This window comes from Micromonospora sp. NPDC050795 (assembly GCF_044456785.1).
GTDB lineage: Bacteria > Actinomycetota > Actinomycetes > Mycobacteriales > Micromonosporaceae > Micromonospora.
Genome location: NZ_JBITGE010000028.1, coordinates 1 through 101,146 on the forward strand (window position 1 = coordinate 1; position 101,146 = coordinate 101,146).

The window sequence follows — 101,146 nt, forward strand, 5'->3', positions numbered from 1 at the left end:
CGCCACCCATTTCCAGGCCACCCTCGACCTGGTCGAAACCCTTGACTGGCTACGCGCCGTCCCCGACCACCAAGATCTACGAGACAGAACCTAGGTCGCCGAGGATTACACCAGTTGCAGCGTCCGGCGGGCGATTCGGCGGAAGTCCACGACGGAATGACGAGGATTTGGGGTGCGGCAGCAGAGGACCCATTCTACTGTTGCAGCGGCTGGTTGTTTCGAGTGAGGCGCGGTCCCCTACGGCACTGGTTCTTGCAGCCGACCAGCGAGCTACCAACTTAATCTCGACTCTCGCCATCGTCCGAGGGCCGCCGCGCGGCGGTTGGGGGCTGCCGTCACGGCGGCGGCGAAAGTGCCCAGACGAATTCCTCTGGGCACTTTCGCCGACTACTACCTAATTCGGCAGCAAGGCTTCGGCAGCTAGCGTCGCCTGCAGGATCCCGTCGGTCAGGTTCTCGACCTGGCGACCGCCTGCACTCGCGAGGTTCCCGTTGCCGCCTGCGCCGCCGCCAATCACCTGAGCGGCCGTCGTTAGTACCTCGCGTGCCTGGATGCCTGTGCGGGCTAGCGCGGGGGTAATGGCTGAGGTGAGTTGGGCTTTATCATCAGTGGCGGCGGCGAGGATCACGACTCCCGGCTGGTCGTTGGGGCAGCGGTTGAGGACGTTGTTGGTTAGCGGTCGCAGTTCGACGGCGGTGACGTCGTCCAGGATGGTGGCGATGAGCCAGCCGCTTCCGACGTGGCGGCGTTGCCCGGCGAGGCGTTCGGCGATGAGGTCGAGTTCGCGTTGCCGGTGTTGTTGGAGCGATTGTTCGGCCTTTGTCAGTGCGGCGAGTCGTTTGGTCAGGGTGGCGATCAGGTCGTCCGGGCGGGCGTTGACTAGCCGGCCGACTTCGGTCAGGAGGTTCCGCTCGTGGTCGGCGTGGTCGAGGGCGTCGCGGCCGGTGAGTGCTTCGACGCGTCGTAGGCCGGCTCCGATGGAAGATTCGCCGAGGATGCGGACGGGTCCGGCTTGGGTGCCGTGGCCGACGTGAGTGCCGCCGCAGAGTTCTCGGGAGGCGTCGCCGATGTCGACAATGCGGACGTGCTCGCCGTACTTCTCGCCGAAGAAAGCGGTGGCGCCGGCGGCTTCTGCTTCGGCGCGGGTGGCGTGCCAGACGCGCACGTCGGGGTCATCGAGGAGGTAGTCGTTGACCAGGGCGCTGATGGTGGTCAGTTGGGTGTCGTCTAGGGGTGCGAAGTGGGTGAAGTCAAAGCGGAGCCGTCCCGGTGCGACGAGTGAGCCCTGTTGGCGGGCGTGGTCTCCGAGTGTGCGGCGCAGCATGGCGTGAACGATGTGGGTGGCGGAGTGGGAGCGGGCCGTGGCTGCTCTGCGTCGCGTATCGACATTGGCCTGGGCAGTCTGCCCTGGCCGGGCTTCGCCGTGGGCGATGCGTCCGCTGTGAATCTGGAAGCCGTCGAGGCCGTACTGGGTGTCGGTGATGTCGATGCGGGTGCCGTCGCTGGTGTGGATGGTGCCTGTGTCGCCGACCTGTCCGCCGGATTCGGCGTAGAACGGGCTGCGGTCGAGGACGAGTTCGACCTGTTGGCCCTCAGACGCTTCTTGCACCGGTTCACCGTCGCGCAGGATCGCGAGGAGTTGGGTGTCGGCGGTGGTGTCGGTGTAGCCGATGAAGTCGGTGCGGCCGTATCGGGCAAGGATTTCGCGGTAGGTGTCTTGCCGGCGCATTGCGGCGGCCGTCTTGCCCTTCCCGGTGTTCTTGGCGCGGCGGCGTTGTTCATCGAGCAGAGCCGCGTACCGGTCGGAGTCCACGACGAGGCCCGCGGCGTGGGCGGCTTCGATGGTGAGGTCGATCGGGAAGCCGTAGGTGTCGTGCAGCTCGAACGCGGTGTCCCCCGGTAGGAGGTTGGCTCCGTCGGCGTGGGCGCGACTGATCGCGGCGTCCAGCAGGCGGCTGCCCTGGCGCAGGGTAGCGCCGAAGGTCTCCTCTTCCCGGGTGGTGACGGCCTCGATCAGGGAGCGTTGCGCGGCCAACTCGGGCCAGTCGGCGGCGAGGTTGTCGATGACGCTGCCGGTGATGGTGGTGAGGACGGGGGCATCGATGCCCAGGGCGCGGGCATGGCGGATCGCCCGGCGCATCAACCGTCGCAGCACGTATCCGCGTCCCTCGTTCGAGGGCAGCACGCCGTCGGCGATGAGGAACGCCGTGGAGCGGGCGTGTTCGGTCACGACCTGGAACGACACGGCTGCGTCGCTGCCGTCGCGACCTGGGAAGCGTCGGCCGGCAAGTGCTTCGACGGTGGCGAGGGTGGGGGCGAGGAGATCCGTTTCGCAGACGGTGTCGACGCCTTGCAGGATCGCGGCCAGCCGGTCCAGGCCAAGGCCGGTGTCGATGCTCTTGTTGGGCAGCTCCCCGACGATCGGGAAGTCGCCTTTGCCGTCGCCTGGCCCGCGCAGGTTCTGCATGAACACGAGGTTCCAGATTTCGAGGTAGCGCTCGCCGTTGGCTTCCGGGCCTCCGTCCGGGCCGAAGGCGGGTCCGCGGTCGTAGCAGATTTCGGAGCTGGGGCCGCACGGTCCGGGTACGCCCATGGACCAGAAGTTGTCGTCCATGCCGAGGCGTTGGATGCGCTCGGCGGGGACTCCGACGCGGCGCCACAGATCGAATGCCTCGTCGTCGTCGCGGTAGACCGTGATCCACAGCCGCTCGGGGTCGAGGTGGTAGTGCTCGGTGAGCAGCTCCCACGCGTAGGTGATGGCGTCGGCTTTGAAGTAGTCGCCGAAGGAGAAGTTGCCGAGCATCTCGAAGAACGTGGCGTGGCGGGTGGTGCGCCCGACATTCTCGATGTCGGAGGTCCGGGCGCACTTCTGCACCGTGGTCGCCCTCGGGTACGCCGGCTGCACCTCGCCGAGGAAGTAGGGCTTGAACTGGTTCATGCCGGCGTTGGCGAGTAGCAGGGTCGGGTCGTCCGGGATGAGTGGACTCGATGGCACCCGGTTATGGCCGCGGCTAGTGAAGAAGTCGAAGAAGGTCGTGCGGATTTCGTCTGAACGCATGGAAGAGCCTCACTGGGCGGTGACGCGAACGCACCCGGCACCCCACCTGCGCGGAGCAGCGCGGGCGGGGTCCTCGCCGGTGTCCGTCCAGGCGGGTTCGCGAGGGAACAGCGGTGGGATGTCAGGTCACGCCGAGCTGGGCCGAGGGGGTCAGGCGAGGACGCTGTCCTCGTTCCCCAGCTCGGCGCGGCTAGCTCGCCGCCCCACCATGCCCATCACGCGTTGTCCTATCCCTGTTGCCTCTCGCGCCGCTGCTCACCGATGTTGTCCCTGGTGGCACGGCGTTGCCGCTGGCGCTGCCAGCGTAGCCTACCGTGACGATCGCCTGCTCCAGGGCGACTGCCTCGATCTGCGCCGGGTCGGTGAGCACCACATCGGCCCCGGCTTGTTCAAGCACCTCGGCGCTGGAGTAGCCCCACGCCGCGCCGGCAACCCGGACTCCCGCCGCGTGCCCGGCGACGATGTCGGTCACGGTGTCTCCGACGAACCACGCCTCGTGCGGGGGCACATTCAGTCGGAAGAGTGCGGCCAGTACCGGGTCCGGTGCGGGTTTGGGCTTGGCGTCCTCGAAAGTCACGAATGTGTCCATCAGCGTGGTTACGGCACCGAGACCCAGTAGCGCGATGCGGTGCCGTCGTTGGAGCGTGACGACCGCTTGGCGCATCCCGTTCATGCGGAGTCGTCGCATCGCACGCACGATGCCGGGTACGAGGGCGGCGTTCGCGGCGTGGGCGGCGTAGGCGAGGTCGAAGCCGTCATCGAATGCCCCGACCGGGTCGGTCAGGCCGAGGATGCCGAGCGCCTGCACCGGGGGTAGGTGGATCAATTCGGCCACCGCACGACGGTCCGGTCTACGTCCGAGCACGTTCGTTGCCACGTCGGACAGCGCGGCGGCCACCAAAGCGCGGCTGTCCACGATCACGCCGTCGAGGTCGAAGAGCACTGCCCCGATCATCGGCGCATCACCGTCGCCAGCGAATCATGCTGGGGCACCTCGGGAAGCATGCAGTCCAGCGAGATCCCGCGTTCGGCCAGCACGGCGCGGGCGGGGCCGGGGCGTGTCAGTACCGCGACCGCCGCCGTCGGCAGGCCACCGGCCGCTTTCAGCGCGTCGGCGGCGGTCAGGATCTGCCGCCCTGACCGCACCACGTCATCGATCATGGCGACCCGCTGGCCGACAAGCGGGTGGCCTTCGACCTGGCGTCGGGTGCCGTAGGGCTTGATGACCTTCCGGATCAAGACGAGGGGCAGCCGCGTGACGGCGGAGACCGCGAGCGCGAATGGCACCCCACCCAGCTCCAGCCCGGCCACCACCTCGACGCGAGGGGGCAGCAGGTCGGCCAGTGCCCGCCCGACGTCGCCCAGCATCTTCGGGTCGCCGGCGACCCGATACTCATCGAAGTACGAGCTGATCACCGTGCCGTCCGGCAGAGCGTAGGACTCAGCGACGGTGCCGAGGGCAAGGACCTGACCGGCGATATCGCCGGTGGGCCTCACCATGCCGGGCTCCGCGACTCGTCGCGATCGAGTACGGGGATCAGGTCGGCCGCGGAATCGACCTCGTGCAGGAAGTCCAGCGGACGCGTCGGTGAGCTGTAGACCCATCGCTCGTCGCGCAGGAAGGCCAGCAGGCGGCGGGCGGTCGGCCCGGCGACGACGACCGGGACCGGACGAATGTTCCCGGCGTACCAGAGGGCGGCGGTCAGCTCGTGCAGGGTGCCGACGCCGCCGGCCATGGACACGATCACGCTGGCGTGGTCGAGATAGGCATGCATTCGAGCGCCCATGGTGGGCTGGTGGGTCGCGGTGGTGACGTAGGGGTTGAAGGCCCCCCAAGCCGCGCCCGTCAGGGTGACCGCGACGACGGATCCGCCGCCTTCGACGGCTCCTTGGGCGGCGTGCTCCATCAGGCCGTTGTAGCCGCCGTGTAGCAGCGTGAGGCCGTGCCCTGCCAGGGCTGCGCCGATGGCGTAGGCGAGGCGTTCCTCGTATGGGGAGGCTGGCACACACCCGCCGAAGAACACGGCGTGGCCGGGCCTAGTCGGTTCGCCGAGACTGGGGGCGCTCATGCGAATTCCAAGTAGTGCCAGTAGGCGTCGACGGCCGGGCGCAGCGGCTCCAGGATGGCCGGAGCCGCACGTTCGGCGACGGCCAACGCGGTGCTCAGGGCTGCGGCGAGGTCTTGGCCGCTAGGAACCGCGTTGCCGCTGATGAGGCGCTCCAGATCGGCCAGGCACTGCCGGCCGATCGGGGTGGAGCCGATCTCCTCGGAGAGTTGGTACCAGCCGTAGAACAACGACTCCGGCGCGAGTGCCGCCTTGATCAGGTTCTTTACCGCCGTGTGCAGGGCGAACATCTCCGCATAAGCGATAAACCGCTGCCCTCGACTGATGCGCTTGCGGATCATGTGGCCCAGCACGAGGATCTCCACCAATAGCTCACCGGAGGTGTAGGGGCGCTCAAGCGTGCTGTTGATGACCCAGTCGACGTGGCTGTGCGGGCGGCTGGTAGCCCCATCGGCGAGGTAGACCGGCATGGCCGCAGTCCGCGCCAGCACGGTGTCGAGGCGGCTGACGGGCACGATGTAGAGGTCGACCTGGTACAGCTTCCCGCCGTATGCGACGAGGTAGACATAGCCAAGGCCGCCCATTCGGGCGACGATGGTGTCCCGCCAACCCGGCAGTACCGCACCGAGTTCAGCGGTCATCAGGGCATCGATCACCTGGACGAACGACGCAAAGCTCGGATCGTGCACGGCGACGATGAGGTCCACGTCTGACAGACGGTCGGCGGTCCCCGTTGCCAGGGATCCTCGGATGTGTAGGGACTGTACAGCCGGGCTGTGTGACAGCGCCTCGACCGACGTTTCCAGCAGCTCGAACTGGTGTGGCAGGTTGGCGGCGGCGACGGTCTCCAGGAGGGTATTCACGGCGACTGGTCCTTTCCTCGGTCGGCTTGGTGGTCAGGCGTGGCCGAGCATGATGGCCTTCTTTGACCGCCACCGTTCGGCATCGTCGTCCCGGTGCAGCGCGGAATACATCGTCACGATGAGGTCGTAGACCTGCCCTTCCGGCAGCGCGTAGCGGTAGAACAGCTCCAGCAGCGTGGTCTCGGCAGCCCGGTCGTAGCCGAGCTGCGCCAGGCCGGATGCCGTTGCCACGTGCTCCTCTAGCGCGTCGTCGGTAGGCGTGGGCAACACCGCTACAGAGTTCGCGACGGAACTCGCGTTGGTGTTCAAGGCGGCGAACACGTCGTCGGCGTAGCAGTCGATCACCAAGTGGATCCGCGCCGGGCCGAACCGGTTGCACACACCGTGAGGGCTGGTAGGCGTCAACCGCCACACCCGGCCATCGCTCATGTGCACTTTCGTCCCGCCGAGGATCAGGTACGCCGACGAGTTCGTCACCAGGGGCACGTGCACCCGATGACGTTCCACGTCGGTCAGCTCGCCGTAGTCGCGGTGCTCCCACAGGAAGGCTCCGGCCTCCAGCCGGGCAAGCCGCGCCCACATGCATCGCAACCCAAGCTCGGCGAGTAGCTGCTGAACAGCGGGCATGCGGGTGAGCAGGGTGGTAGCAACCGGCTCGGGGCAATCGCGGATCGTGACGTCACGCGGATTGCCGGTGTCGTTGAGCAGCGACAGGGTGCGCCAGCCGCCATTCTGATAGTCGCCATACTCGACGACCCAGTTGCCCGGCACGATGAGGGCTTCGTGCTGCAGCCGTTCCATCAGGTCGGCGCCGATCGGGCGCAGAGCAGCGACTTCGGTGGGCAGGGTGGCCGGGGTGGCAAGCCCGGTGATGGTCATGGCGGTAACTCCTAAGATCGAGGAGGGCGAGCAGGACTTCTCGGCGAGGTGGCAGTCGACACGGCTGGCTGGGACCGACTGCCGCGCCTACCCGTGAGCAGCGAGCGGTCAGATAGTCCTCAAGCGGCGACTTCCGGTAGGTGCTGGAAAGTGACAGCTCCACAGCGGCACCGGCTTGGGGAGCTGCCGAGGGGTCGAGGTCTGCGTCGGTCAGCTGGCTTTGCGGGCGTGGATTGCTCGGCGTTCGTAGGAGCCGAGGACCACGCCGGGGTCAGACATGAGGGCGATGAACCGGTCGAGGTCGTTGTTGTTGATCTCGGTTGTGGTCAGGACAGGGCGGAGCTTGTTGACCGCGTCGGCGAGCAGTCGGCATCCGGGACCGTTACCGGTCCATGTCTCGGTGGACGTGTGGGTGCACACCTGCACCATGTTTTTGGCGACGAGCAGGGCGGGGGCGTCGACCGTCCAGCTTCCAACAGCGTCGGGTCCGGCGATGGTGCGGTAGACGCGCCGGAGGACCGCGTGAATCAGGGCGGCGTCGTCGCCGGGTGCTCGAAAGACTCGTGCTGGGGTGCCGGTGACGTCGGCCAGGACGAGCCAGCCGCCGGGACGTAGCCGGGAGATCATCTGCTCCAGCACCCCCGCCGGGTGCGGCAGTGCACCGTGCAGCCACCGGGCGATAACGAGATTGAAGCGGTTGGGGTCGCCGGGCAGGGTGTCGCGGCCGAGGTCGCGGTGGTAGACGTTGATCACGGCGGTCGGGTTGAGGTAGCTGGTGTCATTGTCGACCGCGCTGACCGTGCCGTATTGACCAACGAGGCTGGCGAGGTGGGCGGTGATCTCACCGGTGCCGGCACCGACTTCAAGCGCGAAGTGGCCGGGTCGGATGTCGAGCCTGTCCAGCTCCTGCCGGATGGTCGGGTCGAGAAGTTCGCGCAGCTGGGCTGGTACCTGGCCGTTGTGAGTAGTTGTCTTCACGGTGCTGCCTTTCCTAATCAGGGTTCGGGCGTGCAGGGGTGGTCGGCCGTGGCATCGCCGGCATGTCTCTGGCCGCCGCGTTCGGGGCTCATGGCGTTCTGCTCGGGTTTGGTAGACCGTCCGGTCGGGGCCGAGGTCGCGGAATCATCAGTGGTGGTTGGGTGGCGGTGAGGTCGGCGACGAACGCGTCGATCTGGCCGTGGGTGATCCCGGGCATGCAGATGAGGTGGCTGATGGCTTTGTCGGTGGCGAGTAGCCACTTTTTGCGCACCTGCTCGGGTGGGGTGGGCATGACGACGGTGAAGGCGTGCGGGTGTCGCCAGGCGGGCCAGCCGACGGCGGTGAGCTGGTCGACGGTGTAGGCGGCGAGGCGGCGGGCTTGAGTTGCCCGCCAGCGGTGCCCTTCGCGGCCGTGGGTGGCGATGGCGTGCCAGAGCAGGGCGGCGGCCAGGCCGCAGCGGGAGCCGCTGACGGTGGTGTCGAGGGTGGCCGTATAGGGAATCTGATTGCCGTACTTGCCGACGCTGTCACGGATGAGGACGACTCCGCAGGGCGTCGGCACGCCCAGGAATTTGTGGCCGCTGATGGCGATGCTGCCGATGCCGCTGCCGTCATCGAGGCGTAGCCGTCCGTCGAGTGCGAGCGGAATACCGGACAGGGCCGCGTCGACGTGCAGGTGTCCGTTCACCCCGTGCTCGTCGAGGACAGCTCGAATGGAGGTGGTGTCGTCCACGGCTTCGGTCAGGGTGGTGCCGGCGGTAGCTACCACGATGGCGGGCCAACGTCGGCGGCGGCTGACCTGCGCGGCGAGATCGGCGTAGTCCATCTCCCCGCTCGGGTGAGCGTTGACGACGACTCCCCTCGCACCGAGCATTCGGACGATCTTGGGTATCGAGTAGTGGGCGGTGGTCGAGTAGTAGATGCGGGCGGTGGGGTGCCGGTGCTGGGCGGTGTGCAGGGCGGATAGGTTGCCTTCGGTGCCGCCGGTGGTGACGTAGCCCCACCGGTCATCTCGCGGCATGGCGAGCGTGTCGGCGACCCAGGCGATGACGGCCCGCTCCAGCACTCGGGTGTGGGCGATCCCGCCGAGGTCCGCGGGGTCGCCGATGTTGTTCCATAACCGATTGCCGAGGCGGGTCATGACCTCGCTGTAGTCGAGGTCCACGGCGCCGGGAAACCCGATGCTCGTCGCGGCGGCGGCGTCGGCCTCGTGGATCAGGTGGTCAAGGACGGCTGTGACGTCGATCGGCGCGCGGTTGAGGTCCGCGGCGTCGGCGAGGCTGAGGTTCTGGTGACCGGTCACGCCCACCGCCCGGCGAGCAGGTGTGCGGTGAGGGTGTGGTGCAGTGCGGTGAGCTGCCGCCAGATGTCGCGGGTTTCGTCGTCGCCCTGCTCGGTGAGGTGCTCGTACGGGTTGTGATAGGTGATCCGGTTCGAGTCGAGGGTCTTGTTGCAGCGCACGCCGTCCTCGCCGAGGCGGGCCTGCGGGTCGCGGTCGACGTGCAGGGCGGTGCCGTCGGTCAACAGGGCGTAGCACTGGCCCTTGAGGTTGAACGCCGACATGTAACGGCCGGCTGCCGCCGCGTCCCGGAGCGTACGGGCGACCTGATACCAGCGGCCTTGATCGGAGTCGAGGGTGCTGACACCCACGCCGACGTACCTCCCGCCAGGCAGGGTCATGTCACCGCCGTTGACCATGGAACCCTCTGGTCCGAGGGGACTCCACTTCCGCCCGATGGAGGCGATGTTGTCCGCGGCGACGTCCGTCATCTCCGCGAGCAGGCGTGGCAGGACATCGGAGTCCGGCGCCTGCGGCCACAGCCGGTAGGCGGTGTGCAGCTTGTAGCCGTATGGCTCGGTGGGGGCGTCGGAGACGAAGAACAGCATCAGTGCGTGGGGGCCGAGCGCGTTGCGCTGCCCGAACGCCTGGTCAGCTTCGATCAAGTGACCGGTGTTCAGCCGCTTGGACCGGTACACGACCTGTGTGCGCAGGTCAGCCATGCGCAGGTCCGCCCGGCGGGCTTCAAGTGTTACTCCCCTGTCAACCATGCGCTGCTCAGCAACGGTCGATGGCGGGGCGGGGAGAACTTCGGTGTCTGGCGGTCGGTGGTAGTCGGCGGGGATGCGGGCCGCACCGTAGCCGGGCGGCGGCATGCTGGCCACAGGTTCGGGTGGGCTAACAGGCGGTGCTGCGGGCGGGTGGCCGGTTCGCCAGCGCGGGTCCAGGGGATCGACGCCGTAGTGCCCGCCAGGTGGCGGCATGGCCGCGTGGGTCTTCATCGTTGGCCCCTGTCAGATCGAGACGTTGATGGCGTCGGGAACGGCGTGGGTCTTCGGCGTGCCACGGCCGATGCCGGCAAAGACCTCCGGGCGGGCCTGCCGCAGGTGCCCGGCCCACACTCCGCCCGCGACCGCGGTGGCAAGGAGGATCAGAGGCAGCAGGAACGGTTTCAGCGACCCGGGCGCGACACCGAGTAAGGACCCGGCGTTGCCGACCATCAGCGCCAGCAACACCGACCCGCCGAGCACGCCCAGGGCGGGCGCGAGCCGCCACTCCCACGCGCCGGCCTGGGGACCTCGCACGCTGGCCGGTGCCGTCATGGCGGCCACCGACGCGGCCAGCAGCAAGCACAGCAGGCCCATCGCCCCCAACGTCGACAGCCAGGTGAACAACACCGCCATGGGGTCAGCGCCGCTGAGCGCGAAAAAGCCCACCACGACTACCGCGAGGACCGTCTGCGTCAGCGACCCGCCGCGCGGGGAACGGACCCGGGTCGCGCTACCGGTCCGGGCAAGACCCGCTGGCAGCACCCTCTCCCGGGCCATGGCGAACACGTACCGGGCGAACACCGAGTGAAACGCCAGCATCGAGGTAACAATCGCGAAGATCAGCACCACGCTCGCGAGAGCCGACCACCAGCCGCCAAGACGCGCCAGGACCGAGAACGGCAACCCGGACGCCGGATCAGCGGCCACCTCCCCAACCACGCCTGGGCCGACTGCCACCCCCATCGTGAAGGCGGCAACGGCATACACCCCGCCCAGGACAAGTACGCCGCCGATGGTGGCGCGGCCGACCGACCTCCGGTCGACGGCCTCCTCGACCAACGACCCCGGCGCGTCGAAGCCGGTCAGCCCGGCTACGCCGAAGGCGACCGCGCCGCCGATGCCGCTAACCGCCAGACCCGAGGCGTGGAAGCCTGCCCACGACACCTCACCGTCCGCAGGCCGCCCCAACCCAGCGATGACGAACACCGCAACGATCAGCAATGACATGGCCAGCACGACGGCCAGGACACGGGTCGACAACATGATCGCTCGCACACCCAGCACCCCGACGACGACCAGGGCGAAACCCGCCCATGCCCACCAGGTGCCGCCGAGCTGGGTTGCCAAAGTCGCCCCGAGCAGCCCGTACAGGCTGATCTGGATGGCGTTGTAGGCCACCAGTGCGACCATGCCGGCAGCGACACCCCAACTCCGGCCAAGTCCGTTAGCGAGGATCGCGTAGTAGGCCGCCGGGTGCCCGAGTTGGCGGGCCATCGCCGCGTACCCCACCGCCAGCATCGCGACCGTGCCCGCCACGAGCACGAAGGTCAGAGGAAGAGCCGTTACCTTCGTCGTCGCATAGGTGGCGACGATGCCTCCGGTGAGCACCACCATGGGCGCCGACGCCGCCGCTCCAAAAACCCACAACCCGAACGGCGTCAGCGTCCGCCGCGCGAGCCCCACCTGCACCTGCGCCGACTTCACCGCTGCCCCCGCTGCGACGAGTCCGGGCACCCCGACCTGCGGCAGCCATCTACTGGATGCGCACCCACATCGGCGGCGTTGGCGGGCACAAGGTAGACCGCCGCCGGCCGTACCGGGCCGCCACGCCAGAAACTCCGATCACGGTTGAGCCGCCGAATCGCGGTCTCGGTATCGGCCGCGAACCCGAACAGGTCATGCGTCCCGTCTGGCCACTCCCGCCGGATCGCATACCCCCACGCGTACTCCGTCGACGTCACGTCGTCCGCGAGCGTGGTGCCGGTGCCGGTGCAGGCAGTGGCAATTCCTGCTGTTACCCACCGCCACAAGGCGGGACTTCGTGGTCGAAGTGCGGTGGTGGGCTGAGTAGCTCGGGTCAGCATGAGGGGTGCCTTCCTTCGGAATCTGGGCGTGATGGAGTGGCCCACCGGCAGAAACGTGGCCGCCAGCAGGTAATGAATCGGTGCCTCAATGGGTGGTCAGGGAAGACGCGGCTTAGCTGCCGGGAGGACGCGGCCGAGGAAAGGAATCGAGGTGCGGTCAAGGCGGTCTCGTCGCGGCAGCCCGCCGCTAGCCGCTCCGCAGGGCTGCTCGTCGTCGGGTTGAGGGCGCCACATCCGCCACAGAGCGGGGCCTCCTGACGGGAGCAGGACCGGCGAGCGTGGTCGATAACCGACTCGCGCGAGCAGTCCGTCTCGGGGCCGGTCGCTGCTGTACTCCGCACACGACGGCAGCCCCGCGAGGTCCAAGGTCCGATGGTGGGTGGCCAGCAACGCCCGTGCGTCGTCCTCGTGCCCCGGACGGACCGCGACGTGAGCGAGCTGGTGGTGCGGGCGGTGTGGACGCAGCCCATCGACGTATGCGTGCAGCAGGGCGAACCGGGCCGCGTGCGGGCCGAGGAGCCGGTGTAGGTCGTACATCCAAGGCGCAGCCGGCGGTGATGGCTCCAACCGCGAGTACCAAACCGCAACCGCCGCACGATCGTCGGTCATATCGACTCGACCATGCTCCAGCCCCTGCATCAACACGAGCCGCGCGTAGCGACGCACAACCGCCGGACGCTTGGCCACATCTGGTACCAGCCATACACCCAGGGGCTGAGCCATCAGCGCGTCAGCTACGACCGAGGACAAGGCGTCAACGTCCTCGTCGGTCGCGCAACGGACCGCCGCCTCCATCAGCCTCATCGCGCATCCCCCATGGAGAGGCCGAGCCCGCTACCGTCACCGGCCGTCCGCAGCGCGGACGCCAGGGAGGCAGTGTCTGGCGAGCGGCGGCGAGACCCCCATAGCGCCGAATCGAGTGCGCGTTGAAAGGTCGCGGCGAGGTGCAGGCTGCCAAAGGGAACCCCCGCGAGAGGCAGTCGCTTCCGCGCCGCCTCGATCAATTGCGGCGGGCCGCAGACATAGAACGCCTGCCCCGGCTTATGGAGATACAGGGCCATGCTGAGCAGGTCGCCCTGCGCGGCTGGCTCGACCTCACGGTCATCGGAGAGAGCCGGCACGACCGTGAGCCAGTCACCATGTGCCTGCTCAAGCTTGTGTAACGCGACCGCATCGTAAAGGTCGAGCAGAGTCCGCGCCCCCACCACCAACGTCACCCGACGGCCGCTTGGCGACGCGGCGACTTGTTCGACCAGAGCCCGCAGCGGCGCAAGCCCCGTGCCCCCAGCCGCCAACAGCAAGTCGGCGACACCGGCGGCCTCAAGTGACAGCCCTACATCGCGAGCCGGCCCCAGCCACAACATGTCCCCAGGTGCTACCCGATCGACCAGCGCGGGTGAGACCACACCTCCGACGACGGCACGGACGTGAAACTCCACCCGCCCATCCGGGCGCGGAGCGTTGGCGGGCGAATACCACCTCCACATCCCGGGCAGTCGAGGCGTGCACACCGGCATCGCCTGACCAGGCATGTACCTGAGCCGCCGCATCGGCCGGACAGTCAACACCGCTACACCGTCAGAGACGGTCTCGCACGTCTCCACCTCGCCGAGCATCACGTGCGGACCATCGCCCAGCGCCCCTGCCGCTCGCTCCGCGAGCCGAAGCGCCCGGCGGCAACCCCGCTCCCAATCACTCGCCAGCTCGGGCTCCCAGCCACCGCCTGCGAACCGCCGCACGGTATCGATCAACGCCGCCGCAATGGCCGTAGCGTGATACGGCTGTAGCTCGAAACGCCGGTACATTCGACCCAACACGGCCACGGCAGCACGCCGGCCGGCAGGATCACCCCGATTCGCGATCAGCTGCCCAAGCGTTGAGAAGAACATCGGCGCAGCCGGGGGCGGGAGTAACCGAACGCCCCGGTCCTCCATGAACGACCAGAAGTGATCTGCGGCGCGATCGTGCGCGGCGAGGGTGACCGCCAGCGACAGTCCCAAGTCAGCCACGAGGCGACACCTTGCCTGTCACGTGCGAAATGCAGTCTCCCGCTAGGACCTTCATCCCCAGCTCCCTCCTGACCAGGCAACTGGCCATCGCTGGCATCATGCGGAGAATATATTCTCCACATGCAGCGTGGCATTCTGCACTAGGGATGTCAATCTTCTGATGTAACTTTGCGTCTCCGGATCGCTGCCCAGGGGATGTACGCTCCACGAGCCGAGCTGTGGTGTCGCGCTGGGCTGGGAGCACCCGACGTCTGTGATGCTGTCGGCCCCAAGGAGGAGCCCAATGCCCAGGCCAATCGGCCCGACCATCCCGAGGTGGCAGCTCGGCGAGCAACTCAGCGCTCTACGCGAGGGGGCGCGCGTATCCCAGGGTCAGATCGCAGACCGCCTTGGTTGCTCTGTGAGCAAGATTCAGAAGATCGAGGCGGGCGAGGTCGGCGTCGTACGAGCCGAGCTGGAGTTGATGCTCACCACCTACGATGTGGCCGACGATCAGCTGCGCACCGAGCTATACGCGCTGCAGAAGCTCGGGAAACAACGTGGTTGGTGGTCAAAATTTGGGGCGGTGCCTGCCCCCTTCGCGACCTTCCTCGGCATCGAGAGTGCAGCGACCAGAATCAGGGCCTATGAGCCGATGGTCATCCATGGTCTCCTGCAGACCGAGGAGTACGCCCGCGCCATCGCCGGCACTGTCGCCCTCATCGCGGACGACGGCCAGCGCGAGCGACAGGTGCGGATCCGAATGGAGCGGCAGGAGAAGCTGCTCGGCGATGACCCTCCAGAGATATGGGCGATCCTGGACGAGAGTGTCCTGCGCCGCGAGGTCGGCGGCTCTCACGTGATGACGGCCCAGCTCAGACACCTGCTGACCATGCCTCAGTGGATCACGGTGCAGGTGGTGCCCTTCAAGAACGGGGGGTACCCCGGCACTCGCGGCGCGATGACTATCTTTGATTTCGACGATCGCCTGCACAGCCCTGTGGTCTACGTAGAGTGCCAGGCGGGCAACCTCTACCTGGAGAAGGCCGACGACCTGGATCGCTGCAACCTTGCGTACAACCACATGACCGCTTCCGCTCTCAGCAAGCAAGAGTCCGCCCGGCTAATCGAGGCCGCGGCCCACCAGTACGAGGATTTCGCGAGGAGTGAACGTTGAAACCCGATCTGTCCGGCGCTCGGTGGCGCAAGAGCAGGCGTTCCCAAGACAACGGAGGCTGTGTCGAGGTTGCGACCAACCTTGGCCCTTGCGTCGCCGTCCGGGACTCGAAGGATCCCGCAGGCCCTGCGTTGGTCTTCGACAGCAAGACGTGGCTTGAGTTCGTGGCTAGCGTCGCCGGGCATCGGTGAGCACTCATCAGGCTGGCCCGACGTCAGCCGCCTAGGTCAAGGAACTATTCCCGAGTAGTGCCAGCGAGCCGAGCCCTGGCTGCACCGGCACACACCAGCCTGCCGACCCCTCGAATATTGCGAATAATTTCGAGGCATGCGAGCATCCTCCTGCGCACGCGCTACGACGGGAGCGGCGCGGTGAGGGAGAGGTGCGACGACATGCAACTCGAGTTCATTCGCAAGTGGAGTGAAAGCGGTACAGGCAACTGTCCCGCGCTGTACCGCGCCGAGAACGGGAACTATGTAGTCCAGGGCTGGCAGCTGGACGAGGCGACGCGCGCCAACCTCCGCGATCTCGGCGAGAACGAAACCGCCATCGAGGTCCCTGCCGATGTCATCGCAGGCATCGTGGCGCGGGAATCCTGACGATGCCCGAGCAGCTCACCGGCGACGACTTCAATCATTTGTTCCGCTACTTCACCTCAACGGCATTCAGGCTTGAGGTACAACCTGTCTATCAGGTAGCAGAGGAACAGCAGTCGATAGACGAGTTCCTCGCCGGTGAGCCGCGCCCCGTGACCGAATTTGGGTTTTACGCTGCATGGCTAGATCAAATTCGGTCTGTGACCTCCCAGGGGCGGAGGGTCGAACGAGTCCGCGTCCTTAACGAGCCTCCGACTGACTATCAACGGTGGGAGATCTGGAGTGGCCAGTTCAACTCGGCCGCTGGCGAGGTTATCCGCTACATACCCAGAAGCAAGGCGGAGAGCATCGACCTGCCAATTAAGGACGACTGGTGGCTCTTTGACTCTAAACGCCTTGCCGTAATGCGGTTTAGCGATCGAGGCGAACCGCTTGGGGGTGAAATATTCACAGATCCAGCGGTCGTTGATCAGCATAATCACTGGTGGCGTCTCGCCCTGCAGAACAGTAGTTCCGGGCCCCACATCGACTAATCCGGGCGAGGCATCCCCGGCATCGAAGAAAAGTTTCTGACAGTGGACTCGATTGAGGATTGGCTCCGACGGCCCGGTGGATTGGCCGGACATCTACGTGGGCTTCGTCGCAACGTCGGCCTCACGGGTGCCCAAATGGCACGACAGTTGGGCTGGACACAATCCAAGGTCTCAAAAATCGAGACCGGCAAACAGATGCCCACCGACGATGATCTCGATGGCTGGATAACCATCTGCCATGCGTCTGACGTCACGAGCGCCACGCTCAGGACGCTTCTCGCCGAGGCTCAGGGCCTGCACCAGGAGTGGAAGCAGCAAGTCCGGCTCGGCCAGACCGCGATCCAGCAGAACTACGACCAACTGGTCAGCAGGGCAACACTCGTTCGCAACGCGGAGATCATCTACATTCCCGGCCTACTACAGACACCTGGATACGCTCGAAGTCGAATCGAGGAAGGCGTGCGACTTCACGGTGCCGACCCCGGCGACGTGGATTCCGCAACAGCTCGCCGCATGTCTCGACAGCAGGCCCTCTATGACACGTCGAAAACTTTCGAATTTGTGATTTCAGAAGCCGCGCTGCGACTTCTATTGTGCCCTCCGCTAGACATGCTTGCGCAGCTAGACAGGCTCATCCACCTAGCTGACATGCAACATGTCACGCTGGGCATCCTGCCGTTCGGACGGCAACTCTCGATCGCACCTCAAAACTCGTTCCTTCTGCTTGGCCCTCAACTCGCCATAGTCGAGACCTTCATCGGTGAGTACATGTTCCATGACGAAGAAGCAGCAGCGTACTCGGTGGTGATGGATCGCCTGCTCAGTGAATCCGTGATTGGGGTCGAAGCTCAAGAAGTCATTCGGCGCGCAATGGCTGATCTCCGCAGCGTGATGTAGGGACATTCGCGGATCAGCTGATTAAATTAGACGGTCAGCACGAAGGCGTGCCATCCGAGCGCGACCGTTGAGAGCCATCCAACCATCAGGGCTGGTCCCATTGGAGTGAGTGCATAACCGGCTCTCCAATGCTTAAGTGTGGCAGCAAGAACGCCGTGAAGGATCAGTCCGGTGAGGAGGCCGAGCCCTGCGGCTGACCAGCTCAACCAGCCAAGGTTGAAGGTGATTGCTCCCGCGAACGCAACATCTCCCAGCCCTAGCTGACCTGGCAGGGACAAGGCGATCACGAGCATGCCCGTGACTGTGGCGATGCCTGCGGCGGTCGCTCGCCCGAGGGGTCCGATTTCGCCGTTGGAGAGGGCTACGGCGGCGAAATACAGGCCAGACGAGGTCCACAGCGCCCCAGTGAGGCAATGGGGCAATCTTCGGCAACGAACGTCGATGATTGCCAGCCCGACGCCGACGACAGCGAAGATCGCATAGAAGACAAGGCCGACGGTCGGCGGCATTACGGCACCAACGATCGCGGCGGCAACCCCCGTGCAGACGGCGGTGGCGATGACCACGCTGGGACGTGCCGCGCCGCCAAGCCACCAACGTTCGGGTATCCGGACCGGTCCGGAGGCTTGCACGCCGTAGGCGACGGCCGCCAGCGGCACTCCGACAATGGCGCCTGAGATGCCGAGCCCAACGGTCGCGAAACTGTTCACCCGACCCGGCTACCGGTCGCCGCTGACGCGGTGCTGCCGTTCCCACCGTCTGATCTCGGCAAGGAGATCGACAAGTTCTTGACCTCCGGCGGTGAGCCTGTAGTCCGCGCCTTGGTACTGGTGCTCGACGAGTTGTTGGGCACAGAGGTAGTTCAGGGTGTCGGTCAGCGTGCGTGAGTGCACGGGCTCGTCCTTGACCCGCGACACCACGTGTTGAAGCGTGGTGTAGCGAAGTGGTCCGTCGTGGAGAGCTGTCAGAATCGCCACGGAGAGCTTCCGCTTGGCCAGAAGGTTCAGAAGCTCCTGCACTTCCTCCATCAGCGCTACCCACCTCCCCCGAATCCGAGAGCGCTGCAAGAAGGGCACAGTCTATGCAGGTAGGGCCACCCTCAGCGAGAGATCTAGCCAGGGTTGGCAGCATCTACGATGGAGCGCATATTCCCGAACGGGGGCTCTCGGTAGCAATCTTCGCGATTCAGGCGTCCTCTGTATACGCGCTTTTGAGGGAGATGCCCGCATCCTGCGCCGATGTGGTGCGCGAGGCCATCCAGAGATGCAAGCGCAGCAGGTGGCCCATGATCGCTTGTCCCTTCGCGGTGAGGCTGAAGGGGGTTTCGGCGCGGGGGTCGCTGTCCAACGTGCCGCCGTTAAGGCTGACCACGAAGCCGTAAGCGGCCATCGCTCGCAGGATCGCGGCTGGGTGGGGGGTCGCGTTAGCGATCTGCGCGAAGGTTGCGGTGCCGCCCGTGGCCTCCATCGTGGACAGCACCTCGTACGTGCTGTTACGCCCCAAGAGGGCAAGTACCTGCTGCGTGCGTTCGTGGCCGCCCATCTCGGTCCGCCCTTCTCGCGACCACAATTTCTCGGAGCGTAGCCGCTATCGGCACTAGCGGATCTGTCGGGTGGACGACACTGAACGAGGCATTTGCACTCATATGCGAGCCGCAGTTGTGCCGAGGTACGTGCTCCGCCGCGCGTGAGTTCGGGCCGGCTTCACGCGCGTGCCCAGAGGTACGCACGTAGACATCACCATGGGGTGAAGGTGTAAACACGAGTGGTGACCTTGACGCAGCCGGTGAGCCATCGTCCGCGTCTAGCCACGCAAAGCCTGTGACCCAACATGGGCTGTCCGCCAAGTTCGGGGAGGTAGTGGCAGGTGTTAACCCGTCAGCTCATGGCTTGTCTCGTCAGCGGGTCGGTGCTGCTCAGCACCGCTTGCAGCCCTGGTGAGCCTGCCGAGTCAGCGCCGACGACGCAGCCGATTACCCCGGCGACCACCACGAGCCTCGGACCGAACGCTGTCGCCGAAAAGGAAGCGGTCACCGCGTATCAGGGCATGTGGGACGCGTTCGTTGAGGCGGCCAAGGTGTCGGACCCCGATGCTCCCGACGTACGCCGCTACGCCTCTGGTCAAGCGCTGAGGCTCATCGTCAACGCGCTGTATACCAACCGTGAGCAGAGGGAGGTCATCCTCGGTGAGCTGGTGCTCGACCCGAAGGTGACGAACCTGGCGCCGGCTGGGAACCCCGTGAAGGTGACAGTTCTGGACTGCGTCAATGACGAGAAGTGGTTGGAGCATAAGGCGTCCGGCGGTTTGGCTAACGATGAACCTGGAGGCAAGCACCGGACCACCGCGACTGTGGAACAAACGGCCGAGGGCTGGAGGGTTAGCTCGTTCATCCTCGACAAGGCGGGAACATGCTGACGGGCCTGCGCCAGTGCGTCGTGCTGGCTGCTCTTGCGGTTGCGGGCCTGTTGGCAGTGCCGGCAACCGCCTACGCGGACGGCGGCACCGGAGGTGTGCAGTGCAGCCAGGACGACCCTCGTCCGGCGTGCGATGTGAACGCGGGGATTCCGGGTCAGCCGAGTCAGCCGGGCGGCGGTGATGGTGGCGGCCAGGGCGGTGATGGTAAGTGCCGCAACCCGGGTGGTGAGGAAATTCCTTGCGTGCGAGATGGGGCCTACGCGGGGGCTGACGGTTGCTACTACACGCCGGCTGATCCGTCGCCTTCGACGATCGCTGCTCTCGGGGGTCAGCCGGCGGGTGAGGGTGGCTGGTACATGCGGACCTGCTACGGACCCCCTGCATCGTTCGGCGGTGTGGTGTGGATCGCGGGTGCTGCACCGGTGGTCTCTCCGGCGGTGCTAGCTCGGCAGGCGCGGGCGCGCCTGAACCTGCCGACGATCGTCATCCGCATGAACCCGCCAGGTAACCAGCTCGTGAACCTGCCGGTGTGGCTGGCGCTCGATCGCGGTTCGTGGCGGTCGGTGTCGGCGACGGCCTCGGTTCCGGGGGTCAGTGTGACGGCGACAGCACGGCCGGTGCAGGCGAGCTGGTCGATGGGCGACGGGGTGGTGGTGGCCTGCACCGGTCCGGGAACGACCTGGACCTCGGGTACCGACCCGGCGAAGGCGTCCCCTGACTGCGGGCACGTCTATCGGCGGTCTTCGGCCGGCGCGCTTCGGGGCAGCTACGAGGTGACGGTCACGGTCACGTGGGAGGTGAGCTGGGCCGGGGCTGGGCAGTCCGGCACGGTGCCGGGGTTGACCACGACCGGGCAGCTACAGACCCGGGTCCAGGAATCGCAGGCGGTCGTGCGCTAAGCGAGCAAACCAGATCGTTCGAGCGTCGCATCCCGAGGAGGACAGGTCATGGCGCTGGATTCCGTGCGCCCAAAAACAGGTCTAGACGATCGCGCGACGGCTACTGCCGCCCGTGCGGGCCGTGGGCCATGGCGGGCCACCCGGCGGCGTCGCCGGTTGCCGTTCGTCGCGCTTGGCGGCCTGCTGGTCATCGTGTGCGTGCTGGCCTATGCCTACGGCGCGGCGCAGCTCGGCGATCGTGTTCAGGTGCTCGCGGTTGCGCGGCCGGTGGCGGCCGGGCAGGCAATCACCGCTGCGGACCTCAAGCAGGTCTCCGCCGCCCGCGACCCGGGGGTTCGGCTGGTCCCGGCCGCGCAAGCGGTAGAGGTGGTCGGTCGCACGGCGGTGGTGCCGTTGGTGGCCGGCACGTTGCTGACGCCGGAGTTGCTCGGGGATGCCGCGTTTCCGCCGGGCGGGCAGGTGACCGCCTCGGTGGCGGTGAAGCCGGGCCAGTATCCGCAAGGGCTCGCAGCGGGGGCGCGAGTGTCCGTCTACGTCTCGGCCGCGCCGGACGGTGGCCAGCCGGCTCCGACGGCCAGCTCGGCGGCGAGCGGGTCGGCGCCGGCCCGGCTGTCGGCCGTGGTGCTGGGAATTGACCTCGCTGGCGATGGCGAGGGCTCGACCGTCATCACGCTCCTGCTGGCAGCCACCGACGCGCCGCAGTTGGCGGCGGCTCCGTCCGGCGGTGTGGTGCTGATGCAGACCTCGCCTGAGGGGAACTGACATGCCTCTGGTGGCGGTGACGTACGTCAAGGGTCGTCCGGGAGCGACGACGACGGCACTCGGGTTGGCCGCGGTCGCGCCGGAGTGGGCGCGGCCGGTGGTGGTGGAGTGCGACCCGGCGGGTGGAGACCTGATGCGCCGGCACCGGTTGGCGGCGGTGCCGAGCGTGGTGGACCTGGCCGCCGCCGCGCGGGGCGCAACGAGCCCGGGAGATGTGTTCGCCGCCGCGTCCCAGCCGGTGGCGGTGCGGGAGGCGACGGTGCCGGTGGTGGTCGCCCCGGCGGGTGGAGCGCAGACCCGCGCCGCGTTGCCGGAGCTGACCGGTAGTGGCCGGGCCGTGCTGGGCGCGACCGATCGGATGGTGGTGGCGGACTGCGGCCGGTTGGGGCCGGGCTCGCCGGTGTGGCCGTTGTTGCGGCTTGCCGATGTGGTGCTGGTGCTGGCTCGGGCGAACACCGACGAGGTGGCCCATCTGCGTGAGCACCTGGGCGAGCTGGTCGATGCGGGCGCGGGTCGGCTGGTCGTCCTGCTCGGCGCGGGCGGCGTCTACTCGGCGGCGGATGTGGCGGATGTCCTGTCGACCCATGTCGGGCAGGAGTTGGCCCGCGACCCGGAGGCGGTGACCGTGCTCGGTCCGTTGCCGAACGACCGGCGGGCGGCGGCGGTGCTCGGCGGGGAACTGGTGGCCGGCCGGCGCTGGCGTCGTTTGCCTCTGATGGCCGCCTACGCGCGGCTGTGGACCGACCTCGCCCCCTACCTGCCCGTCGCGGCTGCCCCGCACGCCGATGTATCCACGGAGGCGACGTCATGACCAGCCCCTTCCTGTCGACCGCAGGGTCCGGCGAGTCCGGCGAGGTCACGGTGGTGCGGCGCATCCGCCGGGATGTCGCCGAGCGGCTCACCCGGGCCACGCGGGCGCACGAGACGGCCAGCGGCTCGCTGATGCCCGCCGAGGAACGCGCGGCGACGACCCGGCGGTTGATCAACGAGGTTCTGGACGCGTACGCCACGGATGAGATGAACGCCGGGCGTCCGCCGCTGCGCCCGGATGTCGAGTCGCGGGTGGGCCGGGCGGTGGCGGACATGCTGCTCGGCGCGGGCGGCCTGCAACCGTTGCTCAACGATGAACGGATCGAGGAGGTCAACGCCAACGGCTGTGACCAGGTGTTCGTCCGCTACAGCGACGGCAGCCGCGCCCAGGTCGGGTCGATCGCCGACTCGGATGCGGAGATGGTGGAGCTGATCCGCCGCCTGGCGGCGGACGCCGGTCGCGCCGAGACCGGTGGCGAGGGTGCCGAGGAACGCCGCTGGGACCGGGCGGCCCCGGTGTTGAACCTGCAGCTTGGGGACGGTTCCCGTCTGCACGCGATCATGTCGGTGACCAGGCGTCCGGCGCTCTCTATCCGTCGGCACGGCTACGTGAAGGTCACCCTGGCCGATCTCGAGCAACTCCGCACCGTCAACCCCGTGCTGCGGGAGCTGCTGGCCGCTGCGGTGCGGGCGCGGCTGAACGTCCTCATCGCCGGGCGGACCGGCGCGGGCAAGACGACGCTTTTGCGAGCGCTTGCGTCGGCGATCCCACCGGGCGAGCGGATTGTCACGATCGAGGACACCTATGAGCTGGCGCTCGACGCGGACAAGGCCGTGCATCCGGACGTGGTGCCGTTGCAGTCGCGGGAGGCCAACGTCGAGGGCGAGGGCGCGATCGACATGAGCATGTTGTTCCGCTCGGGGCTTCGGATGTCGCCGGACCGAGTCATCGTCGGGGAGATCCGCGGGCACGAAGTCATCCCCATGCTCAACGCTATGTCGCAGGGCAACGACGGTTCGCTCGGCACCATCCACGCCTCGTCGTCGGCCGGGGCGTTCAACAAACTCATGCTCTACGCCGCGCAGGCACCGGAACGCCTCGACCCGGCCACCACCAACCTTCTTGTCGCCGAGGCGGTTCACCTGGTCGTGCACCTGGGGTTCGCCGGGGATGGCGGGATCCGGGCGCTGACCTCGGTGCGGGAGGTGGTCGGCGCTGACGGGCTGGCCGTGTCCAGCAACGAGATCTTCCGACCTGACCGTGATGGTCGGGCGGTCCCGGGTGCGCCGCCGTCGACCGGGTTGCTGTCGGCACTGGCCGGGTGGGGCTTCGACCCCGGGTTGCTCGATGAGGCTCGCACCGCCCCGGGTGGGGGGTGGGCGTGATGGTGTTGACAGTGCCCCTCGCCGCCCTGCTGGGGGTCGGAACCGCGTTCGGGTTGGTCCTGATGGCTATCGGCCTGTCGCCCCGGGACAACGGGCCCGTCGACTCCAACACCGATTCGTGGCTGTCGAGGCTCGCCTCGACCCGTGGGCCGGTCGACCGGCGTCGGGTAGCCCTGTGCCTAGCTGTGGGTGTGGTCGTCGGTGTGGTGACCCGCTGGCCGGTCGCGGCGGCCCTGTCAGCGGCCGGGGCGTGGATGCTGCCGCAGGTCATCGGACCGGACCGCGACCACACCCGCCGGGTGTCACGGATCGAGGCCATCGCCACCTGGACCGAGGCATTGCGGGACAACCTGTCCGGCGCGGCGGGCCTGGAACAGGCGATCACGGCGAGCGCGATCGAATCCCCGGAGCCGATCCGCGACGAGGTGACCCGCCTGGCGGTGCGCCTGCAGCGCAGTTGGCGGCTGCATGACGCGCTGCGCGCGTTCGCCGCCGAACTGGAAGACCCGACCGCCGATCTCGTGGTCGCCGGGCTCGTGATGGCCGCGCGGGGCAGCGCCGGGCAGCTCGGCGACGTGCTGGGAGAGCTAGCCACGTCCGCGCGGGCGAAGGTCGCCTCCCGGCACCGCATCGCCGCCGCCCGCAAACGCAATCGCACCTCGGCGCGAGTCATCGTCGGTGCCACCCTGGCCATGGCCGGGCTGCTGGCGCTGCTCAACCGGGGCTACCTGGCCCCCTTCGACACGGCGACCGGCCAGCTCGTGCTCCTGGCTGCTGGTGGCTGCTTCGCATCAGCGTTTGCCTGGCTCGGCCGGCTCATGCGTGACCGCGACACCGCCCGCGTCCTGGTAAGAGTCGCCGCACCGGCCGAACCAGAGGCGGTGTCGACATGACCGGGCTGATATTGCTGGCCGGGCTCGGCACCGGTGCGGGCCTGTGGCTCGTGCTGGTGGGCTGGTTTCCCCGCCCGCCCCGGTTGGACAAGGCCCTCGACGCCCCGTACGGGCTCGACCGCACCGTTGACGCCGCCGAGGCCCCCTCCTTGGGGTGGACCGGACGGTGGGGCCGCCCGGCAGTGCGGTGGCTACGCCGGGCGGGCCTTCCCCTGGCCAGTACCCGCCGCGACCTCGCCACCCTTGAGAAGCCGGTTGACGTGCACCTCGCCGAGCAGGCGACCGCGACGGTGTTCGGTTTCCTCCTGCCTCCGGTAGCCGCGACGCTGCTCGCCTTGGCCGGGGTCACCGTTGGCGTGACAATGCCCGCCGCCGCGTCGCTGCTGCTCGGCGCGGCTGGTTTCCTCGCCCCGGAACTGTCGGTGCGCTCGGAAGCCGCCAAGCACCGGGCCGCGTTCCGTGACGCCCTGTCGTCCTTCCTGGATCTGGTCGTCATCAGCCTCGCGTCCGGCGCCGGCGTAGACCAGGCGCTCGACGACGCGGCGCAGGTTGGCTCCGGTCCCGCCTACACCGAACTGCGGTACGCGCTGACCGAGGCGCGGTTGGCCCGGGTACCGCCGTGGGACATCCTCGCCGCGCTCGGCCGCCGGGTCGCGGTCGCCGAGTTGCAGCAGCTCGCCGCCACCGTCGGGCTGGCCGGCACCGAGGGAGCGAAGGTACGCGCGTCGCTGCGCTCTCGGGCCATCGCTCTACGCGCCCGGCAACTGACCGATGCCGAGGGCGAGGCCAACGCCGCCACCGAACGCATGGCTCTTCCCATCGTCGCCCTGTTCGCCGGCTTCCTGATCTTCCTCGGATACCCCGCGATGGCTGCCGTACTCGGCGGGCTGTAGGAGGCGCGCCAGTTCACCAATCCCGAAGACCCACGAGATTTCGTACCGCATTGGAGGAACACGTAATGTCCGCTCTCGTCACATACCTCGCCGCCGAGTTGCGGCACCGCTGGCAGGCGGTGCGCGACACCAAGGACGGTGGCTACTCCACCGAGGCCGTCCTCGTTACTGCCGTGTTGGTGACCCTGGCGATCGTGGTCCTGGGCATCATCGCGGTCAAGGTCACCAGCAAAGCCAACAGCATTAACCTCGGCTGACACCGATGCCGCCGACCATCCGGGAACACCGCGCCGAGCGCCCGCCCACCCCAGCGCTCGGCGCGGTGCGGCGGCTGCGCGCCCGGTGGAGGCGCATGACCGCCCGCTCCGACGCGGGCGCCGCTACCGCCGAGCTGGCCATCGCTATGCCGCTGCTGCTGCTCATCGTTATGTTCGTCATCCAGGCCGGGGTGTTCATGCACGCCACCCACGTTGCCCAGAGCGCCGCGACCCGGACGGCGAACGCCGCCGCCGGCTACCAATCCAGCGCTGCCGACGGTCGCGACGCGGGTGAGCAGACCCTCGCCGCCATCGGCGACGGCGTGCTCAAGGACTCGTCGGTGTCGGTGACGCGCACTGCCACCGAGGTACGCACGGAGATCACGGGTACTGCGGCGACCGTGGTTCCTGGCGTGCGGTGGACCGTCCGCGCCACCGTCGTACGACCCGTCGAACGCTTCGTGCCCGACGACGGAGCCGCGCCATGACGCGGGCCGGAGCGCGAGCCGGACGCCTCCGGCTGCGGCAGGTCGTCGCCCTGGGCGACCGGGGGGCGAGCACCACCGAGGCGGCTCTTCTTACCCCGCTGCTGGTGGCCGTGCTGCTGTTCGTGGTGCTGTGCGGGAGGTTGGTCTCGGCACAGATGGACCTCGACGCCGCCGCCAGCGCCGCGGCCCGGTCCGCCTCGCTCGCCCGCACTGACGCTGCCGCACGCGCCGAGGCCGATCGCACCGCGCGGGAGACCCTCGCCGCCCGAGCGGTCACCTGCCAGCAGGTCAGCGTCACTGTGTCCACCGGTGGGCTGCGTCCCGGCGGCGCGGTCACCGTAAGCGTGGCCTGCACCGTTCCCCTGTCCGACCTCGCCCTACTGTCCGTGCCCGGCTCCCGCACTACGCGGGCGACGGCAACCTCCCCCATCGACATGTGGAGAGGAGGCGCGTCGTGAGGCAGGCCGATGCCGGCCGCTGGCGGCGGCTTCGCGAGCGCACCGGAGACGACTCCGGCCAGGTGACCGCGTTTGCGGTCCTGATGATTGTCGCCCTGCTCGCCGTGGCCGGGTTGGTCCTCGACGCCGGCCTGGCCCTCACGCAGAAGGTCCGTGCCCTGGACATCGCCCAGGCGGCGGCCAGGGCCGGGGCGCAGGAACTCGACCTGTACCAGTACCGCACCCGCAACGTCGCTGTACTCGACCCGGCCCGAGCCGCGTCGGCCGCACGGGCGTGGCTGGTCTCGGCGGGCGCCACTGGCGAGGCCACCGCGACCACGACCACGGTCACCGTGACCGTGCGCCGCGCCAGTCGCACCCAGCTCCTGCAGATCGTTGGCGTGCGGCAGCTCACCGTGTCCGCCTCCGCGACGGCCGCCGCTGTGCAGGGCGTCACCGGCCCCAACACCTGACCCCGCACAATGGGAGAGGACAACCCCGCATGTCCCGCACCTTCGCCGCCATCGCCCGGACCGTGCGCGCCCTGCTCGCACTCGCCGTGCTGGCCGGCTTCACCGCCGGGGTGCCGTGGCTGCTGACCGTCGCGGCCGGCTGGCCCCTCGATTGGATCGGCTGGTCGCAGCCCGACACTGTGCCCACTCTGACCGACCTGCACGCCGCGATCACGAGCCCGTGGTCCGACAACATGGTCTTCGCGTTGCTGGCCACGATCGGCTGGGTGCTGTGGGCGCAGTTCCTGCGCGACACCGCCATCGAGATCATCGAGATGTCCGCCGCCGCGTCGGCTACCCGGCGCGGACAGCCCCGCCCATCCGCGAGGCGACGCGGCCCGATCCGCTGGGTCGCCGCTGTCCTCGTCGGCGCGATCGTTGGAGCCGTGCTGTTCGACGCTGCCCGCGTCGTCACCACCCCTACGGCGAGTGCGGCTGCCGCCGATGCCGCCGCACGCCGCCCGGCCGTTGCCGTCGCCCCGGCACACCCCGCCGCCCCGCAGACCGTGCAGCATGGCCCACGCCCGGCGCTCACCATCGGTGTGTCCGCCACCAGCGACACTCTCCCGCTCGCCACCCACCGAGACAGCCCCGTTGTCCCGTCCTGGGCACGAGACGCCCCGGGCGGGACACACCGTGTCGTCGCCGGAGACAACCTGTGGGACCTCGCCGAGAAACACCTCGGCGACCCGCACCGCTGGCGGGAGGTCTACAAACTCAACCGGGGACACGAACAGGCCAACGGCTACGCCCTCACCGACCCCGACGAGATCCACGTCGGCTGGGTTCTCGCACTTCCCGCCCGAGAGGCCCCACCAGCAGCCACCCCACCTCACATCGAGGATCCGCCGCCTGGCAGCCCCGACACCACCGCGCCCGAGGTCAACGAGACCGCCCCAGCAGTCCCACCGCCACCGGCCACCCCCACCACCCCGGAGCCGAGCCCTTCACCGCCTACCGCCGAATCCAGCACCCCAGCCGAGTCGGCCGATGTCGCCACCCCCGCGCCGGACACCGACCCATCCGACGACCAGCAGACCGACGAGGCAGGAATCACGCTGCCGGCGCAGGGCTGGATCAGCCTCGGCCTGGCCGCCGCCATCGCGGCCGTGGCCACTCTGCTACGCCTTCAACGACGCCGCCGCGCCCGGCTGACCTTCCCGGCATCGGCGAGCGCCGCCCCGCAACGCTCCCCGATGCCGCCCTCTCTGGCCCCCGTCGACATCATCGGCAGCCGCCACCTCGGCCCCAGCAGCGACCACCGCCCCGCCAGCCCTGCCGTTGCGGCACCCATCGGCGTCGACTCGGACGGCACCGAGATAAGCCTGTTCCACCTGCCCGGTCCCGGCGTCGCCCTGCACGGCGACGGAGCCGTACCAGCGGCCCGCGCCGTCCTCGCGTCCGTCCTGACCAGCGGCGCGGTCGAGGCAGCCATCGCCCGCACAGTGGTGGTCACGACCGCCGACCTACTCGCCCGGCTACTACCCGAGGACGCCCCGGCGGTCGGGCTGGACCCCGACGGCACCGCCTACGACGGAGAACGCCTCGTCGTGCTCGCCGACATCGCCGCGGCGGTCACCCACGCCGAGGAGGAAATGATCGGCCGTCGCCGGCTGCTGGACACCTTCCACGCCGAGACGATCACCGACCTCAACGCCCGCACCGACCACGCCGAGACGCAACCGCCGTACGTGCTGCTCATCGACTCCAACCCCCGGCACGCCGCCCGCCTGGAGGCCGTCGCCACCCACCGCGCCGCCCTGAACCTGCACCCCGTCATCCTCGGTTCGCACGACGGCATCCCCACCATCGAGATCAGCGCCGAGGGCACCGCCACCGGCGACGAACCGCATCCGGTGACCCGGCTGTCCACCCTCGGCGCGGATGACCTCGCCGCCATCCTCTCCATGCTCACCGACGCGATAGCCCGCCCCGAGGCCGGCGCTGACGTCGACGACCCGCCCGCCGAGATCTCACCGGCCGCGGCGACCGTCGAGACGAACGAGGCGGTACCGGTCCAACCCAACGACGCGGCGGCCTTGGTCCGCCTCCGGGTGCTCGGCCCGGTCACCGTCGCCACCGACGCCGGGCCGATCGCCACCGGAATGCGCAGCGGCTCCTACACCGCGCTCGCCGTCCTCGCCGCCCACCCCGCCGGCCGCACCCTCGACCAGCTCGCCGCCGACCTGCACCCCGACATCGACCCGACCGCCGCCGTCAAACGCGTCCGAACCGACATCACCTCCGCCCGGCGGGTGCTGCGCGCCGCCACCGGCCACGAGGAGCCCATGTTCATCGTCTACGACCCCGCCACCAGCCGATACCACCTCGACCCCGAGACCGTCACCGTGGACCTCTGGCAGATGCTCACCGCCATCGACCAGGCCACCACCACCGACGACGAAGCGACGATGCTGGCCGCGCTACGCCGGGCGGCCCAGCTGTACGGGGGCGACTTCGCCGAAGGCCACGACCACACCTGGGCCACCGACTACGCCACCAGCTACCGCCACCAAATCCTCACCGCCTACGCCCGCATCGCCGAAATCCTCGAACCCGACCACCCCGACCAGGCCATCGCCGCCCTCGAACGCGCCGCCGACCTGGACCCGGTCAACGAGGAGCTATGCCAGCGGATCATGCGCATCCACGGCCGGCAGCAGCGACCCGACGCCGTGCGGCGCACCCTGCGCCGATTGGAGGAACGTCTCGCCGACCTCGGCGACGCCGAACCGTCCCAGGCCACACGGCGCGTCGCCGAACGCCAACTCCGACCCGTCGCCCCGGCCAGTGGAGGACGGCCATGAACGACAGCCAGCTCCAGCGGATGCAATGGGCCGTGCGGGCGACGCTGGCCCTCGGCGTGGCCGCCTCGGTCACCGCGAACATCCTGCACGCACAAGCGAACCCGATCTCCCAGGCCATCGCGGCGTGGCCACCTCTGGCATTGCTGATCACCGTCGAGCTGGTCACCCGGGTACCCGTCTACCGGCGTTCACTCGGCGTCATCCGAGTCGTCGCCGCCTCGGCTATCGCCGCCATCGCCGCGTGGATCAGCTATCACCACATGGTCGGAGTCGTCGCCCGATACGGCGAGACCGGCACCGTGCCCTACCTCCTACCGCTCTCGGTGGACGGGCTGATCATCGTCGCATCGGTCTCACTCGTGGAACTCGCCGCCCGCCGCCGCGAAGCCGAAAACCAACCGCACGCCGTGCTAGCCGAGGCACCAGCGGCACCGGCACCGGCCGAGCGCGCCGCAGCGGCACCTGTCGAGCCCCCGCCCGACAGCAACGAATTCTCGCCACCCGATCGGAGACCGCTGCCCGAGCGCCCTCCCGTCGACGTCGATGTCGACAGGTCGCGTCCCGGTGAGGCTCCTGACACCGCCGAACACCCGGAAGGCGACCACGAATCAGATGTCAACGAGACTGGCCATGACCTCGACACGGAATCTCACGACGACGACTCGTCCGACGACGCACACGATGCCGATGTGGACCTTGCCCCGGATCTCGTACCGCTGCTGCCCGCCGCCCGCGCAGCCCGTGACGAGCTGATCCGCGAAGGCCAGACCGTCAACCGAGATGCCCTCGCACGTCGCATACGCCAAAACGGCCACTCGATCCGCAACAGCGCCGTGTCGGAACTTCTCGCCACGCTGCGCCAGGAGGCGCATTCGGTCAACGGCTCCCGCTTCACCGCATCGGTATAGCGTGCCGTCGCCAGTGCACCGCGCAGGATCAGACGCGCGAGGAAGCCGCAGGTGAACGAGCCTGGCCGAACGGCCAACCCCGCCCGGCCACCGCACCCCCAGCGCTACCGCCCTGGTGCACGGAGTGCCGCCACGACGACGCCGACCCTTTCTCACCTGGGGCACTCCTGCACCGAGGCGTGGCGGACAGGGTGCACGTTTACGACCGGGCTTGCCTCGTTGCAGCAAAGGTGCGAGTGGCGTTTGGGACATGGGCCCGAGCTGGATCGGCACCGATCCAGCCGGCCTGGAACTCCCCTACGTCGAGTTCAGCGTTCCGGCCGAGGACGGACCTACAACTAAGCCTTAACCCGGAGCACGCTCGCGGCCTCACCGCCGCCCTGCTCCGCGCCGCCGACGCCGCCATTCGAGGCGACGCCCCGCAGTGACACACACCAAACGAGCGACGACGCTCCACCCTCGAACGGAGCCCTGAGTCGTAACCCTGGCCTGGGGCCAGCGGCGGTCTTGATCGCACCGTCGAGGTCAGCGTGGATAGGCACGGCTGCCCGAACGGGCACCACGCCGAACGCTGCCAGAAGGGATTACACATGACCGCCACAACGCCCGGCCTCCGCACGATCGAGGTCGCTGACGACGTCTACGACGTGCTGAAGCGCACCGCCGACAGCCGAGAGACCGACATCAACGGCGCTCTGCGCTACCTGATCGAGGTTCCGACGCCTCGGACTGACGCAGACGACGACGAGGACTGAGCCAGCTCGCTGGATGGACATGTCGCCGGGTCCGAGCGCTGACCCGGCGACATGTCGTGCCGATTGAGTGCGGGGTCCGGCCAAAGTTGTCGCTTAGGTGGCGTTGACCATGATTACGATGACTAGGACAGCGAGCACTATTGCAGCGACGAACCCCGCGATAGCTCCGTACCCGAACCACTTGGCCGAATACTTATCTCGGAGATTTGCCTCGACCTGCCTTGCCATTGCCAATTCGCCTGCTGCCCGCTGCATCGCTGCCGCAGTTTGACTCCACTGACTTGCGTGGGTCTTTGACGCGCGAAGGGCACCGGAGGTGGAGCTTATTTGCCGGAGTACGTCCTCAAACCTATCGGCGGCCTCCTTCAGTTCACCAGCGGTGTGGGTGAGGCTGCTCGCTACTTCTGGGTTGATGTTTCGTGCCGCCTGTGCGATCCAGGAGGCGGTGTCCTCATTGATGCCTTGGCCACCTTGCCAGATCCAGGAGGCGGTGTCCTCATTGATACCTCGGCCACCCTCGTGGATCCAGTGGGCGGTATCCGCGTTGAGATTCTGCGCTACGCCCGCCAAGGTACGCACCGTCTCTGGCGGTATCAAGCCTTCATCAAGGGCCTTACTAAGCAGTGCACCAACCGGCGGCAAATCGTTGGAGATCTTAGCGAGGGCTGCCCTAGTTCTGTCGTCCACCATCTCGATGTTGCCGAAGTTGTGGCCAGCAACAAACGGCCCGGGGCCAAAGTTGTTTTGTTGTACCGGAGGATTGTGTTCAGGGAAGGATACCGTCACTCGACTTTCCGCCCTGGAGCCGAACTAATACTTCCGAAGTTGTGTCCGGCGATAAACGGCCCCGAGCCGTAGTTGTTCTGTGAACCAAGGTTGACCACACTCGCCGGGACTGAGGTAGTCGCGAGAGCGTTGACTTCGGCGCGCAACTCGGGATGAGCGGCAAGGAGAGATGTGAGCAGTACGCTCCACCGCGCCCTGATGTCCGATTCAGTTGCGGCCCCCAACGCCAAGGCGGCACTGTCCTCCTCCAATGCTCGAAGGGGCAGCGAGTGCCGGGCTTCCCCTCCAGTGCGGAAGATCCTCGACACCCAAGCACGCAAGGCATCCGCGTGGCCGTTGAGCATGTAAGCAACGATGTTGCCGGTCGCTCCGGTGATGATCGCGGTTGTTGCTTCGTCGAACACCTGTAGCGCACCCCTCGGACGTGGCGTGTTGGCGCCACGCCGATGCTGACTCGTTGTGGCGCGCCGACTACGAACGCACCTGACTCTAGGTGTGGGGTGCGACGCGAACTTGTCACGACACCCCTCGGTCTCGCGCCACAAGTACACCTTCCTCTGATATGGGCTAGTTGTCGTCTTGGTCAGATGCTGGGGCAGCAGGATTGGCAGCGGTCGCTCGTAGGCACTGGCGAGCAACCGGTGCGCGGTGCGTTAAGTGATGCCGAGCTGTTCACTCAACACGACACCGAGGCCCCCCTGGTTACGCCCGGCAGGGCTTGATCCACCCGTCGAGGTCAGCGTGGGCACAGACACAGCCACCCGAACGGACACCGCGCCGAACGCGGCTAGGTGGTACGACGCATGATCAAGAGAGCGCCCAGCCTCCGTACGATCGAGGTCGATGCCGACGTACGGCCGGCTGCATCGCACCGTCGCCAGCCGAGGCACGGACCGGCCGCGCGCTGAGCTACCTCATCGAGGTACCGAAGGTGCCGGTGTACCGCGGCGGGCCGATGACGAAGAGTGACAGCGAGCTGAGCGCCGCCGGTCGAAAAGGACCGGCGGCGCGCCATCTCAGATCGCAGAGCTGGGCCCTAGCCGTGTTAGAGCGACGATCACTCCTCGACCTCGTGGTCGTCGTCAAGATTCTCCAAGTCAAGGGTGCTGGGATCGACCGTGATGGTGAACTCACCGGCGAGCCGTCCACGGACTTCGGCGGCAGTTGCGGACCATGTTGCGGTCAGTGTGGCGCCCGGTTCTTCCAGGACAAACAGTGGCACCGGTTCCAGGTTCACGGATTCTTCGGCACGCAACTCGAAGTCGTCGTACTCGATCGTGACCGAGCCGCTGTCTCGCACCGTGTACGAGGGACCTGGGCCGGGATACACGGGTGCGGGGATGTGCGCCGCAAAGTTGTATGCCGAGAGGTTTGGGACGAGACTGCGAACAAAGGGCGTGCCGAGTGGCTTCGGGGGACGCGGGGCGCCAGGACGGTCGCCATCCAGGGCCTCGACCAGTTCCTCGGGGTAGCCATTCACCTGCCCAGGGACATGGACGACAAGCCGAATGGCGGTGTAGCCAACGTCGGTCGGGTTGGTCACCGTCAAGGTCAATGAGGCTGGCTTGTGGCGGAACAGGTCCCAAAATCCACGACCTTGAAGAACTTCCTGTGCCCCGTCAAGGAATTCTTCGACTTCTTCGGCGTACTGCTCCTCGGTACGGGTGTCTCGGACCGGTCCTAGAAAGCCGGTGTGCACGCCCACCATGCCTACGCTGGGCTGCCGAGCGGACTGGTGGCGCGCGGCAAGGAGAACTGGGCGGCGCTGTTCCACCCACCGGTTAACCGCGTCGTGAATGTCGGGCGACTCCTCAATGGTCGGCGGGGTCGCCGCGACGGTCATCTGCAGCCTCGGAGTACGTTCGAGCAACCGGGCCTGAAGCAGGTCGAGATCGCCGGGGTTGGCCGGGTCGGTGCGGCCGGCGTGCCGGACGAAGACGGTGGCGGGTAGGAATTTATCGATCTGCTTACGGAGGCAGTGGATGGGGTCGCCGGCCTTCGGCGGGTCGACGATCACGACGAGTACCTGTTTCCCGTCGACCGTGACGTGCTCCGGCGTCCACTGCACCACGTCGCCGACGTGGGGGCGCACCCGACCGATCAGGGTCTCCAGGTCGATCGTCGCTACACCCTTGATCGCGCCGGGCTCCACGCCAACAAGGAGGTAGCCGAATCCGCCAGCCCGCTGAGCGGCGGCGGCCGGCTGACGGTTGGCCAGTCCGATGATGTGCTTGACGATATGAGCCAGCCCGGCCGTCGTAGTCAGGTCGAGGGTCGACTTCCACTCGATCCACCGATCCTCGTCGTGAGGATCGGCGCCCTCAACGGCCCGGACGAGGGCGGTGAGCTGGCTCGGACGCAGCAGCGGTGCGGAGGTGTCAATCTGGAGGACCACACGGCAACGATAGGAGAGACCGCCGACGAAAGCTCAGCCGTTATCGGCGGCTAGTCGATGAGTGGCACGTGATCAGCGGCGTTCGGCCGCGCCGCGCGCCTCCGACAGCAACCGCTGCGCAGTCCGCTGCCGAATGCTGAGCCTCCGCGCCAACTCCACCCCGAGTCCACGCCGGGCCCGCCCGGCGGCGTCCGCCTCGTTGAGCAACTCCAGGGCGGCCCGAAGCCGGAGGTCGTCCGCGTACGGGTGCGGCTTGCGGGCACCGGTGGTGCCGGGGGTGCGGCCGGTGGACTGCCGGCCCGTACGGGCGTCGGCCACGGCCCACACGGTGCGCCGGAACCAAAGACGGCGCACCCGCCCGTCCGGCAGCACCTCAACTCGGTCAGGGTGGTCATACAGGGTGTCGGGCAGGTTGCGATACGAGCCGTATCCGAGGACCCTCGCCGCCGCGCCCGAGCCGATGAGGTCTTCGGAGTCGCCGCGGCGGTCGACCTTCGTCAGCTCGGCGCGTTTCGCGGCCTGGTGCGCGGTGTGGAATGCCTCGATGTCGTCGAGCCAGAACCACTCGCGGCCGTCGTGCTGGAAGCCTTCGGGGAAACCGAACCGGGCGCGGTGGCGGTGCCAGTGGTTGACCGTGGAGTAGGCCGCGTCGGTGAACGCGGCGACTTCGGCCCGGTCGAGGGCGATCCGTCCGCCGATCATGCGTCGTGCCACGTCCCCATCCTCCCTCCGGCGGGGGCTCTCTGCCGGCGCCGTGCCGTCGAGGCGGCTACGGCTCGCCGTAGGATCGGCGGCACGCCCTGGCTCGGGTAGAAGCGGCCGTGTGTCCGCAGGCGGCCCGGAGTGGGCGAGGTGGCCGGTCGGGAATTGCACGCACCCTCGGGTGTGCCCGCCGGCCACCGACCCACCCGGTTACCTCGATGGGCGCAGCACCTTCCATGCCACTTGCGCCATGCGGTCGATGCGCAGCGCGGCCAGTTTCGCGCGGGTGGCGGGTTTGATGGCGTCGTACACGGTCAGGATCGCGGCGGCGGTGGTCGCGTCCACCAGCACCCCGTCGATCTTGCGGCACGCGCCGCCCTTCGCCTCCCGCAGCAGCTCGATGACGCGGGGGTCACCTGCGGTGGCATCGTCGGGGAGCGTGTCGATGTCGGCCAGTCCTTCGCAGTCGGGGCAGGTGACAAGGTGGGGGTCCTCGGTGATGCGGCTCAATGGCACGTCATCGGTCCCGCAAACCGGCCTCATCTGGCGGCGGGCCTTCGCGTGAGTGAGGGCGGGCCACCCGTGCCGCCCCGTGTTGTCGGTCATGGTGCCTCCCCCGCCGGGTGGGTACCGGTGCCGATTGGGTGGCCGGGCGCGATGCGGCCTCGGCCGGGGGCGAGGGTGTCGAATACGGCGGAGTACCTGTCGTGGAGCTGGCCCCGGGTCCGCATCAGGTGTTTGCCTCGGGTGAGCTTCGCGGGCATGGCGTCGGCCACACGGCCGATCAGGCCGTAAAGGTCGCGGGCCTCGATGAGGTCGGCGCACCCGTTGCAGGCCGACCAGCGTTCGCCCCATGCCTGGGTGAAGGCGTGCTCGGTGTCGGTGCGGCGAACCCGTGCCGCGTGGTGCCGAGACTGGTAGTCGCCCACCGCGATGATCTGTGCGGTGACTCGGCGCGCGTCGGTGACCTGGTTGGCGCATCGGTAGATCCACGCGGCGTCGGGTGCGGAGCAGAAGTCGCACTGGATGATCGGGTCGGGGATCTCGGTGATGGGTACCGGCTCGGGGCGGTGGTCGCTGCGCTGGCCGCGCTGCTCGGCCGCGTGCAGGTACTCAACGATCATGCCCAGGTCGTTGAGACGGATGTTGAGGGCTCGACGGCAGCGGCGGCAGTAGAGCGACTCCGGGACCGGCGCCGTGCTCAGGTGAAGTGCTGCCGCCTCGGGATGACGGGCGGACTCCTCGGGGTGCGGGATGTGCGGTGGCATTACTGGTCGCCTCCGTCCTGGTCGCGGGTCAGCGGCCAAGCGGGGTTGGTGGGGTCGAGGGTCAGCCCGAGGCGCAGGCTGGCGAGGTCGACCAGCCGCCGTAGCAGGCTCGCGGTTCCGGTGCTGAGGTCGGCGTCGTAGTCGTGAGCGATGCGGCAGGCGTCGCGCACCGCCTCGGCCGCCTTGGTGAGCGCGGTTTCCAGGTCGGCGCGGTCGTCGGCCCGGGTGGCTCGCCTGACGATCGCGGCGGGGTAGGTGCGCTCGTCGCCGTTGGGGAAGCGGAGGGTGTAGCGGAGGGCGTAGGTGGTGTGCGGGGTGGAATAGCGGACGTCGGTGACGGTGCCGAGGCGGTACTCGACGGCGTCGGACGGGCTGATCACCCGGGCGGTGTCGCCGTACTCCAGTGATCGGTACATCACAACTCCGTTCAGGGTGAGAGCTAGCTGGTGGGGTGATCGATCTCGCCGCCACCGTTGACCTCGAACGCGATGAGGCGGTCATCGGTTTCGGTGGTGTCGGCGTGCAGGTAGAGGTCGGCGGCGCGGCGTTTGACGCCGATGGAGACGCCGTGCACGTCGAGCACCACGTAGGCGGTGCGGTCGCCGGGCTCGCCCGGGTAGACGCGCAGGTTGAGGCGGGTGAGCACGTCGGCGCAGACGGGGTCGATCGAGCCGAGTAGAGCGAGCGCTTCCGCGAGCTGCTCGGTGCTGACCGTGCGTTGCCCGTCGCCTGTGCATCCGGTGTTCTCCGAGGGGTCGATCCCGTTCGTCATGCCGGTGACCCGCCCTCGTGAACAGGCTCGCTACCGGCGCTCGTGTCGGGTGGGAAGGTGGCGATGATGTCGCCGAGGGTGCCGCCGCCTCGTTGGTCGGTCAGGGTCGCGAAGGCGATGAGGGCGGTGCCGAGGGCGACCGCCTGCGCGGGGCTGTAGCGCACGCGCACCGGGGCGGCGTCGAGGGTGATGGCGCGGACCTCGACGTAACGTCGCTGCCAGAGGGCAACGGGCAGCTCCTCGTCCGGCGTGGCGGTGACGGTCCCGGGCAGTGCCTCGCTCAATCCGGTGCGCAGCGCCTCGCGTCGTTGGGCGGCGATGCCCTTCCAGCTCGACGCCTTCACCGTGAGAGCGATGCGGTCGTCGCCGGTGGCGCAGGCCGCGCGGACGTGGAAACGTTCGGCGTTGCCGGTCGCCTCGGCGAACTCGGCGGCAAGGTTGAACAATCGTTCTGCGGTCATGCGGAAACTCCGTGGTGAGTGCGACGGGTGATGTGGCCGGGTGTGCCGCGCGGCCCGGGGTGCGACCGTGGCCGCGCGGCACGTCCACGGGCGGTCAGGGATGGGCGGGCGGTGGCCCGTCGGCACCATCCGGGGCGGCCGGTGCACCGGCGGTCCCGTCCGCGTCGAACGGCGGTGCGGCCTTGACGTGGGGTAGGCCGGGGTCGAGTTTCTGGCCGCTGCGGTCGAGGCTGAGCGCCCCGTACGCGGTCAGGTGCGCGCCGACGGCGAGGGCCTGCGCGCCGGTGAGCAGAACGACGAGGCGGCGGCCTTCCGTGCTGTAGGTGTGCAGCTCGACGTGGCCGTTGGTCAGCGGCCGGACCGGCAGGAACCGCTCGACCGTCGCCCCGCCGGGCGCGGTCGCCCAGATCGCTGAGCAGAGGGCGTTCCACTGCTCGTTGACGAGGGCTTCCCACTGCTCGGCGCGGGCGATCAGGTGGGCGTGTTCGGCTTCGCTGGTCGAGTGTTCTGCCATCGCGCGGGCGACCTCAGCTGCCGCGAAGTGGGCGGACACCCGGTTGGCCAGCCCGATCATCGAGGTGGCCGTCGGCTCCGGGGCATGCAGGGGCGTAGCGGCGGGCTCCGGGGCTGGCGGGGCCGTAGTAGCGGGTGCGGTAGGGACAGCTGCGGTACCGGTGGCGGGGTGCTCGCCGGTACCGGGGTCGGGCGTGGTGGCCCGGCCCCCGTGCCGGGCCACGTCAGACCGCCAGCAGTTCGAACGCGCGGGCCTTGAGGTCCGCACCGGCACCGGTCAGCGCCCGCGTGGCGCGGGCGAGGTCGGTCTTGGCGGGGGCGAAGTGGTCCACGTACTCGGTGATGGCCTGGAAGCCGGCCCACCGGGTGCCCTTGATCGCCTTCTGCGTGTCCGCGTCCCGGATCAGGTACCGCAACGCGGCCGTGCGCTGCTTCGCGTTGTTCTTCGCGGTGTCCGAGGTGTCGTCGGCGAGGGGCCACACCTGCGCGACGATTTTCTCGAACTCACCCATGGTCAACGACTCGTTGATCATCTTCTCGGCTTCAGTCTCGAAGTCGTGGAACGCGCGCCACATCAGGCCGAGGGCCTGCCGCGCCTCGGCAATCTTGCTGCTGACGTTCGAGGTGTGCCGGAACGTGTACGAGCTGACCGACCGGGCGAAGGCCAGGTTCTGCGTGTTCTTGCAAACGATCCGCACGGGGGTCGCATCAAGGCGCAGGGAGGCGGTGCCGTCGTGCGAGGTGGTGGCCGCGAGGTAGAGATCCATGTCGTCCACCCCGGCGATCTGCATCGCGGTGGGCAGCTTGAGGGTCACGAACACCGAGCGGCCCTTGCGCATCGAGCCGGCGGTCTCGAAGTGCGCGCCGGAGGCGTCGACCAGGAGGTTGAGGGTCTCGGCGACCTGCTCGTTCTGGACCACGCTGTAGTCCTCGCCGACCACGCCGAGGTACTCCGTCTCGCCGGTGACCGGGTTGGTCCGCACGGTCATGTACTTGTCGGTGCAGTCGACCTTCGTCACCCCGCGCTCGGTGACCTCGATGCCCTGAAGGGCGATCTTGCGGACCTCCCAGCCGCCGAGCCACGCCTTGCTCATGACCTGCTCGGCGGTCATGCACTCGTCGGCCACAGTGCCGAGCTGATGCCAGGCGGTCAACCGCGCGGAGGCGAAGGCCGTCTGGCCGTTCGCGAAGGTTTCCAGTTCGTGTGCCACGGTGGCACCCCTTCCAGCTTGTGTGTTGGCGGACGGTCGGGCCGGGGGTTGCAACCCCCGGCCGCGCCGTCACTAACAATGTTTCCTACCTCTACCGGTGGATCAAGCGATCGGGTGGAGTCGATGAAGGTTTCTGCGGCGAATCTGACGCCTGCCGCGCGGCGTGGCCTACCGGGTGTCGGTGGCCGGGCGTAGCCGCCCGTCCGGGCCGTACAGGTACGTGTGGACGGTTTTGAACGGGGCCGGTAGGTACACGGTGAACCCGTGTTCGGGGATGACCCGGCTCCGGTAGGTGCGGGTGATGCCCAACAGGTACCGGTCGGGTTTGTCGCCGTGCGACCCCGGCGGGATGATGCCCGCCCCCGGCCTGTCGGCACGGGCGCGGCGGTGCCGACCGAGCGCGATGTGCGGGCACAGCGACAGCGCGGCGGCCATGCACTCGGGGTGCCCCGGCGGGTCCGCGTAGCGCATCAACTCGGCGGCCCGGGGTCCGCCGAGGAACGCCACCCAATAGCCCATCGGCTTACCGCACAGCGAGCACCTCCGATCGACCGCGAGGCGCGTCGAGACGGTGGTGTTGATCGTGGTGAAGTCCACGTGCGACCCGTCGCCGGTCGGGTTGGGGTGGATGTTGACCGGTGGGATGGGTAGGCCGCGCCGGGCGTCGTGGGGACGCGCGCCCAGCGAGGGCGGAATGTCAGGCCGGTCGGCGGCGGAGCCAGCGTCCGATGGGCCGGTCACGAGGCACCGGCCGCACGGCCGGGCCGGGCATCGGTCACGGTGATATGCGGTAGCTGTGACCGCAACACGGCGTGCGCCTTTTCCCATTGCGCCTCGGTCAGGGGCAGGGTGACCGGTTCGAGGTTCGCGGCGCTCATCGTGACGGCCATGATGTCGGCTGCTTCCGCCGAGTCGAACACGGCCACCATGTCGCCCCCGGCAACCATGTAGACGCGGAGGGCATTGGCGGGCCGGGGCACCGGGGCGGTACGGCGGTGTTCGGTCAGCCACCGGCCGACCACCTCGGCCGGGTCGCCGGTCATGTCGTCGGTGTCGTAGCCCTCGCCAACGAGCCATGCGAGGTGATCGGCAACGGTCCAATCAGGATGGATGAGCCACGATTGCCGTACGCCCTGCCACATGATCAGGCGTGCCGGAGAGCCGATCGGTTCGGCCGGTTGTGAGCCGTTCGGACCGGGCACCGGGCATAACGAGGTGCCGTCGGGGTGGGACGCGACCGGACGCGAGGCGAATCCGTGGAGGGACCAGTCACGCGGCGGTACTGGCCGGGCCGGTTCCCCGCATTCGGGGCAGCGCAGCGACCCCGGCGCGTGCGTCGGGCCGTCGGTGGCGTGGTCGTGGTCGGGGTGGCCGTCGGGGGTGGTCATATCTGTTCCTTCCGTGGGCGTGCGGGTGCCGGGGCCGGGCGTGGTGCCCGGCCCCGGCGGGGCAGTCGGTCAGGCCGCGACCGGGGCGGCGGCGGCCTCGTCGGTGCGGGCCTCGTCACCGGCGGTGGTGTCCTTGGGCGGGGTCATGAACGCGCGGACCTCGGCGGTCGGGGCGGGGGCGTCGTCGGCGAGGGCGTAGGTTTCCGGGGCCTCACGGGTCAGGATCAGCACCCCGGACCCGGTCAGCTTGTCCATGCCGTTGCGGACCGCCCCGGGGCTGCGTCCGCCGATCTCACGGGCGACGGTGCCGGGGGTCACGTCGTGGCCGGGGCCGAGGTCGCGCATGAACGCCTCGACCCGGTTGCGCAACTCGTTCTTGCCCAACTTCGCCGACCCGTCGCTGTTGATCTCACCGGTGGTGCGGCCGGTTCCGGCGGCACGTCGGACCGAGGGGCGGCGGATCTTGCGGGTGTGACCGCACGTCGGGCACGTGGTGTGTGTCGGCGCGTTGGCCGGGTCCACGGTGGCGAGGTCACCGTCGCCGATCACCCACAGTTCGTCACCGTCCTCGGTGACCGGCAGGCGACGGGCGGCACCGGCAACCTCCATCGCGGCGAGGATCGTGTCCCCCATCGCCACCGACAGGCCGCTCTCCCCGATCGCCGCGTCGGCCGTGACGCCGGCCGGGTGCCCACCCAACACACCCGCCATGATCAACACTTTGAGGTCGGGCTGACGCGGGCCGACCGGTGCCCCGGACACGGGCGCGCCCGACACTGGGGCCTCGGGCAGCGTCGCCTCGTCGGCCGTGTCCGCCGTCGTGTCCGTGCCGGCCTCGTCGCTGGCCGCGTCGGTCGCCGGGCCGTCGTTGTCGGCGGTGGGCTCGTCGGCCGCGTCCGGCGTCGCGTCGGTCGCCGGGGCGTCCTCGGCCGTCGGCTCGTCGGCGGTGGCCGGGCCGTCGTTGTCGGCGGTGGGCTCGTCGGCCGCGTCCGGCGTCGCGTCGGTCGCCGGGGCATCCTCGGCCGTCGGGTCGGTGGTGGCGGTCGGGTCGGTGGTGGTCTGCCAGGTGTCGGCGCTCTTGCGGTTGCCCTTGGCCGGGTCGGGGGTGCGGGTGGCGGTCCCGGCGGCCTCCATGGCGGTGAGCGCCTCGGTGACGACCGGTAGCGGCAGGTTCGCCTGTCCGGCCAACTTGCGGGCGGTGACGCCGGGGTAATCGCGCAGCGCCTCGGCGACGGCGGACCGGGCCTCGTCGGTGCCGGGGGTGAGAACGATGTTTGCGGTCATGGCAATACACCTCCACATAAGGGGTCGACAAATAGCGATTCCGCGTACGCGTGATGCGCATTGTTTGCGGTTCCGCCGGGGCGGTTTTTGTTGCCCACGTCCATGGACCCTCTGCACCGGATGATTGTCAACCCCGTTGCGCAAGACTCTTTACGGGGACCACGCCGCGCCGCTTCCGTTCTCGATTCAGGAACCGCTACCGCCACCCGGAACGCCATTTAACGGCCCCGTGTCCGACGCTGCGACGCGTTCGGCGCGGCTCCCTAGTGCCGCATAGGGTGAGCGGTGCGGGGGCCGCTCACACCGTCTTGCGGGGATGTGGTTTCCGGGTTGAAACGACTACGCCGCGCGCCCGGCGGACCGGACGCGCGGCGCTCACCGCGACCGATGCGAGCCTTCTCGGATTGTGCGGAAAATCACTTCATGAATTTACAGGGCCACGCCTTTTTGGCGCATGAAAGGAACCGGGTCAACAGCGTTGTACTCGGTGGCGGTATTGCCTTCGTGGATCTCGTAGTGCAAATGCGGGCCGGACGAGTTTCCGGAACTTCCGACGTGGCCGATTGGCTGCCCGGCGATCACCGTCTGTCCTACTCGGATAATCGGTTGTCGCACCATGTGGCAGTATCGCGAAACGATGTCGCTGGAGTGTCGGATGTCGGCGTACCAGCCGCACCCGCCGAGCCCGGGGTAGCCGTCACGGTCGCACGGCATGGGACCGCCGGTGGGTTCCCACGAGTCGCCCCCGATGTTGCACCGCACGCGTACCACCACGCCGCCGGACGCGGCACGAATGATGGTGCCTTTCTCGGCCATGATGTCGACCCCGTCGTGGCCGGGCCGGTCGCCGGTACGGAAGCCGGAACCGGCCGTGCCCGCCACGGGGCGGGTCCACCCGGAGGCACTGATCGGCGCACCGTCGCACACGGGCAGCATTCCGCCGGTGTACGCCGTCACGATCTCGGTTGCCCGTTTCTCGTGTTTGGCGTAGGCGTCCGGGTACGCGGACCGTTGCACCTTCTGTGCGGCTTCGGTGAGCGGTAGCCGTTCCCAGCCGGGGACGGTGAGGAGACGCTCGTAGAACGTCGCGGCGGCGTATTCGGGGTTCGTGATCTGTTCCGGGGTGCCCCATCCTTGCGACGGTCGCTGTTGGAACAGCCCCAACGAGTCATGGTCGTTGTTCGGGCCGAGGTCGCCGTGGTTGATCAACGAGGATTCTTGGAGGGCGGTGGCTACCGCGACCACCCACCCGCGCACCGGTACCCGCAACCGCTCACCCACGGTCACGATCACCGAGGCGTTACGGGCTTGCTCAGCCGATAACCCCGCTGGGGTGGCACCCGGCGCGGTGACCGCGCCGACGCAGCTACCCCCGCCACCGCCGCCGCCGAACACCGAGGAGACGACTCCGGCGGTAGCGGCCGTGAGCAGTAGAAGCAACCCGGCGACCCCGGCCGCGATCCAGACCGCTACTCGTCCCACGGCGCGCCACCGTCCCCGCCCGGTGCGGGCAGCTCGGCCAGGCTCACCCGGTCGGGGTGCCCGACGATGCGCCAGACCGGCCCCGCCGGACCGGGCGCGGCGGCGTGGTCGGCGGTGGCGGTGGCGACGGTCAGCCCGTCCGGCACCCCGGTCCGCCGGAGGTGGGTGTGCAGGTTGGCCTCACGGGCGGCGGTGGGTAGCCAGAACAGCACCGGGTACGCGCGGCGGGGCGGTAGTGCGGCGTAGCCGGTCAGCTTGCCCACCACCCGGCCCAGCGTTTCGGTGCCGAGGTCAGCCTCGACCCAGAACGGCACCGCCCGCCCGTTGTCGGCCCACACGCCGTGTCCGTCCGGGCGGACCAGGTTGCCGCACGCCTCCCGGCAGCGTGCCTCGTTCCACCACCGCACCAACCGCGCGCCGGGGTGCGCACGTGTGTGACCGGTGAGCGCGACGAAGAACCCGTTCACCGTGAGCAGGTGCGCCAGCGTCGGGGACATGGCGAGTCGGGCGGTGGCGTCGCGCACAACGGCCGGACGGGGCAGCGTCTCGCCTCGTCCGGCGGCGATCAGGGCCGCGCCGACCGGGCCGAGGGTCCACCGCCAGGATTGCGACCCGGGCCGCTGGTAGTGGCGGAACCGGTCGAGGATGTCTCGATCATGCAGGGTGTTGAGGCGGTTGCGGGCACGGCCGACCGAGCCGAAGGCTAGGTCGACGAGTTGGTCGGTGGTGAAGGTTCGGTGCTGGTCGAGCAGGTCCAGGAGGTGCCGGTCTCGGGGGGTGAGTCGGCCGAGTTCGGCGGCGACGACGGACGCCGTGAGGCGAGGACTGCCGGTGGCAGATGTACGGGTAGGAGGGATATCTCTTATCAGTCGGTTCCGGTCCACGGGTCCTCCTCACCGCCGTCCACGTGCGCGTACGACGTGTTCAAGGGGGTGTGTTCACCCGGCTGTTCGTGGTCGTTGCGTTCCTCGTTGGATCGCTCGTTAGACCTCTCGTTAGACCCCTCGCCCTGAACAGCGAAGGTGTTGCGACCCACCAGGTCAGTAACCGCAGCGTCAACCGGCTCGGAAGACTCAGTGGTGCCCGAGGCGGTGGCGGCTTCGCTGAGCAGTCGCCGCCGCTGCTGCACCGGCAGGCCGGTGTGGTCTCGGGCCGCATGACGCAGCTCGCCGGCACGGCCCTGGATGGCCGGTGGTGGCGGCTCGGTGTCGGCAGTGACCGGTGGGACGACTCGGCCACCGGCTACCGGACGAAGGACAACTTCGTAGCCGCCGAGTCGGATCAGGTCCCCGTCATCGAGGTAGGGGCGCAGGTGCCGGGCCTGGTCGATGGCATCGCGGGGGGCGAGGGCGAAGTACACCTTGTTGCGGGCGTTGGCGTCGATCGCCTCTGCCATTTCCCCGGACAGTTGGCCGAGGTACTGATGGGCGAGGACGAACGAGGTGTGCAAGCCGCGGGCCTCGGCGAGCGCGTCATCGATCCCGATGGGCAGGTGCAGGAAGTTGTGGCACTCGTCCAGCACGATCATCGCGTCCGGGCGATCGTCCTCGGGGATGCGGGCGCGGGCGGTGGTGGCCTGCCACAGCCCGGCCAGGAGCAGGGAGCCGACCAGGCGGGTGCCGTCCTCGCCGATGACGCCCTTGGGTAGCCGGGCGAGCATGATGCCGCCGTCGAGAATCTCGGCGAAGGAGAACGTGGTGGCCGGCACCCCGAACAGGCTGTTCGCCATCGGATGCGCCAGCACGAGGCGTAGCCGGGACAGCAGCGGGGCGATCAGGCCGGACCGCTGGGCGGCGGGCAGCTCGTTGAACCCTTCCCAGAACTCGCCGAGGGTGTTGCCCTCCCAGGCATTCAGCTTGCCGGTAGCGGTAGTGATCCGTTCGGCTCGCCATTTGGAGTCGGATAGCAGCCGCGGTAGTTGGGCGAGGGTGGCGCCTTCGACGTGGGCGAGGGTGAGCAGGCCGTGGTAGCAGATGTCGGCGGTGCGGTGACCCCACCAGCGTGACCACACCTTCGCCATCACCGCCGTGAGGTTCGCGGCCACGTCGTGCGGACTGCCGCCGTGCACGGCCGGGTCGAGCAGGTTGATCGCCGGTGGCGCGGCCCGCTCGTCCGGGTCAATCAGGACCAGGCGGTCACCGCAGGACTTGGGCAGCCGAGCGAGGAGGTCTCGGATGAGGTCGCCCTTGGCCGGGTCGAACGCGGCCACGCCGCGCCCGGCCTCAACGTCGGCGAGGATCATCCGCATCAGCAGGGTCGTCTTGCCCGTGCCGGTCGGTCCGAGCGCGTGGACGTGGAACCGACAATCGGTCAGGGAGATCCCGACCCGCATCGCGGGGCCAGCGTTGGCAACACCGATGACCTTGCCGCCCAGGCCGTGCCGCTGGTCGAGTGGCACCAGGTTGAGCCTGCGCCGACTGGTAGCGCTCCTGGCCGGTACGGGTTTGATGCGGGTGCGGGTCATGCCGGGCTCCAGATGGTCGGCGGGTCGTCGTGTTCGTCGTGCCGCTGCGTCGGGGCTGGTGGGTCGGCGAGCGGCCGGCGGCGCGGGGCCGGGTCGGCGCGGAAGATCTCGCGGGTGGCGGGCCGACGCCGTGACGCCGCGCCGGGCAGGCCGTAGGCGGCCGGTTCGGTGGGCAGCCCGGCGAGCGCGGCGGCTTCCGCGACGGAGACCAGGCTCATCCGTGCCTCGGGCACCCACCGGTCGGATGCCGCGAGCGCGCCGGAACGGAGCCGGCGGCGGGTGAAGTGGGCCGACAGCAGCCCGAACCCGGAGCTGACATCAGCCACAGCGGCGACGGCGGCGGCCTTCGTGGGGCCGGCGGCGACGGTATGCACGGCGACGAGCAAGTGCGGTGCGTCGGCGTACTTCGCCCGCGCCTGCCGGGCCAACTCGGCGGTGTACGGGTCAGTCGCACGGACGTGCCGCCTCGGGCTCGACGGGCCGGGGGTGACGAGGTTCAAGACGCCGAGAATCAAGGCTCGTAGCCCGTCGGCGAGCAGCCCGGCGGCGCGGGCGGTCCCTCGGGGTCGGCGGGCACGGTGGGGGTTAGTCATCGCGCGGCGCAGCGTTCGCATCCGGTGGGCGGGTGCTCGGCCGAGGTGGACTTGCAGGATCGCGCCGCCGGTGCGCCCGGCCGAGGCCAGCCCGCCGTAGACCCCCCGGAGCCGGTCCTCTTCGGGAGCGCTCGCGTCCATGCCTCGGCGGTAGGTAGGCGTGGTGTCTTCGACCAGGGGCAGCCATTCCGGCTGGGTGGGCCAGACCGCGAGGGCGGCGACGGCTCCGGTGGTGGGCACGGTCGGCGGTGGGGTTTGTTCGGCGCGGACGCCGGGCCAGCCGCGTTGCAGCAGCCGCACCACGGCGGTCGGGTTGACCCCTGGTGGCAGCCACAGCCCGCAGCGCATCCCGTCCGGGTCGGCGGCGACCTCCCAGACCAGCCGGGCCGGGCGTAGCGCCCACCGGCGCGGCGCGGGCAACGCGGTAGCGAGCAGTCGCCACAGGCCGATCGTCGCGGCCGGAGTGGCGGTCACGGGCGGGGTGATCTGCAGCCACCGCGCTGCGGCTGCGTGCCGCCGCCAGACCCGCCGCCGCCACCGGATGCACCCGACCCGCACGGCGGCGAGCGCCGCCAGGGCGGCGAGGAGCAACGGCCACCGGTCGCGGACGAGCGGCCACACCGCGTTGGTGGCGTCGTCGCCCCACGAACCGCACAGCAGCTCACCCACCACCGAGTCGGGCACGCCGCCCTGGCCGGGCACGCACCCGGCGGGGATCGCAGGAGATGGCGGAGGGGATGGGGACAGCGTGACAACCATCAGGAACTCCGATCGGTGGTGGAAGGGACGCCAGGGCGGGTCAGCGGCGGCCGGCGACCGGCGACCGGGCCGGTAACGATCAACTCGTGCTCGGCGGGCGAGGCGTGGCTGTGGAAAGCAACCCGCGCCGACCCGGCCGCGAGGAGCGCGTCTCCGCGCTGGCAGGACAGCAGGAACGCCCGTTCGCCGTCGGTGAGCCCGAACGCCTCGGCCACGGCGTCGATTGCCTGCGGCGCCTGCCTGAGCAGCACCTGGGTTGCGGCGTTGGAGACGACGGCACGGCCGGTTTTGGTGGCGAGCACGTCAGCGGCGTCCTGGGTCACGACGGTCAGGCCCACGCCGTATTTGCGGGCGGACTTGGCCAGGGTTTCCAGGAACACGCCGCCGCGACCGCCGGACAGCAGTTTCCACGCCTCGTCCACCAGCACCATCCGTAGCGCATCGGGCCGCTGGCCGGAGGCGGTCGCGCCGCGCACGGTGCGCCAGATCGTGTCCAGGGTGAGCAGCGTCCCGACCGGGTGAAGTTGCTCAGGCAGGTCCCTGATGGCGAAGACCACGAGGTGCCCCTGCGCGGCGGTGGTGGTCGGCCCGTCGAACAGGCCCTTCATGCTGCCGGCCACGTAGGGGTGCAGGCGGGCGGCGACTCGGCGGCCGGCGTCGTCGGTGTCTTCCAGGGCGGCCATCACGTCGGCCAGCAGCGGCGCCGGTCGCCTCCAGGTGCGCGGGTCGGTGGTGATGCCCTTGGCCCGGTATGCCGCGAGGACCGCCACATCGAGGGAGCGGGCTTCGTCGCCGGGCAGGGGCGCGCTGATGGCTGTGTCGCCGCTGCGCATCACGGTCACGAGCGTGTGCAGGAACCGTGCCCGGTCGTTGAGGGCGTCGTCAACGGGCGGCAGGTCAAGGGGGTTGATCTTCACGCCGGCCGCGCCGAGGCGGATGACCGTGCCGCCGACCGCGTCGGCCAGCCGGAGGTACTCGTCTTCGGGGTCGATGACGAACGCCTGCACCCCGAGGCACAGGTTGCGCAGCAGGTCGAGTTTGGCCAGGTACGACTTGCCTTCCCCGGATCGGGCGAGGATGACGGCGTTGTAGTTGGACTGCGCCCACCGGTCCCAGACGACGACTCCGGACGAGTGCAGGTTGAGTCCGAACAGCACGCCCGTGCCGTTGTCTCCGGCGGTGTCGGGCAGGTCGGGGCTGGTGAACGGGAAGGCTGCGGCGAGGGCGTCGGTGTCGAAGACCCGTTTCATCCCGAGCGCGTCGAACGCGAGGGGTAGGCCGCTGATCCAGCCTTGCAACTGACGCCAGGTGACCGGCGCGGTGTTGAGCAGCAGCGAGGAGGCCAGGGACCGCACCTCGGTTACCCGGTCGGCGAGGTCGTCTGGGCTGGTGCCGTGGACGGTGAGGTACAGGCCGAGGCGGAACAGTCGGGCCTCACCTCGGGCGACACGAGTGGCCAGCTCGGCGGCGTCGGCCGCGGCGGCGTCGAGGTCGGGATCGTCGAGACGGCCCTTCGCCGCGTCCTGCCGGCGGGAGGACTCGAACCGGCCGCGCTGCTTGCGCAGCCGCTCCGAGGCCACCGCCGGCGCGACCGGCTCGATGTGGAAGGCGGCGTCGACCAGGCCCGGGTAGGACAGGATCGGCTCGGCCCACCCCGGGCCGACCTCGGCCGGGTAGCCGACGACGGCCAGGGTGGCGCTGTAGCCGTCCCCGACGCGCACGTGTCGGCCGTCGACCTCGACGGCGTCCGGGGAACCGGGCAGGATCGTGGCCGACTCGGGCGCGGGACGCCGCCGCGTCGGCAGCAGTGCGGACAGCAGGCTCACCGCTGTTCACCTCCGTCAGATGGGGCGTGGGGCGTGAGGGCCGGGGCGGTGGGGTCGAGGCTGGCCGCGAGCCGCACCGTGGCGTCCGGCCCGTCGAGGACCCGGGCGGGAACCTCGCAGCCGGCGAGGGCACGAACCGCCTCGGCCGCGTGATGTGCGGCGTGGTGCGCGCCGCGTCGGCTGCGCACGGCGACGGTGACCTGCCGGTGCAGCAGCTCGCGCTGCCCGGCCAGGTCATCGAGGAACGCCACGTGCGCGTGGGCTGCCTCTTCCAGCGCGGGATGCGGCAACCCCGGGGCGGCGGCGAGGAACCGGTCGGCGAGGTAGGTCAGGTCGACCCGCTGCGCCCGCACCACGATCTGCGCCGGGCCGTCGAGGCTGTGCAGCCACCGCGCGAACCCGGCCACCAGGCCGTTCTGCTCCCCCGGGGTCCGCAGCCCGAATGCCACCGTCGAGGCGGCGACCAGGCCCGTCGTGCCGTCCGAACCGAGATCGACCAGCCCGTCTCCAGTAATGCCCCTCGCGGGCAGCCGCAGCGGCGCGGGCAGCGGTAGCCGGTCCCCCGGCCCGGCGGTGGTCTGCACCCACGCCGGAGCCGGGATGACCGGTCCATCGGCCGGCACGAGCCGGCGCGGACTGCGGCGGTGCCGCAGCGCCGCAAGGACCCAAGCGTCGAGACTCATGCCGTCACGGCGGCCGACCGCGAGCAGGAACGCCCCAGCGGCGACAGGTATCGCACCCGCGAGGAACACCAGCGGATGCACAAGCGTCGCCACCGCCGTCCACACCGCGTACAACAGGAGGCCCGTGACGGCCAGGATCACCAGCTGCCGTCCCGACATGCCGAACGCGATCCGGTCCGGCCGCTCGATGTCCGCGGGAACCCGAGCCCGCATCGGAGCCTCATCGTCGCGGCGGCTCACTGCTCATCACCTCGCTTCCGCGACGGGCGCCGCGCCGGGGCGGACAATCGAGCCGGCGGTGGGGACGGCGGGGACGGGGACGGCCCGGTGCGGACGGCGGTCGGACCCACCGGGGTCGCACCAGCCGCCGGGGACGGCCTCGCCGTCGGAGACGGGGACGGGCGCGGCGGCGGGGTCGGGGCCGCTGACCGTCGACCGTCCGTGGACGGCGGGACGGACGAGGCCGGTGGACGAGGCCGGGGTGCGGTGGCGGCCGTTGCTCGCCGGGCGGCGGACGGGGTGCTCGGGTTGGCGCTGGGTTGCCCACTCGGGGTGGCGCGCCGCGCCGCCGTAGGCCGTGTCCCGGGGGTCGAGGCTCGTCGTGACCCGCCGGCTCCCGGTGCGGCCGGAGCGGTGGAGAACACCGGCGTGACCGGGGCAGGTGGCCGGCGCGGCGCGCTCTGTGGCGCTGGTGCGGCGGAGAACGCCACCGCCGGTGCCGCGCCGCTGGGTGTCGCTGTCGGTGTCGTGGCCGTGGCATCGCTGAAGGCGACTCGGGCGGGCGGCGCGGCTGGGGCCGGTGGACTCGGCTGGGCCGGGGACGGGTGGGAGAACTGCGCGGCCGGGACACCGCCGGACGGCGCTGGCGGTGGAGTGGACGGGGCCGCCGGGTGGCTGAAGGTAGGGGTGGCGTTCGTCCCGGACGGCGCGGGCAGCGGCGTGTGGGTGACCGGGGCGTGGCTGAAGGCCGCCGGTCCCGGCGGGGACGGCGGGACGGGAGTCGGCCCGGGACGGGGCGGACGGGGTGGACGGGGCGGACGGGGGCCGCCCGACGATGGACGGGGACCGGGCGGACGAGGTGCCGTCCGCCCGGCGGTCCGGGCCGCACTCGCGCCGCCCAGGATGCCGGCCGCCGCGCCGAGCGTCTTGATCGTCAGGTAGGCGTGCATGAGCTGGCCGAGCAGTCCCCTGCCGTTGCGCTGTCCGAGCGGGCCGAGGACGAACTGCCGCATCCAGCCCGGCAGTTTGATCAGCAGCCAGAGCATCGTCAGGCAGACCAGGACGCCGAGGAGCCCGTCTGCGGTCGAGGGCACGCCCAGCACGGTCGGCCCGGCGGGGGTCAGGAAGACCTTCACCGTGGCCATGACGATGATCGCCTGACCGATCTGCAAGCCGAGGCAGGCGGCGAAGGCACGCCACCAGGTGTGGGCGATGCCTTCGGTGAGCGGGCTGGCATGGCAGATCAAAGCCGCTGGGGCCACGCCGACGAGGATGACCAGCGCGGCCAGCCGCAGGATGAAGGTGAACTCCACAAGCAGGCACATCACGACCACGGCGACGGCCAGGAGCACCATCAGGAAGCCCTTGCCCTGCAGGGCGTTGTCCGCGATCTGCCCGACTGCGGCGGCTGCGGCCGGGCCGTCAACCGTGTTCCCGGCGATGGCCACGGTGAGCGCGTTGGTAAGCACGATGGCCTGCTGACCGATGAGCAGGCTGCAATTGGCCAGCACCGCACCCAGCGCGATGCGGGGCAACACCTGCTTGAGCCCATGCTGGCTCTGCAGGGTCTCCCTGGTCGTGATGAGGAATCCGTTGGCGACGATGAACAGCACGAAGACGCCATTGGCCGTGATCAGGCTGGTCGTCCAGATCGCCTTGACGTGCTCGTTGTCGGTGAGGTCGGGGGTGGACAGCCACGATGCGCCGAGGGCTTCCATCACCGGCTGGAGAGCCTGCTCGGCGGTCCAGACGACCAGGTCGACCACGGCCTTGCGGATCTGGCCCCCGATGTCGTACCAGGCCGGATCATCGCTGACAGAAGGCTCGCCGGGAGTCGGGGCCGGGCCGGGCGTGGGTGCCGGCATGGTCGGCGCGGAGGGAGACGGGTCCACTCCCGGCGGGCGGACGCCAGGGTCAGGCACGCCGGGCGTTGGCGGCGTGCCGGGTGCGGTAGCGGGCGGGCCGGGTGCCGGGCTCGGCTCGGCGTGCGCCGGCCCGGCCCAGCTCAGGGCAAGGCCGGCGAGGATCACCACGCCGAGCAGCAGCAACGACACCGCTCGGACCGTGCGGCGGGGTCGGATCGCGAGGGCGTTCATCAGGCCACCCACGCGCCGACGATCGTCACGAACAACGGCGCGAGCAGCGCGAGGGCGTAGCCGATCGCGGCGGACCGCAGCGCGAGCTTGGCCTTCTCCACCTCGCCGGGGTCGCCATTGGCGGCCAGGTAGCGCAGCCCGCCGACGGTCAAGAAAAGCGTGGCGACGGCGACGAGGATGCCGATCAGCCAGGTACGGATGTTGTTGGCGACCTGCTGGATCGACTCGGCGGCCAGCACCACCGCAGCGGGCTCGGCCGCCCACGCCACGGTCGGCACGGCAACGAGCGCTGCCGTCACCGCGGCGGCGTTGAGGAGCATCAGCGCGGCGCGGACAGTCCGAGACCGGTATCGACGCGGGCGGCGGACGCAAGGCTGTCCGCGCCTGCCCGCCCCGGGGCGGCGGTCCGCCGCCCCGGGGCGTGGGAACGGGTGGTGATTCATGGGTTGGGCACCTCCGGTGCGCACGCCGACGCAGCCCGCAGCGGGGCGTGGGTGCGCGAGTGGGTGGCGAAGGCGGGACCGGGCGGTGCGCTCGTGGGTGACCTGTCGTGCCGACCGGCGCGGCCGTCCTCCTCACCAGAAGCGGCGGGTGGGCCGGGGACCGTGCGGGGTGTCAGCGCCGTCAGCGGTCCGGTCGGAACAAGGTCACCTGCGCGGAAGAGTCCCGCACTAGGGGATTACAAATCCGAGCCTCGGATTGGAAAGCCGCAGCTCAGACAGGTGCTTACGGGCGCTTCCGCACGGTAGGCACGTCCAGGGCCAGGGTCGTGGTGGCCTCGTTGATCACGTCGGCGTACGGGTCGGACAGCTCGCCGGACTCGATCGCGGCCTTCAGCCGGGCGACGGCGGCGGTGCGCCGCTTGTAGAGGTTCCAGCGGGGCTGGCCGGTGCGTTCGGCGTAGGCGGTGAGGCTGACCTCTTCCAGGTACGTCGCGCCGATCAGCTCGGCCTCCTGTGCGGTGATGACCTCGGCGTTGACCGCGCGGGCGAGGACGAGGTCCGGGTGGCCGTACGGGGCCGGCGGCACCACCGCGCCTGGGGCGTGGTTCGGAGCCCCGGACGAGGCGGGCTCCAGGTCGCGCAGCTCGGCGCGGGCCTTGGAGAACGCGGCGGTCAGCAGGTTGCCGACCACGCCCGGCTTGGCCACGTCGACCGTGCCGAGCGCGCGGAGGAAGTGCTCGACGATGGCGGCCTGCACGTCGCCGGTGAACAGCTTGGCCAGCAGGTACGCCTTGAACCGCAGGCCCGGTAGCGCGACCCCGACGGCACCGGCACGCCACGCCGGGTCTCCCGTACGGGCACGCTGCGCCAACAGCCGCCATGCCGCGTCCCGGGCGGCGTAGCCGCAGGACGGGTGCATCAGGATCGCCGACAGCTCGGGCAGGGCGATGGCCCGGCGGGGCAGGCCGTGGCCGAGGCTGCGGCCGTCCATCGAAAGCGGGCTCGGCCCCTGCCCCATCAGCCGGAACCGGTACTCGATGTCGTTGAGCAGCGTCTCGCCGCGCCGGGAGACGGCTGGCTCGGTAGCGGGGATACGACGGTCCATGGTGGTACTCCCTCGTGGTGACCGTTGCCGTCCGGCGGGAGTGCCGGTCGGCGCTGTGCCACCACGCCACCAGGGCCTTTGAACAGATCATGAACACTCATGATCTTGTTCAAGGTGTCTCGACACGTGTTCAACCCAGCCGTCGCCGATCCCCGTCAATGCATCTCGACCTCAGCCGGCGGACATCCCGAGTCGGGGTGCGCAACCCGTAGCCAGGCTGTTCAAGGCCCCTTCACGCCGGGCGCAGCCACGTCGAGACGGCACCCTTGAACATGCGCCGCCCACGAGGCAGCCACGGGATGAAGCCGGACAGCTGCGAGCGGCGCTCGCCGGGCGCACTCACGCCCCATCACGATCTTGTTCAAGGTCCCGAGGCGGTCGGCCGCCTCGTGTTCAAGCAGATAACGATCTTGTTCAAGCCAGCGAGGATCTTGTTCAACCGTCCACCGATCGTGTCGGCAATCCGCGCGGCTCGGATGTCGTCGACAGCCGGTGTCTCGACGGCTCTGACCTGCGTGTTCAACCAGTAGAGGATCTTGTTCAACCGGGCGGCGTCGAGCGCAGCGCCCGGCTCGGCAGCGGGCGCGGTTTCCAATCCGAGGCCCGGATTTGTAATCCCCTAGTGTCAGCGCTTGTCGGCGGACGTGGCCCACACGCCCATGCCAAAGCCCAGCTCCACCGCCCCCGGTGACCGGCCTCAGCCGGCACCGGTCGGGCTGCTCCTTCCCCGAGCCCGCGTCCCGCGCACGCCCCGTCCGGGAGCGCCGGACTGGCACGGACTATCCCCAAACCACCTCGCCTACCTCATCCGCCGCTACACCCACGTCGGCGACGTGGTGCTCGACCTCGACGCGCACCCCGCCGCCATCGCCGCAACCGCCCACCTGGACCGGGTACCGGCCCGACTGGTCAACGGTCGCCATGGCCCGCACGTGCGGCTCCTGCCGCCCGCCCCCGAACACCGGACGCGGCGCGCCATGCGACGTCCCGGCCCACGTGTCGACCTGATCCTGGCGACCCTGCCGAAGGGCGCACCGGGCCTCGCCCGAGACGGCATCGCCGCAGCAATGAGCACCTGGCGTCCTTTGCTACGCCCCGGCGGTTTCCTGCTGCTCGGACTCACCGCCTCGCCGGCCCAGCCGGGCGAGGTCAGCCACCGAGCCACGGTCATCGCCGCCGCCCGCGCCGCCGGGCTCTTCTACCACCAGCACATCCCCGCCGTCCTCGTCCCGCTGCCCGAGCACGAGCCACGCACCGCCCCGGAACACCCCGACGAGGCCGACGACGGTCGCCGGCTACTCGCTGGCCGCCACCTTCCGACGTTCCGGGATCTGGTCGTGCTCGGGACCACCGCCACCGGTGAGGAGAACGCCCATGCCTGAGTCCCGTCCGCCGTTCCACATCGGCAACCTCCACGACTCCCAATCGCCGCACCCCAGCGCGTCCCACCTGGCAGCCCTGCTCACCGAGGGCTACCTCGGTTCGGTCTGGCTCACCGGTCAAACCGCGTCGCGGGACCTGCGTCGCGGCCGATACACCCCGGAGTCGTTGACGCACCCCGGCAAGATGCTGCCGACCATCCCCCGCTACGCCATCCGCACCTACACCAACCCCGGCGACGTAGTCCTTGACCCCATGGCCGGCATCGGCACCACCGTCATCGAGGCCATGCACCTCGGCCGTCACGGCGTCGGCGTCGAGTACGAAGCCGAATGGGTCGCCAAGGCAGCCGACAACATCCGCCACACCCTCCAGGCCGGGGCACCGGGCCGGGGCGAGATCTACCACGGAGACTCCACCGCGCTGCCGGCACTGCTACCGGCAAGCCTGCACGGACAGGTCTCCCTGGTGATCACCTCACCGCCCTACGGACCGTCCACCCACGGCCACGTCCGTACCCCCGGCCCGAGGCGCGGCAAGGTCCGCAAGATCAACCACAAGTACGGCGGCACGGACAACCTCGCCTACCGCAGCCCTGGCGAACTCGCCGACGGGTTCACCGCGATCCTCGCCGGATGCCGGACGCTGCTGCGTCCCGGCGGACACGTCGTCGTCACCGCCCGGCCCTACCGCCGCCACGGCGAACTCATCGACATCCCCGGCATGGTCGTCGCCGCCGGCATCAACGCCGGCCTCGAACTCGTCGAGGAATGCATCGCCCTCATCTGCGGCGTCCGCGACGGCGTAATCATCCCCCGGGCCTCGTTCTTCCAGCAGAAGAACACCCGCGACGCCATCGCCAGCGGTGACCCGCAATGGCTCCTCCAGCACGAGGACGTGCTGGTCCTGAGAGCCCCGACGATCTCCGTCCCACACGATGCCGAGAGCCGGTCAGCGCGCACAACGGCGCACGCTGACCGGCTTGATGCCTTCGCCCCGCACCGCGTGGATCGACGTGCACAGGCGGTGCCCCCCGGAAACGCCAATCCCGGCGGCAGCGCCATCGATCCCCGGTCCCACCCGGACCGGGACGGTGAAAGGACGTCCGATCCGTGCCCGCCCTATCCGCACCCCACGCCAGGGGACGTACAGCCCGACCCCACCGTCCACCGGCGGTCCGGCGACCCCGACGGGCCACGCCCACAACTCGACTCACCTACTACTCGGGGCCGGCAATGACCACCCCGACGGCAGCCGAGTGGCGACCCAACCCCCTCCTGACCATCGATGACGTCGCGACCTGGTTGGGCAAGCCGAAGAACACCCTCTACGCCTGGCACAGCCGAGGCAAGGGACCTCGCGCCATCCGGGTCGGCAACACCCTGCGCTACCGGCGCAGCGAGGTCGAACGCTGGCTCGACGCCCACACCGACCCGGAGCGCTGAGCCATGGCCCGACCTCCACTACCCATCGGAACCTGGGGCAACATCCGCACCGAGAAGCTCGGCCCCAACCGGCACTGCGCCCGAGCCCGATTCCGCGACTACGACGGCAGCACCCGGGACGTCGAGGCCACCGACACCACCGGCCCCGCCGCCATCCGGGCGCTCAAGGTCAAACTTCGTGACCGTGCCGCTCCCAACGACGACGAGATCACCCGGGAGACCCACATCAGCAGACTCGCCAGCCTTTGGCTCGAAGAGATCACCGCAGAGGAGCGTCTCGCGCCGCAGACCATCAGCCAGTACGAAGTGAGCGTGCGCGTCTCGGTCGTGCCTGCCCTGGGCAACCTTCGTATCCGGGAGGCCAGCGTCGGCCGCATCGACAAGTTCCTGCGCAAGGTCGCCGAGGACCGCCCGACAGCTGCCAGGCTCGCAAAGGTCGTCCTGACGCAGATGCTCGCCCTGGCCGTACGCCGTGGGGCACTAACGACCAACCCCGTCCGCGAAACCGGCCGACTACGCAACCCGCGCCGCAAGGTCGTCGCCTTAGAGTCAGAGCAGTTGGAGGGCGTCCGTGCGGCAATCCGGCGGTGGCAGCAGGCCAGCCCCGGTAAACCCGGGCCTCGGCACACCGGCGATCTGGGCGACATCGTCGACCTCATGCTCGCTACCGGCGCCCGCATCGGCGAGATCCTGGCAACGCGCTGGGAAGACCTCGACCTTGCCGCCGAACGCCCGACACTGACCATTTGCGGCACGATCGTTTACCTCAAGGGCAAGGGCTTCTTCCGGCAGGACTGGACGAAATCCGACGCCGGCTTCCGAACCGTTGTCCTTCCCCGCTTTGCAGTAGGAATGCTGATGGCCCGCAAGCTCAACGCCGCCGACAACCCCCACGATGCGATCTTCGCCTCCCGGCGCGGCACCTGGCTGTCTCCGCAGAACGTGCGTCGCCAGTGGCGTCAGGCCCGCGTCGACGCTGGCCTCGAATGGGTCACGCCACACACCTTCCGCAAGACCGTCGCCACGCTGATCGACAAGGAGGCTGACGCCAAACACGCCGCCGCCCAGCTCGGGCACGCCACCGAGCAGGTCACCAACAGGCACTACATCGTCAAGCCCGCTCTCGCCCCGGACAGCTCCGACATCCTCGAACAACTTGGCGCTGGCCGGGCCACGACCAGGCACGAGCATCGTCCCCATGGCCCACGCCGGACCGGATAGGCACACAGGGGCCGTCCCCGACATGCCCCACCACGGAACCGCTAGCTAGAACCCGATCACCCACCAGCGTTACTGAGGGGTTTTCGGGGGGCGATTCAAAACTGCATAGATAAACATCAAGGCCCTGGTCAGCTTCTTGCTGGTCAGGGCCTTGTTTCGGTGCCCCCGGCAGGATTCGAACCTGCGACACACGGTTTAGGAAACCGATGCTCTATCCCCTGAGCTACGGGGGCGCGAGGGCACAGTCTAGCGACCTTGGGTTCACCTGGGGTGGCAGGGAGTGGCCCGCGTTCACCCACCTTCCCCGGACCGCCGTTCGCCCAGCCCAGCACCAAAGCTTGAGCACACGAACGCCGGGAAGCGACCGGCGGTCGGCCGTGGGTGACCAGCGGCCGACACCCTTCGGCCATCATCGCGGGGCCCGCATCATCGTGAACCAGCTACGGACCGGCGGGCCGGGCGGCGCGGCGACGTTCGGTGAGCCGCCGCGCCTTCACCACGTTGCCGCAGTCGGCCATGCGACACCAGCGGCGGGAACCGTTGCGGGTCCGATCGAGGAACAGCCAGCCGCAGCCGCCTTCGAGCACCGGGCAGCGGCGCACCCGGGTCAGGTCGGCCGCCACCATGAGGTCCAGGGCGGCCTCGGCGATCCGGTCGGGCACCAACATGGCCGGCACCGTGCCGTAGACCAGCCGTACCTGCGACGAGTCGAGCACGAATCTCGCTCGGGCGGCCGCGCCGGACCACCGCTGGTGGAGCGCGACCAGCGCGGCACCGGCCGCGACGGGGTCGCCCGCCGCGCCGTCGTCCGCGTCGGTGATCGCCGCGAGCAGCACGAGATACAGCCCTTCGCGGATGTCCCGCACGGCGGCCAGGCCCGCGTGTGCCGCCGCCGGCTCGTCGCCCCAGGCGCGGCCAACCTGGTCGGCCTCCGCGTCGCTGATCAGGCCCACCTGGACCGACCAACGCAGCAGGGCGGAGCTGTCGGACAGGAAGTCGTGCGGCGACGTGCCCCCGCGCTCCAGTGTGTTGACCAGATCCAGCACGGGGTGCCCCCCGACCATCGGTAGCTGGCACACGTCGAGTGGCATACCAGCGAGGCTACCACCTAAGGAATCGACGGCGGTTGACACCGACCCAAGTTCGGGAGTTGGCGTGCCACGCTTGCGACCCTCATCGGCGCAATTGCCACACCTCAAGGCCGAACAACGAGGGATGCCCACTCGTCTATGCTACCGTCAAAATCCAGTTAGCCGGGATCATCTATCGGCGTTCGGGATCTGGGAGGTAGCCAATGGCGCCCCAACGACGCGCGGTCTACGCCCTCGCCGCGTTGTCCGCCGCCACTTTCTGTTACGTCACCACCGAGGTGCTTCCGATCGGGTTGCTCACGCTGATCGCCCCGGACCTGGGACGCTCCAGGTCCGAGGCCGGCCTGCTGGTGACCGGGTACGCAGTGGTGGTCATGATCGTGGCGCTCCCGCTGACCCGGGTCACTCGGCGTGTGCCCCGGCGCCCACTGCTCGCCGGTGCCCTCGGTGTCTTCGCCGCGGCGACGACGGTGTCGGCCTTCGCAACCTCCTACGAGGTGCTGCTCGCCGCGCGACTGGTGTCCGCCACCACGAACGGTGTCTTCTGGGCTGTGGTGTTTCCGGTGGCGATCTCGATGTTCCCCGCGAACATCCGCGGGCGCATCGTGGCTCGGCTGTCGATCGGTAACGCCCTCGGCCCGGTCCTCGGCGTGCCGCTGAGCACCTGGCTCGGCGGGCAGGCCGGTTGGCGGGCCGCCTTCGTCGCGATGGCCATCTTCGGCTTCGTCACCTGCGTCGCGGTCGCCCTGCTCCTGCCGAGCGTCGCACCGCAACAGAGTGCCGGCGACATCGGGCCGATGCCGGACCGGGCACGCTTCGTCGTGCTCCTCCTCGCCACCGTTCTCGCGGTCACCGGCGCCATGGGCGCGTTCACCTACATGACGGCCTTCCTCCTCGACGTCAGCGGGTTCGCCGCAGCATCTCTCGGCCTGCTGCTCTTCGTCCAGGGCTCGTTCGGCGTCGCCGGAACCTGGGCGGTCGGCCGGGTCCTCGACCGGTTTCCGCTCGGTGTCGTGCTGGTTCTCCTCGGGCTCCTCACCGCCGCGATGCTCGGCCTTCATGGAGCTGGCGCGAGCAAGGTGTTGACGATCCCGTTGCTCGCCGTGGCGGGGATGTCCTTCAGTTCGCTGATCGCGGGAATCCAGCACCGCGTCATGCAGGTGGCCCCGTCGACCACGGACATGGCGTCGGCCAGCCTCAGCGTCGCGTTCAACTTCGGCCTCGCGGCCGGCTCGTTGATCGGCGCGGGTCTGCTGGCGACGGCCGGGGTGCGCGTCATCCCGTTGTTCGGTGGCCTGCTGACAGCCGTGGCGATCGCGTTGCTCGCCGGCCAGGAGATGTCCCGCAGGAGAGGGAGGAACCACAGCAGTTGGTCGGTGCGACCGACCCGCGGTCGGGATGCCGAGAAGCCACCGGCCACCAGCGTGCGGACATAGCTGGCGGGGCGTCCTCGACGGCTACGGGCGGCGCGAGCACGACCTGGGTGGCGAGGAACGGCCCGGCGCGGAGAGTGGTCCTCCGCGCCGGGCCATTGCATCGACTGATGTCACCTGGTCACGCAGTCGGCCGACACCCCCGGGCCGGTGCCGGTGCCCTGGAAGCCGAAGTTGGTCGACTGCCGGCCGAGGACACGTCCGTTGTAGCTAACGTTGGTGAACCCCACGGATCCGCTGGTGCCGCTGACCTGCGCGTTCCAGGCGCTGGTGACAGAGCCGTTGGGCAGCGCGACGGTCACGGTCCAGCCGTTGATGTCCGACTTGCCGGCGGTGACCGTCACGCTCGCGGTGAAGCCGCCAGCCCACTGGTTGACCGCGATCGACGCGTAGCAGCCGTCACCGGCTGGCGGCGTGGTCGGCGGCGTGGTCGGCGGCGTCGTGGGCGGGGTGGTCGGAGGGGTCGTCGGCGGCGTCGTGGGCGGGGTCGTGGGCGGGGTCGTGGGCGGGGTCGTGGGCGGGGTCGTGGGCGGGGTCGTGGGCGGGGTCGTGGGCGGGGTCGTGGGCGGGGTGGTGGTGGGCGGGTTGGGCGCGCCGTTGGCCAGGCTGAAGGCCAGTTCGGGCTGGAACGAGCCGGCCGTGAAGCGGCAGCCGTCCGCCTCACCCGGCGGCTTCACCCACAGGTACGCGTCGATGTTGCCGTCGCCGGTGTTGGTCGTCGGGTACTGCCCGATGCGCCGGTCGGTGTTGTCGTCGCCGCACCAGTCCCCGCTGGCACCCCCGTTACGGCTGGTGTCGATGACCTGGCGCTTGCCCGAGATCCCCATGCCGTTGAGAGCGGAGATGACCCCACGACCGAAGTTCGCCTCGTTGGAGGTGGAGTTGTAGTTCGAGACGTTGGTGAAGAAGCCGTCGGCGTACTGCACGCCGGCTGCCCGGAGCCGGTTGGCCGTCTCACCAGCGCTGTTCCAGGTGGAGTGGCCGCCGTCGAGGTACACCTTGGCGTTGGGGTTGCCGGACTTGATGGTCCGGGTGGCCGTCGAGATCGCCGCGTTGCGCGCGTTGATCTCGGCGCTGCTCAGGCACGTCAGCAGAGCGAGCGAGTCGGTTTCCAGGATGATGATGACGGTCTGGTTGCCCAGTCCCCTGGCGAAGTTCGACACCCACGTCTGGTACTGGTTGAGGTCCGGCGCCCCACCGGCGCTGGCACCGCCGCAGTCCCGGTTGGTGATTTCGTAGACGGCCAGGACCGGGATCTGCTGCGCCGCGTTGGCGGCGCCGATGAACCCGGAGACCTCGGACTGCACGGTCGAGGGGTTGAAGTTGGCGAACCAGCGCGCCTGCGGCTGACTCGCGATCTTGTCCCGGATGACGGCCGTACGCGAGTCGCCCGGGTTGGCGGCGACCCAGCGGACGACGGCCGAACTCGGGTCACGGTAGAGCGACCCGGACAGCGTGCCGGCGGAGGCGCTGCTGACGGCGAGGCAGACGCCGACGGCGGTGGCGCCCGCGACGGCCGCCACGCTGAAAGCCGCCGATCTGCGGCGGAGCGAGGAGAGGATAGCCACGACGTGTTGCCTCCAGATCACATCGACGTTTCTAAGTTTGTGGGAGCGTTCCCACGGTAGCGGAGGCGCGTGCCGCTGCCAAGATGCGCGGGCATGCTCGCGCAGGGTCTGCACGACGGAAGCGGCGGCTTCTCCGACTGGTGAGGTCGTTCATCGACCGGGGGACAGCGGGCCAACCCCTCGACCGGCGGCGGACGAGGCGTACTAGCCTGTCGCGGTGGCGAGCAATTCTCAGGTGAGCGGCGGGTTCTCCGGCACGCTACGGGCGATCCTCAGTTGCGTGATCGCACTGGCGGTCGGGGTCGGGGCGATCTATGTCCTCGGACCCTGGTCCGTTGAATCTCCCGCGCCGGCCGACCCGCCCCGCCCCTTGGGGGCCCCGGTGAAGGCGGCCGGCCGGACGGTATCCGTGCTCGGCGCGGGGGACATCCTGCTGCACCCCGAGCTGTGGGACCAGGCCCGGCGCGACGGTGGCGGCGAGTTCGACTTCGCCCCCATGCTGGCGCCGGTGCGGGAGACCGTTTCCAGCGCGGATCTGGCCCTGTGCCACCTGGAGACCCCGCTGGCACCGCCGGGAGGCCCCTACATCGGCTTCCCGAAGTTCAACGTGCCGCAGGAGGTCGTCAAGGGCATCAAGAGCACCGGGTACGACGGTTGCTCCACCGCCTCGAACCACACGATCGACCAGGGGTACGACGGCGTCAAGCGAACCCTCGACGCGTTGGACAAGTCGGATCTGGGGCACACCGGCAGCTACCGGACCGAGCGTGAGTCCCGCACCGTCAAGATCTATCGGGCCAAGGGCGTGAAGGTCGGGCACATCAGCTTCACCAAGAGCTTCAACGGTCTGCGCCCGCCCGCCGACAAGGAGTGGGTGGCGAACCTCATCGACGTGAAGGCCATTCGGCGGGACGCGGCGGCGGCCCGGGAGGCGGGCGCGGAGATCGTGGTGGTCAGCCTGCACTGGGGCACCGAGTACGAGCACGAACCGGACGTCGACCAGCAGACCTGGGCCCGTCAGATCGCCGCCATCGACGACGTGAACGTCGTCTTCGGGCATCACGCACACGTCGTCCAGCCGGTGGAGCGGATCGGCGACACCTGGATCGTCTACGGGATGGGCAACCAGATCGCCCGGCACGCCGAGCCGGTGAACGCCAACCGTGACGGCGCGATGACCCGGGTGACGTTCGGTCCGGCCGGCGAGACGAAGAGGTGGAAGGTGGTGGCCATCGAGGCGATCCCCACCTTCGTTGATCTGAATCCGGACATCCGTCTGGTCGATCTTGAGCGGGCGCTGGCGGATCCGGCCCTCTCCCCCGGGCGCCGCCGGATCTACGAGGCTGCGGTCGAGCGGATCGAAGGCAACCTCTTAACCAGGGCCGCCGACACCGCAGGCCTGGTGGTACGCGGAGTGACGCGCAAGTAACAGCCGCAACTGAGCCGACACAAAGACGAAATCGTCACAGATCTTGTGGTGGTACACCTTGCTAGCATTCGCGGCGGCCTGCGGCCGTCGCCTGGGGTGACGAGCTGGACAGGCAGCGGTCCAGGGAGTAGCTCCACGGGGAAGGTTGTCGTTTCGTGTCAGGCAGGTCGGCGCAGTACGCGCCATGGCAGTCGACGGCTGGGCCCGCAGACGATCATGAACAGTTGCTGGCCTGGAGGCGACGGGCGCTCGACCAGCAGTTGCCGGCCGCGTCCTTTCCCGCCGGCACGAGCGCACCCTCACTCGTCTATCTCTGGACCACGATGTTCGTGGTCGCCATGGCGATCCTCGGGTTCGCGGTCAGCGCCGAGCGCGGGGTGCTCCCAGCCGTCGTCGACTCCCAGCGTGACGTCGTGTCCAAACTGGCGTCGAGCATGCAGACCGAGGCCCGCAGCCGGGCGACCAACCTCAGCCGGACCGTGCAGGACCGGGGAAGCACGAGCGACGCCGATCTGCTGACCCGCCTGGTCGGGGAGGGTGCCGGCTTCACCGGCGCGGTGATCGTGGAAACCGCCTCCCGGCGACCTCTCGCCGCCAAGGGCGCGGCGCTACCGCTCGACCTCCTGCCGCCGGTGCTGGAAGTCGACAGGACGATCGCCGCCACCACGGCTGATGGCCCGGTGCTGGTCTATGCCGTCGCCCTGGACGACACCCGGGCAGTACTCGCACTCCAGCAGGTCACCATGCGGAACCTGCGACTCAACCCCGACGCGGGACATGGCGTCCACATGATCGGCCCCGACGGCAAGAGCAGCCTGATGCAGGGGGCCAGTGCGGTCGACGCCGTGCACCTGCCGACGGTCTTCGCCGGCCTGGCCGGGTCCGACTCGCCCCAGAGCCGCGAGGTGGTGGTCAAGGAGTGGACGGACCGCAGGCTCGTGGTGTCGTCCGCGCCGGTGGGTGAGACCGGGCTCGTGGTCGTCTCCCTGCTCGCGGCGGACGTGAGCGCGGGGACCTCGGGCACCAAGGGGGTGCTGCTCGGGCTCAGCCTGCTGCTCGTGACACTGCTCAGCTTCGTACTCATGCGCATGTCGCTGGTCCGGCCGGTCCGGGCGCTGCTGAACCAGGCCAAGGCCGACGCCTGCGGCGTGATGACCCGGCGCCGTCCGCCGATGCGCATCCGCGAGGCGCACCGGATCACGCGGGCGTTGGCCCTGACCTCCGGTGACCAGTACCCGCCGGACCAGCGGTGGCGGCCGACCGTCCTCCAGGGTCTGACCGTCGCCGTGGTGGTCGCCATGCTCTGGCCGGTGGCGGCCACGGTGGTCGCGTTGCGGGCTCCCGATCCGGCGATTCCCGCGCAGTTGGTGCGGGATGCGGAGAGCCGGGCCGAGGAGGCCAGCAACGCCCTCGGGCACCTGCTGGATGACGGTCTGGCCACCGTCTCCCGGGTCTCGCAGGGGATCAGTTCGAAGGACCTCGGGCAGGCGGACCGGACCCTCGACCGGGAACTCGCCGCCGAGCAGCGGCTGCGGGCCATGTACCTGGTCGACCACGACGGAAAGATGGTGGCCGGCGCGGGCCGGAAACCGCTGCGGACCGTCGCGCCACTGCCAGGCGAGGTCGGCATCCATCTCGACGACACAGCCGAGCGGTTGCCGCTCGTCTACGCCTTCAACCAGCGCGCCGACGGCTTCGCTGTGGTCGGTGAGTTCGACCCGGACCGCCTGCTCGGGCTGGTCCGTCGGGTGGATGGCCGAGTCCGGGTCGTCGACGCCGACCTGCGGACGATCCTGGATTCGGAGGGCTTCCAGGCGTTCCAGCCGCTACAGGGTGAGTTGGCCCGAAGCCTCGCCGTCGAGGTGCTGCCAGGCAGCACTGTTGGCCGGTCGACCACCGAGGACGGTACCCCGGCGATGGTCGCCGCCTCCGGTCTGACCGTGCCGACGACAGTCGCCCACCTTGAGTGGGCGGTCGTGCTGGAGCAGGACGTCGCCGGGTTGCGTCTGCCGACGATGGTGGAGCGGCGGTGGACCCTGCTTGTGGCCGGGGCGGTGGTGGGCATCGCCCTTCTCACCCACCTGTGGCAGCTCTACATCTTCGTCCGGCCGTTGCGGAGGTTGAGCTCCTTCGCCGAGCGGATGGCCGACGGGACCGTGGATCTGCCCGTCCCGCCGCAGCGCCACGACGACATCGGTGCGATAGCGATGTGCCTGGAGATCTGTCGCCAGGTCCGACACACCGGGTCCGCCCGGTTCGGTGGTGCGCTGCGGCTACGCGGCGCGGGAGCCGACCGGACCAGCGTCCTCGCCCGCGTCCGGCACGCGGCGGGGACTCGCAACCGGGCGACGAAAGGCTGAGCATGTTCTACCTCTACACCGTCTACAGCCTCTGCTGCCTCGCCCTCCTGGTGGCCGGCGTGATCGAGCAGCGGAACCACAACCGCAACCTCGACACCATCCCGCACCGGGTGCTGGTCAACGGGATCCGTGGCAAGAGTTCGATCACACGACTCTGCGCGGGTGCGCTGCGCGGCGGCGGCAAGGTGGTGGTGGCCAAGACCACCGGAACCGCCGCGAGGTTCATCTTCCCGGATGCCAGCGAGGAGCCGGTGCACCGCAAGTTCGGGATCGCCAACGTGGTCGAGCAGATCGGCATCGTCCGGCGGGCCGCCGTCTACCACCCGGATTCGCTCGTCATCGAGTGCATGGCGGTCATGCCGGCGTTGCAGGAGATCAACCAGAGCAAGCTCATCAGGTCCACCATCGGGGTGCTCTGCAACGTCCGCGAGGACCACCTCGCCGAGATGGGGCCGACCCTCGACGACGTGGCCCGGTCGCTGAGCCGGTCGATGCCCGAGGACGGCATCTGCATCACCGCGGAGAAGGACCGACTGGCGATCCTGGAGCAGGAGGCAGCCAAACGGAACTGCCGACTGATCGCGGTCGACCCCGAGTCGGTGACCGACCAGGAGATGTCCGGCTTCGGCTGGATCACCTTCAAGGAGAACGTGGCCATCGCACTCGCCGTTGCCGAACAGCTCGGCGTCGACAGGCACAGCGCGCTCACCGGCATGTGGTCGGCCCCACCCGACCCGGGAGTGCTCTCCGTGGCCCGGGTTCTGTACGGCGACAAGCGCGTCCGCTTCGCCAACATCTTCGCCGCCAACGACCCGGAGTCGACGTACATGAACATCGAGCAACTGGAGAAGCAACGGCTCATCAGCAAGCCGTTGACCATGGTCATCAACTGTCGACCGGACCGGGTGGAACGGAACGGGCAGATGGGTACGCTCGCCGGCCGGATACAGCCGCAGTGCATCGTGCTGATCGGTGAGATGACCCGCAGCGCCAGGGTCAACGTTCCCGCCGAGTTGCAGAGCCGGGTGGTCGACCTGGGCGGCAAGCTCCCGTCGGAACGGCTGATCAGCGAGGTCATGGCGGTGACGGCGGAGGACGCCTCCATCGTCGCCGTCGGGAACATCCACGGGCAGGGCGAGGTGCTGCTGCACGAGCTGGCCGCCCTGCCGAGCTGGGAACCGCAGGACCACAGTCGTGCCGAATCGATGCTCCGTCCGCCGACCGCGCGCGCTTCCGCCGTGGACGGCGAGACCGTGTTCCTGGGAAGGACCTACCGGTGACATTCGGAGGAGAACTGAGCGCCCAGCTGGCCACCGCGTGCCTCGGCATCGGCCTGGTCTTCGCGCTGCTCTGCTATCTGACCACGAACCTCTCGCCCGGCGGGATGATCACGCCGGGCTGGATCGCGCTCGCGCTGATCGAGGACCCGCTCCAGGCTGCGGTGATCGTGGTCATGACCGTCGTCACCTACGCCCTCACCCGGCTGATGCAGCGCATGGTGATCCTCTACGGCAAGCGCCTCTTCGCCGCGATCGTCCTGCTCAGCGTCCTCCTGCAGATGACTCTGTTCGTGATCGTCCAACGGGACCTGCCGCTGCTCTTCGCACACCAGACCCTGGGCTTCGTGGCACCGGGGCTGATCGCCTACCAGCTCGTGCGCCAGCCGCCGAAGGCGACAGTGCTGGCCACCGTCATGGTCACCGTCATCACCTACGGGGTGGCGTTCAGCGGCGTCGTGGCCGGCTTCGTGCCGGTCACCTGAGGCCCCACACCGACGAGGGATAGGCATGAACTACCGGACTTACTCCCGCAGCCGCGCCATGCTGATGACCGTCGCCGCCTTCGCTCTGCTGAGTGGCGGCAGCACCTTCGCGTACGTCATCGCCCGGCACAGCGCGGCGGATCCGATCGAGCTGAGCCTCGGCGCGCAGGCCGCGCAGGCCGCCGTGACCAGCGGCTCCGGCTACAGCTACCGACGATTGACCGCGCCGAACCGGACGCAGATGGTCGACGCCAAGGGCAATACCGTCGCGATCATGACCGACGGTGCCCGCACGGTGCACATCAGCGGCCCGAAGCGGACGTTCGCCGAGTCGCGGTTCACCAAGGCCAAGGTCCCCGCCGAGCTCTGGGTACGACTGGCACCACGGGAGTGGCGGGCGGGTGCCGAGAAGGAGAAGTGGTTCACCGACTGGTTCCGGAAGGCCCGTACCGACCGCTCGCCCGACGTGCTGGCGGTGGCCCGGGAGTACACCTACGTCGCCGTGCCGAAGAAGGACGCGAAAGGCCGGCAGTACTCCGGCGACGCCGCCTTCGGACCTCTGTCGGACATCGACCCGGACGGTCGCGCCGAGAACTCCGACTTCTACGACTACCTCGGTGTGTCGTGGGAGTTCCCCGACAAGAAGGAGAAGCCGACGGCGTCGCACATCCGCAGCCTGGACTGCTCGGGCTTCCTGCGCATGGTCTACGGCTACCGGATGGGCTACCCGCTCCTCGGCACGAACAACGCCGGCCCCGGCCTGCCCCGGCGGGCGACCGCGATGGCCTCGGTGGGACCAGGGGCGCTGCTGATGCCGAACACCGGCAAGCGGGCCCGGGAGCTGGATCGGCTGCTCCCCGGCGATCTTCTGTTCTTCAACGCCGGGCCGGTGCAGGGCGCGAACATCGAGCACTCCGGCATGTACCTCGGCGTCGACGACCGGGGACACCACAGGTTCATCTCGAGCCGTACCACCGCGAACGGCCCGACCATGGGTGACCTGGGTGGCGAGTCCATCCTGGACGGCACCGGCTACTGGGCCCTGCGCTGGCGGACGGCCCGCCGGATCTGACCTCGACGGCAACCCTGCAACGGGTCAGGCCACGACAAGCTGCGCCGCGAGCACGTCCGCGACACGGCCACGGGCCTCGGCGTCCCGCCGGACCGACCAGCTCAGCTCCAGGTGGACGAAGACCGTTTCCAGCTCCGCCGCGGCCCGGCCCTGCTGGTTGGTCCTACCCTCAAGCTGGCCGCACTTCTGCACCCACGCCCGACAGGCGTTCAGCCCGGCCCCGGAGAGGCCGTCCGCGATCCGGCGGGCCACCGGGGTCACCGGAGCCGACCCCGTCGACACCACCGCGTCGGACGTGGGCAGGTTCCGGTCGGCGAAGCCGTGCAGTTGGATCTGGTCGAGGTCGTTCCTGGCGAACTCGGCCGCCAGGGTGTGGAACAGCGAGCGGTCGTTGTGGGCGACGTCCGCGTTGCTGTTGGCGGCCTGCCGGTGTGCCCCGGCGACGAGCAGCACGCTTGCCGGCGTCTTCCGGTAGACGGCCAGGCCCAGCTTCTCCGTGTTGATGTCGAAGCCGGGGTGCGGCACCTCGATCACCGTGCGCGGGGCGGTGCCCCGGTCCACCAGCACGGCGCCCCAGGAACGATCGTCCGACCCATCGGCGAGGTAGAGCGCGAACGGCCGGTCGGTGACCGGGTCCGTCCCATGATGGGCCCGGAAGCCGAGGTCGCCGAAGACCTGATCCAGGTCGCTGGCGGCATTCGGCTCGGTGACCAGCGACCGAGCTGCCCGCCGGGCCGCCGCCCGCTCCTCCGTGTCCGGGTCACGGTAGGGGTTGTCCCGGGAGAGGCCGGCGGTCAGCTCATCGATCAGCACCTCGGGATCGGGCCCTCGCTGCTGAACGGATGTCGGCTTGGCGTCGGCGCACGCCCCCGAAACGAGCAGTGCCAGCGTCGCCGCGGCGATCAGTCCGCGGCGAGTTGAACCCGCGGCCGGAAGCGGTGTACGCACCCGTGCAGGCTATCCGATCGACCCCGGGCGCCTTCCGACTTGGCCCGCTGGCCCGATCAGACCCGGGCCAGCCCGAGCGCGCGCACATCCACCGCCACGTCGAGGCCGTAGGACTCGACGAGGCGGCGCTCGAAAGCGTCGGCGTCGATCAGGTATTCCTGTGGACCCTCGACTTCCAACACGTGCGCCGCCAGAACACAGCCGACCTGCGCGGCCCGCTCGATGGGCAGGTCTGCGGCGAGCGCGGCGAAAAAGCCGGCCCGGAAGCCGTCGCCGACACCTGTCGGGTCGACGATGTCGCCCACCCGGGCCGCCGGCACCAGGACGACGCCGTCCGGCCCGGTGATCCGTACCCCGTTGGCGCCCAGGGTCACGATCCGCACGCCCACGCGGCGCAGGATGTCGTCTTCGCTGAGCCCGGTCTTCGACTCCAGCAGCGCCGCCTCGTACTCGTTCGTCAACAGGTAGCGAGCGCCGTCGATCATCGCCTCGATGTCGGCCGACGGCATCCGGGCCAACTGCTGTGACGGGTCGGCGGCGAAGGGCAGGCCCAGCCGACGGCAGGCGGCGGCGCGGGCGAGCATCGTGTCCGGGTTCTCCGCGGCGACGATGACGAGCCCGAGCCCTCCGGCACGCTGGGCGACACCGTCGAGGCTGATCCGGTCGGGCTCGCCCATCGCGCCGGGATAGAACGAGGCGATCTGGCAGAGGTCGGTGTCGGTGGTGCAGATGAACCGGGCGGTGTGGGCGATGGAGCTGACCTGCACCTCCGAGCAGTCGACCCCGTGCCGCTCCAGCCAGTTGCGGTAGTCGCCGAAGTCACCGCCGACCGCGCCGAGCAGCAGCGGCCGGTGCCCGAGTTGGGCGAGCCCGAAGGCGATGTTGGCGGCGACCCCGCCGCGCCGGACGACCAGGTCGTCGACGAGGAACGAGAGTGACACGGTGTCGAGGCTGCCGGCGACGAGTTGCTCGGCGAACCGCCCCGGAAAGCGCATCAGGTGGTCGGTCGCGATCGAGCCGGACACGGCGATCATGCGGACGGGCCCTCTCAGTAGCGGTAGTGGTCGGGCTTGTAGGGCCCTTCGACCGGGACGCCGAGGTAGCTGGCTTGTTCCTTCGTCAGTTCGGTGAGGCGGACACCCAGCGCGGAGAGGTGGAGTCGGGCCACCTTCTCGTCCAGGTGCTTGGGAAGGGTGTGGACACCGATCGGGTACTGGTCGGTCCTGGTGAACAGCTCGATCTGCGCGATGGTCTGGTTGGCGAAGCTGTTCGACATCACGAAGCTCGGATGCCCGGTGGCGTTGCCCAGGTTCAACAGCCGACCCTCGGACAGCACGATGATCGAGTGGCCGTCCGCGAACCGCCACTCATCCACCTGCGGCTTCACGGTGATCCGCTCGACATCGTCGCGTCTCGCGAGACCTGCCATGTCGATCTCGTTGTCGAAGTGGCCGATGTTTCCCACGATGGCCTGGTGCTTCATCCGCGCCATGTGCTCGTTGGTGATCACGCTGAAGCAGCCCGTCGCGGTCACGAAGATGTCCGCGGTCTCGACCACGTCGTCGATGGTTGCGACCTGGTAGCCGTCCATCGCCGCCTGGAGGGCGCAGATCGGATCCACCTCGGTCACGATGACCCGCGCGCCCTGACCACGCAGACTCTCGGCGCAGCCCTTGCCGACGTCGCCGTAACCGAACACCACGGCGACCTTCCCGCCGATCAGCACATCGGTGGCCCGGTTGATCCCGTCGATCAGCGAGTGCCGGCAGCCGTACTTGTTGTCGAACTTGCTCTTGGTCACCGAGTCGTTCACGTTGATCGCCGGGAAGAGCAGGTTCCCTGCCTGCTGCATCTCGTACAGCCGGTGCACGCCCGTGGTGGTCTCCTCGGTCACCCCCCTGATCCCGGCCGCGAGCCGCGTCCAGCGGCGGTTGTCCTCGCGCAACGACCGCGTCAACACACCGAGGATGACCTCGTACTCCTCGGAGTCCGCGCTCTCCGGCGACGGGACCGCGCCGATCGCCTCGAACTCGGCGCCCTTGTGCACCAGCAGCGTGGCGTCACCACCATCGTCGAGGATCATGTTCGGGCCCTGGCCGTCCGGCCAGAGCAGCGCCTGCTGGGTGCACCACCAGTACTCGTCGAGGGATTCGCCCTTCCAGGCGTAGACCGGGGCACCCGCCGGGGCGTCCGGGGTGCCGGTCGGGCCGACCACGATCGCCGCCGCCGCGTGGTCCTGGGTGGAGAAGATGTTGCAGGACGCCCACCTGACCTGCGCGCCGAGCGCCACCAACGTCTCGATCAACACGGCCGTCTGGATTGTCATGTGCAGCGAGCCGGTAATCCGTGCGCCCTTCAACGGCTGCCGCGAGGCGAACTCCCTCCGGATCGACATCAGACCCGGCATCTCGTGCTCGGCCAGCTCGATCTCCTTACGCCCGAAGGCTGCCAGCGACAGATCCGCCACCTTGAAATCGCTGAAGTCACCAGTCATGTCCGCACCTCCCCCACCAGTGTCGAGAAGCGATGGAGTTCGCTTCAACCGCGCACTTGCTCGGTGGGGAAGACTCGACGGGTCCGTCTACTCCGGCTGGTTGGGAGTGCCACGACCCAGCTCGTAGGGGGACGTCACGCCCTCGTAGGCGAGGTGCATCACCATGCCGTTGGCCGCGTGGTCGAGGTTGTGGCAGTGGTCCATCCAGAGACCCGGGTTGTCCGCCGTGAAGCCGATCTCGTAGATCTCGCCGGGAATCACGTCGAGGCTGTCGATCCACCACGGTGACCCGGTCGCGTCGACACCGTTGCGGGACAGGACCAACGCGTGATGGCCGTGCAGATGCATCGGGTGGTTCTGGTGACTGCGGTTGACGATCCGCACCTTGACCACGTCGTCCGTCCGGACCATGAGCGTCGGTGTGTCGGGAAAGCTGTGCCCGTTGATGATCGGCACCAGGTGCAGGCCCCCGTCGTAGAAGGACAGCCGGTCGTCGAGGAGCTGGGTGAACGAGCGGTCGTACGACGAGCCGGCGTCGAAGGGACGCGAGCCGCCGGAGCCGTACGACAGCGGGTCGAACCGGTCCCCGTCGTCGACGATCCTCGGCGTCGACGTGTCGCCCGGTGGCGCCAGGACCAGCCCGGCGTCGCGGTTGGCGAGGTCCGTCAGCCGCACCGGAACCGCCGGCATCGTGAACGTCACGTCGTAGCGTCCACCGGTCGCCAGCCCGAACAGCGGGTCGGTCAGCGGGGTCGGACCGTTGACGTCGACCCCGTCGATCGCCTCCACCCGTACCGGTGTGCCGTTGACCGTCAGGGACCGCGGACGGCTGTCGGTGGACGGGTTGTTGTCGGTGTTGACCAGACGCAGCCGCACCGGCGTGCCCGGGGCGACCTCCCGCCGTTGCAGCGTGTCACTCGTGCCGAACGAGACGATCGTGTCGGTCGGCGTACGCCACTCGTGGGCCTGCACGACGAAGTCCCGCTCACCGGCTGGTGGGCCGTCGCGCGGCTCGACGATCAGCGCGCCGAACAGGCCCCGCCTGATCGCCTCCAGTGGCTTCTGGTGGGTGTGGTACCAGAAGGTGCCGACCTGCTCGGCGAGGAACCGGTAGGTGAAGCTGCCGCCCGGCCCCACCGCGTTCTGCGTCGCGCCGGCCACGCCGTCCTCACCGTTGGGGACGTCGAGACCGTGCCAGTGGACGGTCACGTTCTCGTCGGGGATCTCGTTGTGCAGCGTCACCTCGACGAGGTCTCCCTCGCGGACCCGCAGCTCCGGCCCGGGCGACTGTCCGTTGTACGTCAGCGCCTCGATCTCCGCGCCGGACGAGAGCCGTACCGTCGCGTTCTTCGCGGTCAGCGTGAAGGCCCTGTCGGGCTTGCCGGTCCGCGGCCCACGCAGGTCGTCGACGGAGACCCCGCCATGACCGCCGTGACCGAACGACGGGCCTCCGCCGTAGTCGACGTTGTCGTGCGACATCATGCTCATCCGGTCGGGCAGCCTGCTGCTCTGCGCCGCGTAGGTGATGCCGGTGGCGACGACCAGCACCACGACGGCGCCCTGCGCGGTGGCGCGCAGGGCGCGGGCCCGCCGGCCCCGGCGCGCGAAGTCGGTGGCGGTGACGACCCGCAGGCGACGCCCCTGCCAGAACCACAGCACCACCGCCGACAGCAGGATCGGGGCGGTGTGGGTCGCGATGTCGTCGAGGTAGGACGGGACCGGACGGGACACGTACGCGACGTAGACGCCGACCACTGTCGCCACGGCCGTCACCTGGACCGGTACGACGAATCGAGGGTCGGCGGCGGCGGAGCGCGTCCCGGCGTCGACCGGTGCGTCGTCGCGGTCGGCCAGGGCGCGCAGGCCCGGCACGGTCCAGAGGGCGACGGTCAGCATCGGCAGCAGCAGGAGCGGCATCTGCACGATCACGCGGTTGTCGGCAAAGATCCAGTCGACGGCGAGCATCAGCCCCATCGCGACGCACTTGACGACCAGCACCACCAGCGCGGCGACGAGCAGACGCAGCAACCGACGGGCGCTCGTACGCAGCGCCCCGGGTGTCGGCCGCCAGGCCAGCCGCGTGGCGAGGATGGCCGCGGACAGCCAGATCAGGAACAGGACCCCGGCCAGGATCCCATCGGCGTTCTCTCCGACCTCGAACATGACGCCAACGTACGAAGGCTGCGTACCGCGTGGCATCCGCTGAGGAACGGCCGGTGCGTACGGGAATCGCCGTAGCCCGCCGCGCACGGGAAACAAGGGCCGTAGTCAGCTGCCGGGCGCGACGAGCCCCGTCTGATAGGCGAGGACGACGAGTTGCGCGCGGTCACGGACGCGGAGCTTGACCATGGCTCGGTGGACGTGGGTACGGGCCGTCGCCGGGCTCATCGACAGCCGGCGTCCGATCTCCTCGTTCGTCAGCCCGATGGCGACCAGGCTCATCACCTCGCGCTCGCGGTCGGTCAACACCGCCAGCCGGCCGCCGTCGACGGGCGTCGGCGCGACCTTGCTGACGAACGCGTTCACCAGCCGGCTCGTCACCCGCGGCGAGATCAGCATGTCGCCGCCGGCCACCACCCGCACCGCCTGGCGCAGTTCGTCGGGCTCGATGTCCTTGAGCAGGAAGCCACTCGCGCCGGCCCGCAGCGCCTCGAACACGTACTCGTCGAGCTCGAAGGTGGTCAGGACGATGACCCGCACGGCCGGGAACCGTTCGACGATCGCCGCCGTGGCCCGCACGCCGTCGAGCACCGGCATTCGCACGTCCATCAGCACGATGTCCGGCCGGGTCGCGGCGACCATCTCGACAGCCTGGGCGCCGTTGGACGCCTCACCGACCACCTCCAGGTCGTCGCTGTGGTCGAGCAGGCCCCGGAAGCCGGCCCGCACGAGCGTCTGGTCGTCCGCCAGCACCAACCGGATCGTCACGCTGTCTCCCCCACCCCGACCGGCAGCCGCGCGGCCACCCGGAACCCCCCACCCTCCGGCCGGGGCCCGGCCTCAAGGGATCCGCCGGCGGCCGTGGCCCGTTCCCGCATGCCGGCCACCCCGTGCCCCCGCCGGCCAGCCCCGGAACCGACCCCGTCGTCGACGATCTCCACTGTGACGGCGTCGCCCGCGTAGGCGATCGTGACGTCGACGGTCGTCGCGTCAGCGTGTCTGACGGTGTTCGTGATGGACTCCTGCACGATCCGGTAGACCGAGAGCGCCACCTCCGGCGGAATCGGGCGCGGGGTGCCCGCGATCCCCGACCGCACCTTCACGCCGGCCTGTTCGGCGACCGCGAAGACCCGCGCCAGATCGGGCACCTCACCGGCGTCGCGGAGCATGCCGATCGCCGAGCGGACCTCGTGCATGGCGTCACGGGCCGCGCCCCGGATGCTCCGCAGCGCCGCCCGCGCCTCGGCCGGCTTGCTGTCGAAGATGTCGTCGGCGAGGCTCGCCTGCACACTGATCGCGGCGATCGTGTGACCGAGGACGTCGTGGACCTCGCGGGCGATGCGGAGCCGCTCCTCGGCGACCTCGTGTTGACGCTCCTGGCGCATCACCGCGAGACGGTGCTGCGCCTCGGCCAGCCGGACCCGGCGGGTGCGGATCGTCTCGGCGAGCAGCACCACCGCTGCGAGCAGCGAGCCCTCTTCGAGGGTGGCCGAGAGAGCGGGAAAGAAACCCTCGCCGAGCAGCGCGTACCGCATGATCAGCTCAAGGACGACGAAGAACCCGGCGACGACGAGCGCCCAGGTGAACCGGCCGGCGGCCGCGACCGAGAAGAGGGCGGCGGCCAGCGGGAGGGCGGGCGGGATGCCCGGGTACTCGAGGACGTAGTAGATCATCAGCGCGGTGACCGAGCCGACCAGCACCAGCAGCGGCCAGCGGCGCCGGAAGACCAGCAGCAGCCCGATCACCGCGCCGATCGCGTAGGCGCGCGCGTCCGGCGGCCGGGCGCCGGGCTCGTCGGCGACCCGGATCGCCACCGCCACCACGGCCGCGACGACGACCGCGATGAGGGCATCGATCGCGACTCGCCTGACGGCCGGGTTCATGTCCGCAACGGTACGACGCGCGCACGGTCCGTCAGCGAAGGGCCCTTCCCGACCGTGAACTGTCCGCAAAGGCCCGTCGGCTCAGCCGCGGGGCCCGGAGCCGGTCGGCTCCGGGCCCTCCCTCTGCCGAACTCAGGGGCTGGTGCAGGTGACGCTGCTGGGCGCGGTGGCACCGTTGCCCGTGGCGGTGAACCCGAAGGTGGTCGATGCGTTCGGGCCGACTGTGCCGTTGTAGGCGGCGTTTCTGACTGTGACGCTGCCGGTGGTGCCCGTGTTGACGCCACTCCACAGACTGCTGATGGCCTGACCACTGGCCAGAGTCAGGCCCACGGTCCAGCCGTTCAGGGGCGCGGTGGAGGTGTTGGCCACTGTCACCTCGACCTGGAAGCCGCCGGGCCAGGTGTTGGTCGTCCGGTAGGTGGCAGCGCAGGTGCCGGGCCCCCCGGTCGGCGGGGTGGTCGGCGGGTCAGTCGGCGGGTCGGTCGGCGGGTCGGTCGTCGGCGGCGTGGTCGACGCGAACTGGCTGAAGAACCTCCAGATTTCCCCCGAGGTCCAGGTCCGCGAGTCGTTGGGGCTGCCCGAACCGTCCACCGGGCTCGGGGTGTGGTCCCCATCGAACGCCGCCCACTGCACCGGGTAGCCGGCCCGGCAACCCGCGTACGTCGTGGTGATGTGGGTGAGGCTGCCTCGGCTCGGCTCCCGTGGGCTCTGCGCGGTGCAGCCGTTGTTCCGGACGAACGTGTCGCGCAGTTGCCGACCCTGGGAGATGTTCAGCACGCTGTCGTAGATGCCGTGGATGCCGAAGTAGGCGACCGGCTGCGTGCCCCCGTTGCACCCGCTGAGGTTCGCGCCGGATATGACGGTGACCGCACGGATGATCGTCGGCCGGGCGCACGCCACCGCGTAACTCATCGCTCCGCCGTAGCTCCAGCCCAGGGCGAAGCGCTGGGTGGTGTCCACGCACAGATCGTTCTCGACCTGCCGGGAGATGTCGTCGAAGAGGGTGAGGTCCCGACCGTTGGTGTTGGCCCAGCCGGCGTTGAGACCCTGCGGGGCGACGAAGATCGCGCTGTTGTTCGACAGCGGCTGGAGCCCGTAGTAACCGGCCGAGGTGACGTTGTTGGCCGAGCCGTTCAACCAGTGGAAGCCGAAGATCAGCCGGTAGGGGCGGTTCCGGTCGTAACCGTCCGGGATCCGCAGGTTGTACGTACGACTCTGTCCGCTGCTCTGAATCGTCCGCGTCCCGCTGGCGAGCGTGGGGGCCTTGCCGCAGCCGGCGGTCGCCGCGAGGGTGCCGTTGGTGGCGGCCACCGCCGTCGCACCGAAGCCGCCGCTCAACACGCCGCCGGTGGTGGCCGCGAGAACAAGCGCCGCGGCCGCGATGGATGGGAGAAAGAATTTACGTCTCAGCATTGCTGGGGCTCCTTGCCGTTCGACGACCAACAGTGGTCGCCTGGCATCGACGGGGGCCCGGACTGGTCACCGACCGGGAAGGCGGCGGGAGGGGGCGGGCCCCTCGGCGCGTCTTCGCCGCTGGCTCGGGTGACCGGGAGCGTGCCCTTCACTCCCGGGTGAAAGATAGCATGTTATCGATAACACACCGCGCCGATCGAGCCTCCCGGGCTCACGTCCCGAGCGGCCGGGCCGCCCACTCGACGGCCACTTCGTGCAGGTCACCGGTGCGAAAGTGTGGGGGCTCGTGCAGCAGGAAGTCACGGTGGCTGATGTTCCAGGCGTACGCCCCGGCCATGGTGAAGGCCAGCACGTCGCCCACGCCGATCGGCCCCGCGGTGGCCGAGAAGGACAGCACGTCCTTCGGGGTGCAGAGTTGCCCGACCACGGTGACCGGCCCGCCGTCGGTGCGGGGGCCGCCGGCACCCGACCGTGGGTGCACGGTGAACGGCTGCGCGTGCCCCTTCGCCGCCGGAGTCCGTAGGTGGTGCGTCCCACCGGCCACCACCACGAACCACTCGCCGTAGGAACGCTTCACGTCGACGACCTCGGTGAGGTACGCCCCGCAGTAGGCGGTGACCGACCGGCCCGGCTCGATGCGCAGCCGCACGCCCGGGTGCCTGTCGAGGACGTCCGCCAGGGCCTGGCCGTAGCCCGCCCAGTCGAACCGCGCGTCCGGGTCGGTGTAGTCGACGGTCATGCCGCCGCCGACGTCGACCTCGGAGGCGTCGACCTCGGCCGCCGCCCAGTCGACCACGGCCGCGGCGACCGTCGCGGCGAGCGGTGCGTCCAGTCCGCTGGCCAAGTGGGCGTGGATTCCGCGTACGTCGATGCCGGCGGGCGGGCGGCGGGCGCACGCTACCGCGTCGGCCGGGTCCATCCCGAACGGGCTGGGTCCACCGCCCATGACCAGGCTCGCGCCCGGCGCGTCGACGGGCAGGTTCACCCGCAGCAGCACCTGGGCCGACCGGCCCGTCGCGGTGGCCAGCGCGCCGAGTCGCGCCAGCTCGGTGGGGGACTCGACGTGGATGCGGCGCACCCCGGCGGCGAGAGCGGCGGCGAGGTCCGTGTCGGTCTTGCCCGGTCCGGCGTACGCGGCGGGCGCCCGTCCGGGCAACACCTCCGCCAGCCTGCGCAGCTCGCCCCGGCTGGCCGCCTCGAACCCGTCGACGATCGGCGCGAGGGTACGCAGCACACCGGCATCCGGATTGGCCTTGACCGCGTAGAGCAGCTCGACCGGCCGGGGCAGCGCCGCCCGGATGGCGCGGGCCTGCCCGGCCAGCGCGTCGAGGTCGTGGACGTAGACCGGTCGGCTCATCGTGGCCCACCCATCGGGTTCGGCACCGGCACGAACGGCGCGGCCCGGTCGGCGTCACGCCGCCACCGGACCAGCAGGTTCGCCTTGGCCAGCAGCGGTTCCCCGGTCAGCAGCGCGCGCAGCTCCGCCGGCTCACCGAGGTCGGCGGCCACCGCCTCGACGACGGTGCGTACCTCCTGCCACAGCCGCCGTTCGATTCCCGGCCGCGCGTCGGCGAGGGCCCCGCTGATCCCCCCGAGGTGGTTGACGAACAGGCAGTAGACGATCCGGCGGTGGGCGGCCCGGGGACCGTAACGGACCGGCGCCGGGACACCGTCCGGCCAGGTGTCCCACCGGTCGGCGTCCAGCTTCACCCCCTCCAGGTCGCGCAGCAGCATGCGTACCGGATGGTGATCCCGGTCCAGCACGACGACGACGTTCTGCAGGTGCGCCTCGTGCACGACGCCGTGGCTGAGCCAGCTGCGCAGCACCGCCGGCACCAGCAGGCCGACGTACGCGCGCCACCAGGCCACCGGATCCGATGTCACCAGCGGCGTCGCGGCCAGAGCCGCCGCCAGCACCGGGGTGTCGCCGGGACGCAGGTGCGGACGCAGACCGCCGCGCAGGATCGTCCCGTACGCCTCGTCCGGGCCCGGGACGTCGACAGTGCGGTAGGCCGGCTCGGCGAGCAGCCCCACCCCGTCCGGCAGCGGCACCCGGGCCAGCAGGTCGGTCAGTGCCACCGCTCCGGTGAGCTCGTAGCGGGCGTTCTTGCGCAGACAGTTGGTGATCCGCACGTGCAGGCTGGTCTTCACGAACAGGTCGGCCTCGGGGGCGTAGAGGGTACGGACGCTCGCCGTGGGTCGTACCGGCACACCAGCCGCCCCCAGGTCACGCAGCCGTGGATGGGTGGGCGGGATCAGCGACAGCTGCCAGGGGTGCACCGGTAGGACGCGGTACCCGCGCGGGGGACGTGGCGGGTCGAGCGCTGCCACCAGCGGATCGAACGGCCCGGCGTCGGCGGTCAGGTCGTCCGGTACGGCCAGCCAGTGCAGCCGGAACGCGGTGCGCAGCTCCGGCGCGTACGCCCGCCAACTGTCTGGGTCGCCGCTGCGCGACTTCGGGGTGGGGTGGTGCGGGTGGCCGAACACCAGCGACTGCTCGGAGTCGACGTACGCGTCGATGGCAGGCTCACCGGTGGGGGTCGGATCCTCGGCCGGTCGGTCGGCCAGCAGCCGGGCCACGGTGTCGCGGCTGGCCCTGACCTGCTCGGCGAACTCGTCGTTGACCAGGCCGGTACGGGTGGTGAGTTCCGCCGTGACCAGGGCGGCCAACCCGTCCGCGTCCAGGTCTTCCCACCGCCCGCCGCCCGTGCCGCGTTGGACCGGGCCGCTGTAGCGGTGCGCGCCGAGCGGCGAGGTTCGCGCGACCGCACAGCGCACTGTGACGTCGAGGTGCCGCAGTGGCAGCCGTACTGCGCCGTCGACAACGGTCGGGGTGCCGTCCGGCGGGGTCAGCTCGCGCAGCAGGCAGCCGAAGAGGGCGTGGGCGGCGGCCAGGTCGGCGCGCTGACCGGTGTCGCTGGCCTTCCGGGAGCGCAGCTGGGCGCTCGTCATCGTGTCTCCCGGAGGTAGTTCGGGCCGGTACGCAGGTAGTACTTGTTGATGTCGGCGCAGCCGAGCCGCTGTTTGGGCAGCAGGGTGCCGGCGGTGAGCATCGCCTTGATGGGCAGCTTGGCGGCGTGCAGGACCCGCTCGGTGAAGGTCCGCGCCGCCGGTCCGTCGCCCCACCGGTCGCGGGCAGCGGCGAGGCGGGGCACCAGCGCCTCGGCGGGTGTCGGCACGGGCAGTCCTCGGGCGGCCAGGGCGACCACTGGCGCGGCGGCGGCCAGGTGCAGGGTGATGGTGATGAACACGTCGGCCAACTCGTGCGGGTCGCGCGCCCACATCCGGTCGTCGTGCAGGGCGAGCCCGTTCCCGCCGTCGTGTCGCCTGTCGAGCCGGGCGCCGTCGTTGTCCTTGTAGAGCAGGCCGACGGTGCCGTCCGGGTGCACCAGCAGGTGGATGTTCTGCGGGTGCGCCTCCAGCGCGATCCCTTGGCGCAGCCAGAGGAAGACGTGCCAGTCGAGCAGCAGGTCCAGGTAGGACTCCAGCAGCGCGATGGGCCGCTGCGGACTGATCCGTTCGAGGACCGTACCCGCCACCGGGTCGGCGGCGGCGAGGGCCGCGACCGGCACCACCTGGACGCCGCCCAGGTCACGCGGAAATCGGCGCAGCAGGAAACCGCGGCGCTCGTCGCCGTCGACGTGCCCCCAGGTGCTCTCGTCGGCGTGCCGGATCCGACCGGCGAAGCGGGGTTCGGCGGTGGCGATCCGGTCGAGCAGCCCGGCGACGGCCGCGCCGTCGGTGAGCGAGCCCGGTTGCAGCGTGCGTCGGTTACGCGCGCCGAGACTCGCCGTCGGCAGCGGCAGTTTGAGATGCAGGTACGGGTCGTGGTCGAGCGCCACCGTCCGCATGGAGAGGGTGGGTCGCACCGGGGTCACCGGCAGGTCGACCACCGGGAGCGCGTCGCGGGCCACCGTGATCGGATGCGCTGGCAGCAGCAGCTGATCCGGTCGCGGCGCCCTCGGCCACCACGCTGGCAACTCGCCCGCGAGTCGGACGTCGTCGGCCGGGGCGGCGTACCAGCGCAGCGCGAACCGTGGGGCGTGCTCCGGGGCGTACCGGAGCAGTTCGTCGTCGCGGAGACCGTGCCGGCAGCGGTCGGTGGGGTAGACGGGGTGGCCGTGGTGGGCGGCGAGCACGTCGTCCAGGAGCGCCGCCGGCAGGCCGGTCGGGGTGTGCGCGCGTTCGGCGGCCACCTCGGTGAGCACCCGTGCCCGGTTGCGGGCGGCGAGGCGTCGGGCCCTCAGGTCGGCGCGGCACTCGACGCCGAAGTCCCGCCAGCCGGCCTCGGCCTCGGCGTTGTCGTACGGGGCGAGCAGCGTCAACAGTCCGTCCAGCGTCTCCGTGCGCTGCGTTTCGCCGGCGTGGGTCACCAGCAGCACCATCGGCGCGGCGCTGCGCAGGGCCTGCTGAAACCCGTCCGGCCGGACCGGAATGCGCAGCAGGCCGTCGGGGTGCGGCACCTGCCACCAGCCGGGGCCGTCCGCTCGGCCGGCGCTGCGCAGACCGAGGTGATCCTCGCGCAGCAGGGCGTCGAGCACCCGGGCGAGGACCTCCCGCTCACAGTCGTCGCTCACTCGACGATGGTCCACTGGAGGTTGTCGCGGAGGGCGGTCAGCGACTGCCGGACGGTGGCCTCGTCGGGGCCGATTCCGTGCAGCACGGCGAGGTAGTCGCGGTTCGTGCCGGTGTGCTCGGCGGTGCGGCCCACCTCGCGCAGCGGACGGCAGCCCAGCCGGACGTCGCCGTCGACGGTGTCGAGGGGCCCCGGTGCGGCGACGAGACGGCCGGACCGGTCCGCGCAGACGTACTCGACCCGGGCGTGGCGGTCGACGGTGTCGGGCAGGCCGAGGGCGGCCAGCGGTTCGCCGAGGTGCAGCCGGATCACGTACTCGAACAACGGCACACCGAGCAGGTCGGCGAGGATCAGGTCCATCCGGTCGCCGATGAGGCGGTAGTTCACCTCGATGAGCCGGACCCGGCCGTCGGAGACGACGTACTCGGTGTGGCAGGCGCCGAAGCCGACCCCGAGGGCGTCGAGCCGCTCCCGTAACTGGGTGCGTGCCTGCTCCGCCGGGGGCGACCAGGCGAGGCTCTCCTCGGTGAAGGTCGGCGGCGGGCCGAGGCCGGTGCGCCATCCGCCGAGGGAGGCCAGCTCGGTGCCGTCACCGAGGGTCTCGAAGGTCCGCAGCTCACCGGCGAGGTACTCCTCGACCACCAGTGCCACGTCCGGCCGCCGGCCACGGATCTCGGCGACCCGGGCGACCAGCTCGGCGTGGTCGGTCACCAGGTAGGCGTCCTCACTGGCCACCCCCTCGCGGGGTTTGACCACCGCCGGGAACATCCCGGTTGGCACGTCCGGCGTGGCACCGGGGTCGACGGTGACGGTGCGTACCAGATCGAGGCCCGCAGCGGCGATCGCCCGGCGGGCCGCGGCCTTGTCCTTGCAGAGACGGGCGGCGTCCGGGTCCTTGCCGGGCAGGCCGAGCTTTCGGGCGGCGATCGCGGTGGCCTCCTGGAGATGGTCGCTGTTGGACAGTAGCGCCAGGGGCCGGGCGGGGGCCGCCGCCGCCACCACAGCGGCCGGGTCGCGGACGGCGCAGCGCGCCACCGGCACGTCGGCCGGCCATTCGGTGGGCCGGTCGGTCAGCACGGTCGCCGACAGCCCGAGCGACGCCGCCGCCGGGAGCAACCCGTCCAAGAGGGCGTCGGTGGGGTTGAGCGCGGTCAGGTACAGCTGCATACCGCCTCCGTCGACTACCACATGTCACTATTAGGGTAGCCTACCCTTATTGGACGGATTTGATGCGGTCTGCCCTATGTAGCAACCCGGCGGCCACCAGGCCACCGATCAACACCGCAGCCGCGCCCACCAACTGCCCCGTCTCCAGTGCCGAGGCGAAGGCGGCGGTCACCACCTCCCGCTCGGCTCCTCCACGGGCTGCGGCGAGGGCCGCGGGAAACGACCCGGCGCCGGCCAGGGCAGCCGGCAACAGCGCCGCGAACCGGGCGTTCAGCACGGCACCCAGCACCGCGATGCCGAGGCTGCTGCCCACCTCGGTCATGGTGCCGTCGACACCCGCGCCCGCGCCGGCCTTCGCCGTCGGGATCGCGCTCATCACCGCCTCGACGATGGCCGGGTTGGCCAGTGCGCAGCCGACACCCATGACGAGCAACCCGACCAGCAGCACCCCGTACCCGTCGGACGGAAAGACGGTGACCAGCGCGAGACCGGCCGCGAGCAGCGTCATGCCAACGGCGATGGCGACCGCGAGGCCGAGCCGACGGATCACACTCGCGACGACGCCACTGACGTTGAGCAGCACGATGGACAGCGCGAAGGGCGCCATCCGCAGACCGGCCTCCCAGGCGGGGTAACCCCTGACGAACTGGAGGTGCTGGGTGAGCAGGAACAGCGCGCCGGTTGCGCCGAACGTGATCAGCACGACGCCGCAGATCGCACCGACGAAGCGCCGGTCCCGGAAGAAGCGCATGTCCAGCATCGGGTACGCGATCCGTCGCTCCCACCCCACGAAGATCCCGAGCAGGAGTACGCCGACGACCGCCGCGCCGACCACCTCGGTCGACGCCCAACCGCGCTCCGGCCCGGAGATGATCGCCCAGACGACAGCGGTCAGACCGGCGGTGGAGAGCACCGCGCCCAGCACGTCGAGTCGGCCGCCGGCCGGCCCGCGGGACTCCGGGACCAGCGCGCGAGCGACGAGCAGGCAGACCAGCACGATCGGCACGTTCATCAGGAAGATCGCGCCCCACGGCAGATGCGCGAGGATCGTGCCGCCGATCGGTGGCCCGACGGCGAAGCCCAACGCGCTGGTGGCCGCCCAGATGCCGATCGCCCGGGACCGCTCGGCGGCGTCGAAGACCTGCATCGCCACCGCGAGCGTCGCGGTGACCAGCAGCGCCCCACCGACGCCCATTCCGGCCCGCGCGGCGATCAACTGCCCGCTGGTGCTGGCCAGACCGGCGGCGAGCGAGCCGACCCCGAACAGGACCAGCCCGGCGAGCAGCATCCGGCGTCGGCCGTACCGGTCGGCGGCGCTACCGGCGGTGAGCAGCAACCCGGACAGCACCAACGCGTACGCGTTGATCATCCATTGCACCTCGGCGGTGCTGGCGCCCAACTCGGTGGTGAGCACCGGCACCGCCACGGTCAGCACGGTGTTGTCCAACACCACGACCAGTTGCGCGACGCACAGCACGGCCAGGATGAGCCATCGCTGGGGAAGTCGTGCCGATGTCGCGGTGTCGGTGGCCGGCTGGACCGTGGTCACGCCACCGCCTTGACGCCGTCCACCGCCGGCTGCTCGGAGGGCTGCTCGGCCGCCGGGCCGACCGCGGGGCCGGGCCGGTGCGGGAATCGCCGCTGGTGGACGAGGCCGAGGGCGACGCCGGCGGCCACCAGCACGATGGCCGCGACCGCGACCGCCGGGTAGCCGACCCGGTCGGCCGCCGCGAGACCGATGGACGCCGCCACGAACGAGCAGACCAGGCCGAACGACGACAGCACAGTGAAGTCGGTGCCGCCGGTGTCGGGCCGGGAGTAGTCCATGTTCACCGTGTAGAGCACGACGTTGGCGATGGTGTAGGCCACCATGAAGCAGCAGAGCGCGGCGACCGTCCCGCCCAGCGGCGCGCGGCCGTTCATCAGCGGCAGCAGCAACAATGTCGACACCGTCAGCGTCACGCCGCCGATCACGAGCACACCACCGCGCCCGAACCGCCCGATCCCGAGCCCCGCCACCAGGCCCGCCACGATGGCCGGGACGCTGGTCACCACACCGGTGACGACGCCGATCCGACCCAACGACCACCCGGCGTCGACCAGCGCCGGGGTGACCAGGGCGTACGCCATGCCCGCCCCGACGTAGACCAGCGGCACCACGCCGAAGGTCCACCACCGGCAGCCCGGCTGGCCGAACACCGACAGCAACGCCCGGTAGGCAGCGCCGACCCGTTCCACCCGGTCGGTACGGGGAGGCTCCCGGAACCGCCACACCACCAGCAGGCCGACCGCCGTCATCGCGACCAGCAGGCCGATCGCCGGCGCCCAGCCGAACTGGTCGTAGACCAGGACGCAGGCGCCGCCGCCGAGCAGGTTGCCGAGGTAGCTCGCCGCTACCTGGATGCCGTTGCCGGTTCCCCGGGCCGAGTCGGCCAGCATCCGGACCGCCACGGCGTCCACGGCGATGTCCTGGGTGGCCGAGAAGAACACGTACGCGGCGCAGATCGCGACGATCGGGCCGAGCGCGTCGGCCGGACTGGCGAAGGGCAGCAACGCCAGCAGGGCGAGCACCAGAGCGGTCTGGAGTACGAGCAACCAGGAGCGGTAGTGGCCACGGTGCCGTGAGCCGTACCGGTCGAGGATCGGTGCCCAGAGGAACTTGACGGGCCAGATGAGACCGACGATCTGCAACAGCGCCAACGTGTCCAGCGAGGTGCCACCGTCGCGCAGGATGGCGGTGAGCCCGACGGTGATGAAGCCGACGCCGAGGTACTGGGTGACGTACAGCGCGGTCAGGGTGCCGAGCCGGCCCTTCATGCCGCTTTCCAGTAGCCGAGGGAGGTCAACCGGTCCTTGTCGACGCCCAACGTCTTGCGGAGGTGTCGGGTGATGCCCCGGGTGGTTGCCGCCTCGCAGGCCACCCAGTAGTGGCCCGCACCGCTGGTCGGCAGGGCCGCGCAGACCGTGTCGACGAGGTGCTGACCCTCGTCGCGCCGCGGCACCCAGGTGATGTCGTGGTGCGCCCGGGCCCGCAGCGCGAGTGCCTTCTCGCCCTCGTGGGCGTACTCCAGCCACACGGTCGCCGGGATGTCGGCACCGGCGTCGAGAAGGCTGTTCACCGCGGGCAGCGAGGCCGCGTCACCGACCAGATAGAGGTGCTCGGGCGCGGGGTCGGGCAGCTCGAAGGCACTGCCCTGCACTGTCGCGCTGATGGTGTCGCCGACGGTGGCCGTGGTGGCCCAGCGGGCGGCGCAGCCGTCGTGGATGGCGAATTCGAGGGTGAATCGGCCGGTGGCCGGGTCGGGGTCAACCAGCGTGTACGCGCGTTGGTGGGCGCGCCCGTCGTTGTCGAACCACAGCCGGATCCACATCGTGGGGTGCACCCCGCACGCCTCCAGCAGGCCGCCCCCGTCCAGGAGGAGTCGCTGGTAGTGCCCGTCGACTGACTCGGTGCCCAGGACGGTCAACTGAAAGTCCCGCCCTCCCATGGCCTTGAGGACCAGGGCCTCCCAGTTCCGTTTCACGCACCCCTCCAGGTAAGGTCATCCTTGGTTAGGGGAGGTTAACCTAAGTTGTGCCCCGGATGGAACAGAGGACAGCGCCCGATGACGTACCAGGAGAAGATCGCCGGTCTCGGCGAGCTGTCGTTGGTGACCGTCGACCCGGATCGGGACGCCGCACTCCTGCACGGCTGGGTGACCATGCCCCGCAACTCCTTCTGGGGCATGGGTTCGCACACCCTCGACGAGGTACGCGAGATCTACGCCTTTGTGGACAGTCTGCCAACGCACCACGCGTACCTGATCACGGTTGACGGGGAGCCGGTCGGCCTCTTCCAGAGCTATCAGCCCGAGGCGGACCCGGTCGGTGAGCGCTACCCCGTCCAGCCCGGCGACGTGGGGATGCACCTGCTGCTCAGCCCCGACCGACGCCTCGCCCGCAGCCTCACCAACGCGGCCGGCCCGGCCATCGCCCGCTTCCTGTTCCGCGACCCGGCCGCACAGCGCATCGTGGTGGAACCGGACGTCCGCAACCACCTCGCCCTGCGCCGACTGGAGATCGAGGGCTTCACCTTCGACTCCGAGATCGACATGCCGGACAAGCGGGCCCAACTCGCGTTCCTGACCCGCGCCCGGTTCGCGGAAAGGCACCCGACGCCGGCCTGACCACCGGCCGTCAGCCGTTGGCGTTCCAGAAGCCGACGAGGGTCGCGGTCCACCAGGCGAGCTGCGAGATCGTGGCGGCGGCGACACCGGGCAGCAGGGCGGACCAGGATGGGCGGCCCTGCACCGCCACGAGTCGATCCCGGACCCGGCCGAGGAACAACCCGTTGACGCCGACCACCAGCACCGCGAGCAACTTGACCCAGACCAGCCCGGACGACGTGTCCGGTCCGAGGGCGGCCCCACTGGCGAGCAGACCCACCAGACCCAGCCAGATGAGCAGGTGAGCGCCACGGGCGGCGGTCAGCACGGTGCCGAGCGGTTCCCGGCGCAGCAGCCAGCGAAGGCTGAACCAGTCCACCGTCAGCACCGCGCCGAAACCCACCACCAGACAGGTCAGGTGGCAGAAGAGGGCGACTATCCGCGCACCCGGAGAGAGGGTGACGTGCGGCGCGACCAGGATGGCGATCAGCCACCCGAAGCTGACCGTCAGGACCGAGGCGACGATGGTGGCCCGGCCGGCGGCGCGCCGGTGGCCGCCGCGCCAGCCGGCAACCGGCATCGGGGCGACCGCCTCGGGCAGGGACGCGCTGCGGGTCCGGTGCGTCGCGCGCCGCACCGGGCGGACGGCGTCCAACGAGACGGCACGGTGGGCGGGACGGGACGCCCGGGACTGTGGGTGGACGTCGAGGTGCAGGTCAGACGTCCGCATCGGCCGGACCTCCGGGCCGCATGCTCAGCCGCCCGGTGCGGCGGGCGCGCCGGGCCGGTTGTCCAGCGTGTTCAGCTCGGCGGCCCGCGCCTGTTGGATCCGGCCGGCGAGCGCCTTCAGCTCCGGGCTCCCCCCGGCGGTCTGCTCGCCCCGGCACAGCACCACGGTCTGCGCGAGGTGCGCCCGGATCAGACCGGCCGCCCGGGACGACACCTCCGTGTCGGATGCGGCACGTAGCTCGGCGAGGCTGGCCTGGGTGACCATGCCGGGCATCTGATGCCCCTCGTGGATGTTCAGCTCCGGCACGTTGCCCGCGGCCAGGAGCCTCCGCAGGTCGCGCAACTCCGCCTGATGAGCCTTCCGGACCTCGCCGAGGAGGGCCCGCAACGACGGGTCCGCCGGGCGGGTGTCGAGCTGGTCGATCAGCGCGAGCGCGCCCTCGTTCATCGGGATCAGCAGTTGGATGAAGGCGTCGTCGGTGCCGTTGAGCACCACCGGGGCGGTCGGTGCCGCAGCGGCCGACGACGCTGCCACCGTCGACGCCGTTGGTGCCGGGTTGGTGCGGCCCCAGCCCTGGCTGAGCCCGACGGCCACCGCCGTGGCGACCAGGGTCGCGACGACGCCGACCAGCCGCCCGGCCCGTACGCGAGAACCTCGGCGCTCCGTCATGCTCTGCTCGTCCATCCGTTCGTCGGTGCTCAACGGGCGGCTTGGAACGCGCGGCCGACCACTGTCGCCTCGGCGCCGTCGCTGAACAGTCCGGACCGGTCCTTGTCCGTGGCGGGCAGCCCGAACCAGGCGTAGCGCTGCAGATAGGGGAGTTGACCGAGCATGGCGGTGGCCGCGGTGAGGAAGGCCGCCTGCTGCTGCTGACTGGGGAACTGCGGACCGCCCCCGGCGAAGCGGATCAGCGCGAACTCGGTCAGCCAGATCGGCTTCCGGTACCGCTGGTAGACGGCCTGGAGATACTGCCGGAGTTGGGCCACCGCGGCGGCGGTCGTGAAGTCGGCGCCGAACCAGTGCAGCGTGATGAAGTCCACCCGGTGGCCGCGGGCCTGGGCGCCGGTCATGAACCTGTCCAGCCAACCCTGCGGGTCCGACCCACCCCAGGCGACCGCCGGGCTGCCCAGCTTGCTGCCCGTCGCCATCAGCTGCGGCCACAGGTCCAACGCCTGCTCGACGGTCATGTTCGCCTGCTCGGGCATGTCCGGCTCGTTGAAGGTGAGCAGGTACGGCCCGGCGGCCCTGGCCCGGGCCAGCTCCGCGGCGGTGACGTTCTCCGCGCTGCGGATCATCGGCACGAACGTCGCACCGCGCGGCGTGCTGATCCCCGGGTGCTGGGTGCCCCAGGTGTAGTACCAGCTGGCTTTGGAGTTCGCCAACGCCTGACTCGCCCCGGCGAAGTTCCACACCCCGACACCCTTGCGGGCGGAGCTGACCGCCGGCGCTACCGGAGCCTTCGACGAGGGGCGTGCGCTCGGCGAGGGCGCGGCGCTCGGGGTGGCGACGGCGGTGGGCGCGGCGGACGGCGGCGCCGCCCACGAGGGCGCGGAGGGGTCGTCCGGCTGGATCACCACCGCCATGGTGATGGCCAGGACGGCGGCGGCCACACCGGCGGCGAGGGACGGCACTAGGCCACGGGGCCGGTTCACCGCGAGGTCGACGACGCTCGGGCCGCCGCCCCCGTCCGTGGGCACCGCGCCGGGTGCCGTCGGTGCGGCGGCGGGTGCGGCGGTCGCGCCGGGCGGCGGGACCGCCTGCGCGGCGGCTGCCGGGGCGGCAGCGCTCGGCAGGTGGGCGCCGAGACCCGCCGGCAGCGGCAGCAACGGCATGCCGGCGAGCAGTCGATCGATCGGCAGGAGGGTGGTTCCCAGCCGTCCGCAGAACGCGCAGTCACGGACGTGTCGGGCCAGTCGCTTGCGCCACAGCGAGCTGGGCGTGCCGTCCCACTCGGCGGTCACGGCGCCCAGGTCCGGGCAGCCGGGGCGGGCGCGAAGCGCGCGTACGACGCCCCTGGCGCTCTGGATCTGCTCCTTCATCCGGTGGATCCGCACCGCGACGTGCCCGGGCGACAACCCGAGCGCGTCGGCGACCTCGTTCCGGTCGATCTCGCCGGTCTCCTCCAGCCACCACAGCGAGAGCAGTTCCTGGTCGTCCGGGTCGAGCCAGCGGGTCGCCTCGGCGACCTCGCGCCGTTGGTCGGTGAGGCCGAGCCGGAGGATGGTCATCCCCGCGAAGTCGGAGGCGGGGTCGGGCACGTTGTGGATGGCATCCAGCCCGGCATCCCGGTTGAGCGCGACACGACGGCGCGTCTCCCAGTCACGCACCTGGCGGATGGTGATCGCCACCAGCCAGGACCGGTATGCCGCCGGGTCGTTGAGCGCGGGCAGGTACCGGATCACCCGTACCAACGTCTCCTGGACGACGTCGTCGACGTCGGCGTGCCCGCGCAGCGCACGCCCGACGATGTTGTAGACCAGCGGGAGCGAGGCCGCGACGACGTCGTCGAGTGCGCGCTGGTCGCCCTGCCGGGCCGCGACGACCAACCCGACATCGGGCAGTGCTCGACCGGCTGACGACATGGGTCTCACTCCTTTGGTGCTCATCGGCGCGGCGCCCACGCTGGTTGTGCTGACCGCCCTCAAGATCGGAGACTCGTGGCAGCGGGTGGGATTACAGAATTCCCGGGCGGTCGGTCCGCCACAAGCGAGGCGGGTCCGTCGGCGGCGCATATGTGTCGGCCGCGGCGGGTATGGTGCGGGGTGTCGGTGTCGCCGGGCGCTCGCCCGCGCAACAGGACACCAGCATTCGGGCGCCAGCGTGTGCGCCGAAGCGTCACCAGGTCGCACGGCCGACGTTGCCGAGACCCCAGACGCACCCCTTTCGTAGAGACAGGATCCCCGCATGACATCGAACGACAACGGTCGACCCGCACTGTTCCTCGCCACGTCGCACGGTGACGTGCTGGACGGACCTGCGGCGACTGCGCCACCCGTTCGCGGTGGAGCCCGCCCAGCCGATCTCGGCTGCTGCCGACGGCCCCACCCAGCGCGGCTGAGCTGAAGCTCAACCCCTTCTCCGGACGGCCGAGACCTGCCTCGATTCATACTTTCGGCTAGTAAATAGTCGGACGTTCGGGTAGGGTCGCTCCATCACGTGAACGACATGACGCGGTGGCCAGGCCCGTGATCCTGGCCTTGCGACAGCGCGCTCCTGCCCGCAGGTGCGCCCCGGCGACAAGCCGGTTCGGAGATCCTTCCGGTCGATCCGATCGACGGGCGAACGCCGGAGGGACCACCCATGTCCACGATCGTCGAGAACTCGACACGCACCGCCGAGAACGCCACGAGCACCCGGGTCGGCCAGCGCAACAGCGACCAGAGCCCGGAGGACCTCCTCGCCGCCCTGGCGGCGACCTCGCCGCACGACCCCCGGCGCCCGGCGCTGCGGGAGCGCACCATCGAGGCGTGGCTGCCGCTCGCCCGGCACCTGGCCCGCCGCTACGGCGGACGCGGTGCCCCCGACGACGACCTGGCCCAGACCGCCTCGGTGGGGCTCATCAAGGCCGTCGACAACTTCGACCACGACCGGGGTGTCGACTTCAGCGGGTACGCCATCCCCACCATCATCGGCGAGATCAAGCGATACTTCCGGGATCGCACCTGGGCGGTGCGGGTGCCTCGCCGCCTGCAGGAGCTACGCCTGTCGATCAGCGCCGCCAACGGCGTCCTGACCCAGACCCTCGGCCGCCTGCCCACGGTGGCCGACATCGCCTCCTACCTCGACGTGTCCGAGGAGACCGTCCTGGAAGGGCTGGAGGGTGCGCGCGCCTACCGGGCCACGTCGCTGTCCACCCCGATCGGGAGCGACGGCAGCCGGGAACTCGGCGACACCCTCGGCGACGACGACCACGAGATCGACCTCGTCGAGATCCGCGTCGCCCTCGGCCCGGCTCTCGCGACGCTGCCGGAACGCGAGCGCCAGATCCTCAGCCTGCGCTTCCACGGCAATCTGACCCAGGCCCAGATCGCCGACCGGATCGGCGTGTCACAGATGCACGTGTCCCGGCTGATCACCCGCTCACTGGCCACGCTGCGTCACCAGCTCAGCGACGACATCACCGCCTGAGCCGTTTCACAGTTGGACGACGTGGCCCACCCGTGGCGGCGTACGACCGGCGAGGACGTCGAGCCACGCGTGCTGGAGGGCCGCCGGCCCGGCACCCACCCGAACGTCGAGCCACCGGCTCACGACGGCGGCGAAGCGTTGCCACGCCTCGGTGAACCGCTGGTCGAGCCCGTCGCGACCCCAGTCGTGGCTGCGCTTGCGCATCTGCACCGGCGCGAAGAACACCTCCTCGGCGGCGTCGGCGTTCGGCGTCTGGTTGGTGAGCCCGACCGCGATGTCCCGGACGAGCCGGTCGCCGAGACGTCGACGCAGGGCGGCGCGGGTCGAGGGCGCGCCGGACAGGTCGAGGTAGACGCTCGGGACCACGTCGAGGGAGTCGATGTCGTCGTACGACACGACCTCGTCGTAGCAGCCGAGCGACCGGGTGAACGCCAGGTTGCCCGGTGAGGTGAGACCGACCAGGCGCGGCCCGCGCCGGTGCAGCTCGAACGCGGCGGCGTACGCGGTCTTGCTCGACGCCGACGACACCAGCAGCGCCTCGGCACCGTAGAAGTCGTTGTCGACGACCTGGTCGGCCAGCATGAACGAGGTGAAGAACAGCGGCCGGAACAGGATCAGCAGGTCCTCCTGGTCGCGCTGGTACGCCGGGTCGCCGGTGGTCGACCGGTACGCGTTGTACGGCGACGGCAGATCGGCCCGGTGTGGGCTCGCCTCGCGGAACCCGGACGCGTCCACCCGGTCCGGCCGCACCACGAGGTGACCGGCGGGCGGGAGGTAGCCGTAGACCCGTTGCCCCACCTCGACACCGGCCACCGCCGAGGCGACCACCTCGGCGAAGCCCCAGAGCGGCGGCAGACCCCACTGCGGCCCCAGGCCCTGGGCCGCCAGAGGGAAGAACTGCCAGTACCGCATCGAGTCGCCGAGCACCGCGTAGGTCACGTTGTTCGCGGTGAGGCCGACGCGGTCCACGCGCAGCAGCGCCTCGCCGTCGGACAGGACGGGGGTGGAGCCATCGACGAGCGTGGTCTGCCCGAGGTCGTCACGCGCCACGGCGAAGGTCCATGAGTCAGCCATGAGGTGACGCTAGACAGCCCCGCAACCGGAGACAAGTGCACTGCGAGTGCAAAATCCCACTGGGCGCGAGGGGTCAGGGTCGGAGCGCGGCGAGGTCGCGGAGGTGCGCGAGCGGCAGGTGCGGTGGCCGCCACTCCACGAAGAGGGCCGTCGCATCGTCCTCGAGCTGATCGTCCTGGTAGCCGACGACCGCGCGGACCAGGCGACGCATCGTCTCCGGGCTGGGCAACCCGTCGTTCAGGGCGCGGTTGACGAAGTCGACGAGACGGTCCAGCCCGAACTGCTCCCCCTCCGCGTTACGGGCGTCGGTGATGCCGTCGGTGTAGGCGAGGATGCGGTCGCCCGGGTGCAGGTCCTCGACGTGCACCCGTGGTCGACGTGGTGACATGTGGCCCAGGCCGAGGGGCAACGCGGTCGGCCCCGGGAATTCTCGAACGGCCTTGCCGTCACGCAGCAACATCGCACCGGGATGCCCTGCGTTGATCATGCTGAGCCGGCCGGTCCGGCGGTCCACCTCGATCAGCAGCCCGGTCGCGAAGAAGTTCGGGTGCTCGGAGCGCACCCACCGGTCGATGCTGATCGCCGTGTCGACCAGGTCGAGGCCACACCGACGAGCATTGCGGTACGCGCTCACCACCAGCGAGGCCAGAGTGCTCGCCTTGATGCCGTGCCCGCAGGTGTCGAAGAGCCCGACGCTGAGCACGTCCTCGTTCAACGCGTAGTCGAAGATGTCGCCGCCGACGTCGTAGCACGGTTCGAGGATGGCGGTGACCACCAGGTCGTCGGTGGCGAAGGTCAGCGGCGGAAGCAGGCCCCACACGATCTCCGCAGCGACCTGCATCGGCATCCGCCGCCGCATCCGCTCGACCACGTCACCGTAGAGCCGGCGGTTGACCAGGATCTGGGCGACGTTGACCGCCACCTCCCAGGCTGGGGCGTCCATCGCCTGGTCGGCGGCAGCCGGGGAGACGACTTCCAGCACGCCCATCCGCTCACACCCGAGCAGCAGTGGCACCCACAGCCGATCCGGGTTGTCGGGCGCGCACTGGATGTCGAGGGTGGTGAAGGCCCGGCCGGCGAGCGTCGTCTCGATCGGCAGCTGGTCCCGGTCGGAACCCGCGCCGAGCAGCGGCACGAGGAGGGTCTGCGTGTAGTCGGCCAGATAGATCACGATCTCGCTGGCGCCGATCGCGGGCGCCGCACGGGCGACCAGTTGGGACACCTCGTCCGGGCCACCCCGCGGTGCGTTGAGCTGCAACCAACGCACCACCTCGCCGATGTCGGCCATGCTTCACCTCCCCCTGTTCTCCCCGGTTGCAGGAGCACGTAGTGCGAGCGTGAGGCTACCTCGCTCGCCGCGCACCCGGCGTCCACCGAGTCGCCTCCACGCCACCAGGGCGCGTCGTGGTCACAAGCCACTGGCGACCGGCCCGAGCAGCGCCACCCTCAGTGGGAGGGCGCGTCGACGAGATCAGCCGGGTTGAGGTCCAGGGTGGCGAGTAGCCCGGAGTGCTTGGCCGGGTCCATCTGCTCGGGCAGTTCGCGCTCGACCCAGGCGGCCCGGGCCAGCTGACCCCTGTCGCAAAGTGCGGCGACGATCCGGTCCCTGGCGATCCTCATCTGGTACTCCCCTGATTGAGCGTTCGAAACAATGTGCACGGACGGTGAACGAGTGCGTGCGTCGGGCAACCGAGCGCCGGACGCCGACGACGCGGCGACCGGCCGGTCGGGACGCGGTCCGCGATCGCCGACACGGCCGGTACGTCGAGGCGAGGCAGAAGATGAGCGGTAACGCCCTGGCGGGCTGGTGGCGACGGCGTCTGGCGGCCACCGGGTCCCCCGGGCGACATGTTCACCGTACGCCCTCGCGGCGGCCCGCCGCACCAGCGCCCTGGGCGGGCCGGAGGTCAGGGCTCCAGCACCACCTTGCCGGCCCGGCTGCGGTTCTCGGCGAACACCAGTGCCGCGGAAACCTCGCTGAGCGGGTAGCGAGCGGCGATCTGCGGCACGATCACGCCCTGCCGCAGCAGGTCGAGCACGATGCCGAGGTCGGTACGCAGGCGACGGCGGAACGCGGCGCGCCGGGTGAGCTGGCCGGCCCAGAAGTTGTAGAAGCCGGCGCGGTGGCCGTTGGGCAGCGCGTTCCAGGTGTAGAGACGGGCCAGCAGCTTCACGAAGACCCACGCGACCGACTGCCCGGTGCCGACGGCGGCGGCGTTGCCGTAGACGACCAGGGTGCCGCCGGGGGCGAGCAGGGCGTACGACGTGCGTACGCCCGGGCCGGCGACCGGGTCGAAGACGGCGTCGACCCCGCCCGGCGACAGTTCGCGGACCCGCGCGGCCATGTCCGGGTCGCGGTAGTCGAGCGGTTCGACGCCGAGTTCGCGCAGCCCGGCGTGGTGCCGTTCGGCGGCGGTGCCGATGACCCGCAGGCCGAGGTGTCGGCCGAGTTGGACGAGCACGCTCCCGACGCCGCCGTTCGCGCCGTGCACGAGGATGGTCTGTCCGGCCGCCAGGTCGGCGTCCCGCAGCATCTGCCAGGCGGTCACCCCGTTGACCACGACGGTCTCGGCCGCGGCGGGGTCCAGACCCGCGGGCACCGGGGCCAGGGCGTCGATGTCGACAATCGCGTGCGTGGCCCAGGCACCGGTCTTGGTGACCGCCGCCACCCGGGTGCCGACCAGCGCGTCGTCGCCGCCGGGGCCGACCGCCCGCACCGTGCCGACCAGGTCGTAGCCGGGCACGAACGGAAACTTCGGCTGGCCGGGGTAGAGCGCGTGGCGCATCTGCTGCTCGGCGAACGAGATGCCGGTGGCCTCTACCTGGACGAGCGCCTGCCCCCGGGCGGGGGCGGGCATCGCGCGTCGGTGCAGCAGGAGGCCGTCAGGCTCCACCACGCCGGGCAGTACCACTTCGGTGATCGTCGTGTCGGTGGTCGTCATCGGATTCTCCTTGTTTGTAAGTGTGCACTCACACACTTGTCTCGTCAAAAGACTGGGCCGCCGAGGCGGCCCAGCATCGGGTCGGTCAGGGGTGGCGGATACCGGCGGTCAGGGCGCGAGCCCAGGGCTCCGGGACCTCCTCCAGGCCGGCCGTCACGATCAGGTGGCACAACTGGCCGTACGCGAAGAACTGCTGCACCTGCGCGTCGCTGGCCCGGGCCCGACTCTGCACGAAGGTCGCGACCCGCCGGTAGCCGGCCCGCACCGCCTCGGCGACCTCCGGGATGTCCGTGACGGCCTGCGCCTGCACCTGGAAGAGCAGCAGGTCGCGATCGGCGATCAGCTCCGCGTAGGCACCACCCATGGCGTCGAGGATCTCCTCCGAGCTACCACCCACGGCGCGCTCCGCGCCCGCCTCGATGGCGTCGGCGATCCGGTCGAAACACGCCCCGGCCGCCGCCACGAACAAGCCGAGCTTCCCGGAGAAGAGTCGGAAGACGTACGCCTCGGAGATGCCGGCGGCGGCGGCCACGGCGGTGACCGGGGTGGCGTGGAAGCCAGCGCGCGCGAACACCGACACCGCGGTGTTCAGGACGGTGACCCGGCGGGCCTCGGCGGTGGATCGCATGTTCGTAAGTGTGCACTCACAAACAAGTGTCGTCAAGCCCGTCACTACGAACACATCCCTACCCAGGCGGCCCGCAGCGGCCATGACCGGCTCACTCCAGCGGATAGAGACGGGCCGGGTCGCCGGGTCGAAGGCTGTCCGGCACGTCGTCCGCACTGCTGGCGGCGATCGAGCCGAGCAGCGCCAACGAGCGGGCGGACTCCGTGCCGGGCTCGGCGTGGTAGATCACCAACAGTTGCCCGTCGGCGCCCGCCACGGCGAGCTTGTCGCAGTACAGGTCGAGGTCGCCCACCTCGGGGTGGTGCAGCCGGCTGACGATCCCCTCCCGCCGACGCACCTCGTGGCGCGCCCACAGTTGCCGGAAGCAGTCGCTCTTGAGGGACAACTCCCCCACCAGCGCCGTCAACCGTGGGTCGTCGGTGGCCCCTCCCGAGTCGGCACGCATCTGCCCCACCACGCTCTGCATCGCCTGCCGCCAGTCACGGAACAGCTCCCGCTCGGCCTCGTCCAGGAACACCGCGCGGAGTCGGTTGGCACCCGGGGCCAGATTCGGCGACAGCGCCCTCGCCATCGGGTTCGAGGCCAGGATGTCGAGGTAGCGATTCTGCACGAAGGCCGGCATGGAGAGCTGCCGCAGCAGGTGCAGGATGCTGGCCGGCACCCGCTCGGCGGCCGGTCGGGCCGCCCGCCGCGACCGCGCCCGGCTCAACCCGATCATGTACGCGGTCGCCTCCGGATCCAGCCGCAACACACCGGCGAGGGCATCGAGGACCTGCACCGAGGGGTGCCGCTCGCGACCCTGCTCCAGTCGGAGGTAGTAGTCGGCGCTGATGCCGGCCAGCATCGCCACCTCCTCGCGCCGCAGCCCCGGCACCCGGCGCAGGCCCACCCCCGGGCCGAGCCCGACGTCCTCGGGCCGGGTCTGCTCCCGGCGGGCGCGCAGGAAGTCGCCGAGCGGGTTCGTTGCGTCCATGCCACCGACGGTAGATCGCCGGGCGGCCCGGTGACTGGCTGTGTCACTACCAGGAACACCTCGCCCTGCCGCCCGGGTCACCCGCGGCGGAGAGTCGTTGAAGGGTCGGTTCCGCACGGCCCGGATGTCACAACGACTACTGAGACAAGAGGATGAGATGAGCGAGAACCTTCCCGGCGGTGCCCTCACCCCCGCTGACGGCCTCACCCTGAGCCGGATGGGCTACGGGGCGATGCAGTTGGCCGGCCCGGGTGTCTTCGGCCCGCCCCGCGACCGCGAGCAGGCGCTCGCCGTGCTCCGCGAGGCCGTCGACCTGGGCGTCCGACACATCGACACCAGCGACTTCTACGGGCCCGTCGTGGTCAACGAGTTGATCCGCGAGGCGCTCCACCCGTACCCCCAGGGTCTGCATCTGGTCACCAAGGTCGGCGCGCGCCGCGGCGCCGACCGCTCCTGGATCCCGGCCCTGGAGCCGGACGACCTCAAGGCCCAGGTACGGGAGAACCTCCAGCATCTCGGCCTGGACGTCCTCGACGTGGTCAACCTGCGGGTGGGCGTGGCGGAGGGCACCGGCGACGCGCCGCTCGGTGCGCAGTTCGCCGCCCTGGCGGAGCTGCGGCAGGAGGGCCTGATCCGGCACCTCGGGCTCAGCAACGTGACGCTCGACCAGCTCGACGAGGCCCAGGCCATCGCGCCGGTGGTCACCGTCCAGAACCACTACAACCTCGCCAACCGCCGGGATGACGCAGTGGTCGACAGGTGCGCGGCGGAGAACATCGCGTTCGCGGCGTTCTTCCCGCTCGGCGGGTTCACGCCGTTGCAGTCCGACACGCTCGACGGCGTGGCCGCCCGACTGGGCGCCTCACCCCAGCAGGTCGCCCTCGCCTGGCTGCTTCAGCGGTCTCCCACCACCGCGCTGATCCCCGGCACCTCCAGCCTGGCGCACCTGCGGGAGAACATGGCGGCGGTCGACCTGAAACTGCCGACCGACGCCATCGAGGAACTGGACGCGCTCGCCTCCTAGCGTTCATGCGGCTCAGTGGTGGTGCGGCCGGTTGCGGATCACTGTGAGCGCCAGCACCGCGGTGACGAGGAAGACGACGCCGGTGACCCGCAGCCCGGCCTGGACACCGGCGGTCAGTGCCTCCGCGATCGCCGCCCGGACCGGGTCGGGCAGGGGTTGGCTGCCGTTGGCGCCGGAGGCCACCGCCGCCCGCACGGCGGTACGGGTGGGTTCGTCGATCTGGTGCGCGGCGAGCCGGTCCGGCAGGTCGGCCACCATCGTGGTGGTGAGAAGCGTGCCGAGCAGGGACGAGCCGAGCACCGAGCCGACCTGGCGGGCGGCGTTCACCGCGCCGGAGGCCATCCCGGCCTGGGCGGGCGCGACGCTGGCCAAGGCCGCCGCCGTCGCCGGGGCCACCACCAGACCGCTGGCCGCGCCGAACAATGCGAACAGCGCCCAGCGGTCACCGAATGACGTGGTCGGCCCCTGGTTGGCCAGCGCGAAGCTGGCCACCGCACCGAGCACCAGGCCGAGGGTCAACGGCGCCTTGAATCCGGTACGGCGGATCGCGCGCCCGGCACCGAAGGCGACCAGCACGTACGCGCCGAAGAGCACCAGCATGCGCCAGCCGGTGTCCAGCGGGCTGAGTGCCTGGGCACGTTCGTGGAAGAGGACCAGCAGGATCGCCACGCCGGTGAAGCCGAACAGCGACACCGCGCCGACGACCATGACGGCGCTGAACGACGCGGACCGGAACAGCCGCACGTCGAGCATCGGCGCGCTGGTCCGCAGCTCGACCAGCACGAACGCGACAAGCGCGACGACCGCGACGACCCAGGCCGTCGACACCACCGGGTCGGTGTAGCCGACCTTGCCGCCCTGGATCAGCGCGTAGACGGCGGCCGCGATGGCGACGGTACCCAGCAGCAGGCCGGGCACGTCGAGTCGGGCGGCGCTCGGCCGGGACTCGGCCACCCCGACGATGGCGACGACGAGGGTGACCAGACCCAGCGCGATCGTCGACAGGTAGACGCTGTGCCACTGGTAGTGCCGCAGCAGGAAGCCGGCGATGAGTGGGCCGATCGCCAGGCCGATGCCGGACGCCGCCGACCAGGCGGTGATGACCTCGGTCCGTCGGTGCGGATCGGTGAACGTCGCACCGAGGATCGCCAGGCTGTTCGGCAGGATCAGCGCCCCACCGAGGCCGGCGACCAACTGCCCGCCGATCACCCACCCGACGGTCGGAGCCTCAGCCACGACGGCTGCGCCGACGATCATCGCGACGACCCCGGCACCGAACATGCGCTTACGCCCGTAGCGGCTGCCCAGGGTGGCCGCGGACAGCACGACGCTCGCCACCATCAGGGTGTAGGCGCTGGGGATCCAGACCAGAGTGGTGGGGTCGACCCGCAGGTCCCGCTGGATCGTGGTCAACGCGGAGACCGTCGCGGTGATCTGCAGGAACGTGATCATCGCGCCCAGGCACATGGCGATCAGGATCACCGGGCGGGAGCCGCGCAAGGACGAGCGGGCAGAGGCGGCTGAACCGGGTGGGCTCGCTCCGAGTGGGCTCGCTCCGGGTGGGGTCGGGGCCGTGGCGCTGGTGGTCACTGAAGATCCTTCAGGCTGGGGTCTGACTTGCGTATGCCGAAGTCAGCGCGCCCCAGTTAAGCACCTGGCTAGCCTTCATGCAAGTCAGGTAGGCTGGTGGGCATGGAGGACCTACGAGACGATCGCGATTCCTGGACGAGCGAGAACTGCTCGGTAGCCCGGGCGATGGACATCGTGGGCAGCAGGTCAACGGTCCTGATCATGCGCGAGGCCCTGCTCGGCACACGCCGCTTCGACGACTTCGTCCGCCGGGTCGGCGTCGGCGAGCCCGCCATGGCCGCCCGCCTCAAGGAAATGGTCGCCGCCGAACTGCTCGAACGAATCCCCTACCGGGAGCCCGGGCAGCGCACCCGCCACGAGTACCAACTCACCCGCAAGGGCCGCGACCTCCTGCCCGTCATCACCGCACTGCGCAACTGGGGCGACACCTGGGCCGCCACCGACACCGGCCCGTCCGTCGTCGCCACCCACCACGACTGCGGCGAACCGATCCGCGCGGTGCTCCGCTGCGCCGCCGGCCACGAGATCGCCGACGGCGACATCGACATCATCGCCGGCCCAGGCCTAGTCCGCCGCGACTAGGTTCTGTCTCGCGGATCATGAATCTCGCTCGTTAGGCCTGTGTGGCACGAGGCGATCTGACGAACCATGAGTGGGCTGTGCTGGCGCC

97 protein-coding genes and 1 tRNA gene are annotated in these 101,146 nt (G+C 70.1%); 33 read left to right on the forward strand and 65 right to left on the reverse strand.

What is annotated here, in order from left to right; genetic code table 11:
• Positions 1–394: 394 nt before the first annotated feature.
• The 11 genes from alaS to ACIBEF_RS23150 form a co-directional block, all read right to left on the reverse strand.
• Positions 395–3,058 carry an alanine--tRNA ligase gene (alaS, locus tag ACIBEF_RS23100; protein ID WP_396795233.1) on the reverse strand — a complete coding sequence of 888 codons (2,664 nt, stop codon included), beginning with the start codon at positions 3,056–3,058 and terminating at the stop codon, positions 395–397.
• Positions 3,059–3,248: 190 nt separating this feature from the next.
• A complete protein-coding gene (locus ACIBEF_RS23105; RefSeq protein WP_396795234.1) occupies positions 3,249–4,001 on the reverse strand; it encodes an HAD family hydrolase in 753 nt (250 codons plus the stop codon).
• Positions 4,002–4,009: 8 nt separating this feature from the next.
• Positions 4,010–4,558 carry an orotate phosphoribosyltransferase gene (locus tag ACIBEF_RS23110; protein ID WP_396795235.1) on the reverse strand — a complete coding sequence of 183 codons (549 nt, stop codon included), beginning with the start codon at positions 4,556–4,558 and terminating at the stop codon, positions 4,010–4,012.
• Positions 4,552–5,082 carry an LOG family protein gene (locus tag ACIBEF_RS23115; protein WP_396795236.1) on the reverse strand — a complete coding sequence of 177 codons (531 nt, stop codon included), beginning with the start codon at positions 5,080–5,082 and terminating at the stop codon, positions 4,552–4,554. Before ACIBEF_RS23115 ends, ACIBEF_RS23110 begins: the two co-directional genes overlap by 7 nt.
• A gap of 41 nt (positions 5,083–5,123) precedes the next feature.
• Complete coding sequence (locus ACIBEF_RS23120; protein WP_396795237.1) at positions 5,124–5,987, reverse strand: nucleotidyltransferase domain-containing protein; 864 nt, start codon at positions 5,985–5,987, stop codon at positions 5,124–5,126.
• Positions 5,988–6,020: 33 nt separating this feature from the next.
• The gene (locus ACIBEF_RS23125; RefSeq protein ID WP_396795238.1) at positions 6,021–6,866 is read right to left on the reverse strand and encodes an aspartyl/asparaginyl beta-hydroxylase domain-containing protein; all 846 of its coding nucleotides are present in this window, start codon (positions 6,864–6,866) and stop codon (positions 6,021–6,023) included.
• A 210-nt stretch (positions 6,867–7,076) separates the two neighbouring features.
• Positions 7,077–7,844, reverse strand: a complete 768-nt coding sequence (locus tag ACIBEF_RS23130) for a class I SAM-dependent methyltransferase (protein ID WP_396795239.1) — start codon at positions 7,842–7,844, stop codon at positions 7,077–7,079.
• Positions 7,845–7,932: 88 nt separating this feature from the next.
• Positions 7,933–9,147, reverse strand: a complete 1,215-nt coding sequence (locus ACIBEF_RS23135; RefSeq protein WP_396795240.1) for a histidine decarboxylase — start codon at positions 9,145–9,147, stop codon at positions 7,933–7,935.
• Positions 9,144–9,845, reverse strand: coding sequence for a hypothetical protein (locus ACIBEF_RS23140; RefSeq protein WP_396795241.1), 702 nt, complete (start codon positions 9,843–9,845; stop codon positions 9,144–9,146). Before ACIBEF_RS23140 ends, ACIBEF_RS23135 begins: the two co-directional genes overlap by 4 nt.
• A gap of 291 nt (positions 9,846–10,136) precedes the next feature.
• Complete coding sequence (locus ACIBEF_RS23145; protein WP_396795321.1) at positions 10,137–11,582, reverse strand: APC family permease; 1,446 nt, start codon at positions 11,580–11,582, stop codon at positions 10,137–10,139.
• A gap of 1,195 nt (positions 11,583–12,777) precedes the next feature.
• Positions 12,778–13,986, reverse strand: coding sequence for an FAD-binding oxidoreductase (locus ACIBEF_RS23150; RefSeq protein ID WP_396795242.1), 1,209 nt, complete (start codon positions 13,984–13,986; stop codon positions 12,778–12,780).
• Between the two features lie 283 nt (positions 13,987–14,269).
• On the opposite strand from ACIBEF_RS23150, the gene ACIBEF_RS23155 reads away from it, so the two are divergent.
• The 5 genes from ACIBEF_RS23155 (at position 14,270) to ACIBEF_RS23175 (ending at position 17,168) form a co-directional block, all read left to right on the forward strand.
• Complete coding sequence (locus ACIBEF_RS23155) at positions 14,270–15,142, forward strand: helix-turn-helix domain-containing protein (RefSeq protein WP_396795243.1); 873 nt, start codon at positions 14,270–14,272, stop codon at positions 15,140–15,142.
• Positions 15,139–15,333, forward strand: coding sequence for a DUF397 domain-containing protein (locus ACIBEF_RS23160; RefSeq protein WP_396795244.1), 195 nt, complete (start codon positions 15,139–15,141; stop codon positions 15,331–15,333). The genes ACIBEF_RS23155 and ACIBEF_RS23160 overlap by 4 nt, the downstream gene beginning before the upstream one ends.
• Positions 15,334–15,534: 201 nt before the next feature.
• Positions 15,535–15,741 (forward strand): hypothetical protein, encoded by a 207-nt coding sequence (locus ACIBEF_RS23165; protein WP_354945072.1) that lies wholly within the window; start codon positions 15,535–15,537, stop codon positions 15,739–15,741.
• Positions 15,742–15,743: 2 nt separating this feature from the next.
• A complete protein-coding gene (locus ACIBEF_RS23170; RefSeq protein ID WP_396795245.1) occupies positions 15,744–16,271 on the forward strand; it encodes a DUF6879 family protein in 528 nt (175 codons plus the stop codon).
• Between the two features lie 42 nt (positions 16,272–16,313).
• Positions 16,314–17,168, forward strand: coding sequence for a helix-turn-helix domain-containing protein (locus ACIBEF_RS23175; RefSeq protein WP_396795246.1), 855 nt, complete (start codon positions 16,314–16,316; stop codon positions 17,166–17,168).
• A 26-nt stretch (positions 17,169–17,194) separates the two neighbouring features.
• On the opposite strand, the gene ACIBEF_RS23180 is transcribed toward ACIBEF_RS23175, so the two are convergent.
• From ACIBEF_RS23180 to ACIBEF_RS23190, 3 genes are all read right to left on the reverse strand, one after another.
• Positions 17,195–17,878: a prepilin peptidase gene (locus tag ACIBEF_RS23180; RefSeq protein ID WP_396795247.1), complete on the reverse strand. Its 684-nt coding sequence runs from the start codon at positions 17,876–17,878 to the stop codon at positions 17,195–17,197.
• A gap of 9 nt (positions 17,879–17,887) precedes the next feature.
• Positions 17,888–18,196: a winged helix-turn-helix transcriptional regulator gene (locus tag ACIBEF_RS23185; RefSeq protein ID WP_396795248.1), complete on the reverse strand. Its 309-nt coding sequence runs from the start codon at positions 18,194–18,196 to the stop codon at positions 17,888–17,890.
• A 157-nt stretch (positions 18,197–18,353) separates the two neighbouring features.
• Positions 18,354–18,710: a hypothetical protein gene (locus ACIBEF_RS23190; protein ID WP_396795249.1), complete on the reverse strand. Its 357-nt coding sequence runs from the start codon at positions 18,708–18,710 to the stop codon at positions 18,354–18,356.
• Positions 18,711–19,076: 366 nt separating this feature from the next.
• Here ACIBEF_RS23190 and ACIBEF_RS23195 point away from each other — a divergent pair, with 366 nt between their 5' ends.
• The 14 genes from ACIBEF_RS23195 to ACIBEF_RS23260 all read left to right on the forward strand — a co-directional run bounded on the left by ACIBEF_RS23195 (position 19,077) and on the right by ACIBEF_RS23260 (position 31,390).
• Positions 19,077–19,583, forward strand: coding sequence for a hypothetical protein (locus tag ACIBEF_RS23195; protein ID WP_396795250.1), 507 nt, complete (start codon positions 19,077–19,079; stop codon positions 19,581–19,583).
• Positions 19,577–20,482 carry a hypothetical protein gene (locus ACIBEF_RS23200; RefSeq protein WP_396795251.1) on the forward strand — a complete coding sequence of 302 codons (906 nt, stop codon included), beginning with the start codon at positions 19,577–19,579 and terminating at the stop codon, positions 20,480–20,482. The genes ACIBEF_RS23195 and ACIBEF_RS23200 overlap by 7 nt, the downstream gene beginning before the upstream one ends.
• Before the next feature lie 156 nt (positions 20,483–20,638).
• Positions 20,639–21,244, forward strand: coding sequence for an SAF domain-containing protein (locus ACIBEF_RS23205; RefSeq protein ID WP_396795252.1), 606 nt, complete (start codon positions 20,639–20,641; stop codon positions 21,242–21,244).
• A 1-nt stretch (position 21,245) separates the two neighbouring features.
• On the forward strand, positions 21,246–22,055 hold the full coding sequence (locus tag ACIBEF_RS23210) for a hypothetical protein (protein ID WP_396795253.1): 810 nt from the start codon (positions 21,246–21,248) through the stop codon (positions 22,053–22,055).
• Entirely contained in the window at positions 22,052–23,440 is a 1,389-nt protein-coding gene (locus ACIBEF_RS23215) for a CpaF family protein (protein ID WP_396795254.1), read from the forward strand. Before ACIBEF_RS23210 ends, ACIBEF_RS23215 begins: the two co-directional genes overlap by 4 nt.
• Entirely contained in the window at positions 23,431–24,333 is a 903-nt protein-coding gene (locus tag ACIBEF_RS23220; protein ID WP_396795255.1) for a type II secretion system F family protein, read from the forward strand. The genes ACIBEF_RS23215 and ACIBEF_RS23220 overlap by 10 nt, the downstream gene beginning before the upstream one ends.
• Positions 24,330–25,226 carry a type II secretion system F family protein gene (locus ACIBEF_RS23225; protein ID WP_396795256.1) on the forward strand — a complete coding sequence of 299 codons (897 nt, stop codon included), beginning with the start codon at positions 24,330–24,332 and terminating at the stop codon, positions 25,224–25,226. The genes ACIBEF_RS23220 and ACIBEF_RS23225 overlap by 4 nt, the downstream gene beginning before the upstream one ends.
• A 65-nt stretch (positions 25,227–25,291) precedes the next feature.
• The gene (locus ACIBEF_RS23230) at positions 25,292–25,483 is read left to right on the forward strand and encodes a hypothetical protein (RefSeq protein ID WP_018803909.1); all 192 of its coding nucleotides are present in this window, start codon (positions 25,292–25,294) and stop codon (positions 25,481–25,483) included.
• A 95-nt stretch (positions 25,484–25,578) separates the two neighbouring features.
• Positions 25,579–25,971: a TadE family protein gene (locus ACIBEF_RS23235; RefSeq protein WP_396795322.1), complete on the forward strand. Its 393-nt coding sequence runs from the start codon at positions 25,579–25,581 to the stop codon at positions 25,969–25,971.
• On the forward strand, positions 25,968–26,429 hold the full coding sequence (locus tag ACIBEF_RS23240; RefSeq protein ID WP_396795257.1) for a TadE/TadG family type IV pilus assembly protein: 462 nt from the start codon (positions 25,968–25,970) through the stop codon (positions 26,427–26,429). Before ACIBEF_RS23235 ends, ACIBEF_RS23240 begins: the two co-directional genes overlap by 4 nt.
• Positions 26,426–26,881, forward strand: a complete 456-nt coding sequence (locus ACIBEF_RS23245; protein WP_396795258.1) for a pilus assembly protein TadG-related protein — start codon at positions 26,426–26,428, stop codon at positions 26,879–26,881. The genes ACIBEF_RS23240 and ACIBEF_RS23245 overlap by 4 nt, the downstream gene beginning before the upstream one ends.
• Before the next feature lie 29 nt (positions 26,882–26,910).
• Positions 26,911–29,727 (forward strand): BTAD domain-containing putative transcriptional regulator, encoded by a 2,817-nt coding sequence (locus tag ACIBEF_RS23250; protein WP_396795259.1) that lies wholly within the window; start codon positions 26,911–26,913, stop codon positions 29,725–29,727.
• The gene (locus ACIBEF_RS23255; protein ID WP_396795260.1) at positions 29,724–30,635 is read left to right on the forward strand and encodes a DUF2637 domain-containing protein; all 912 of its coding nucleotides are present in this window, start codon (positions 29,724–29,726) and stop codon (positions 30,633–30,635) included. Before ACIBEF_RS23250 ends, ACIBEF_RS23255 begins: the two co-directional genes overlap by 4 nt.
• Positions 30,636–31,225: 590 nt before the next feature.
• Positions 31,226–31,390, forward strand: coding sequence for a hypothetical protein (locus tag ACIBEF_RS23260; RefSeq protein WP_396795261.1), 165 nt, complete (start codon positions 31,226–31,228; stop codon positions 31,388–31,390).
• Positions 31,391–31,483: 93 nt separating this feature from the next.
• Here ACIBEF_RS23260 and ACIBEF_RS23265 read toward each other — a convergent pair whose 3' ends face one another.
• From ACIBEF_RS23265 to ACIBEF_RS23380, 24 genes are all read right to left on the reverse strand, one after another.
• A complete protein-coding gene (locus ACIBEF_RS23265) occupies positions 31,484–32,176 on the reverse strand; it encodes a hypothetical protein (protein WP_396795262.1) in 693 nt (230 codons plus the stop codon).
• Positions 32,173–32,580, reverse strand: coding sequence for a hypothetical protein (locus ACIBEF_RS23270; RefSeq protein ID WP_396795263.1), 408 nt, complete (start codon positions 32,578–32,580; stop codon positions 32,173–32,175). The genes ACIBEF_RS23265 and ACIBEF_RS23270 overlap by 4 nt, the downstream gene beginning before the upstream one ends.
• 653 nt (positions 32,581–33,233) lie before the next feature.
• Complete coding sequence (locus ACIBEF_RS23275) at positions 33,234–34,571, reverse strand: helix-turn-helix domain-containing protein (RefSeq protein WP_396795264.1); 1,338 nt, start codon at positions 34,569–34,571, stop codon at positions 33,234–33,236.
• Positions 34,572–34,643: 72 nt separating this feature from the next.
• Positions 34,644–35,273 (reverse strand): hypothetical protein, encoded by a 630-nt coding sequence (locus tag ACIBEF_RS23280; protein ID WP_396795323.1) that lies wholly within the window; start codon positions 35,271–35,273, stop codon positions 34,644–34,646.
• A gap of 210 nt (positions 35,274–35,483) precedes the next feature.
• Entirely contained in the window at positions 35,484–35,879 is a 396-nt protein-coding gene (locus tag ACIBEF_RS23285; protein ID WP_396795265.1) for a hypothetical protein, read from the reverse strand.
• On the reverse strand, positions 35,876–36,541 hold the full coding sequence (locus tag ACIBEF_RS23290) for a hypothetical protein (protein WP_396795266.1): 666 nt from the start codon (positions 36,539–36,541) through the stop codon (positions 35,876–35,878). The genes ACIBEF_RS23285 and ACIBEF_RS23290 overlap by 4 nt, the downstream gene beginning before the upstream one ends.
• Complete coding sequence (locus ACIBEF_RS23295) at positions 36,541–36,957, reverse strand: hypothetical protein (RefSeq protein ID WP_396795267.1); 417 nt, start codon at positions 36,955–36,957, stop codon at positions 36,541–36,543. The genes ACIBEF_RS23290 and ACIBEF_RS23295 overlap by 1 nt, the downstream gene beginning before the upstream one ends.
• Positions 36,958–36,980: 23 nt before the next feature.
• A complete protein-coding gene (locus tag ACIBEF_RS23300; protein ID WP_396795268.1) occupies positions 36,981–37,313 on the reverse strand; it encodes a hypothetical protein in 333 nt (110 codons plus the stop codon).
• Positions 37,310–37,774, reverse strand: a complete 465-nt coding sequence (locus tag ACIBEF_RS23305) for a hypothetical protein (RefSeq protein ID WP_396795269.1) — start codon at positions 37,772–37,774, stop codon at positions 37,310–37,312. Before ACIBEF_RS23305 ends, ACIBEF_RS23300 begins: the two co-directional genes overlap by 4 nt.
• A 94-nt stretch (positions 37,775–37,868) precedes the next feature.
• Positions 37,869–38,348: a hypothetical protein gene (locus tag ACIBEF_RS23310; protein WP_396795270.1), complete on the reverse strand. Its 480-nt coding sequence runs from the start codon at positions 38,346–38,348 to the stop codon at positions 37,869–37,871.
• Between the two features lie 163 nt (positions 38,349–38,511).
• Positions 38,512–39,498 carry a DUF932 domain-containing protein gene (locus tag ACIBEF_RS23315; protein ID WP_396795271.1) on the reverse strand — a complete coding sequence of 329 codons (987 nt, stop codon included), beginning with the start codon at positions 39,496–39,498 and terminating at the stop codon, positions 38,512–38,514.
• A 168-nt stretch (positions 39,499–39,666) separates the two neighbouring features.
• Positions 39,667–40,239: a hypothetical protein gene (locus tag ACIBEF_RS23320; RefSeq protein WP_396795272.1), complete on the reverse strand. Its 573-nt coding sequence runs from the start codon at positions 40,237–40,239 to the stop codon at positions 39,667–39,669.
• On the reverse strand, positions 40,236–40,886 hold the full coding sequence (locus ACIBEF_RS23325) for a hypothetical protein (protein WP_396795273.1): 651 nt from the start codon (positions 40,884–40,886) through the stop codon (positions 40,236–40,238). Before ACIBEF_RS23325 ends, ACIBEF_RS23320 begins: the two co-directional genes overlap by 4 nt.
• Positions 40,887–40,955: 69 nt before the next feature.
• Positions 40,956–42,170 carry a hypothetical protein gene (locus tag ACIBEF_RS23330; protein ID WP_396795274.1) on the reverse strand — a complete coding sequence of 405 codons (1,215 nt, stop codon included), beginning with the start codon at positions 42,168–42,170 and terminating at the stop codon, positions 40,956–40,958.
• A 429-nt stretch (positions 42,171–42,599) separates the two neighbouring features.
• Complete coding sequence (locus ACIBEF_RS23335; RefSeq protein ID WP_396795275.1) at positions 42,600–43,652, reverse strand: M23 family metallopeptidase; 1,053 nt, start codon at positions 43,650–43,652, stop codon at positions 42,600–42,602.
• Positions 43,640–44,509, reverse strand: a complete 870-nt coding sequence (locus ACIBEF_RS23340) for a replication-relaxation family protein (protein WP_396795324.1) — start codon at positions 44,507–44,509, stop codon at positions 43,640–43,642. The genes ACIBEF_RS23335 and ACIBEF_RS23340 overlap by 13 nt, the downstream gene beginning before the upstream one ends.
• Positions 44,510–44,517: 8 nt before the next feature.
• Positions 44,518–46,116 carry a type IV secretory system conjugative DNA transfer family protein gene (locus tag ACIBEF_RS23345; RefSeq protein ID WP_396795276.1) on the reverse strand — a complete coding sequence of 533 codons (1,599 nt, stop codon included), beginning with the start codon at positions 46,114–46,116 and terminating at the stop codon, positions 44,518–44,520.
• Positions 46,113–47,393, reverse strand: coding sequence for a hypothetical protein (locus tag ACIBEF_RS23350; RefSeq protein WP_396795278.1), 1,281 nt, complete (start codon positions 47,391–47,393; stop codon positions 46,113–46,115). Before ACIBEF_RS23350 ends, ACIBEF_RS23345 begins: the two co-directional genes overlap by 4 nt.
• Positions 47,394–47,467: 74 nt before the next feature.
• On the reverse strand, positions 47,468–49,294 hold the full coding sequence (locus tag ACIBEF_RS23355; protein WP_396795279.1) for a VirB4 family type IV secretion system protein: 1,827 nt from the start codon (positions 49,292–49,294) through the stop codon (positions 47,468–47,470).
• A complete protein-coding gene (locus ACIBEF_RS23360) occupies positions 49,291–50,217 on the reverse strand; it encodes a PrgI family protein (protein WP_396795280.1) in 927 nt (308 codons plus the stop codon). The genes ACIBEF_RS23355 and ACIBEF_RS23360 overlap by 4 nt, the downstream gene beginning before the upstream one ends.
• Positions 50,214–52,292 (reverse strand): hypothetical protein, encoded by a 2,079-nt coding sequence (locus tag ACIBEF_RS23365; RefSeq protein ID WP_396795281.1) that lies wholly within the window; start codon positions 52,290–52,292, stop codon positions 50,214–50,216. The genes ACIBEF_RS23360 and ACIBEF_RS23365 overlap by 4 nt, the downstream gene beginning before the upstream one ends.
• The gene (locus tag ACIBEF_RS23370) at positions 52,292–52,735 is read right to left on the reverse strand and encodes a pilin (RefSeq protein ID WP_355234943.1); all 444 of its coding nucleotides are present in this window, start codon (positions 52,733–52,735) and stop codon (positions 52,292–52,294) included. Before ACIBEF_RS23370 ends, ACIBEF_RS23365 begins: the two co-directional genes overlap by 1 nt.
• Positions 52,736–53,018: 283 nt before the next feature.
• Positions 53,019–53,840: a hypothetical protein gene (locus ACIBEF_RS23375; RefSeq protein ID WP_396795282.1), complete on the reverse strand. Its 822-nt coding sequence runs from the start codon at positions 53,838–53,840 to the stop codon at positions 53,019–53,021.
• A 361-nt stretch (positions 53,841–54,201) separates the two neighbouring features.
• Positions 54,202–54,435 carry a hypothetical protein gene (locus ACIBEF_RS23380; protein WP_396795283.1) on the reverse strand — a complete coding sequence of 78 codons (234 nt, stop codon included), beginning with the start codon at positions 54,433–54,435 and terminating at the stop codon, positions 54,202–54,204.
• A gap of 64 nt (positions 54,436–54,499) precedes the next feature.
• Here ACIBEF_RS23380 and ACIBEF_RS23385 point away from each other — a divergent pair, with 64 nt between their 5' ends.
• The 4 genes from ACIBEF_RS23385 to ACIBEF_RS23400 are packed head-to-tail and all read left to right on the forward strand — an operon-like array spanning position 54,500 to position 57,886.
• The gene (locus ACIBEF_RS23385; RefSeq protein ID WP_396795284.1) at positions 54,500–55,222 is read left to right on the forward strand and encodes a hypothetical protein; all 723 of its coding nucleotides are present in this window, start codon (positions 54,500–54,502) and stop codon (positions 55,220–55,222) included.
• Between the two features lie 19 nt (positions 55,223–55,241).
• Positions 55,242–56,459 carry a TRM11 family SAM-dependent methyltransferase gene (locus ACIBEF_RS23390; protein ID WP_396795325.1) on the forward strand — a complete coding sequence of 406 codons (1,218 nt, stop codon included), beginning with the start codon at positions 55,242–55,244 and terminating at the stop codon, positions 56,457–56,459.
• Positions 56,456–56,665: a helix-turn-helix transcriptional regulator gene (locus ACIBEF_RS23395; protein ID WP_396795285.1), complete on the forward strand. Its 210-nt coding sequence runs from the start codon at positions 56,456–56,458 to the stop codon at positions 56,663–56,665. Before ACIBEF_RS23390 ends, ACIBEF_RS23395 begins: the two co-directional genes overlap by 4 nt.
• Before the next feature lie 3 nt (positions 56,666–56,668).
• Entirely contained in the window at positions 56,669–57,886 is a 1,218-nt protein-coding gene (locus ACIBEF_RS23400) for a tyrosine-type recombinase/integrase (RefSeq protein WP_396795286.1), read from the forward strand.
• Positions 57,887–58,046: 160 nt separating this feature from the next.
• Here ACIBEF_RS23400 and ACIBEF_RS23405 read toward each other — a convergent pair.
• Both ACIBEF_RS23405 and ACIBEF_RS23410 read right to left on the reverse strand, forming a co-directional pair.
• Positions 58,047–58,119: transfer RNA gene (locus tag ACIBEF_RS23405), tRNA-Arg, on the reverse strand.
• 207 nt (positions 58,120–58,326) lie between these two features.
• On the reverse strand, positions 58,327–58,977 hold the full coding sequence (locus ACIBEF_RS23410; protein ID WP_396795287.1) for a CGNR zinc finger domain-containing protein: 651 nt from the start codon (positions 58,975–58,977) through the stop codon (positions 58,327–58,329).
• Between the two features lie 203 nt (positions 58,978–59,180).
• Between ACIBEF_RS23410 and ACIBEF_RS23415 the strand changes: the two genes are divergently transcribed.
• Entirely contained in the window at positions 59,181–60,413 is a 1,233-nt protein-coding gene (locus tag ACIBEF_RS23415) for an MFS transporter (RefSeq protein ID WP_396795289.1), read from the forward strand.
• Positions 60,414–60,523: 110 nt separating this feature from the next.
• On the opposite strand, the gene ACIBEF_RS23420 is transcribed toward ACIBEF_RS23415, so the two are convergent.
• Entirely contained in the window at positions 60,524–61,978 is a 1,455-nt protein-coding gene (locus ACIBEF_RS23420; RefSeq protein ID WP_396795290.1) for a glycoside hydrolase family 6 protein, read from the reverse strand.
• Between the two features lie 217 nt (positions 61,979–62,195).
• On the opposite strand from ACIBEF_RS23420, the gene ACIBEF_RS23425 reads away from it, so the two are divergent.
• The 5 genes from ACIBEF_RS23425 to ACIBEF_RS23445 all read left to right on the forward strand — a co-directional run bounded on the left by ACIBEF_RS23425 (position 62,196) and on the right by ACIBEF_RS23445 (position 68,601).
• Positions 62,196–63,407, forward strand: coding sequence for a CapA family protein (locus tag ACIBEF_RS23425; protein ID WP_396795291.1), 1,212 nt, complete (start codon positions 62,196–62,198; stop codon positions 63,405–63,407).
• A 155-nt stretch (positions 63,408–63,562) separates the two neighbouring features.
• Positions 63,563–65,767, forward strand: coding sequence for a HAMP domain-containing protein (locus tag ACIBEF_RS23430; protein WP_396795292.1), 2,205 nt, complete (start codon positions 63,563–63,565; stop codon positions 65,765–65,767).
• A gap of 2 nt (positions 65,768–65,769) precedes the next feature.
• On the forward strand, positions 65,770–67,047 hold the full coding sequence (gene pgsB / locus ACIBEF_RS23435; protein ID WP_396795293.1) for a poly-gamma-glutamate synthase PgsB: 1,278 nt from the start codon (positions 65,770–65,772) through the stop codon (positions 67,045–67,047).
• Complete coding sequence (locus tag ACIBEF_RS23440) at positions 67,044–67,529, forward strand: poly-gamma-glutamate biosynthesis protein PgsC/CapC (RefSeq protein WP_355005071.1); 486 nt, start codon at positions 67,044–67,046, stop codon at positions 67,527–67,529. The genes pgsB and ACIBEF_RS23440 overlap by 4 nt, the downstream gene beginning before the upstream one ends.
• A 25-nt stretch (positions 67,530–67,554) precedes the next feature.
• Positions 67,555–68,601 carry an NlpC/P60 family protein gene (locus tag ACIBEF_RS23445; protein ID WP_396795294.1) on the forward strand — a complete coding sequence of 349 codons (1,047 nt, stop codon included), beginning with the start codon at positions 67,555–67,557 and terminating at the stop codon, positions 68,599–68,601.
• 24 nt (positions 68,602–68,625) lie between these two features.
• On the opposite strand, the gene ACIBEF_RS23450 is transcribed toward ACIBEF_RS23445, so the two are convergent.
• The 14 genes from ACIBEF_RS23450 to ACIBEF_RS23515 all read right to left on the reverse strand — a co-directional run bounded on the left by ACIBEF_RS23450 (position 68,626) and on the right by ACIBEF_RS23515 (position 86,766).
• Positions 68,626–69,549 carry a hypothetical protein gene (locus ACIBEF_RS23450; protein WP_396795295.1) on the reverse strand — a complete coding sequence of 308 codons (924 nt, stop codon included), beginning with the start codon at positions 69,547–69,549 and terminating at the stop codon, positions 68,626–68,628.
• A 56-nt stretch (positions 69,550–69,605) separates the two neighbouring features.
• Positions 69,606–70,583: a carbohydrate kinase family protein gene (locus tag ACIBEF_RS23455; RefSeq protein ID WP_396795296.1), complete on the reverse strand. Its 978-nt coding sequence runs from the start codon at positions 70,581–70,583 to the stop codon at positions 69,606–69,608.
• A 14-nt stretch (positions 70,584–70,597) separates the two neighbouring features.
• Entirely contained in the window at positions 70,598–72,043 is a 1,446-nt protein-coding gene (gene ahcY / locus ACIBEF_RS23460; protein WP_396795297.1) for an adenosylhomocysteinase, read from the reverse strand.
• A gap of 87 nt (positions 72,044–72,130) precedes the next feature.
• Positions 72,131–74,206 carry a multicopper oxidase family protein gene (locus ACIBEF_RS23465; RefSeq protein WP_396795298.1) on the reverse strand — a complete coding sequence of 692 codons (2,076 nt, stop codon included), beginning with the start codon at positions 74,204–74,206 and terminating at the stop codon, positions 72,131–72,133.
• Positions 74,207–74,311: 105 nt separating this feature from the next.
• On the reverse strand, positions 74,312–74,971 hold the full coding sequence (locus ACIBEF_RS23470) for a response regulator (protein WP_396795299.1): 660 nt from the start codon (positions 74,969–74,971) through the stop codon (positions 74,312–74,314).
• Positions 74,968–76,086, reverse strand: coding sequence for a sensor histidine kinase (locus ACIBEF_RS23475; RefSeq protein WP_396795300.1), 1,119 nt, complete (start codon positions 76,084–76,086; stop codon positions 74,968–74,970). The genes ACIBEF_RS23470 and ACIBEF_RS23475 overlap by 4 nt, the downstream gene beginning before the upstream one ends.
• 132 nt (positions 76,087–76,218) lie before the next feature.
• Positions 76,219–77,499 carry a cellulose binding domain-containing protein gene (locus ACIBEF_RS23480; protein WP_396795301.1) on the reverse strand — a complete coding sequence of 427 codons (1,281 nt, stop codon included), beginning with the start codon at positions 77,497–77,499 and terminating at the stop codon, positions 76,219–76,221.
• 211 nt (positions 77,500–77,710) lie between these two features.
• The gene (locus ACIBEF_RS23485; protein WP_396795302.1) at positions 77,711–78,856 is read right to left on the reverse strand and encodes an alanine racemase; all 1,146 of its coding nucleotides are present in this window, start codon (positions 78,854–78,856) and stop codon (positions 77,711–77,713) included.
• Complete coding sequence (locus tag ACIBEF_RS23490) at positions 78,853–80,451, reverse strand: IucA/IucC family protein (RefSeq protein ID WP_396795303.1); 1,599 nt, start codon at positions 80,449–80,451, stop codon at positions 78,853–78,855. Before ACIBEF_RS23490 ends, ACIBEF_RS23485 begins: the two co-directional genes overlap by 4 nt.
• The gene (locus tag ACIBEF_RS23495) at positions 80,448–82,076 is read right to left on the reverse strand and encodes an IucA/IucC family protein (protein ID WP_396795304.1); all 1,629 of its coding nucleotides are present in this window, start codon (positions 82,074–82,076) and stop codon (positions 80,448–80,450) included. Before ACIBEF_RS23495 ends, ACIBEF_RS23490 begins: the two co-directional genes overlap by 4 nt.
• Entirely contained in the window at positions 82,073–83,242 is a 1,170-nt protein-coding gene (locus ACIBEF_RS23500; RefSeq protein ID WP_396795305.1) for an acetyl-CoA carboxylase biotin carboxylase subunit family protein, read from the reverse strand. The genes ACIBEF_RS23495 and ACIBEF_RS23500 overlap by 4 nt, the downstream gene beginning before the upstream one ends.
• A 46-nt stretch (positions 83,243–83,288) precedes the next feature.
• Positions 83,289–84,791, reverse strand: coding sequence for an MFS transporter (locus tag ACIBEF_RS23505; protein ID WP_396795306.1), 1,503 nt, complete (start codon positions 84,789–84,791; stop codon positions 83,289–83,291).
• On the reverse strand, positions 84,788–86,059 hold the full coding sequence (locus ACIBEF_RS23510; protein ID WP_396795307.1) for an MFS transporter: 1,272 nt from the start codon (positions 86,057–86,059) through the stop codon (positions 84,788–84,790). Before ACIBEF_RS23510 ends, ACIBEF_RS23505 begins: the two co-directional genes overlap by 4 nt.
• On the reverse strand, positions 86,056–86,766 hold the full coding sequence (locus ACIBEF_RS23515) for a siderophore-interacting protein (protein ID WP_393217664.1): 711 nt from the start codon (positions 86,764–86,766) through the stop codon (positions 86,056–86,058). The genes ACIBEF_RS23510 and ACIBEF_RS23515 overlap by 4 nt, the downstream gene beginning before the upstream one ends.
• A gap of 81 nt (positions 86,767–86,847) precedes the next feature.
• On the opposite strand from ACIBEF_RS23515, the gene ACIBEF_RS23520 reads away from it, so the two are divergent.
• Positions 86,848–87,408: a GNAT family N-acetyltransferase gene (locus ACIBEF_RS23520; RefSeq protein ID WP_396795308.1), complete on the forward strand. Its 561-nt coding sequence runs from the start codon at positions 86,848–86,850 to the stop codon at positions 87,406–87,408.
• Positions 87,409–87,418: 10 nt separating this feature from the next.
• Here ACIBEF_RS23520 and ACIBEF_RS23525 read toward each other — a convergent pair whose 3' ends face one another.
• From ACIBEF_RS23525 to ACIBEF_RS23535, 3 genes are read right to left on the reverse strand one after another with little or no spacing between them, the layout of a single operon-like run.
• On the reverse strand, positions 87,419–88,117 hold the full coding sequence (locus ACIBEF_RS23525; RefSeq protein ID WP_396795309.1) for a hypothetical protein: 699 nt from the start codon (positions 88,115–88,117) through the stop codon (positions 87,419–87,421).
• Positions 88,118–88,141: 24 nt separating this feature from the next.
• Positions 88,142–88,801 carry a DUF305 domain-containing protein gene (locus tag ACIBEF_RS23530; protein ID WP_396795310.1) on the reverse strand — a complete coding sequence of 220 codons (660 nt, stop codon included), beginning with the start codon at positions 88,799–88,801 and terminating at the stop codon, positions 88,142–88,144.
• 14 nt (positions 88,802–88,815) lie between these two features.
• Positions 88,816–90,699, reverse strand: a complete 1,884-nt coding sequence (locus ACIBEF_RS23535; RefSeq protein WP_396795311.1) for a sigma-70 family RNA polymerase sigma factor — start codon at positions 90,697–90,699, stop codon at positions 88,816–88,818.
• Between the two features lie 718 nt (positions 90,700–91,417).
• Between ACIBEF_RS23535 and ACIBEF_RS23540 the strand changes: the two genes are divergently transcribed.
• Complete coding sequence (locus ACIBEF_RS23540) at positions 91,418–92,245, forward strand: RNA polymerase sigma factor SigF (RefSeq protein WP_396795312.1); 828 nt, start codon at positions 91,418–91,420, stop codon at positions 92,243–92,245.
• Positions 92,246–92,251: 6 nt separating this feature from the next.
• Here ACIBEF_RS23540 and ACIBEF_RS23545 read toward each other — a convergent pair whose 3' ends face one another.
• From ACIBEF_RS23545 to ACIBEF_RS23570, 6 genes are all read right to left on the reverse strand, one after another.
• Positions 92,252–93,319, reverse strand: coding sequence for a DUF2855 family protein (locus tag ACIBEF_RS23545; RefSeq protein ID WP_396795313.1), 1,068 nt, complete (start codon positions 93,317–93,319; stop codon positions 92,252–92,254).
• 73 nt (positions 93,320–93,392) lie between these two features.
• Entirely contained in the window at positions 93,393–94,607 is a 1,215-nt protein-coding gene (locus tag ACIBEF_RS23550; RefSeq protein ID WP_396795314.1) for a PP2C family protein-serine/threonine phosphatase, read from the reverse strand.
• 158 nt (positions 94,608–94,765) lie between these two features.
• Positions 94,766–94,939, reverse strand: a complete 174-nt coding sequence (locus ACIBEF_RS23555; protein ID WP_396795315.1) for a hypothetical protein — start codon at positions 94,937–94,939, stop codon at positions 94,766–94,768.
• A gap of 287 nt (positions 94,940–95,226) precedes the next feature.
• Positions 95,227–96,261: a medium chain dehydrogenase/reductase family protein gene (locus tag ACIBEF_RS23560; protein WP_396795316.1), complete on the reverse strand. Its 1,035-nt coding sequence runs from the start codon at positions 96,259–96,261 to the stop codon at positions 95,227–95,229.
• Positions 96,262–96,346: 85 nt separating this feature from the next.
• Entirely contained in the window at positions 96,347–96,889 is a 543-nt protein-coding gene (locus tag ACIBEF_RS23565) for a TetR/AcrR family transcriptional regulator (protein WP_396795317.1), read from the reverse strand.
• Between the two features lie 91 nt (positions 96,890–96,980).
• On the reverse strand, positions 96,981–97,862 hold the full coding sequence (locus ACIBEF_RS23570) for a helix-turn-helix domain-containing protein (protein ID WP_396795318.1): 882 nt from the start codon (positions 97,860–97,862) through the stop codon (positions 96,981–96,983).
• A 157-nt stretch (positions 97,863–98,019) separates the two neighbouring features.
• On the opposite strand from ACIBEF_RS23570, the gene ACIBEF_RS23575 reads away from it, so the two are divergent.
• Entirely contained in the window at positions 98,020–98,886 is an 867-nt protein-coding gene (locus tag ACIBEF_RS23575; RefSeq protein WP_396795319.1) for an oxidoreductase, read from the forward strand.
• 12 nt (positions 98,887–98,898) lie between these two features.
• Here ACIBEF_RS23575 and ACIBEF_RS23580 read toward each other — a convergent pair whose 3' ends face one another.
• Complete coding sequence (locus tag ACIBEF_RS23580; RefSeq protein WP_396795320.1) at positions 98,899–100,476, reverse strand: MFS transporter; 1,578 nt, start codon at positions 100,474–100,476, stop codon at positions 98,899–98,901.
• Positions 100,477–100,578: 102 nt separating this feature from the next.
• Here ACIBEF_RS23580 and ACIBEF_RS23585 point away from each other — a divergent pair, with 102 nt between their 5' ends.
• On the forward strand, positions 100,579–101,058 hold the full coding sequence (locus ACIBEF_RS23585; RefSeq protein WP_357221928.1) for a helix-turn-helix domain-containing protein: 480 nt from the start codon (positions 100,579–100,581) through the stop codon (positions 101,056–101,058).
• Positions 101,059–101,146 lie beyond the last annotated feature (88 nt).

Bases quoted from the DNA above. Each gene is read 5' to 3' on its own strand.
- ACIBEF_RS23570 (WP_396795318.1), bottom strand. From the start codon at position 97,862: ATGGACGCAACGAACCCGCTCGGCGACTTCCTGCGCGCCCGCCGGGAG.
- ACIBEF_RS23530 (WP_396795310.1), bottom strand. From the start codon at position 88,801: ATGGACGAGCAGAGCATGACGGAGCGCCGAGGTTCTCGCGTACGGGCC.
- ACIBEF_RS23550 (WP_396795314.1), bottom strand. From the start codon at position 94,607: ATGGCCGACATCGGCGAGGTGGTGCGTTGGTTGCAGCTCAACGCACCG.
- ACIBEF_RS23310 (WP_396795270.1), bottom strand. From the start codon at position 38,348: ATGATCGGGCTGGCCAACCGGGTGTCCGCCCACTTCGCGGCAGCTGAG.
- ACIBEF_RS23560 (WP_396795316.1), bottom strand. From the start codon at position 96,261: ATGACGACCACCGACACGACGATCACCGAAGTGGTACTGCCCGGCGTG.
- ACIBEF_RS23200 (WP_396795251.1), top strand. From the start codon at position 19,577: ATGCTGACGGGCCTGCGCCAGTGCGTCGTGCTGGCTGCTCTTGCGGTT.
- ACIBEF_RS23280 (WP_396795323.1), bottom strand. From the start codon at position 35,273: ATGATCGGCGGACGGATCGCCCTCGACCGGGCCGAAGTCGCCGCGTTC.
- ACIBEF_RS23485 (WP_396795302.1), bottom strand. From the start codon at position 78,856: ATGAGCCGACCGGTCTACGTCCACGACCTCGACGCGCTGGCCGGGCAG.
- ACIBEF_RS23535 (WP_396795311.1), bottom strand. From the start codon at position 90,699: ATGTCGTCAGCCGGTCGAGCACTGCCCGATGTCGGGTTGGTCGTCGCG.
- ACIBEF_RS23330 (WP_396795274.1), bottom strand. From the start codon at position 42,170: ATGACCGCAAACATCGTTCTCACCCCCGGCACCGACGAGGCCCGGTCC.
- ACIBEF_RS23500 (WP_396795305.1), bottom strand. From the start codon at position 83,242: ATGCAGCTGTACCTGACCGCGCTCAACCCCACCGACGCCCTCTTGGAC.
- ACIBEF_RS23345 (WP_396795276.1), bottom strand. From the start codon at position 46,116: ATGACCCGCACCCGCATCAAACCCGTACCGGCCAGGAGCGCTACCAGT.
- ACIBEF_RS23170 (WP_396795245.1), top strand. From the start codon at position 15,744: ATGCCCGAGCAGCTCACCGGCGACGACTTCAATCATTTGTTCCGCTAC.
- ACIBEF_RS23190 (WP_396795249.1), bottom strand. From the start codon at position 18,710: ATGGGCGGCCACGAACGCACGCAGCAGGTACTTGCCCTCTTGGGGCGT.
- ACIBEF_RS23410 (WP_396795287.1), bottom strand. From the start codon at position 58,977: ATGCCACTCGACGTGTGCCAGCTACCGATGGTCGGGGGGCACCCCGTG.
- ACIBEF_RS23185 (WP_396795248.1), bottom strand. From the start codon at position 18,196: ATGGAGGAAGTGCAGGAGCTTCTGAACCTTCTGGCCAAGCGGAAGCTC.
- ACIBEF_RS23300 (WP_396795268.1), bottom strand. From the start codon at position 37,313: ATGACGAACGGGATCGACCCCTCGGAGAACACCGGATGCACAGGCGAC.
- ACIBEF_RS23520 (WP_396795308.1), top strand. From the start codon at position 86,848: ATGACGTACCAGGAGAAGATCGCCGGTCTCGGCGAGCTGTCGTTGGTG.
- ACIBEF_RS23565 (WP_396795317.1), bottom strand. From the start codon at position 96,889: ATGCGATCCACCGCCGAGGCCCGCCGGGTCACCGTCCTGAACACCGCG.
- ACIBEF_RS23295 (WP_396795267.1), bottom strand. From the start codon at position 36,957: ATGTACCGATCACTGGAGTACGGCGACACCGCCCGGGTGATCAGCCCG.
- pgsB (WP_396795293.1), top strand. From the start codon at position 65,770: ATGTTCTACCTCTACACCGTCTACAGCCTCTGCTGCCTCGCCCTCCTG.
- ACIBEF_RS23285 (WP_396795265.1), bottom strand. From the start codon at position 35,879: ATGACCGACAACACGGGGCGGCACGGGTGGCCCGCCCTCACTCACGCG.
- ACIBEF_RS23305 (WP_396795269.1), bottom strand. From the start codon at position 37,774: ATGACCGCAGAACGATTGTTCAACCTTGCCGCCGAGTTCGCCGAGGCG.
- ACIBEF_RS23155 (WP_396795243.1), top strand. From the start codon at position 14,270: ATGCCCAGGCCAATCGGCCCGACCATCCCGAGGTGGCAGCTCGGCGAG.
- ACIBEF_RS23415 (WP_396795289.1), top strand. From the start codon at position 59,181: ATGGCGCCCCAACGACGCGCGGTCTACGCCCTCGCCGCGTTGTCCGCC.
- ACIBEF_RS23475 (WP_396795300.1), bottom strand. From the start codon at position 76,086: ATGAACCCGGCCGTCAGGCGAGTCGCGATCGATGCCCTCATCGCGGTC.
- ACIBEF_RS23260 (WP_396795261.1), top strand. From the start codon at position 31,226: ATGACCGCCACAACGCCCGGCCTCCGCACGATCGAGGTCGCTGACGAC.
- ACIBEF_RS23400 (WP_396795286.1), top strand. From the start codon at position 56,669: ATGGCCCGACCTCCACTACCCATCGGAACCTGGGGCAACATCCGCACC.
- ACIBEF_RS23540 (WP_396795312.1), top strand. From the start codon at position 91,418: ATGTCCACGATCGTCGAGAACTCGACACGCACCGCCGAGAACGCCACG.
- ACIBEF_RS23110 (WP_396795235.1), bottom strand. From the start codon at position 4,558: ATGGTGAGGCCCACCGGCGATATCGCCGGTCAGGTCCTTGCCCTCGGC.
- ahcY (WP_396795297.1), bottom strand. From the start codon at position 72,043: ATGACTGGTGACTTCAGCGATTTCAAGGTGGCGGATCTGTCGCTGGCA.
- ACIBEF_RS23465 (WP_396795298.1), bottom strand. From the start codon at position 74,206: ATGTTCGAGGTCGGAGAGAACGCCGATGGGATCCTGGCCGGGGTCCTG.
- ACIBEF_RS23210 (WP_396795253.1), top strand. From the start codon at position 21,246: ATGCCTCTGGTGGCGGTGACGTACGTCAAGGGTCGTCCGGGAGCGACG.
- ACIBEF_RS23325 (WP_396795273.1), bottom strand. From the start codon at position 40,886: ATGACCACCCCCGACGGCCACCCCGACCACGACCACGCCACCGACGGC.
- ACIBEF_RS23230 (WP_018803909.1), top strand. From the start codon at position 25,292: ATGTCCGCTCTCGTCACATACCTCGCCGCCGAGTTGCGGCACCGCTGG.
- ACIBEF_RS23375 (WP_396795282.1), bottom strand. From the start codon at position 53,840: ATGGACCGTCGTATCCCCGCTACCGAGCCAGCCGTCTCCCGGCGCGGC.
- ACIBEF_RS23370 (WP_355234943.1), bottom strand. From the start codon at position 52,735: ATGAATCACCACCCGTTCCCACGCCCCGGGGCGGCGGACCGCCGCCCC.
- ACIBEF_RS23395 (WP_396795285.1), top strand. From the start codon at position 56,456: ATGACCACCCCGACGGCAGCCGAGTGGCGACCCAACCCCCTCCTGACC.
- ACIBEF_RS23445 (WP_396795294.1), top strand. From the start codon at position 67,555: ATGAACTACCGGACTTACTCCCGCAGCCGCGCCATGCTGATGACCGTC.
- ACIBEF_RS23125 (WP_396795238.1), bottom strand. From the start codon at position 6,866: ATGACCATCACCGGGCTTGCCACCCCGGCCACCCTGCCCACCGAAGTC.
- ACIBEF_RS23585 (WP_357221928.1), top strand. From the start codon at position 100,579: ATGGAGGACCTACGAGACGATCGCGATTCCTGGACGAGCGAGAACTGC.
- ACIBEF_RS23555 (WP_396795315.1), bottom strand. From the start codon at position 94,939: ATGAGGATCGCCAGGGACCGGATCGTCGCCGCACTTTGCGACAGGGGT.
- ACIBEF_RS23365 (WP_396795281.1), bottom strand. From the start codon at position 52,292: ATGAACGCCCTCGCGATCCGACCCCGCCGCACGGTCCGAGCGGTGTCG.
- ACIBEF_RS23575 (WP_396795319.1), top strand. From the start codon at position 98,020: ATGAGCGAGAACCTTCCCGGCGGTGCCCTCACCCCCGCTGACGGCCTC.
- ACIBEF_RS23545 (WP_396795313.1), bottom strand. From the start codon at position 93,319: ATGGCTGACTCATGGACCTTCGCCGTGGCGCGTGACGACCTCGGGCAG.
- ACIBEF_RS23480 (WP_396795301.1), bottom strand. From the start codon at position 77,499: ATGCTGAGACGTAAATTCTTTCTCCCATCCATCGCGGCCGCGGCGCTT.
- ACIBEF_RS23510 (WP_396795307.1), bottom strand. From the start codon at position 86,059: ATGAAGGGCCGGCTCGGCACCCTGACCGCGCTGTACGTCACCCAGTAC.
- ACIBEF_RS23140 (WP_396795241.1), bottom strand. From the start codon at position 9,845: ATGGCTGACCTGCGCACACAGGTCGTGTACCGGTCCAAGCGGCTGAAC.
- ACIBEF_RS23455 (WP_396795296.1), bottom strand. From the start codon at position 70,583: ATGATCGCCGTGTCCGGCTCGATCGCGACCGACCACCTGATGCGCTTT.
- ACIBEF_RS23525 (WP_396795309.1), bottom strand. From the start codon at position 88,117: ATGCGGACGTCTGACCTGCACCTCGACGTCCACCCACAGTCCCGGGCG.
- ACIBEF_RS23165 (WP_354945072.1), top strand. From the start codon at position 15,535: ATGCAACTCGAGTTCATTCGCAAGTGGAGTGAAAGCGGTACAGGCAAC.
- ACIBEF_RS23490 (WP_396795303.1), bottom strand. From the start codon at position 80,451: ATGACGAGCGCCCAGCTGCGCTCCCGGAAGGCCAGCGACACCGGTCAG.
- ACIBEF_RS23255 (WP_396795260.1), top strand. From the start codon at position 29,724: ATGAACGACAGCCAGCTCCAGCGGATGCAATGGGCCGTGCGGGCGACG.
- ACIBEF_RS23385 (WP_396795284.1), top strand. From the start codon at position 54,500: ATGCCAAAGCCCAGCTCCACCGCCCCCGGTGACCGGCCTCAGCCGGCA.
- alaS (WP_396795233.1), bottom strand. From the start codon at position 3,058: ATGCGTTCAGACGAAATCCGCACGACCTTCTTCGACTTCTTCACTAGC.
- ACIBEF_RS23235 (WP_396795322.1), top strand. From the start codon at position 25,579: ATGACCGCCCGCTCCGACGCGGGCGCCGCTACCGCCGAGCTGGCCATC.
- ACIBEF_RS23290 (WP_396795266.1), bottom strand. From the start codon at position 36,541: ATGCCACCGCACATCCCGCACCCCGAGGAGTCCGCCCGTCATCCCGAG.
- ACIBEF_RS23225 (WP_396795256.1), top strand. From the start codon at position 24,330: ATGACCGGGCTGATATTGCTGGCCGGGCTCGGCACCGGTGCGGGCCTG.
- ACIBEF_RS23240 (WP_396795257.1), top strand. From the start codon at position 25,968: ATGACGCGGGCCGGAGCGCGAGCCGGACGCCTCCGGCTGCGGCAGGTC.
- ACIBEF_RS23215 (WP_396795254.1), top strand. From the start codon at position 22,052: ATGACCAGCCCCTTCCTGTCGACCGCAGGGTCCGGCGAGTCCGGCGAG.
- ACIBEF_RS23250 (WP_396795259.1), top strand. From the start codon at position 26,911: ATGTCCCGCACCTTCGCCGCCATCGCCCGGACCGTGCGCGCCCTGCTC.